Here is a 113532-nt window from a genome sequence, read left to right on the forward strand (position 1 = left end):
GGAATCGCCGGCGCGTCGGTGCCGCACGCGATCCGCACTCCGGCGGCAATCGCCCTCGGCAGCATGGCTTTCGCCCGCGGGAACACCTCTTCGGCTTTCTTGCGCAGCTCCGGTGCGATCCGGTCGACCGCCATCGCCTCGGTCAGATACGTGGTGGAGACCAGGAAGGTGCCGTGGTCGACCATCATCTGGATGGTCTCGTCGCTGGCCAGGAATCCGTGTTCGATGCAATCGATGCCGGCCCGGATGCACGCCTGGATCGCGCTGTCGCCGACGGCGTGCGCCGCCACCCGCACGCCGGCCCGGTGGGCTTCGTCGGCGATCGCGGCGAACTCGGCGTCGGAGTACTGCTGGGCTCCCGGGGCCGTGCTGTGGGACATGACCCCGCCGGAGGCCGACACCTTGATCAGCTTCGCCCCGTGGCGAATCTGGTAACGGACACAAGCGATCACGTCCGGGACACCGTTGGCGATGCCCTCGGCCACCGACAGCGGCATGATGCCGGGCGCGAGCCGCTGGAAAACCGTCGGATCCAGGTGTCCGCCGTAAGGGGTGACGGCGTGGCCGGCGGGATAGATGCGGGGGCCGGCGTGCCAGCCCTGGTCGATGGCGCGCTGCAGCGCAACGTCGAGCAGGTAGCCGCCGGTCTTCACCATCAGCCCCAGGTTGCGCACGGTGGTGAAACCCGCCTCCAGGGTGGTGCGCGCATTGACCGCACCACGCAAAGTGCGATAGGCCGGATCGTCCTGGACACCGTGCATCGGCGACGGCAAGCCCTCCGGCCCACCGGGGCCGCCGATCAGCAGGTTGAGTTCCATATCCATCAGGCCCGGCAGCAGCGTCACGTCGCCCAGGTCGATGACCGTCGCCCAATCCGGCACGCCGCCTTCGGGATTGATGGCGGCGATGCGCTCACCCTCTACCACCACGACGGCGGGTGAGCGAACCTGGCCGTCGATCACGTCACCCCACCGCGCCGCCCGCAGGACGGTGGTCATGGTACGGGCTCGGACACGCAATCCAGGGTGGACGCACCGGAGTCGGGCACCCGCGGTTGCTTCCAGCACTCCACCGGAAACGACACCATGATCATCGAATACAGCAGATGCATGAGATTCAGCACATCATCGGGCAAGTCGTCGAGGGAGAACTTGTCGCAGTACGCGAGGGCCTCTTCCGCGCGGGGCGTGATCGCGTCGTAAAAGGCCTTCATCTCCGTCATCGTGCTCGCCAGCCTCTTGGCGTAGCGCTCCGGTTCGGAAGGCAGACACCAGTCCGTGAATTGCTCCAGGTCGGCGAATTCGGTTGGCAGCATGGGAGACATCGCGGTCACACCCCCGCCGTAGCGGTGCGGCGATACCGATCGATCCACGCCGCGGTTTCCTTGTGCAAGTGCCGGAGCAGGATCTCCTGGTCGTTGAGCAGGAACCGATCGATGACCCGCGACTCGATCATGCTCTGAGTCGCCTCGAGCGTGTTCGCGTCCTGCAGGCCGTATTCCTTGAACGAAACGGCCGCGAGTTCCTGGGCGACGCGTTCGCGCGGAGTGCGCGGCTGCGCGAAATACAACGTCCCCTCGAAGAGGTGGGAGTTGTAGGAGGTTGGCCAGTAGTGGTACGTCAGATACCAACCCTGTCCCCAGAACAGGATCACGAAGTTGGGGAAGAGCTGGAAGGAGTCCAGCCCCCACGGATCGCATTTCGCCGGGTTGAGCCCGGCGGGCATCTTCCCGAGATCCGGCTTGTCCCATGGACCGAACAGGCCGCTCTGGCAGATGTCCTCGATCGGCTTGCGCATCTCCGCCGCCATCTCCCACGCCCGCACTCCCGACGTGCTGACCAGCCGATGCGGGCCTTCCAATCGGTAATGCGGGGCCTCAAAACCGGCCTCGGCGGCCGCTTTTGAGTAGGCGGTTGGCGACTGGTTCGCGTGTAGCACGGGGGCGTGATAGAACTCCTGGAACGCGTCCATGTAGAGCTTCCAGTTCGCCTTGACCTCCGAGCGGTAGTGCCAGCGCGAGGTCATCCGGTCGAACGGATACCCCTCCAGCGCGGTGACCATCGGCCCGAGGAACTCCCGCAGCGACTGTTCGGGATGCTTGGCGAAGTTGACGAAGATGAAGCCTTCCCAGACCTCGCAATGCACCGGCACCAACCCGTAGCGGCTCTTGTCGAGGTCGAAGAACTCCTCCTCCTGCTGCACGAACGTCAGGTTGCCGTCCAGGTCGTACCGCCAGGCGTGGTATTTGCAGGTGAATTGGCGGCACACACCGCTGGTCTCCTCGAGCGGCATGTCATTCCACACCAACTTGTTCCCGCGGTGCCGACACACGTTGTGATACGCCTTGATCTCCCCGGATCTGGTGCGCACCAGGATGATCGAGGTGTTGACGGCCTTGAGCTCCTTGGTAAAGTAGCTGCCAGTACGCGAAAGACGTTCAACGCGACCAACATTGAGCCAGGCGCGCTTGAAGATGGCCTCTCGTTCCAACTCGTGGATTTCCGGGCTGATGGAATCCTCATACGAGACCGGTCCGGTTCCCAGCTCGGGATAATGCTGCGTCCAGCTGCCCTCCGGCGGCTTGGGGAATCGAGCCATGAACGCTCCTATCCGATCCGATGTCACACGGGCCGCCCGACGGCCGGTTCACTCCGAATGGCCGCGCGGCCACCGGTTTCAGTGATTCCGCAGGACCCCGTCGGGGCCGACGGTATATGCTCCACGACATAATCGCAAGTAGTTGATATTGCCGATGGGAGTCTTTCGATGGAGCAAGACCATGGGTTGCGGATCGCTCCGGGCCGCTCGGTGCTGTCGCACGGTGGGGTATTCGAGGTCATATCCCCACACACCGAGGAATCCATCGCCGAGGTGGCCGCTGCCGAACCCGCGGACGTCGAGGCGGCGGTCAAGGCCGCACGCGCGGCGATCGACTCGGGAGCCTGGAGCCGCACCACCCCCGCCGAGCGGATCGCCGCGATCCGGGGACTCGCCGACGCCTACGACCAGCGGCGCGCGGAGATGGCCGGCATCATCACGGCCGAGATCGGCGCTCCCATCACCTTCGCCCAGCGCGCCCAAGTCGGCCTGCCCGCGATGATGATGCGCGCATTCTGCGACCTGGCCGAGCGCCACACCTGGAAGGAGTCGCGCCGCGGCTTCTTCGGTGCCGACGTGCAGGTGCACAAGGAACCCGTTGGCGTCGTCGCCGCGATCGTGCCGTGGAACATGCCCCAATTCCTCATCACCACCAAACTGGTGCCCGCGCTGCTCGCCGGGTGCGCGGTCCTGCTGAAGCCCGCGCCCGAATCACCCTTGGACGCATTGCTTTTGGCGCAGATTCTCGATGAAATCGACCTGCCGCCCGGCGTGGTCAGTTTCCTGCCCGGCGACAGCGCCGTCGGCGAACTCCTGGTGTCGCACCCCGGGGTGGACAAAGTGTCGTTCACCGGATCGACGGCCGCGGGGCGGGCCGTGGCGGCCGCGTGCGCGGCGAACCTCACGAAGGTCAGTCTGGAACTCGGCGGCAAATCGGCCGCCATCGTCCTCGATGACGCCGCACCCGAGACGGTCGCCACCGGAGTGCGGTCGGCCAGCCTGTCGAACAGCGGGCAAATCTGCAACGCCTTGACCCGCCTGCTGGTCCCCCAGCACCGACACGACGAGTATGTCGACGCACTCGCAGCGGAGATGACCAGTCTGCGGGTGGGTGATCCCAGCGACCCGGGCACCCAGCTGGGCCCGCTGGTGTCCCGCCGCCAACAGAATCGCGTCCGCAATTACATCCAGATCGGCCAGGACGAAGGCGCGCAGCTCGTCACCGGCGGGGCTCACATGCCAGACGGCCTCGACCGCGGCTGGTACGTCGCGCCGACCCTCTTCGCTTCCGCCGATAACGGCATGCGCATCGCCCGCGAAGAGATCTTCGGCCCCGTGCTCACCGTCATCCCCTATCGCGACGAGGACGACGCGGTCGCAATCGCCAACGACTCCGACTACGGCCTGGCCGGATCGGTATGGAGCGCTGACACCGAGCGGGCTCTGTCGATCGCCGCCCGGGTGCGCAGCGGCACCCTCGGGATCAACCAGGGCTACACCATGGACCCGTTCGCTCCGTTCGGCGGTGTCAAGGGCAGCGGCTACGGTCGGGAACTGGGACCCGAGGGAATCGAAAGCTACCTGGAACCCAAGTCCATCGCGATTTCGACGTAATCCTCAGTCACACGCCGGGTTTCGGATCGCCCATCGGCACGGCGCAAAGGTCATTGCGGCGCCCGGGCCGATCGTCAACCCGCCGACGGCGCCGAGGCCTGCTCCATTGCACGAACGCGCTTGAGCATTCCTTTTGCGGCTCGCATCGACAACGCGGGCGAGAGCCGCTCGAGGTACCAAAACGCCTTCCACCACGCGGGCACCACGATGATCGCGTCTCCACGCAACACGGCGCGAAGCGCTCGCTCGGCAAACTTTTCAGGCGCCAGCGGGTGCAGCCGCTCCCACATATCGAGGATTTCCTCGTTGCTGATGCCCGCCATATCAGTCCGTCCGTACTTGCCGCCGGTAAGTATCGGGGTCCGGATCACGCCGGGGCAGAGCACCGAGACCTGCACCCCGTGGCGCTCGGCCTCTAGCCGCAACGATTTCGACAACGCGACGACGGCGTGTTTGGTGGCGGTGTAGCTTGCCTGGCCCGCGGTCGTCATGAGACCGGCCATGGAGGCCGTGTTCACGATATGACCGGAGTGCTGCCGGATCATGATCGGATACACCGCTTGGATACCGTGCACGACACCGCGCAGGTTCACGTCGAAGACGTCGTTCCAGTCGTCGAGCGTGTACTTGTCGACCTCACCGGCGACTCCGATGCCGGCATTGTTGAACAAGTAGTCGATCCGCCCGGATTGCTGCAGCGCCTCGGCCGCGGCGCGCTCAAACGATGGGTAGTCGCGCACATCGAGCTCGATCGCGTGCGCTTTACCACCGCCGCTGTTGAGGCGTTGTGCGAACTCCCGCGCAGGGCCGATCTGCCGATCGGCGATCCAGACCTCGGCGCCCCCGTCGACCAGCGCGGTGGTCAACGCCGCGCCGATGCCGGACGCGCCGCCGGTGACGAATGCAACCTTCCCGGACACGCTCGCTGTCATTCCAGCAGCCTAATCCCTGAATCGCGGCTGGTAGAGCGGATCGTGACAGCAGGCCGCCGATACGACGCGCGCCTGCCCGGAACCACGAACGGGACGGAAACCACGGTTTCTCGGATACACCGGGTGCCCACGGTAACCTCATTCTCATGGCGCGCACCGCGCCAAGGAAGGGGACGAATCGCTCATGACCGACCTTGGCGACGACGTCGAAGTGACCCGCGGCGACCGCTTCATCAAGACGGCCGTCGAGATATTGGGCGAGACGGGACGCACCGACTTCACCGTGCAGGAGGTCGTCGCCCGCTCCAAAACGTCGCTGCGCGCCTTTTACCAGCATTTCAGCAGCAAAGACGAGCTGTTGCTCGCGCTGTTCGACCGGACCATCGCCCAGTCGGTTCAGACGTGGCGCGCCGAGACCGACGGGCTGGACAGCACCGCGGCGCTGAAGCTGGTGATCGATCGCATCAGCCAGCAACCGGAATCGACCACCCAAGACAGCCTCAATCGCGCGTTGACCCTCTATAACCAACATCTGGCCGAGACCCGTCCACGCGACTACGCCCGAGTGCTCTCACCCATGCATCGACTCATTCGCGACATCGTGGGCCAGGGCATCACCGAGGGCGTCTTCAACCCGGGAGTGGACGTCGGGGCGGCGGCCGCCATCGTCATGCAGACGGTGATGGGGGCACAGCGATTGCATTGGCTGGGAACGGAATTGAACGGAGCTCCGGTCGACGTCGGTCAACTGTATGACTTCTGCAGTCGCGCTCTGGGTATCCGGGACGGCGACGAAGATTCGAGCACGCCGTCGCTGAGCGAACTGTTCGCGCAGATCGGCATGCGTCCGGGAACCCGCGATGGCGAATTCGCGATGACGATGCCGGTCAGCCCGGCCGTGGTCAACACTTCCGGCGCACTGCAGGGCGGCCTGGTCGCGACACTCGTCGACGTGGCGGGCGGACAATTCGGGCTGGACTACCTGCAGCCGGACACCACGATGACGACGGCGGACCTCTTCATTCGTTACCTGCGCCCGATCCGGCAGGGCTCCGCCTTCGCCGTGCCCCGGATGCTGCGGTCCGGGCGACGGGCGATGGTGATGCAGGTGGACATCTACGGCGAGGCCGACGATGAGCTCGCCGCGACCGCGACGGTGAATTTCGCCATCATTAACGGGGCGACGCCGAAGCTTCCCAACTGGCCGGACGCTTAGCCGCCGACGACGAACGTCACGCCAGCGCGGCGACCGAGCCGACTGGTGGCGCTACACGCGACGGGGCCAAAGTGGTAACGTCATTACCACCTACAGAGAACCCGAGTACTTCCGCAAGGAGATCGCCATGCCGTCTCGCGAACTTTCCTTCCCCGTGTTCGACGCGGACAACCACATGTACGAGCCGCAAGAGGCGCTGACCAAGTACCTCCCCGAGAAGCGCAAGAACGTCATCGACTACGTGCAGGTGCGCGGTCGCACCAAGATCGTGGTGCGCGGCCACATCAGCGAGTACATCCCGAACCCGACCTTCGAGAAGGTCGCCAAGCCGGGCGCCCAGGAGGACTACTTCCGCAACGGCGCGCAGGGCAAGAGCTACCGGGAGATCCTGGGCGAACCGATGAAGGCCATCCCCGCCTTCCGCGAACCGGGCGCGCGGCTGGAGGTCATGGACGAGCTGGGCATCGACTACGCCCTGATGTTCCCGACCCTGGCCAGCCTGGTCGAGGAGCGCATGAAGGACGACCCGGAGATGACCCACGACGTCATCCACGCGCTCAACGAATGGATGTACGAGCAGTGGTCGTTCAACTACAAGGACCGCATCTTCGCCACCCCGGTGATCACCCTGCCCATCGTCGAGCGCGCGCTAGAAGAACTCGAATGGGTATTGGAGCGCGGCGCCCGCACCGTGCTGGTCCGCCCGGCGCCCGTGCCCGGCTACAAGGGCAGCCGGTCGTTCGGGCTCGAGGAGTTCGACCCGTTCTGGCAGGCCTGCATCAAAGCCGAGCTTCCGGTCTCGATGCACGCTTCCGACAGCGGCTATTCGGAATTCGCGAACGTGTGGGAGCCGGGCGACGAGTTCCTGCCGTTCAAGCCGACCGCGTTCCGGAGCTTCGCGATGGGCCACCGGCCGATCCTGGACGCGATGGGTGCGCTGGTCTGCCACGGCGCGCTGTCTCGCAACCCCGAGCTGCGGATCTTGTCGATCGAAAACGGCGCCGACTGGGTGCCGGACCTGTTCAAGGGCCTCAAGGGCGTCTACAAGAAGATGCCGCAGTCCTTCAGCGAGGATCCCATCGAGGCGTTCAAGCGCTGCGTCTACATCACCCCGTTCTGGGAGGACCGGTTCACCGAGATCGTCAAGATGGTGGGTACCGACCGAGTGCTGTTCGGCTCGGACTGGCCGCATCCCGAAGGCCTGAAGGACCCCATCTCCTTCGTCGACGAGCTCACCGACTTCGACGAGGCGGACATCGCAAAGATCATGGGCGGCAACCTGATGAAGCTGATGAAGGTGTCGGCGCCGGCGAAGAAACCCGTCTCGGCCTGAGGTGTTCGGCGCACACCCTGCAGCGCCAAATTCTTCCTCCCAGCGGGCCGAGCGCGATGGCGCCGATGAAACTGGGTACCCGCCCTTGCGGGATCAGAGGGACGGGAGGACAGATGAGCGTGGCATCGGAAGGCCGGGCACCGGTCAGCATCGACGCCGACGTCGAGTTTCTCGCCGAGGAAATTGCGGCCCTCCAGGCTTTGGGTCGAAAGGATTCGGTCGACGACGGCGAACTTTACGACTTCAGCGTCCGTTGGGGCGCGGCACTGGCGGGGCGGCTACCCCGCCTGGTGCACTACAGCTCGCTCGGTCTGCTCGATGACACGGACGAGCGCCGGTTCCGGTCGCTATGTGAGGATCTCCGCGGGGTTTCCGGTATCGCCGAAAAGTTCGGGCTGCCGCGCCCGGCGCTGCCCGGCGATCAGATCGCGCCGGCAAAGGGACGCCGCCGCCTCAGGACGCGGTCGCGTTCTCCGAAGCCGAGGTTCCCAGGCTGAGAAAGTCCCTCTCCGGCAACACGATTCCGGTGCGCGGCTTCGGACAATCCGGATTGCGGCACGTCAGCGCCACCATGTAGGCGTCGTCGTCCTCGTTGAGGAACAGAAATCCCAGATATAAGGCGTGCCCGACCTCGAACTCGGTTCCGCCGCACGCCTCGCAGTGACCGCCCTTGGCGGAAATATTTCCCATAACACGATGCTGCGCAGCGGAATTCAGGGCGACGAGTTCCGGCCGCACCATCGGATCGCCATCGGTCATGTCAAATCTCCACGTCTTTGTCGTAGTGGACATGGTCCTCACGCCAGCCACCCAGACCTTTACCGATGCCGGAATAATCGTTGATGAACTCAATCCCGTTGATCCACTTGACCATCTTGAATCCGACCTGCGTCTCCACCCGCAATCGCAGCGGTGCGCCATGTTTGATGGGCAACGGCCGCCCGTTCATCTCATACGCCAGCAGCGTCTGCGGTTTGTAAGCGAGTTCGAGGTCCATCACCTCGTAGAACTGGCCCCCCGGTCTCTCTGCCGCGGGTTCGTCACGCCCAGTCTCCTGCATGCTGAGGAAGCAGATGTATTTGGCTTGCGGCAACGGCCGCACCACATCCGCCAGCTGGGTCAGCAGAATTCCGCTCCACTCGCCGATACTGGTCCAGCCTTGCACGCAGTTGTGCATCGTCCGCTGCGTCTGCCGCTCGCCCAGCGCCCGCAACGCGGCCAAGTCCAACGTCACTGGATTTTCGACGAGCCCACCGACCGGTAGCCGCCAGTCGACGAAGTTGTGGACCGCCATCACTTTGTATTCCGCACTGGCGGGTGGCTTTCCGTTCACCCGGTGATCTTTGGTCAACTTGCGGACCGGATAGTCCTGCCGGGAGTTCAGCGGACGCAGCAAGAGCAGCCGGGCACCGGTAACCACGGCGCCGAGTATGCGGTGCACCTGCACGGGATGGCGGAGGCTCCATTTGGTGGCGGCGACGTGGACGGCGACGATCGCTCCGATGATCATCAGCGACCACGCCGTCGCCCAATTGATGTTGCGCACGGAGCCGAAGATCATCGACGCCGTCAGTTGGCCCCAGCCCCAGAAGAAGATCATCGACAGGTGGATCAGGATGAAGACGACAAAGGCCACCAACCCCAGGAAATGCAGGCTTCGAGCCCACTGCCGGCCGCCCCACATCCGCACATACCAGGGAAAGCGCGCCTCGATCGCCGGCGACTGCGCGGCCCCAGTCAGGATCTGGAATGGCGCGAGGATGAACACGACCCCCGCATAGGTCAGCTTCTGAATGGCGTCCAACGGCTCGCCGGGGAGCAGCGGCGGCAGGTTGAACGACATGTACGTGACGATGTCATTGGCCGCCTCGGGAAAAATCGACCACGAATAAGGCCAGTATCGATGCCATTGGCCAGTCGCGAATAGCAGGACGTAGTAGGAGAACCCGAGCAGAATCCAGCAGATCACCGTGAAGAAGTGCCAATGCCGACCCATACCCAATTTCTTGTGACCGGGCAGCGCAACGAGCGAGCTGTAGGACTCTTCTTCGTCGAGGGTGTCGTATAACCGGTTGCGCGGCATGACCTTGCGGGTGAAGCGCGCCCATTCGCTGCCAGGTTTGCTGTCGTCGTGCCAATACAACTTCGGGTGGGTGCCGAGGATCTCGATGCCGCTGCGGATGATCAGGGTGACGAACAGGACGTTGAGCCAATGGTCCACTCGCAGCCACGCCGGGTAGTCGAGTGTCGTCATGCCTGGGCTCCAGTCAGTCGTACCACTGCTGCCGTTGCGGGTAGGCCACGTTGACGCCGGACAGCACCGTCGTGTGCACCGCGATGAACGCGGCGGCGAACACCAAAGCGAATGTGCCCGGCGCCAGATCCCATCGGCCGGTCAGCGACTCCAGCCCCGGCAGGCTGACCCAGCGGCTGACCAGGTAGACCGCCAGGAAAGCCAGGCAGACCAAGCTGCCGAGGTACCACCCCGCCTGTGGCACACGCGGTTTGAAGGCGAACATCATCGCGGCCGCGGCCGTCAGGCAACAGACTGCCAGCAAAGCCGAGTAGACGGCGAAGGACCAGGGAACGCCCGGTTCCCTGATCCAAACGTAGGCATGCACCGCCACCAGGCCCACCAACAGCGAGCCGCCCAACGCGGTCACCGTTCGCGGCAGGTTGAAGGCAACCCAGCCGTTCAGGGTGAGCACCGGTGAGGTCACGATGCTTCGCCAAATCGAGATCGACCGCCGCGGGACGACATTGACCATGCGAGCGTGGTACCCACGCTGATTAATTACAAACCGTCCTGGTTAAATTGCCGAGCTCGAGCCGGCCCGCGCCACGCTGGGAAACTGTTGCATCGAGCATGCGACTGCCATTGATACTCTTACTGTCTGTGCCTGGCGAGTGCTCAGCGCTTTGTGACCAGCTTGCGGGACTCAGCCCGAGAAGGGGTCCGTAGGAGGAACGGTCAATGGCGGCCGAAAGAAACTGGGACAAGACCGTGGGCGCGGCCGACGACGTCCGCCGCATTTTCGAGAATGTCCCCGCGCTTTTGGTTGGCCTCGAAGGGCCCGACCACCGATTCGTCGCGGTCAACGCCGCTTACCGAGCGCTCAGTCCGCCGATCGACAGCATCGGGCTCCTGGTGCGGGAGGTCTACCCCGAGCTGGAGAGCCAGCAGATCTTGCAAATGTTCGACCGGGTCTACGAGACGGGCGAACCGCAATCGGGAAGCGAGTGGCGGGTACAAGCCGACTTCGAGGGCTCGGGGACGGCACAAGAGCACTTCTTCGACTTCATCGTCACGGCGCGGCGCGGCGACGACGGCTCGATCGAGGGGGTACAGCTCGCCTTCGTCGACGTGACCGACCGGGTGCGGGCGCGGCTGGCCGCCGAGTCGCGCATGCAGGAGTTGTCCGAGCGGTACCGCAACGTGCGCGACTCGGCCACCGTCATGCAGCAGGCACTGTTGGCGCCGTCGGTACCCGTCGTTCCGGGCGCCGACGTGGCCGCCGAATACCTCGTCGCCGCGGAGGACACGGCCGCCGGTGGCGACTGGTTCGACGCGATCCCCCTTGGGGATCGGCTGGTGCTCATCGTCGGCGACGTCGTCGGCCATGGCGTCGAGGCGGCCGCGGTGATGTCGCAATTGCGCACGGCGCTGCGGATGCAGATTGTGGCGGGATACCCGCTCGCCGAGGCGCTGGCGGCGGTCGACCGCTTCCACGAACATGTGCCCGGCTCGAGGTCGGCCACCGTGTGCGTGGGGTCGCTCGACTTCGGCACAGGTGAATTCCAGTACTGCACGGCCGGGCACCCGCCGCCGCTGCTCGTCGGTTCGGACAGCGATTCGCGTTACCTTGAGCCGTCCGGCGCCGGTCCGCTGGGCAGCGGCACCGGTTTCCCGGTGCGCACCGAATTCCTGGGCGTGGGCGACGCGGTCATGCTCTACACCGACGGTCTTATCGAACGTCCCGGCCGGCCGCTGGTGGCCAGCACCGCCGAATTCGCCGACTTGGCAGCCAACATCGCCGGTGGCCAGGGCGGGTTCGTGATCGAGTCCTCGGGGCGGCCCATCGACCGCATCTGTTCGGAGACGCTGGAACTGCTGCTGCGGTCAACCGGCTACAGCGACGACATCACACTGCTTGCGGCGCAACGGCGTACACCGCCACCACCGCTCCAGATGACGCTGGATGCAACGATTCATGCCGCACGCGCGATTCGCTCCCGCCTGCGTCAGTGGCTCTCCGAGGTCGGCGCCGCCCCCGATGACATTTCCGACATCGTGCACGCGATCTCGGAGTTCGTCGAGAATGCGGTCGAACACGGTTACGCCACAGAGGTTCCCGACGGGGTCGTCGTGGAGGCGTCGCTGGCCGGAGACGGCAACCTGTACGCGTCGGTCATCGACCATGGGCAGTGGAAGGATCATCGCGAAGGCGAGCAGGGTCGCGGCCGCGGCCTTGCCATGGCCGAAGCCCTGGTATCCAGTGCCCAAGTCACTCACGGGCCCGGCGGAACCACCGCCAGCTTGACGCACCGCCTGTCGCGGCCCGCCAATTTCGTCACGGACACACTCGTCAGCCGGGCCGATCGGCAGCAGCGGTCGACGAACTCCGAATTCGTCTCCGTGGTCACCGAACCGGGCCGCATCGTCGTCAGCGGCGACGTCGACTCCACCACCGCCTCCACACTGGATCGCCAGATCGCGGTCGAAAGCCGTTCCGGCGTAGCGCCGTTGACCATCGATCTCAGCGCCGTTACCCAGCTCGGGTCGGCCGGCGTCAGCGCGCTGGCGGCCGCGCGCGACCGCGCACAACGACAGGGCAGTGAGTATGTGCTGGTGGCCCCGCCGGGGAGCCCGGCGCACCATGTCTTGTCGCTGGTACAACTCCCAGTGGCCGGCGGGCTCGCCGAGAATCTCGTCGCCGAGGGCTAGGGCCGGTCGGATCGCCGGCCGTGCCGCACCTGTTTGAACGGCACGCCCCGGTCGGCTGCGTATTCCCGCGGAAAGCCAAGCACCCGCTCGCCGATGACGTTGCGCGCCATCTCCGTGGTGCCGCCGCCCATCGCGACGGTCTGGCGGGCCAGGTAGCGCAGACCGGTTTCCAGGCCGTCGCCGGGTTCTCCGACCACGGCGGCACTTCCCGCGATCGCCATGGCGGTGTCGACATCCACGAACACGGTCTCGGCGTGGAACAGCCTGATGAGTGTGCCGGCGGCCGGCGGCAGTGTGCCATCTCGGACGCTGCGGTAGACGTGACCGATCAGCTGCTCGGCCACCGCACGTTGTACGAGTGCGCGCCCGGCCATCTGCTGCACGCGTTCGTTCCCGGCCTGACCCGTCTTCTCGATGAGGGCCACGTAGTCAACGGGATTCGCGTTGCCGCCCTCGCTGCCGCTGCCACTGGCGAATTCGGAGCCCTGTCCCACCGCCCGGCGCTCGTGGTACAGCTGCCGCGACGCCACCGCCCAGCCGTTATTGACCTCCCCAACGACGGCGTCGTCGCCGACGTCCACCCCGTCGAGGAACTCCTCGCAGAACTCGGTGGAACCGCTCAGCATGGTGATGCGCCGCAACGTAATTCCCGGATGAGCGATGGGCACCAGGAACATCGTCAAGCCCTCGTGCTTGGGCACATCCCAGTTGGTGCGGGCCAGACACAGTCCGTAGTCAGCGGCGAACGCGCTTGTGCTCCACGTCTTGGCGCCGTTGAGTACCCAGCGGTCGCCCTGGCGCTCGGCCCGGGTCAGGACGCCGGCCAGGTCGGATCCGCCGCTCGGCTCGGACAGCAGCTGCACCAGTACCTCGTCGCCGCGCAGCGCCGCCGCGATGTGTTGCTTCTTCTGATCCTCACTGCCGGTGTCGAGCAGCGTGGCGCAGCAGATGGTGAACGTGGGGGTGTTGAGGATCAGCGGCATCTCATAGTCGATGGTCTCCGCGTCGAATGCCTTCTGATACTCGTAGTCCAGGCCGAGGCCACCGTACTCGCGCGGGAAACAGATCCCGGCGAATCCGCCTTCGTACAGCCGCTTTTGCAGTTCTCTTGCCCGCAGCCAGGATCGTTCGTCGTCGCGCGGGGCGGGCGGTGGGCACTCGGGATCGATGCGGGGCATGTTGCCCGCCAGCCATTCCCTGGCCCGGGCCGCGAACTCGGTAACGGATTCGGTCGGCGTCATTTGTTGGAACGACCCGCCTTCTCGTGTTCATACACGCGCAGGTTGTGTTCCTCCGGTGTTCCGAACATGGAGCGGTACAACGTGATTCGGCGCAGGTAGAGGTGCAGGTCGTGTTCCCAGGTGACGCCGATGCCCCCGTGCATCTGCACGCAGGCCTGGACGATCTGGCCGGCCATCTCGCCCACGTAGGACTTGGCGATGCTGGCCGACAGGCCCGCCCCGGGTGAGTTGGCGGCGACGTCGGCGACCGCCGCGGCCGTGGTGGCTCGGCAGGCTTCCAGCCACAGCTTCATGTCGGCGAACTTGTGCTTGAGGGCCTGGTAGGACGCCAGCGGGCGCCCGAAGGTGTGCCGGTCCAACGCCCACTGGACGGTCAGGTCGAACACCGTCTGCAGGACGCCGACCACCTCGGCGCACTGCAGGGTCTGTGCGATTTGGCTCTGCCGGTCGATCAGCGTGGCCGTCTCGGCGGCGGTGCCGACCGCCGCCGATCGATCCACCATCACACCGTCGAAATGCGCCCGGGAATATTGCTTGACCAGGTCGACCGACTGCTGGGGCTCGATCGTGACGCCGGGCGCGTCCGTGGGTACTAAAAACTGCCGGAGCTCCTCACCGCTGCGCGCCGCCACCAGCAGCACCGCGCTCTGCGCGCCGGCCTCGACCCGGTCCTTGGTGCCGTCGATGCGATAGCCCGAATCGGTCGGGGTGGCCGTCACCGACGGATTCAGCGGCGCCCACCCCTGGCCCGGCTCCGAAACCGCCCACGATGCCACGGTTTCACCGGACATCAGCGCCTCGATGACGGCCGTGTGCGGTTGCCAGTCCGCACACTCGACGAGCGCGGCCAGTACGACGCTGACCGGATACAGCGGCCCGGGCGCCACGGTCTTGCCGAGCTGTTCGGCGACCATGGCCAGATCCGCCAAACCGCTGTCCGAGACGCTGCCGCCGCCCAACTCCTCCGGTACCAAGAGGCCCGTCCAGCCGAGCTCCGCGGCGCGCCGCCACCATGCCGGATCAAACGACACCCCGGCGGCGTGCAACTCCCGCACGCGCCGCAGCGGCGCTTCCTTTTCCAGAAAAGCCTGGGTGGTCGAGGTGAACAGCGTCTTTTCGGGAGAGTCGAGTGTGGTCATGCTGCCTCTCGTCGAGAGTTCTCCGGCGTTTTCGATGGTAGCAACGAGCACTACGGTAAGAGATACCGGAGTTCCATCGATAGCGCTGCTCAGCGTTACATGGCGAACACACGGCGCAGCGAACGCGCGTGCAGCGCCCGGTTCTCCTGAGAAACCACCCAATCGGGAACCAATGAGTCGAACCCGTTGAATGCAGCTGCGATGACGTGCAATTCGGTGTGCACGTAGGCGTGCAACAGCCTGTTCGCGTAGTCGATGGCTTCGTCTCGGCACGGATCGATCTCAGCGCAGCTGATGAACGTCGGCGGCAGGCCCTCGAGGTTCGCGCGGTGCGCGGGGACGTGCTGGCCGTTGGCGCTCGCGTGACCGAGGTAATGACCCCACGCCCGGCTCACGGCCGGCCCATTGAGGCCCGGCGTGCGCTGGAACTCGCGCCGGGATTGGGTGGCGTCGGAATCGAGCATCGGCTGGTGCAGGATCTGCACCAGAATCTGTGGGCCTTCGTCATCGAACATGCGCTGACTCAGGCCCGCGACCAGCGCCGCGCCCGCGTCGCGGCCCATCACGGCGATGCGGTTGACGTCCACCTTCAGCTCGGCGCAATTGCGGATGGCGTAGTAGAGGCCGGCCTCGACATCGTCCAACGCAGCCGGGCACGGGTGTTCCGGCGCGAGCCGGTAGTCCACCGATACCACCAGGCATCCGCCTTCTTTGGCCAGCTCTACGCACGGTGCATGATCGGTGTCCAGGTTGCCGGTCACGAATCCCCCGCCGTGGGCGTATAGGACAAGGGGTGCACCTGACCCGGCTCGATCGAGGTCGGGGCCCCGGTAGAAGCGAAGCTTCAGCTCATGGCCGCCCGGCCCGGCGATGGTGCGCGTTTCGACGGCCACATCGGCGGTGCCGACCGCGGCGGCGCGCTCGGCTGCGAGCCGGTCGGCGTGCTCCCGTTCGGCGGGCAGTGTCTCGGCGCGGAATTCGACGACGCCCAATGCGGTGGCGGCCTCCCGGAGCACGGGGTCGATCCGGTTAAGGCCCTGTGGCCGCGTCAGATTCGTTTGTGTCATACCTTCTCGTCTTCCGGGCTCGTCATGCGGGCTCGTCCGGTCCCGGCGCGGGACCGTGCCGGAAACCTTCTTCAAGGTAGACCTGCGATTCCGTGTGGTGAAAGACGAGGTACGTATCGCTTCAGCTCGGGCGGAATTCACCGTTCCCCGGGAAGCGCCTTAACCGTCGCCGGCAGCCCGTAGAGAGCGGTTGCGTTGCCGCGCATGATCCGCTCGCGCTGGTCGGCCGGGAATCGGTTGATCGCATAGGTTGGCGAGTCGTAGCTCCAGTGCGGGTAGTCCGTCGAGAACATCAGGTTGTCGCCCAGGTCCATCATCTCGAGGTACTCGCGGAACTGCACGGTGTCGGCATCTTCCAGCGGCTGGGTGGTGAACCGAACATGTTCGCGCACATACTCCGACGGACGGCGCCGCACGTGCGGCAGGTCGCCGCGGCGGGCTTCCCAGATGCGGTCCATCCGCGACATCACCGGCATCGCCCACGTGAAGCCACCTTCGACGAACACCACCCGCAGATCGGGGTGGCGGTCGAAAGCGCCGTCGAAGACCAGGCTCATCAGGTGCGAGACATATAGCAGTGGCCAGGACGCGAAGAAGTCGTGCCAGTGCGCGGGGTTGCCGACGGGATAAAGCGGGATCAGCTCGAACGGTGTCTGCCCCATCAGGTGCGTGGCGACCGGGAAACCGTTGCGCGCCGCGGCTGCATAGAGCGGGTCGAAATGTGGGTTGCCGAAGGGGATCCCACGAGTCTGCGGTGTCATCAGCACCTGGGCCATGTATGGGTGTCCCGCCCACCGTTCGACCTCGCGCGCCGCCTGCTCGGGCGTCTGCGCGCTGACGCTGATCGATCCGCGCCAGCGGCCGTGCTCGTTGTTCGTGTCGAGCCAGACGTCGGCAAGCCAGTCGTTGTAGGCGGACTTCAGAACGTGTTCGGCCTGTGGCAGCTGGGCGTCACACATCGGTTCCAGCGTCGCGATGCTGACGCCGGCGTCGAGCAGCAACTGCTTGGCGGCGAATTCCGGGTCGCTGCCCGCGAACCCGCCACCTGGCGGGGCGGCATCCATGCGCAGCGACATGGTCTTGTACGAATCCGGTGTGTCGTAGAAATGCGGCACCGGGGTGACGGCGTTTCCGGTCGGCCATATCTTGTCCACCCATTCGGGCGGCGCGTACGACTTCAGCACGTCGGTCGAGACGGGCAAGGGGTGCACGTCGGTGTCGACGATGCTCACCGCAATTTCGTCGTCATGACCGGTCGGCGAATCGACCCGTTCGATCGTGGTCATCGGACACGCTCCTTCAGCCCGTACAGCTCGCTGGCGTTTCGCCACAGCACCTTGTCGCGTTGGGCGGGATCGAGGCCCTCGGCAACGGTCTGCGGCGGAGTAGTGGACCAATGGGGATACGCCGACCCGTACATCAGCAGGTCGGACTTGCCGCTGAACTCCATCCAGCGCTGCGCGTCGCCGGCGTCGGTCGGTCCGTCGAACGCCGACGAGCAGAACCTGACGTGGCCAGGCAGGTATTCGCTCGGATAGCGGTCGACCCACGGCGTCTGGTCGCGCATCGACACCCAGAAGGTGTCCAGCCGCCAGATCAACGGGGTGAGGATGTCGTAGCCGCCGTCGGCGAAGACGAATTTGAGGCCAGGGTGCCTGCCGAACATGCCCTCGACGATGAGGGTGGCCAGATGCACGAAGAAGTTCAGCGGCATGAAAGCCGCATATCCCGGATAGGTATGGGCGTGCCCGGCGAAAGTGGGCGGATAGTCGACGCCGTTGCCGCCGTTGATGTGTACCGCCACTGGCAACCCGTGGGCGGCGGCGGCCTCCCAAATCGGCTCGAACATCGGTTTGCCGTAGGGCTCGCGTGACTGCATCGGGACACCGACCTGGACCAGCTTCGGGTGATCGCCCAGGCGCTCGATCTCCGCCACGGCCCCCTTGGGGTCTTCCGGATTGACACGGATGGTGCCCCGGAATCGATCGGTCTTGTCGGGCTCGATCCAGCGGTCGAGCAGCCAGTCGTTGACCGCCGCGCAGATTCTGCTGTTGAGCAGGTAGTCGGCGATGTTGCCGCGGGTCAGCGGGTTGAGGATGGCGTACTCGACGCCCTGCGCGAACAGGTCGCGACTGACCGTCTCCGGGTCCGACCCCGGGTAGTGCTCCCCGTAGAGGTCCTGCCGGTAGTCGCCGCCGGGTGCGGAGTACCACTGCTGTTCGACGTCGGGGATCGACCGCAGCTGGTGGGCGGCGGGCAGGTAGCGCCGGATCTCCGCGTTGGAGCGGAAGTGCGGCTGCACATTGGCATCTATGACCGGGCTGATCATGCGGTCAGGTACACCTCCCCGTCGGTGACATCGACCTGGTAGGTGCGGATACGCCGCGTCGGGTCGGCGAGATTTTGACCGGTGGTGATGTCGAATTCCCAGTTGTGCCAAGGGCACCGGACGATTTGGCCGTCGCGGACCCGTCGCAGGCCGCCGGGTTCGTCGGGGGCGAACTCGTTGGTCCCGCCGAGAAGACCCAGGCACAGCGGGGCGCCTTCGTGCGAGCAATAGTTCACGATCGCGTAGAACTGGCCGCACACGTTGTACACGCCGACGCCGAACTTCCCGACGTCGACCAGCTTCATCCCGCCGGGCGGCAGATCGTCCAGCGAGCACACGAATCGCCGCTCGGCCACTTACATCACCGCCTCCGACGCCACGCAGCATCAATACTGTGCCCATTACGGTAACCACGACAAGCCGTTGGGCTTAGTTGCTATCTATACTATGATAGCGATAATCCCGCGTACCAATCCGCTTACCGGCTGCCCAGGAGGAGCGCTGCATGACGCTCAGCACCGACCCCGCCAACCAGCCCGTCACACTCGACCTCACCGGCGAAACGAGTCCCTACCCGTTCTTCGAATACATGAGGCGCACGGACCCGGTTTGGCACGGCGCGCTGACGGACCACTCACAGATGCCAGAAGAGCTGCGGCCGAACGACGAGTGGGTGCTGTTCGGTTACGACCCCGTGTTCCAGGCGTTCCGCGACGACCGCATCTTCAGCTCCCACAAGTACGACGAGACCATCGGTTTGGTGATGGGCCACACCATTCTGGCGATGGGCGGCAAGGAACACCACGATCATCGCAACCTAGTGGCCAAGGCCTTCCGCGCCACCGCCCTGGAACGATGGGAGCCGTCGGTCATCGGACCGGTGTGCGATCAACTGGTCGACGAAATCAAAAACGACGGCCACGCGGACCTGGTCAAGGCGGTGACGTTCGAATTCCCCACCCGGATCATCTCCACGCTGCTCGGTCTGCCCCCTGAGGACCTCGACTTCTTCCGGCGGTTGTCCCTGGACCTCATCTCCATCCCGACCGACATCATGGCGGGGCTCAACGCGGCCGCGGAGCTGCACGGCTACTTCCTCGAACAGGTCGAACAGCGGCGGCGCAACCACACCGACGACATCATCGGCGACCTGGTGGCCGCCGAGATCGACGGCGAGAAGCTCACCGACGAGGCGATCATCGCGTTCCTGCGCCTGCTGCTGCCCGCCGGCCTGGAAACCACCTACCGGTCGTCGGGCAACCTGCTCTACCTGCTGCTGACCCACCCCGAGCAGCTCGAGCTCGTCTACCGGGACCGGTCGCTGATACCGATGGCGATCGAAGAGGGCCTGCGCTTCGAAACCCCACTGACCATGGTCATGCGGACCACCACCCAAGAGGTCGAAATCGGCGGCAAGACAATCCCGTCCGACGCGCAGATCGACATGTGCATGGGCTCGGCCAACCGCGACGAGACCCGCTGGACCGACCCCAACACCTTCGACATCCGCCGGCCGCGCCAAGCGCACATCGCGTTCGCCGGCGGCATCCACATGTGCCTCGGCATGCATCTGGCCCGGCTCGAGACCCGGCTGATGCTGAACAGCCTCTTCGACCGCGTCAAAAATCTGGCCTTCGTGGCCGATGACGGAACCGGCCAGGAGTCGAAGATCGTCGGGCTTACGTTCCGCTCCCCCAACAAGCTTCCGGTCACGTTCGCCCCGGCCACATGAAAAGCCGTGCGGCCCTCCTGCACGACGTCGGCGGACCCTGGTCCGTCGAGGAATTCGAACTCGATCCGCCCCGCGCCGGCGAAGTCCTGGTCGAGATGGCGGCGGCCGGCCTATGTCACTCCGACGACCACATCCTCAAAGGTGACATGTCGGCGCCCAACGAGGTGATGCGATCCCTCGGCCTGCCGACGATGTTCCCGACGATCGGAGGTCACGAGGGATCCGGCATCGTGCGCCAAGTCGGCGATGGCGTAACGGATTTCGCCCCCGGGGATCACGTCGTGATGTCGTTTGTCGCGGTGTGTGGACAGTGCCGCTGGTGCGCGACGGGTATGGAATACATCTGTGACGTCGGCGCTTTCACCCTCACCCCGGGCATGCCCACCGACGGCACGTTTCGCCATCACACCGCCGACGGCCGGCCGCTGGGCCATCTGGCCAAGGTCGGAGCGTTCGCCGAACACACTGTGGTGTCGACGAATTCACTGGTGAAGATCGACCCGAACCTGCCGCTGGCGCCGACCGCGCTGCTGTCGTGTGCGATTCCGACCGGTTACGGTTCGGCCGCCAATCGCGCCGGAGTGCGCGGCGGTGACACTGTCGTCGTCATCGGCGCGGGCGGAATCGGCACGGGTGCGATCCAGGGCGCACGGATCAGCGGCGCCGCGCAGATCATCGCCGTGGACCCCGTGGACTTCAAGCAGAAATCGGCGCTGCAGTTCGGCGCGACCCACAGTGCTGGAACGATCGCCGAGGCGCAGGAGATGGTGCGGGACTTGACATACGGCGTCATGGCCGACGCCGTGGTGGTCTCCCCTTCGTTGATCACCGCCGGTGACGTCCGCGATGCGCTGCAGCTGACCCGCAAGGGCGGGACGTGTGTGCTCACCGGCATGACATCACAGCTCACCCGGTCGGTGAAGATCGACCTGCAGGACTTCATCCTGATGAACAAGACGCTGGCGGGGACCATCTTCGGCTCGTGCAACCCGAGAGCGGACATCGCCCGGCTGGCAAGGCTCTATCAAACCGGGCAGCTCCAGCTTGATGAGATGATCACCCGCCGCTATCGCCTCGATGAGATCAACGACGCCTACGACGACCTCCGCAACGGCAAAATCATCCGGGGCATCATCGATTTCGGGCTCAGCTGAGGCCTTTCCGGCCCATCACCCGTTGCAGTTGACCGTAGGCGTCGATCGGGCTGTGCAGCGCAAGGCCGCCGTCCGCGTGGACGACTTGGCCCGTCACCCAGGGCAACTCGAGGACACCCATGATCGCGCCGGCCACCTCGACGGCGTCCCCCAGACCGCCCAGCGGCGTCCGTTCGGACAGGGCTTCCACCCAGCCCGGCAGCTGTTCGGGTTTCGTCAGCATCGGCGTGCGCGTGACGCCCGGCCCGACCGCGTTCACCCGGATGCCGTGCACGCCCCACTCCGAGGCGGCGACCTTCACCAACATGTCCACTCCCGCCTTGGACACGCAGTAGGCACCCATGTCCCGATCGGCGACGGTGCCGCTGATGCTGGAAACCGCAACGATCGAGCCGCCGACCCCGGCGTCGACCAGTGCCCGCGCCCCGGCGCGAATCGTCAGCCAGGTGCCCGTGAGGTTGACCCCCAACACCCGGTTCCATTCCGCGGGTGACTGCTCGAGCAACAGGCCCGACGCGCCGACTCCGGCGCAGGTGACGATTCGCGCGGGGGCGCCGTGGTCGCGCACGGTTTGCTCCATGGCGGCCGACACCGCGTCGGGATCGCTGACGTCGCAGGTGATGTCGCCACCGACCAGATCCCACACCACTACGTCATGGCCCGCATCGCGCAGCCGTCCGGCAACTTCACGCCCGATTCCGGATCCGCCGCCGGTGACCAGCGCCGTCATTGCGCCGGTCCGATCAGCTCGACCAGTACGCCATCGGGTGCGGTGATGACGGCCATCGGCACCGTCTTTCCGCCCAGAGCCGGCATGGTGATTCGATGAACACCGTCGGCGAATCCCAATTCGGCGAGCCTGGCGAGCGTTTCGTCGACGTCGCGCTGTAGGGAGAGCAGAAAGAAGCCGTGCCGCGGACGTTGGGGCGGCACAACCGCCTCGTCGGCGCCGTCGAAGACGACCAGTTCGACGATGCCGGCATCGGGTGCCTGGGGATCGCCCAGGAATATCGACTGCAACCGGTCGGTCTTGGCGCCGAACAGTTCTGGCCAATTCCCGGTGAACGTGTGGTCGAACAGTTCGGAGAGGCCGAGGCCGTCACGCCAGAACTGCTTCGAGCGCTCTACGTCGGCGGTACAGATCGCGGCATGGTGAACACCCAACATCGGCTTCCTCTCGATTGCAGAGCTTGTCCACCATCATGCAACGTCGATTGTCGACGCGGAACGTTTGGCTACATCTTGATCGCGGGGATCAACCTGCTGAGATTCCAGACCCGGTCTCTTCGCGCGCACAGGCAGGAGATCGCCAGTGCGACAGCCGTTATCCCCACCAAGACGATGATCGCCTGCCACAGTCGGGCGTCGATGCCGCCGAGTATGAGCTGCCGGAGTCCGTTGACGCCATAGGTCATCGGGTCGAAGCGGTGCAAGATCTGGAAAGGCCGTGACGTGGTTTCCACGGGATACATGCCGCCCGCGCTGACGAGCTGCAACATGAGCAGGGCCATGATCAGCACCCGGCCCACCGCCGGACCGACAAGCGCGTTGATCGCCTGCGTCGCGGCCACGAATGCGCCGGAAATCAGCATCATGAACCCGAGCATCGCCGCCGGGTGCACGGCGTGCACACCGAGGGCGAACCTGACCACGCAGTAAAGGATGATGGCTTGGAATACCGCGATCGCGGCCGCAGGCAGGTAGCTGGCCAGCACCACGCGGATCGCGAGTACCTCCGCGGCGATCGCGCGACTCTGCAAGGGGCGCAGCACCATCCACAGCACCAATGCGCCGAAGAACAAGGCGAGCGTGAGGAAGAACGGAGCCATGCCGGTGCCGAAGTTGGGCGCGGCGTTCTCATGTGAAGCCTCGAGTTTTACCGGACCACCGATGGTGTCGGCGACCGCATCCTTTTGCTGGGTTGTCCAGTTGGGCACCTGCTTGGCCCCGTCGGCGAGTTTGGTCGCCAGCTCGGCCGATCCCGTCTTGAGTTGTCGTGCGCCGTCGTCGAGTTTAGCTACGCCGCCGGCCAATTCGGCGTTGCCGGTGGCAACCTGCTGGGCTCCGTCGCGCAGCTGGGTGAGCTTGTTCGTCAGGTCCTGCCCCTTGCTGCCGACCTGGTCGAGCGCCGAACCGAGCGGACTGCCCGGGTTACGCAATCCCGATGTCAAGGCGATCGCCGCGTTCTGCGCATCGGCGAGCTGTTGACGGATCTGGGGGGTGAACTGGTGGCCCCGCAGCTGATCTTGGATGCCGCGCAGGTTGTTTGCCAGCGGATCCTGTCGTGCGGAGAGCTGATCGATCACCGATGAGAGCGAGTTTGCGGCAGCATCCTGCGCCGTGGCGATGGCACCGATCTGGTCGTTGGCCTGCTGAAGCGCGGTTGCGCCCTGTTGCAGTTGCTGCGTGCTGCCGCCGATTTGCGATACCGCCCTGGTCACCGCGAGCAGCGGGTCGGTAGCCTGGTTGATTCCGTCTGAGAGTTGCTTTGCTCCGGCGGCAAGCGTTGCCGAGCCGGACCGGGCGGTGTCCAAACCGGCCACCAGCTGACCGACGCCGTCATCGAGTTGAGCGGCCCCGTCGGCGGCCTGCTTGATACCCGATCCCGACGAAACCACCACCGACAGCACCTGATTGACGGCTTGTCCCGAGATCCGGCTGGACACGGCGTTGAGTACCTGCCCGATGGCGGTGCGACCGATGCTCGTCGAGATGTAGTTGTTGGCGTCGTTGTAGACGGCGATCAGGTTGGCCTTCTTGGGCTGCCCGGTCACCGGTGATGCGATCGCCGCGCTGAAGTCCGGCGGCAACTCGACCATGAAGTAGTACTTGCCGTGGTCGACTCCGTTGCGTGCCTCCGCCAAGTCCACGACGTGCCAGTCCAAACCGCCGTCCGCGGTCAGGCTCTTGGCGATCTCCGCGCCGGCGTTGAATTGCTGCCCGGACACGACGGCGCCGCGGTCGGAGTTGACCAGCGCCACCGGCATCTTGTTGGTGTGGCCGAAGGGATCCCAGAACGCCCACAGGTACAGCGCCCCATACACCAGGGGCAGCAGCATCAGCACGATGATGGCCACGCGCGTCAATCGGCTGCGGCCGAAACGTTTGATCTCTGAGCCGAAGGCGAGTCCAGCCAGCATCTTCAGTCCTCTCCGGTCAGGATGCGGTGATCGTGTAGTTCGTGGTCGGGTGCATCCGTGCCGAGCGGGTTGGTCACCCCGACGACTACGGTGCGCTGCTTCGCGATCACGCCGAGCCTGTCGGCCGCGACCGCTCGCCGGGAATTGTCACGAACCTGCTCGAGGTCGCCGACCACCAGGATCGGACGATGCGACAGCAACGCCAGCGTGATTCGCATCAAAAACAGTTCCAGGTCTGATAATTCAACGATGTAGGTGTCGTGGGACGGTGGGGGTATTTCGCCGAATACCTCGGTCAGCTCGGCCGGACCCGATTGCAGCGGCACCGTCGAATACCAGGGTGCCAACCACCGGCGTTGCTCGGCGAGCACGGTCCCCACTGTCACCGATTCCTCCAGCTCGTCAATGTCTTCGAAGGCCGCGATCGAGCAGTGCCGACGGATCGTGCGCGTGGTTGTTTCGCCGAGGACGGTCAGCGTGCCGCGGCTCGGCTTGAAACGTCCCGCGAGCGTCAGCAGCAGCGTGGTCTGGCCAGGTCCGCCGGGCATCTGAATCGCGTGAAAACCCGGTGCGAGCGCGAGATCGATATCCGAGAAGAGGGGGCCGTGCTCGCCGTCGACGCCTAAGCCGCGGGCGGTGATCACCGGCGCCGCAGGGGCCGGCACGTCATTTGTATCCATGGTGGGCCTCTCCCTGATCGGCGGAAACCAGGACCGATTCCAGCGCCACGGTGATCAGCTGCGCGAGCAGGTCGGGGTTCATGGCCCCAGGACGCAGGATCTCTTCCATCGCGATGCCGAGGTTGATCGTGACGACGAGCTGGGCGACGTCGGCCAGCTCCCGATCCGACGCCTCGGAGGGGGTCGATCTGACGATGTGCAGCGCTTGGTCGGCGGCGGCGGCCCGGCGGCGTTCGATGAGGCGCTCGCGCAGTTGGGGGTCACGCTGGGCGCGCAGCCAATATTCGACGAACAACACGTAATAGTCGGAATGGTCGCGAACTGTGTCAAGCACCGACCTGCTCAATTCGCGTGCGGCTGCACCGGTGTCGCCGCCGCTGCTGTCCAGCGCTGTCGCAATCTGCTCGCCACGAAGCTCGAACTGGCGGTCGAGGAGAGCCAGGAACAGTTCGTCCTTGGATTCAAAATTCGAATAGACCGCGCCCTTGGTGAAACCCGCGGCCTGCCCGATCGCGTCGATGGTGGCACCGGCGAACCCTTCGGCGGCGAATACCTTCGACGCCGCGTCCAGGATCCGGTCGCGAACCTCGTCGCGAGTGGGGCGGGTTCGGCGCGGCTTGACGGGCGACATGACCAGCAGCATACTCTTCAGTATCGATTGGATACCAGCCGGTATCGAAGCAAGGCGCGGGGCGAGCCGGCTCCGGCTTCGTCGGCCGACGTCGTCACGCTGGCGTGACGCTCGGCGGTCAGTGGCCGCGGCTAGGTGACCTTGGCCAAGGTGCGATCCCACAGCTCGCGCGCGAGCACCGGATCGTCGGCCGCGCGGTTGGCCCTCGCGACTTTGCCCTTCGAGTAGTACTCGCCGGATGCCCAGTCGAGGCCGGGGGTGCTGGAGGCCAACCACACCAGCTGGTCGGCACCCTGGTCCGGGGTTTTGATGAGGCGGCTGACCGGGGTGCGCTGCATGGTCGTCAGGAAACGTGAACCCGACGAGTGACCGATGTTGGTGTTGACGAAGCCCGGATGCACCACGGCGGCCGAAAGCCCGTCGGCGTGGTAGCGCCGATGTAATTCCCTGGTGAACACGATGTTTGCCAGTTTCGCCAGCGCGTAGGCGGTGCTCGGGGTGCGCCGGGCGGTCGTTTCGAAATCGCCGAGGGTGACGCGGCGGAGCAGCCGCTGCGACGAGCTCGACGTGTTGACGATGATGGCGTGCGACGCGACGAGCACGTCGAGCAACATGGTGGTGAGCAGAAAGGGCGCCAGGTAGTTGACCTGAAGAGTGATCTCGTGGCCGTCTGCGGTGTTGCGCAACTTGCTGAACACGCCACCGGCGTTGTTGCCCAGTACGTCGATGCGCGGGTATTCCGAGCGGATCTTGTCCGCCAGGGCCCGCACTTGGCACAGGTCCGCGAAGTCGGCCGCGAAATATGCGGCGTCCAGCTCAGCCGCAATGGCGGCAATCTTGCTTTGGGTCCGTCCGACCAGGACGACGTTCGCGCCGCTGCGGTGTAGCCGGCGGGCCGCGGCGGCGCCGATTCCGTCACTGGCGCCCGTGATGACAATCGTCCTACGCGTCATTGCCTAGCCTCCACGGGCAGTCTAACCAGGGCGGGAGGGCCTTCCGGGTCACGCCAACGTGTAGCGCACCGGCAAGTGTTTGAGGCCGCCGACGAAGGTGGTGGCCACAAGTTCCGGGTCACCGGTCAGTTCAATGGATTTGAGCCTGGGCAGCAGCTCGGTGAAGAAGCTGTTGACCTCCATGCGAGCCAGCGCCGCGCCCATGCAGAAGTGCACCCCGTAGCCGAAGGCGAGGTGCTTGTTGGGGTCGCGCCCGACGTCGAAGCGGAATGGGTCGACGAAGACGTCCTCGTCGCGGTTGGCCGAGACGTAGGACAGCAGCACCGAATCCCCCGCCGCGATGGGCACTCCACGCACGGTGGTGTCCTCGGTGGCGGTGCGCATGAATTCCTTGACCGGGGTGACCCAGCGGATCATCTCCTCGGTGGCCAGTGGCATCAGATCGAGGTTGTCGCGCAGGCGCTCGAGCTGGTCGGGATTTTCGATGAGCGCGTGCACGCCACCCGAAATGGTCGCACTGGTGGTGTCGTGACCGGCGGTGGCGACGATGAGGTAATACGACACGGTGTCGATGTCCGACAGCGGCTCGCCGTCGACGCGGGCGTTGGCGATGGCGGACGCCAGATCCTCGGTGGGGTGCTCGCGGCGGGACTCGGTCACCCCGTTGAAGTACTGGAACATGTCGAACAAGGCGGGCAGCTGATCCTCGTTGGTGGTGCCCCGCTTGAATTCGGAATCGTCGCTGCCGAACAATTCCTGTGTCAACTTGAGCATCCGCGGGAAGTCTGCCTCCGGCAGACCCAGCAGCGACATGATCACGTAGAGCGGGTAATTGACCGCCACCTCCTGGGCGAAGTCGCACTCCGGGCTGGCGGCCATCATCTTGTCGACATAGATCCTGGCGAGTTCGTCGACGCGAACCTTCAACGCCCGCATCGCCTTCGGGCGAAACCAGTCGGAGCCGATCGCGCGTACCACCCGATGCTGCGGATCGTCCAGGTGGATCAACGTGCGCACGCCCGCCGCGGCTTGCATCTCGTCGCCCTCTGCAGTCGTCAAGACGGGGCGTGGCCAGTTGGTGAACAGCATGTTTTCGCGTTCGATGTCCATGATGTCGGCGTGCTTGGTGATCGCCCAGAACGGCCGGTAGTCCGGCACGTCGACCCACGACACCGGCGCGCTGGCACGCAGGTGGGTCAGCGCCGCATGCAATCGCCGCTCATCGGTGTAGGCCAAAGGATCCGCCAGCAGCTTGGCGGACTCGTCTACCGTGGTCGTGCTCACTCGCGAAACTCCTTCAGTGCGGCCGTAATACAGGACTGGGAGGCGTTTAGGAAGATGGGCAGAACCCGGTCGACCGCGCCGTGGCAGCGGTCCCTGAGGGCGACGGCGATGGTGTCCACCGGGCCGACGACCGCGAAGGCCGCGAGCGCCTCGTCGTCGATGAGCGAACCCATGGCGTCCCACTCGCCCGCGAGCGACAGACGGTGCAGTTCGGTCTGCAGGTCCCCCCAGCCGTGCAGTTCCAAAACCTTGCGGTAGGCGGGCGTCGATCCGTAAAAGGCGATCTGCTTGCGCACGGCGGCGATGGCGGCAGCCAATTCATCCTCGTTCTCGCCGGTTGCGATCATCACCTCGCCGGACACCTCAAAGTCGCTGCGGGACCGTCCGACTCGCTGCATGCCGCGCAGTAGCGCCGGCAGTGTGACCTCGTCGAGGTAGCGTTTGGACACCATCGGGTGTCCGAGATGGCCGTCGGCCACCTCGCCGCACATCTCGGTCATCGCTTCGCCCACCGCCGCGATGAAGACTTTGGGCGCGGAATAGGGCTGCGGCTCGGGGGTGAACATCGGGGTCATGATCTTGTGCGTGTAGAAATCTCCCTCGAAGCGCAGCTTGCCGCCATCTCTCCATACCGACCAGATGGCATGCAGAGCGGAGACGAACTCGCTCATCCGCCGCGCGGGATGGCTCCACGGCATGCTGAACCGCTTCTCGATATGTGGCTGGATCTGGGTGCCAAGGCCGAGGATGAACCGGCCCTTGGAGTACGCCTGCAGGTCCCAACCGATGTTGGCGACGATCATCGGATTGCGGGCGAAGGCCACCGCGATGTTGGTGCCGAGTTCGAGCCGCGACGTGTGCTCGGCGGCCAGCAGCAGGGGCAGGAATGGGTCATGGCTGGTCTCCGCCGTCCAGCCCCCGTCATACCCGTCCCGTTCCAGGGCGACCGCCGCCTCGGTCACCCGTGCGAGTTGATTGGGGATGCCCCCGTCGACCTTGAGGCGGGCGGCGTCGGCCATGCGGGTAACTTTACAGTAAGCAATCCAGTATGTGACCCTGCAGATTCGCTCGCCAGACGAAACTTCCATGAGGTAGGACATAGGCATGCCGAAAGCCCAGGACTGGGGAGAAACGCTCGACGATCTCGGGCGGCGCCGTCAGCGCGCGTGGGGTATGGGTGGCCCCGAACGCCTCGACAAGCACCGCGGCAAGGGCAAGCTCGACGCCCGCGCGCGCATCGAGCGCCTCCTCGACCCGGGGACCTTCCGCGAAATCGGCACACTGGTCGGCGGCGACATCGCGGCCGACGGTCTGGTCGTCGGCTCCGGATCGATCAATGGTTCGCCGGTGATGTTGGGCTCGGAGGACTTCACCACCATGGCCGGCAGCATCGGGCCCGGCGGCAACTCCAAGCGCTACCGCATCGCCGAACTCGCGCTGCGCGACAAGGTTCCCCTGGTGATGCTCCTCGAAGGCGCCGGCTTTCGCCCTGGCGGCGGACATTACGGCCGCGCCCCGACCGACCTGCTCGCGCAGGCGCAATGCTCGGGCCGGGTACCGACGGTTGCCGCCGTGCTCGGCCCGTCGGCCGGACATGGTGCCCTCGTCGCCCCCGTCTGCGACTTCCGCATCATGAGCGCCCACGGCGCCATCTTCACCGCCGGACCGCCGGTCGTCAAAGAGTCCACCGGAGAGGAGATCTCGAAGGAGAACCTCGGCGGACCCGGCACCGCCTTGCCGAGCGGGGTGATCCACAACGTCGCCGAAGACGACGAAGCCGTGATCGCCGATATCCGGCGGTACCTGTCGTATTTCCCGCCGAGCGCGTGGTCGTACCCGGCGCAGCTGCCGCCGGACGGGGACAGCGAGCCACGTGCGACGCCCGAACTGCTCGACATCGTCTCCCGCGACAACCGCCGCATCTACGACATGCGCGCCGTGCTGGACGTGGTCTTCGACCGGCCCGACTGGTTCGAAGTCCAGCCGCAGTACGGCAAGGCGATCATCTGCGCGTTGGCCCATCTCGGTGGCCACCCGGTCGCGGTCGTCGCGAATCAGCCGAACGTGCTCGCGGGCTCCATCGACGCCGACGCGGCGGACAAGGCGGCACATTTCATCATGGTGGCCGACTCTTTCCACCTGCCCATCGTGTTCCTTGCTGATAACCCCGGCATGCTGCCCGGTAGTCGGTCCGAGCGCAGCGGCGTGCTGCGCGCCGGTGCGCGGATGTTCGCCGCGCAGACGGCGGCAACCACGGTCAAGTTGCACGTCACATTGCGCAAGGCATACGGATTTGGCTCGATGGTCATGTCGCTCTTGGGTTTCGATCACCAGAGCGCGACCTTCGCCTACCCGGGCGCCACCATGGGCGCCATGAGCGCGGCGGCGCTGGGCCGGGCGACGCATGCCGGTGAGGACATCACCGCGAAGCTGCGCGACGCCGAGTTGCAGGCGTCCTATCGCTCGGCCGAGCATCTGGGATTCGATGAACTCATCGATCCCCGCGAAACCCGTGATGCCTTACTCAGTTCACTGCTTCGTGGACTGTCCAGCCGGCAGGCCGCCGCCGAACCGGTGAGCCGGACCGTCATCATGCCGTAACGGGCTAAGCGCTCCCCCGATAGGCCGCGATCACGGGTTCGAGTTCGTCCGGTGTCGCGCCGTGCATGATCACGGCGTCGGCCCCGTAGCCGAATTCCTTGCGGACGCGATCCGCACATTGCCGGGCAGACCCGGTGGCCGACGGCTCCAGCCACTCGTCGGGGATCAACGTCGCGATGTGCTCGATCTGCTCGGCCGTGGCCTTGTGGTCGATCCCGCCGGCGATCGACGTCACCACCGGGTCGTCCCGGAAGCGTTGCAGCACAGCCGGATCCCAATTGTTCGTCCGCACCATCAGGTCGCCGTAGCCCTGCAGATAGGTGGCCAGGCGCGCGACCGTCTTCTTCAGCCGCAGCTCCTCGGGAAGGTGGTCACCGACGGTCGCAAAGCACGACCACACCCGTACGCTGTCCGGGTCGCGGCCGGCCTTTTCGGCCGCGGCCTTCACCGTCTTGGCGCAGCGCTGCAGCGTCTCCGGGGTGAAATAAGTGTGCAGGATGACGTCATCGAACACGCGCCCACCAAGTTCGAGCGTCTTCGGCCCGAAAGCCACCAGCGCCAACCGGATGTCCTCGTTGAAGTCGGGGTCGAGGAACAGGATCGGGTATTTGCCCATCGGCCCGTCGTGGTTGAAGATCAGCTCGCCGCGCCACAGGCGCCGCATGACCTGGGCCCAGTCTTCCATCTGCGCGGTCGTGACCGCCGGTATGCCGAACGCCCCGTAGATCGCCGCGATGCCCCGGCCGATCCCCAGCGTGAAGCGCCCGCCGGAGAGCCGGTGCATGGTGGTGGCCCACGACCCGGTGATCAGCGGATGTCGGGTGTTGTGATTGGTTGCGGCGGTGGCGATCTGCATCCGAGTCGTCACGGCGCACGCGGCCCCCGTCAGCGACGACGCCTCCTTGACGTTCCAGCGCTCGGAGATGAAAGCGGTGCCGAGACCCAGCTCCTCGCCGCGGCGGGCCTCATCGACCAGCGTTGCCGGGCCTTCCCCGCCGGCGCCCGCCAGCAGGTAGTAACCCAATTCATCAAGCGTGCGATCGCTCAACTCCAAACTCCTTGCTGATAGCCGCAATTCCAGACTTCGGTGATCTTCCCGTCGACGACGCGGAACACCTCGATGCTGGCGACGTTGCTTTCGGCGCCGTCCTTGGTGGTCATCGACGAGTCGTAAACGATCGCGACGTGCTCGCCGTCGTCTCCGGCGGCGACGACGTTCAGATCGAACCTCAACTTGTCGAACATCGCCCAGACGTCTTTGACCCGGCTGACCGCCTGGTCGCGGGTCAGGGTATGCGCCTCGCCCACCCCGTGCCGAATCACGTTGTCTGCGAACAACTCCTCGGCCAGCTTCAGGTTGTGTTCGTTCCAGACGACGAGGTTGTAGAGCTCGACGACTTCGCGGGCGGTGCGCGGGGCCGCCATCAGCCGGCGACTTCGCTCAGGAATCGATCGGTCACCCGCTGCACGCGCCGGGAGAAAAGGTGCCCGACGTGGCTGCCGTCGTACCAGTACAGTTGGCCGCCCCAGCGCTCCTGCAACTCGACCGCGGGATCGCGCATTGCCATCCGGTCGTGCCAGGCGCCGACGATGAGCCGGCGATGCGGCGGCGGCGCCGGGTCGACCCGCAGCGGATCGATCACCGAGGTCAGCTTCGCCACCTCCGGGGACGCCAGCAGGTCGCGGAAGCCGTCGCGGGACGACCCCCAGCGCCCCAAGTGCCGGGCGATCATCGCGTTGAGTCCCAGGATCGGCGTGTACAGCGCGACCGCATCGACCTGCCTCTCCAGGTGGGAGACCAGCGCGGCGACCGGGGTCCCCATTGAAATCCCGGCTATCACAACGGCACTGGCCTGCGGCTGCACCCAGCGCACCACCGCGCGAATCTCGGACACCGAACGCATCATGCCGGCGACGTTGCCCAATGGGTCCATGTCGGGGTAGGCGGGCCACTCTCGGCGTCGGCAGCCGTGACCGGGCTGCACCGGCAGTGCGACGTTGAACCCGAGTTGGTGGTGTATTCGGCCGATGCGACTCAGCAGCAGGTCTTCGATGCCCCCCTGACCGGCGCCGTGCACCCAGATCAGCCACGGCCGGGGGCCATCGCGGTGCCGGCACAGGTGCACCACCGCTCGCGCCGGCCCGCCCAGCCCCTCGGCCGCAAGGGTTTCCGGCAAAGCCGGGTCATGTTCGAACGCCATCCGTTCATACGAAAGGTTGCCGATGCGCCGCCGCCGCACCGAGGTTGCCCGCAACGGCCTCGGCTCGGCGTGCGCACGATCGATGCCCAGGACGGATAATTCTTCGGCAGCGGCGGTGCAGCCGTCGAGCGACCGCATGCCCGTGGGAGTCCCGCCCAGCAACGAAAACCCGCTTAGGACAAGTTCGTCCAGCATCACCTCGCCGAACTGGCGGAGCCCGCGTGGTGACGCTGGAGCCCAGCGAGTCGATTGGTTCAGGCCGGTCACCGTACGGGGCACCAACATGCCAAGTTCACGGGTCACGTCCCTGGCGAGACCCAGGCCTTGCGTTACCTTCGACATTTCAATCACCTACGTCAGTTTGAAACCTGTGTATCCGCCGGCCGCGATTTCGTCGCAGCGGCGCCGGTATCGGGGATTCCGCCGGTGTAGCCTATGTACATCCGTTTCTTCCCCGGCACGTTTCCGCCGTTGTACCCCGAATTACACGATGGATGGACCAGTACCGTCGGCGCAACGAGCGAAGTGGCGTAGTCGATCCACTCCTGCTGCGCGGTGGCCAACGCCTCGATGGAGCGGATTCCGCGGGCCCGCAGGTCTACGATGCAATCACCGATCCACTCCACATGCTGTTCTAGCGCGGCGACGAAGTTCGTGGCGGCGCTGGGACTGCCCGGGCCCTGGATGGTGAACAGCTTCGGGAAGCCTCCGTCATTTCGCTCCTTGCCGTGCACAGGCTCGAACTGCTGAAATCTATACTGTAACGGACTTAGTATCAGGCAATCGGAGGCTTCGGCGTGAAAGTGCCATTCACCTGGAAGGTCACCGGGTGGTTCATGGTCGGGTGGTCGCCCGAATTCCCGGTTGGCGAGGTGCGGCCGCTGCACTACTTCGGCGAGGATCTGCTCGCCTACCGCGACGAGTCCGGCGAGCTACACGTCCTGGAAGCGCACTGCAAACACCTCGGCGCGCACATCGGCCACGGCGGAAAGGTGCTCGGCGACTGCGTCGAATGCCCCTTCCATGGCTGGCGTTGGGGCCCGGACGGCACCAACCGGTACATCCCCTATCAACCCGACCGGCCCAACCGCGCGCTCCGTCTGCGGGTGTTCCCGGTGCGCGAGCAGTACGACTGCGTGTTCATCTGGCACCATCCGGAAGGCAAGGAGCCGCAGTGGGACATGCCGGACATCTTCCGGAAATTTCCGCAATTCGAAACCGACCCGGCGGCGTATTACCGCGCGTACCCGGAGTTCTCTCGGCGCGCCGAACGCGAGCCGGTGCATCCGCAGATCGTCGCGGAGAATGCCCCCGACAGCGCACATTTCGAATACGTACACCACGCCACGGTGACGCCGCGGGTGCTGGACTGGAAGATCGTCGACCACGAGTGGCAGTTCGTCGCGGGGTGGCCAGACGCGCGCAGCGACAATCCCGACGATCTCGCGTTGCGGTTCCACAGCCACCTGTTCGGCCTGGGCGGAGCGATCAGCGTCTTCGAGGGAGCACAGAACCATCGGCTGATCTTCACCTGCACGCCGGTCGACGACGAGTGTTCGGACCTCTTCTACTCGATCTGGTGGCCACGGGTCCCCGGCGACACATCCGACGTACCGCAGGGCAAGCTGCGCGATGTGATCGAACAGCAATTCCTGTCCACCGTCTTCGACGATCTGCAAATCTGGCGCTACCAGAAGTACGTGGAAAATCCGGCGCTTTCCAAGGTCGACGCGAAAGGGTATATGGCACTACGGAAATGGGCGAAGCAGTTCTATGACGTCCCGGCCGAAGTGTCCGCATCGGCATGACAGCGAAACTTGCCGAACTCGCGGCGCCCGAGCACACCGCGATCGTCACGCAGGAATGCCAGGGCGCCGTCATCGGCCCCAACGCCGGACTGGCGATGCTGGCCGAGGAAGCACGACGGGTTGCCCTGCCTAATATCGTGCGACTGTTGCCGGCGGGCCGGGCGGCCGGGGCACGCGTCGTGCACTGCTTGGTGCAGCGGCGGCCCGACGGGCTCGGCTCCAACCACAACGCCAAGATCTTCGCCATGGGGCACGGTCAGGTCGACATCACCCCGGGCACCTCCGGCGCGGCCCTGCTCCCCGAATTGGGCCCGGAGCCGGACGATCTGGTGCTGAGCCGCTGGCACGGCGTCGGGCCGATGGGCGGCACGGACCTGGACGCGATACTGCGCAACCTGGGGGTCTCCACCATCGTTGTCGTCGGGGTGTCGCTGAACATCGCTATCCCCAACGTCGTCATGGACGCCGTCAACGCCGCCTACCGCGTCATCGTCCCCCGCGACGCGGTCGCCGGCATACCCACCGAATATGGAGTGGCCATCATCGCCAACACTCTGTCCCTGCTTGCGACCATTACCACCACCGAAGAGCTGCTCGACGTGTGGACGCAGCGATGACCGACACCACACCCGGGGTTCGCGGCGGATTCCCCGACGTCACACCCGTCGAGGACGCCCCCGAAGAACTGGGTCCCTTCGTCGCTGCGCTGCGCCGCCTGCAGGACCTGACCGTGTCCACCAAGCCGGACCCCGCGCTTTGGGCAGCCGCGACCGTGCACCTGGAGAACGCTTGCGCTCTACTGGACGGCCACCAGGTTCCGGAGACCGAGTCGGTAGCCGGCCGAGTGCTGAGCCTGCCCGGGTTGGCCCATCCCTTGATGCCGCCGTGGATGGTGACCGAATTTGGCCCCGACGGTGTGAGCATGGCTGGTCATTTCACCACCTCACACATAGGCGGGAACCGGGCCGTGCACGGCGGAATGATCCCGCTCTTTTACGACTGGCTGCTCGGCATGGTCGTGTCCACCGCGGACATCCGGCCCACCCGCACGGCCTATCTGCACGTCGACTACCGCAACATCACCCCGATCGACGAGCCGCTGACCGCCCGCGGTCGCATCACCGATATCGACGGCAGGAAGATATTCATCGCGGCTACGATGACGGCCGCTGATGGCACGCTGCTCACCGAAGCCAACGGCCTGATGGTCCGACTGCTCCCCCACCAGCCTTGAGAGGCCTAATGTCTGATCCAGCAACACAATTCACGGTCCCCGCCGTCGCGACGGCCGTCGCGGCCGCGATTCCCGACCGGGAGCTGCTAATACAGGGCGGACGGCGGTACAGCTACGCACAAGTGCTCGAACGGTCACACCGCCTCGCCGCGTACCTGCGCTCACGCGGGCTGGGGTGCCACACCGAACGCTCCGCGCTCCCCGGCCATGAGGCCGGCCAGGACCTGCTCGGCATCTACGCCTACAACGGCAACGAATTCGTCGAGGCGTTGCTGGGAGCGTTTCAGGCCCGAGTCGCCCCGTTCAACGTCAACTTCCGCTACGTAAAGAGCGAGCTGCAGTATCTCTTGGCGGATTCCGGGGCGACCGCGCTGATCTACCACGCCGCGTTCGCGCCGCGGGTGGCCGAGATCTTGCCGGACCTGCCCCAACTGCGGGTACTGATCCAGATCGCCGATGACTCCGGCAACGAATTGATCTACGGCGCGGTCGATTACGAGAGAATCATCGCGTCTTCCACACCGGAGCCACCACCGGTTCAGCCTTCGCCCGACGACCTGTACGTCCTGTACACGGGCGGCACGACGGGGATGCCGAAAGGTGTGCTGTGGCGCCAGCACGACATCTTCATGACGTCCTTCGGCGGGCGCAACCTGATGACCGGTGAGCCGTTCGGATCCGTCGACGAGATCACGGCGGGGGTCGCCGCGGGTCCCGGCACCAAGCTGATGATCCTGCCGCCGCTGATGCACGGCGCGGCTCAGTGGAGCGTGATGACGGCGATCACGACCGGACAATCCGTCGTCTTCCCGTCGGTCGTTGACCGTCTGGACGCCGAAGAGGTCGTCCGCACCATCGAGCGCGAGCGGGTGACCGTGGTGACGGTGGTCGGTGATGCGATGGCCCGCCCGCTGGTCGCCGCCATCGAGAAAGGGATCGCGGACGTGTCGTCGTTGGCCGTGGTCGCCAACGGGGGCGCGTTGCTCACCCCGTTCGTCAAGCAGCGGTTGATCGAAGTCCTGCCGAACGCCGTCGTCGTCGACGGTGTCGGATCCTCGGAAACCGGCGCGCAGATGCACCACATGTCGATGTCGGGAGCGGTGTCGACCGGCACCTTCAACGCGGGACCGGACACGTTCGTGGCGGCCGAAGACCTGGCCTCGATCCTGGAACCGGGTCACGACGGAATGGGCTGGCTCGCGCAGCGCGGGTACGTTCCCCTCGGCTACAAGGGCGATGCGGCCAAGACCGCCAAGACATTTCCCGTCATCGACGGGGTCCGGTATGCGATCCCCGGCGACCGGGCCCGCCACCGCGCCGATGGCACCGTCGAACTGCTGGGCCGCGATTCCGTGACGATCAACTCGGGCGGCGAAAAGATCTTCGTCGAGGAGGTCGAGACCGCCATCGCGTCGCACCCCGCGGTGGCCGACGTGGTGGTCGCCGGACGTCCCAGTGAGCGGTGGGGCCAGGAGGTGGTGGCCGTCGTCGCACTGGCCGAAGGTGCCCGCGCCGACGCCGAGGAGTTGGTCGCCCACGCCGGGCAATCGCTGGCCCGCTACAAACTTCCCAAGGCGATCGTGTTCCGCGCGGCAATCGAGCGCAGCCCGTCGGGCAAGGCCGACTACCGGTGGGCGCGCGAGCAGGCTGTTAACGGCTGATCGGCGGGCTGCCCATATTGTCTACTGTAAGAATTACAGTACGATCTTACGCAAGGGCATGCCGTTCACGCAGAAGATGCTGGAGAGCCAAGGTGACGACCAACGTTCACGCCGCCGATTCCGACGGCCGGGCCGTCAGCCTGCGTGACCCCTACCCGTTCTTCGCGCGAAAGCGCCGCGAAGCCGGGGTGTTCCGCGGGACGGTCATGGACTACTCCAAGACGCCGGAGTCGCTCATGCCCAAGCGCGAGTACTCCGCGGTGTCCTTCGATGCGGTGAACACGGTGTTCCGGGACGGTCGAGTGTTCAGCTCCGCACCATACGACAAGACAATCGGCCTCTTCATGGGGCCGACCATCCTGGCGATGGAGGGAAAGAAGCATCGCGATCATCGCAACCTGGTGTCCGCTGCATTCAAGTCCAAGGCGCTGGCCCGCTGGGAGAACACCATTGTGCGGCCGATCTGCAACGCGCTGATCGACGAATTCATCGCCAGCGGTGAAGCAGACCTGGTCCGGAACTTCACCTTCGAATTTCCCACCCGCGTCATCGCCCAGCTGCTGGGGCTGCCGGCCGACGACTTGCCGATGTTCCGCAAGCGCGCCGTGCAATTGATCAGCTACCACGTCGACTACGAGGGTGCGTTCGAGGCGTCGGCGGCGCTCAAGGATTACTTCGTTGAGCAGATCGAACAGCGCAAATCCCAGCCCACCGAGGACATCATCGGTGATCTGGTCACCGCGGAGATCGACGGCGAAAAGCTAAGCGACGAAGCCATTTACTCCTTCCTCCGGCTGCTGCTGCCGGCCGGCTTGGAAACCACGTACCGGTCGTCGGGCAACCTGCTGTACCTGCTGCTCACCCATCCGGACCAGTTCGCCGCGGTGCAGGCCGATCGCGAACTCTTGCCGCAGGCGATCGAGGAAGGGCTGCGCTTCGAGACGCCGCTCACCACCGTGCAGCGATTCACCACCGAGGACACCGAGCTGGATGGTGTCGAGATTCCGGCACGTGCGGTGGTGGGCGTGTGCATCGGGTCCGCGAACCGCGACGAACGGCGCTGGGATCGGTCGGAAGAGTTCGACATGTTTCGCAAGCACCAACCGCACATCTCGTTCGCCGCCGGTGAGCACACGTGTCTGGGGCTGCACTTGGCGCGGCTGGAAACCCGCGTCGCCGTCGAATGCCTGCTGGACCGGGTAACCGACGTCAGGCTGCTCACCGACGACGACCCACACATTCACGGCCAACCCTTCCGTTCCCCGACGGCGCTTCCCGTGACGTTCAAGGCAAAGTAGGGTCCGGAAATGGTAAAAGTCATGTCGGGCTTCCGGGTCCTGGAACTTGCGCAATTCACCTTCGTCCCGGCGGCGGGCGCCATCCTGGCCGACTGGGGTGCGGACGTCATCAAGGTCGAACACCCGCTGCGCGGCGACACCCAACGCGGCTTCATCAACATGGGTGGCATCCAACTCGATCCGGAGCGGCACCCTCTGATGGAGCATCCCAACCGGGGCAAGCGCAGCGTCGGGATCGACGTATCCACGCCGGGCGGTCAGGAAGTGATCTACGAACTGGCCAAGACCTCCGACGTGTTCCTCACCAACTACATGCCCGCTCAGCGGCAGAAGCACAAGTTCGACGTGGAACACATTCGCGCGGTGAATCCGAACATCGTCTACGCGCGCGGTTCGGCGTACGGCGACAAGGGTGCCGAGCGTGACGTGGGTGGCTATGACGGGACGGCGTTCTGGACGCGCAGCGGCATCGGGTACGCACTGACGCCCGAGGAGCTGGGTGGCGCACTGGGGCAAGGCATTCCCGCGTTCGGCGATTCCATCGGCGGCATGTTCATCGCCGGCGGCATCTCGGCGGCGCTGCTGCATCGCGAGCGCACCGGCGAAGCCCTCGAACTCGACGTGTCGTTGCTGAGCACGGCCTGGTGGGCGGCGGGAGCGAGCGTGACTCAGGGCATGGAGACCGGACAGGTCATGCGCAGTCCGATGCCGGGCTCGGCGACCGCGATGTCGGTCAATCCTTTTATGGGCAACTACGAAACCTCCGACGGCGGCACCATCAACCTCTGCATCATCAGCCCGACAGGCCTGATCCGCGACACTTTCGAGCATCTCGGCATACCAGAGGCGGCCGACGATCCCCGCTTCTCCGAAGTGCTCCCGCTGATCCAGAATGCCAACGCGGCCGCCGAACTGATCGCAAAGGCCTTCGCCGGCAAGCCCTTCGACTACTGGCGGCAGCACCTGAAGACAATGAAGGGTCAGTGGGCGCCGTTCCAGAGCCTGCTCGACCTGGTGGACGACGAGCAGGCCCTTGCCAACGACATGGTCAGCGAGGTCGAACTCGCCAGCGGCGGTAGGCCTTTCCGCGTCGTGCGCGGCCCCGTGCAGTTCAACCACGAGCCGCTGGTCACCACGCGGGCGCCCCAGGCCTCCGAGCACACCGAGATCGTGCTGATGGAACTGGGCATGGACTGGGACCGTATCGAGGAGCTGAAGGACTCGGGGGCCATTGCGTGAACCGCGCCCCCGCACAGTGATCGGTACGGCCTCATGGCCGAACGTGCGTCTGCGGCGACGGCACTGATGACCCGCTAGAACGATTGCACCTTCTGTTCGCTGACGCGCATGCCATGTCCGGTGTGGTCATTGGTAAAGGTGATGGCGTCGGCGGTCGCGGCGATGGTCCAGCCCTGGGTCCAATACGTTCGCGGACTGAGCGCGATCTTGCCCTCGAGGGCGCCCAGGTCTGCGTCGACGAACTGAAGTTCGCCGTCGGCCGTGACACTGACCGTGTGAAAAGGTCTGCCATCGCTGCGAGGAGGCCAACTGTGCGAAGAAGTTTCGCAGGCGACCAGGGCGACGCTCACCGAACAACCAATAGCCTGCGATGCGGTGGTCACGCGCGCATACCCCTGCGCGTTGGGCGCCAGCGGCGAGGGCGGTGTGGGTGGCGTCGAGGTGGCGATCAGGTGATACGCGGGCCCCGCCGTGACCGCCGTTGGTATCAAGGCGGCCGCCACCGCGGCACACGCGGCAGCAGCTATAAGACCGAGCGCCTTGAACGTATCTATCCGTGTCATGCCGCACCTTTTATCTTCGCGTTCAAGGCATTTGGTAGGCGCACCTGCCGGGCTTGTGCTCGGTGAGCGGGGCGGGTTGGCCATCGACCCGAATCGCACAGTCATGGGTACCGTTGTGGTCGGTGTAGTTCAAAGCCAGAAGTTTGCTTCCGGTCACCTCCACCGTCTGCGACCACGGCGTCGAAACCCACTTGGTTGTGCTGGGCGGATACACCGGCGTACCTGGGTCGGGGATGACCGAGAAAACGTCACCGCCGCCCAAGACCTGATAGGTAATGGTGTGTTTGCCCGGCCCGGGTGCGTTGTTCTGTGGCTGCAGCCCGCCGGTGGCACCGACGCCCGCGTTGGCGTTCTCCTGCCACGTTTCTTGCCGCCGCTGCGGGGAGACGCACACTGCGTCGCCGTCGTATCCTTCGCGCCATACCAATCCCGAAACGCACGTCTTAGGCCCGTAGGCGCCACCGCCCGCATAGCCGTCGCCTCGGGCGGCGGCGGCATTCTCGTTCTGAACCTCTTGGGCGATGCCCGGGGGCACACAAACGTGGTCGCCGGGCCGCGTCAGCCGCGGAACCTGGCCGGCGATGTCGCCGGGAATGCATCCGCCGTTAGCCGAGGCGGTCGGTGACGCGACGACAGCTCCGGCGACGGTGAGGGCGGCCGCACAAATCGGCAACATGGGTGATAGCCACGTGCCGCGAATGAGCTTGGCCACGGGCGTGGGCTGCGATGCGAAGTGATTGGACATGCGAAGGCCTCCTATCGACGGTCCGGGCTGCTTCCGACGCTATGGCGGGCAGGGCCGCAGAGAAATACGGTGTTTCCCTACAAAAATGATTTGGCAGCCGGTTTGGCGCGACATTCCGCCTCAGAGCTCACAGGCCGCCGGTGACGTCTTGTTCGACGTGGCCGAACTCGTCGTCTTGGCCATTGAACGTGCCGTGGCATGACACCACCAAGTGATACTTGACGCCCAGCGGTGGCGCCAGGAAGTCAAGCCTGGTGGCATCATTCGGGTTGACGTTGAAGTCACGGTGTACCGCCGGCATCAAGAGCCCATTCCTCGGCGCGGCGTCATACGTGCACTTGCCAGGCAATGTCGAGGTGTTTTTGACGTCACCGCCACTGAAGTCGGTGATTGCTCGACATTGACCGCGATCGCGTTCTTCGGCGGCTTCGGCGCAGGAGGCGACGGATTGGGCGTCTTGGAGCAATCCGAGCCGGCAGGCACCTGGTAGTTGCCGGTACAACGTATCGGAAGGTTGTTCGGACTCGCTGCTGCCTGACAAGTTTGCCCAGCCGGAACGGTCGGAGTTTCCCAACCCGCCGGACACTGGACGGCCGCCGGTGGTGCTGGGGGGGGGCGGCCGCCGGCTTACCCAGCACGATGGCGACGGCATCGTTATCGCCAGTGCGGAAGAAACCCACGCCGAAGTCTTTGTTGCTGCAGTCGTTGATGGCAGGGTGGCATCGCCAACGGCGATGCGGGTAGCCCCTCCGCGTTGTTCGCGCTCCCGAAGGGAAAGGCCTTCGTGACGGTGAAGGTGCCCTTGTACTGTCCGGCCGGGGGCACCCCCGGCAGGTTGTTGCCGATGGCATGCTGCGCCTCCCCCTCCAGGGGGAGGCTGTAATTCAAAGGGGGACAAGTCGATCCTCCTCGCGCGTTGTTAACCGCCTGGCGGATGGCAGCGAGTGGATCGGCGGACGCGATCGGCGCCATCGTTAACGCGAGCGCCCCGAACCCGTCAGCGCCGCGAACACAACCGCAACTGATGCTCGGGTTCTGGCCATGGTGATCTCCTGTTCGTCGCCAGCCGCACGCCGCATGCGGCAGGCCGGCGTGTCGGTGTCCGCCCGACTTGCAAGACGCTAAGTGGAATGCTCCGATGCGGAAATAAGGAGGATCCCTACTCTTGTGCGTTCATTGACCTGCCAGGGCTATTTGGGTACCTGTGGGGCAATTTCGTGAGCAAGTTTCACGGCGGCGGCGTTGGCCTGCTCCGCGGAGAGCCGCAACACGGCCACCTGCACGGTGTTGACGCGATTACCGGCGGCGAACTCGACCCCGCCACCACCCATGTACCGCATGCCGTCCGGCCCCGGCGTGCTGGGGTCGGGGAAGCCCGCCGCCGGCGGAGGGAGCTTGTCGTTCAGGGCGGTGCCCGGATTGCTGATGGTCAATGAGACCGATTCGTCGGTCGCCTTGTTCGTCCACATGCAGTCTCCCTGATCGGGATCCTTCCCTGTCGACACCCCTGTCGCCGGAGTGCCCAGCAACGACGTAATCTCCTGTGGCGCAATCATGGAGCACGCGTCGATGCGCGTTCCTGCGTGCGGCGCGGCGTTGGCCGCCGACTGCGACGGCCCTGGTCGGCCCGCCCCGTTCCCCGGCCCGCTCGACCCGCATCCGGCGATCACACAGGACAGCGCGGCGATGGCGGCCAGTGCTTTCGTTCGGTGGATCTCACCACCGGTCGTCCGGAGCCAATACCGTGTTCTGTCGATGGCCGTACCCGCATGTTGTCGCACAGGCGTCTCTTTTCTACTCGAATCTGGTTCGCTGCAGCGATTTTCGTTCGGCCGCGCCTATTGCTTGGCCAGCACGACGGTGACGACGTCGACGCTGCGGTCATCGTGCCGGATGAAGCCCACACCGAAGGTCGTGTTACTGCAGTCGGCGATGGCGGGATTCGCTTTTGACGTGGCGCTTTGGATGGCCTTGATCATCGGGTCACCGGAACCCAGGAAGCCCACTTCGCCCGCCCTCAGTGCGGCGTTCTCCGTTCGCGCGTATTGCTGGGCATCGTTTTCAAGGCTGGTCCGATATGTCAATGCCGGACAATGTGTTTGGCTGCGTGCCTGGATGACCGAATCGGCCGCTGCACCAAGTCCGGGACCAGGCTGCTGGTTTTGCGGCGGGGTGACTGACGGTTTGGTCGGCTGACCCAGCACGATCGTGACGACGTCGACACTGCGGTCATCGTGCCGGATGAAGCCGACTCCGAAGTCGGTGTAGTTGCAGTTCGCGAGTGCACTTTTCGCCTTGGACATCACGCTGTCGTCAGCCTTGGCGAAAGGATCACCCGAACCGAGAAAGCCGACCACCGTCCCGGGATACCCGCCGGCCTGCGGCGGCTTTTCGGTGGTCGCGTACTGCTGGGCGACGCTGTCGAGGTCGCCACGTGCCGTCAGTCCGGGGCACGCTGTGGTGCCGCGAACATTGTTGACGTAGTCGCGCGTTTGCTGTTGATCGGCGTGGGCGATGCCGCTCGGTGTCGCGCCTACGAGCACGACAAGGCCGGTGATGGTGGTCGCGACGGCAAGCGGTGCTGATTGTTCTGTTCTCGTCATGACGGTTTCCTTCAGAAGTATTGGACGCGCCGCTGCGCGCGCGCCCGGGCCATCCCTGCGACGGTTTCGTTGTGTGCCCGCGTTACTAGGACTGTGGTCCCCGAGCGGGTTCGGGAGAAATAGGGGATTTCCCTATCGCTGCGATGCGGTCGGGTCGAATGGCACGCACGCGGGTCGCGGGGAGCGTATCGCCGGGCCGGTCAGCAGTCCCGTGATCGCATCCAGCCGACAGCCGAGCTGATCCGTTGCGCTGGATCGCCGGCATCCTGGCAAACCTGGGCAACGAGCGCGGCCGACTCGGCAGCAAAGACACCGAACGCGTAATCGTCCGCTGGCACGCCCATCGCCGTCAGCAGCCGGACCTGCTTGCCATCAGTCGACGCGGATGCCGCACTGTTGTTGAGACGATCAACGACGTCGCCGATCGAGTTAGTGGGCGCCTGTGGGCCGTACCACTCGACGAGGAACCCCTGTGTGTGCTCCTCGACATTCGCCATCGGCACCACGCTACCGATGCCGGCGATCGTCGCATCAGGGTTTTCCCTAGCACGTATCGGATTCCAATTTCGAGGCTGCGAGTGCTCGGTGTAGCTGCGTTCGGGAGCGGATGTTGAGTTTGCGGTAGATGTGGCTCAGGTTGACCTCGACAGTTTTGGGGCTGATGAACAGCGCGGCAGCGATCTTGCGGTTGGTCAAGCCCGAAACGGCCAGTTCCGCGACGCGTTCCTCGGTCGGGGTCAGCGTGTCGGAGCGGCGTTTGCCCAATCCGCCACGTGCCAGTTCGGATTTCGCGCGCTCAACCCATAACGCGGTGCCGAGTTGTTCAAAGGTCCGCAGTGCTCCTTGAAGGGTCGCCGCGGCGGCGTCGCGACGGCGTTGTCGACGCTGCAGCTGACCGAGCAGCAGTTGGCTGCGTGCATGTTCGAACGGCATGGGGAGGCGTTGGTGCTGGGTCAGAGCCACCTCGGCGGATGCCAGGGCGGCGGTGACGTCGCCGCGTCCGGCCTGGAGCATCGCGCGGCAACGTGCCCCCACCGCCAACATCCAGGGCCGGTCCAACCGGAATCCGTTGCCTTCCAAGACCTCGATCAATCCCTGGGCTTCATCGAGCCTGCCCAGCTGAATCAGGGCTTCAGCGGCATCGGATACAAACGGTGCCACGAAGATCTCGGTAGCCCGCGGCGCCTGCTGGACAGCGCTCAACAACGGCTCCAAAATGTCCAGTGCCGCTTCATAATTGCCCAGCGACACCTCGAGGAATCCCAGCGTCGTCACAGGCCACACCGCGACCAGGGCCGGCGAGTCACACCGCTCCGCCGCAGCGAGCGCCGCCGCGGCGTCGCGGCGCGCGGCGTGCTCATCGCCGGCATAGGCTGCCACCGCCGCCTGAATCATCAGCGCCACCGACATCGGTAGGTCGCCGTCGAGCTGACGCGCACGCTCCATCGCGTCCTTGGCGATCAGCGACGCCGCGGTGAAGTCGCCCCGCCACATCTCGGTGAGCGCGCCGTGAAAAGCGCCGATCATCCATTCGCTTTCCGCTCCCCGCTCGATGTAGCGCTGCCTGATCTCCTGCAACGCGCAACGCCCTTCGTCGAGTCGGCCGGTCCCGGCCAGCAACACCGCACGATGTGCGGTTGGCCACAGCATGGCCGAGGGCAGCTCGCCGCCTTCGTCTAACTGCAACGCCTTCTGCAGGGTCATTCCTTCGAAACCGTCGCCCACCAGAAAGCCCACCAGCACCCGCATGCCTAATGCCTGGCTGAGAAGGCGCGGTTCGCCCAGCCGAGTCGCCGTGGTTACCGCCTCATGAACCGCGCGGGCGGCGCCGTCAAACTCGCGGATATTAAGGCGGGCGAAGGACAACGGCACGAGGATTTGCACGAGCAACTCGTCGTCCTCGGCGGCCCCGGCCACCGCCCGTTGCAGCAGCGCCGCGGCGTCACGGGAGCTCCCATCGAGCAGACTCCACAGTCCCAGCAGGCTCAGCGCTTCGGCGTGCACATGTGCCGGCGCCGGTGAGCCGATGGTGTGCTCGAGGATGTCGCGGGCGCGTGCGGCGTCACCGGCGTTGAAGTGAAACGCCGCGCAACGGATCTGGCGCTCGGAACTGTCGGCGCCCAACTCACGTGCCAATTCCATGAACTCCGCCGCCGCGGCTGGCGCGCCGCGTCTGCTGGCCAGCTGTGCGGCAGCATCAAGTGCGTCCACTGTCGCTGCATCGGCGTGTGTGGCGGCCAGCGCCAAGTGCCGTGCGCGCAGTTCCGCGTGATCGACCAGGGAGGCCAGACGCCGATGCATTGCGCGTCGTTGCGCTGGCGTGGCCTCTGTGTAGACGCCAGCTGTGAGCAGGGGGTGGGTGAACCTGAGCCGGTTACGCTCGATCGTGACGATTCCCCGTGCCTCCGCGACCATCAGCCCGCGAACGCACTCCTCGACGACTTGGTCGGTCGCTCGCGATACCAGGTCGACCGTCGGCGCGGCTAGACAAGCTGCCGCAATCAGCGCTTCACGAACATGAGGATCAAGGTCACCGATTCTGGACGAGACCAATCCGGCCAAAGTGGTCGGCAGCGTCATCTCGGCGTTGGATTCGCCGCCCGTCATCGCGCGGGCCAATTCGATGGCGTAGAACGGGTTGCCGCCGGACGCTTCGTGAATGCGCAGCATGGCTTGCCGGGAGATCGAGCGTCCGAAACGTGCCGAAATGATCTTATGCAGGGCACCAATGGTCAATGGTCTCAAATGAATTCGCGTGATGGCATCGGGCTGCTCCAACTGGAGCCACCGCACGTCGTCGTCACCGTCGCCTGTGCGCACGGTCGCCAGAAGTCCAACGGGACCCGAAAACCGCCGCGCCGCGAAAGCGACAACGCGGGCGGTGGACGGATCCAGCCACTGAAGATCGTCGATCGCCAACAACACCGGTGCGCTGCCTGACAGGATGTCGATCACCGAGAGGAACGCCGCGGCGACCGCGCGCGGATCTGTTGCCACTCCGCCGTCGCTGACCTGCAAGAGGATTCGGTCGACCGCCAGCCGCTGGGGCTCAGGCAGGGCGTGCAGGACTTCGGCCTTGACCGCCGAGAACAGGTCGGCTAACGAGATGTAGGCCGTCACTGATTCGGTGGCCGCCGCGCGCGCGGCGAGCACATGCATCCCCCGCGCGCGGGCCTGCTGCACCGCGGAAAGCCACAAGGTCGTCTTGCCAATACCCGCTTCGCCCTCCAGCAGAAGGCTTGCCGGATTCACACTGCAACCGTCCAGGAAGTCGGCGACAGCCTCCGCCTCCGTCGCGCGACTGACCGGATGCCGATCCACGATCGTTGAACCTCAGCCCGGGTCGCCGGCCGATAACGGGTCGATTCCAGACACGAGGCGGGCTGGACCGATCTCGCCCGGCACGCGGCGCGAGTGCGACCGAAAGCGCCCCCCGGCGCGGCTCATGATTCGCCATCAATTCGCATAGGGCAAAATCTATAGGTAATGGGAGGAACCTGCAGGTTGGTTGAGAGATGTTATCGCCTGGTCGACGAACTTTCGCGGGTGAAGAGTGGTTGTTCATCGTCCCGCGAAGGCCCATTACAGCGGGTCGTGTAATCCGGGCGACGCCGCGCCGACACTGCGCATCGCTACACCGGCACACCAATCTTCTTGCGGGCGGCGGTCGAGGTGCGCGCCCGCCGCCGCGGCGCCTACGAGGTCAACACGACCTTCGCCCCGGTCGATGAGGACGTCTCCCCGACCGTTTACGCTTCCCGCGCGCCGTTCGAGGAAGGCTGGGGTGGCGCCGCAGGACGTCGACGTCATTCAGCCGCAGGACACCGACGGCGGACTCATCGCGAACAGCGAGCCAATCGGGCCGTTGCGGGCGCGCGCTATCTGGTTGCGCTACGGCCGCAGGTACATCGCTGATCGGTGGGCACCCGTTTCATCACGCTCTCGGCGTGCGCACCACACCCCGCCCAAGTGATCTTTCCGCAGTGGCGGCAGCGTACGGAGTAGCACATGGTTGCTCCCTACTATTCAGGGCGAAGCGACTGGACCACTATGCCTTCACGGCAGCTTTGCGCTCAGCGATCTGGACGCGGACCCGCTCCATGTCGAGACCCTTGATCTTGTCGATCAGGTTGTCCAGCACCGCCGGTGACATCGCCCCCGGCTGGCTGTAAACGAGGATGCCCTCCCGGAACGCCATGATGGTCGGAACGGAGCGGATGCCCACGGTCGCTGCCAATTCGCGCTCGGTATCGGTGTCCACCTTGGCGTACACGATGTCCGGGTGGTTTTGAGCGGACCGCTCGAAGACCGGGGCGAACGCCCGGCATGGTCCACACCAAGGCGCCCAGAAGTCGACTAAGACAATCGGACTCGCAAGTATCGTCGATTCGAAATCGGCGAGGGTCAGCGTTTTGACGGTCATGGTTGCTCCTTTCGGGAGTTCAGGGTGAGGATGGGCTCTACGCGGTAGTGCCCGTTCATTGCGGCGGTCCAGCGGCGTCCGCGGCCCTGTCAGCGAATTCGCAAAAAGCGCTGTAGGCGCGTGCACCGTAGATTGTTGCCGGGCCACCGTGCATGAGAATGCTGACGCCGATCGCCTCGGCGGCCTCTTCCTTGGATGCGCCGGCACGAGCCGCCCCCTGGGCGTGGGAAGCGATGCAGCCGTCACATCCGGCTACGACGCCGATCGCCATCGCGATCAGCTCCTTGAACTTTTTGTCCAAGGCGCCCGAGGTCAGTGCGCCATTGCTCATCTCGGCAAAACCCCGGTACACATCCGGGATCATCTTGCGCAGGGCGCGGTGCTGTGGGTTGAGGTCGTCCAGCACCTGCTGGTAGTGGTTGTGTTCCGTCATGACTGTTACAATACCCATACGGGTAGGGGTATTCCTCGTTAGACAAGAATTTGTCCTGCGGTGCACATATACCCGTGCCAATAGAGTCGATCGGCCCTAGGAATCGCGTCGTCGTGGGGCGCAATCTGACCTCGGAGTGCCAGGTGTTCCCTTGCGGAGCAGCTATCCCGCAGGGGTAATGCCGGTATGTGGAATGGAGGACTATCAATGGCACGAGTCGTGATCCTTGGCGCTGGTATTGCGGGGCATACCGCCGCGCTGCACCTGCGCCGATGGCTAGGTCGCAGTCACGAAGTCGTCGTGATTTCTCCCAACGCCGACTGGAACTGGATCCCGTCGAACATCTGGGTCGGCGTGGGCCGGATGGATCCAGCCAAGGTACTCATTCCGCTCAGGCCGATCTACCGGCGCAAGGGCATTGCGTTTCATCAAGCGCTCGCCACGGCAATCCATCCGGAGGGCACCGAAGATGAGTCGGCACCATCGGTGGACTTCACCTACACCGATGAGGAGCACGACGGCCAGACCGGCACCATTACGTACGACTACCTCATCAATGCAACCGGACCGCGACTGAACTTCGGGGCCACTCCGGGGCTCGGGCCCGCCGGCCACTCGTACTCGGTGTGCACCGCGGCCCACGCAGTAGAAGCAGCGCAAGCGCTCGACCGGGTCATCGCCAGAATGAAGGCCGGCGAGAGGCAGCGCATCGTCATCGGCGTCGGACACGGCACCTGCACCTGCGAGGGTGCGGCGTTCGAGTACGCCTTCAACGTTGAGCACACGCTGCGAGCCGCCGGCGTGCGAGACCTCGCCGAAATCGTCTACCTCACCAACGAGTACGAACTGGGCGACTTCGGCGTCGGTGGCATGAGTTTCGTCGAGAAGGGCTTCCTGCAGTCCAGCCGGATGTGGACCGAGTCGCTGTTCCGCGAGCGCGGCGTCAGGGCCATCACGCAAGCGGCCGTCCATGAGGTGATGGACGGCAAGCTGCGCTACGAGCAACTCGACGGCAAAGAGCACGAATTGGACTTCGACTTCGCCATGCTGCTACCCCCGTTCAGGGGAGCCGACCTCGCGGCATACGACAAGCGCGGCAACGACATCAGCTCCGTTCTGTTCGCGCCGTCAGGTTTCCTGAAGGTCGACGCAGACTACTCGGGCAAGCCCTATGACGAGTGGTCTGCCGAGGATTGGCCGCACACCTATGAGTCCCCTGCCTACCCGAACATCTTCGCGCCGGGCATCGCGTTCGCGCCCCCGCATCCCATCTCTCGGCCGCGCACGAGTCCAAACGGGACGGTCATCACGCCCAGTCCGCCGCGCACCGGCATGCCGTCGGGCATCATGGCAAAGACGGTCGCCGAGACCATCCGCGATCGAATCACCAAGGGAGCGAACAGTGTTGCGCACCGCGCCTCGATGTCGAGCATGGGCGCCGCGTGCGTCGCGTCGGCGGGCACCGGATTGCGTGAGGGCTCGGCGGCCGCGATGACGATGTTCCCAGTTGTCCCCGACCCGGTGAAGTATCCCCAAACGGGTCGTGACATCGCCGGCACCTCCGGAGAGCTCGGCTTGGCCGGCCACTGGATCAAGTTGCTGTTGCATTACCTCTTCATCTATAAGGCGAAAGCCCGCCCATTCTGGTGGTTGATCCCTGAGTGAAAGGCACTCCGATGGACGACGAAACGAACTATTCGGACGTGAATGCGCTGACAGCCGAGCGCATTGCCGACGCGCCGCTGCCCACCCCCGCGACGCTGCGGATGCGTCAGAACGTCTTCGTCCAGTTGGGGCGTTTCATCCGTATCAACCTCAAGATGCTGCGGATCATCTACGGGCACGGCTGACGGGCCGCTCAGGTTTCGCTCGCAGTAGTCGGTCGCGACGGCAGGCTCAGGACACCTTCTTGACCGGCGCCGCGTAAGCCGGCTTGCCGAGACCGAGCATGTACTGGGCGATCATGTTGCGGAACACCTCCAGCGTGCCGCCATAGATTCCCACCAACGGGGCGAATCGGTAGGCGTATTCGGCGCTGCCGTCGTCGGCGGCCGCTTCGGTTCCGTACGGCAGCGTGGAGGCGGTCCCGAGGATGTCCATCAGTTCCGGAGAGATGTCACGCATTGTTTGCGCGATGGCGACCCGGCCGAAGATGCTCGGGGTGGCCAGCGCCGTCTCCACTCGGGCGACGCAGCGGCCCAGCCGGTATGCGACCGATTTGTCGTCGATGAGCCGGCGCCCGTCGCCATCGGGCCGCGTCACGCTCGCCGCGGCCTTGTCCACCGCCTGCGATAGAAAACCAGCCTGATGCATCATGATTGAGGTGTCCTGCAGTCCGTCGGGGGCGGCGGCGACGGCGCCGTGCTCGACGTTGAGCGGCTCGCGCAGCACGGTCCAGCCACCGTTCACCTCGCCCAGCCGATACTTGTCGTCTACCCGGACGTCGCTGTAGTAGACGATGTTGGTCCGATCGCCATCCACCGTGCGGATTCCCTGGATTTCGATGCCCGGTGAATCCAGTGGCACCAGGAACATGGTCAGGCTCTTGTGCTTTGGCGAGTCCGGGGCGGTGTTGGTGATCAGGAAGACGTACTGACAGTTGTGGGCACCGGTCGTGAACATCTTGGAGCCGTTGATGACCCAGCTCGATCCATCCGACTCGCGCACGGCGCGGGTCTTACAGGTGGCGATATCGGAGCCGCCCTCGGGCTCGGTGTAGCCGAGGCACAACCGGACCTCGCCGCTGAAGACTTTCGGTAACACCTCGTCGCGCAGTTGTGGCGACCCGAATTTGTTCACCGAACGGGCCACCATGGCGGTCGTCCCCCAGGTGACCCAGGGCACGTGTGCACGCCGCTTCTCCAGCTCCCAGATGCGCCGCCGCACCCGGGTGAAACCTCCTTCGGATTCCGGTTTCCACTCGGCTTCCAGATAGCCTGCCGCGCCGAACTTCAGGTGCAGACCTTCGTCGAAATTGTCGCCCGTTTCGCGGTCCCGGCGCCTGATCTCCTCGGTCATATACGTATCCAGGAAATTGCGCGCTTCGTCGCGGAATGCCTTGTCCTCGTCCGACAGCTCGACGCGGGAGAAATCCATGATGTCGCCCCTTCCTAGGCCGGCTGCGCCGCGCCCTCGCGGGCGGTCACGATCTCGGCGACCCGTTGCGCCGTGACGCCCGGATCACCACCGGCCAGTGGCCATCCCCGGGCGCGCACCAGATACGCCGTCGCGGCGGCTTCGGACGAAACCCCGAGTCCGCCCTGGATGTGAACCGCCATGGTCGCCGCCTTGGCGGCCTCCTCGGCCATGAAAACGAAAGCGGAGGGCGCCAATTCGGGCCGCTCGTCGGGTTCGTTGTCCAAGAACCAGGCGGCGCGTCGAGCCAGGTTCCGTCCACCCTGGACGGTGATAGCCGTGTTCGCGAGGGGGTGCGAGATCGCTTGCAGCGTGGAGATGGGCACGCCCAGCGTGTAGCGGGTCTTGGCGAACTCGGCCGCGATCGTCATGGTCTCCTCCACAAGCCCGACGAGCGCCGCCGCGGTGAGCAGCCGCCATTCGTCCAGCGCCAGCCGATACGTCGCCAGCGCATCGGGTCCTTCGGCGACGACCGTACGGGTGTCGGCCGCGGCCGGGTCCACCCATGCCATCGGCAGCCGGCCGATGTTGTCGACCTTCGCGGGGCGGGTGGCGAAGGTCAGCCGCACGACTTCGTCGCCGTCGCGGACGATGATGTGGTCGGCGATCGAGCCAGAGGGAATCAAGCGCGGACCGCGTCCGGCGTCGAGGCGCGGGTCGAGCGCGGCCAGCTGTTCGCCATCGGCCACGCCGGCGGCGCCGGCACCTAGCGCGCCGAGCCGCCCCAGCAGGCGAGCGGTGCACACGTGGTCGATCCACGGAACGGGTGCCAGGGACCGGCCGAGCTCTTCGGCCACCAAGGTGAGATCGACCAAGGTGGCGCCGTCGCCGCCGCACGACTCCGGCAGTGCCATCGTGGTCGCACCCATCCCGCACAACCTCTCCCAGAGGTTCTTGTCGAAGCCGGACGGCTCTGCGGCCCGGACGGTTTCGATCGAGCAGTGGGTCTTAAAGAACTGCTTGTAGGCTTCCCGCAGGGCCACATGATCGTCGGACAGGCTGTAGTCCAGCCGGCGGAGTTCGAAGCGGTCCATCGTTACTCGTCCTTCCCGAAGAAGAAGTCTCGCGCGTTGTTGTAAAGGTAGTTGTCCAGCACCTCGGCGGGCAGGTCAAGGGCACGGGCCTCGGGTATGACCCGGCGCATGGGCAACACCGGCCAGTCCGATGCGTAGATCACCTTGTTGGGCCCGCGCGTGCGCATGTAGTGCAGCAGGCTCTCGGGCAGCCGCTTGGGGGACCACGCCGAGGTCATGAGACGCAGGTTGGCGTACTTCAACAGCAACCGAATCGCGACGTCCCACCACGGGTCGGCGCCGTGAATCATGCACAGCCGCAGCTCGGGAAATCGCACGCACACCCGGTCCAGGTGCATCGGGTGCTGAACCTCCCCGGGGATCGGTGGTCCCGGGATACCGGTGTTGATGCAGAGCGGAAGGTCCAGTTCCGCGCACTTGGCGTAGAGCGGGTAGTACACGGCGTCGCTGGGCGGATACTGACCGTCGCCCCAAAAGCTCGGCCCGACTACGGCATACGCGACAGGCAACTCGCCTGAGATGGCGGTCAGTTCGCGCAGCGACCGCACCGGCCGCAGCAAGTTGACCCCGCCCATCGCCAGCGCGAACCGGTCCGGCCTGGCTTCGACGAATTTACGCGCGGTCGTGGACGGGTTGGCAAGCGAGTCCATCAGGATCGCCTTCTGCACGTCCTGTTCGTCCATCTCGGCGAGCAATTCGGAGAGGTCGACCGGGGCGAACATCGACTTGGGACCCTTGAAGTAATCGTCCCTGACCTTGAGCATCCACGTCGGCTGAGATTCGGCTTCCCCGAAGTGGACGTTCACCAGGCAGTCAATCGCTTTGGTGTTCATGACTTCCTTCGGGGTCGGACGGGACCAGCGCGATCACCGGAACGTGTTGAGTGGCTTGCTCTCTGGCCCAGCGGTAATTGGGCTTGCCGTTCCCGAGGCGTTCGATCTGCTCAACGAAGATGAAGGCCTTGGGCGCCTTGAAATGCGCCAGCTGCGCGGTGCACGCGCCGTAGAGCGCGTCCTGGGTGAGGTGGGCATCGGCGTGCATCGCGACGAGCGCGACGACCTCTTGTCCCCACCGCTCGCTCGGGCGCCCTACGACAAGGGCATCGACGACGCCCGGCTGAGCTCGCAGCACCTCCTCGACTTCTTCGACGAATACCTTTTCGCCACCGGTGTTCACGACCAGCGAATCGCGGCCCAGCAGGCGAATGGTGCCGTCGGGTTCGAGGGATGCCCGGTCGCCGGGGATCACCACCCGCTGTCCCGCGATCTCCGGAAAGGTTCGTTGGGTGGCCTCGGCGTCGCCGAAGTAGCCGAGCGGAATCCGGCCCGTCCGGGCGGCCCACCCGACCTCCTGCTCACCGGGCCGCAGGAATCGGCTCCGGTCGGCCGACACCACGGTCGCCCCCTCCCTGGGCTGGAAGGTTTCGCTGGCGTTCCCTTCGCGGCTGTGCCCGAACGCCATGTTGCCGCTCTCGGACGATCCGTAGCCCTCGATGATGGTGATGTGCGGCAGGCATTCCATCAGTGCGCGTTTGTGTTTCGCGTTCGTCGCGGCGCCTCCAGTACCGATCGCGTTCAGCGAAGACAGGTCGTAGGAGCGCGCGCGCAGCTCGGCGATCAGCGGCCCGGCGTAGGCGTCGCCCACCATGGTCATCATGCCCACCTTCTCGCGCTCGGCGGTTTCCCACACCGACCGTACGTCCAGCTTGCTGCGGTCGTCGTAGAGGACCACGGGCAGGCCGGCGCAGAGCGCGGCGAAGGCGGTCCACATGCCGGCGGCGTGCATGAGCGGAGAAACGGCGAACCACGGCTGCCCTCCCCCGGCGACCTTCTCGTGGATCTCGGTGACGCTGGCGTGGTCGGCGCCCACCATTGACGACACGTACATGTCGCTCTGCCGCCACAGCACACCCTTCGGTCGTCCCGTCGTCCCGCCGGTGCACATCATGATGAGGTCATCCGGCGACCCCGCGTCTTCGCGCTCGGCGCCCGCGACGGCCAGGGCATCGTCGAGCGAGATGGCTTTCGGTAGTTGGGGAACCGTGCTGCCGTCGTCGATGGAGATCAGCAATTCGGTGCCGGTCGGGGGCAGCACGTCGGCGAACCGGGCGCCGAGTGAGCGATGGTAGATGATGGCCCGCGGGCGGATGTAGTCGAGCAGGTCGCGGATTTCCCGGGGCGAGTAGTGGTGGTTCACGTTGACCGGGACGGTGCGCGCCTTGAGGCATCCGATCACCATGTCGGGGTACAGGTCGTTGTACATGATCAGTGCGATGCGGTCCTGGCCGCACTCCCAGCGCTGCAGTTCGTCACGCGCCGCGTAGACGCCGAAACCCTTGCCCTCGAGGTAGTTTGCCAATCGGTTGGTGCGGCGCGCGGATTCGGCGAACGTGCTCTTGCGGTCCCCGCACACCGTCATCAGGCGGTCGGGCACCACGTCGGCGATGGCGTCGAGAACCGCGCCTACAGTCCATTCAGTCATTGTGCGAGCGGCTAGACGGCCGAGGCGACCGGAACGCCGAGCAGATCGAGGGCGTTGTCGCGCATCACTTTTCGTATGTCGGATTCGCTGAAGCCGTTAAGCTCCTCGGCGAACGACAACGGCGATTCGAGGCCTTCGCCGTGCGGCCAGTCGGAACCGAACAGGATCTTGTCGATGCCGATGACGTCGGCCAGCTCGGGCAGATCGTCCTCGTAGTACGGAGCGATCCACACGTTGTTGCGCAATTGCTCCACCGGATCCTCGGGGAAGTCGCGGGGCTGGGTGTTGGCCGCCTTCTTCAACCGCTTGATCAGCCGATGGACGAAGTACGAGCCGTTCTCGATGCTGACCGCCTTGAGCTTCGGATGACGGGTGAACACGCCGTGCACGATCATCGAGGCCATCGTGTCGTGGATGGCGCGGTCGTCGAGGAGCACATTGTCCAGCGGGTCCTTCGCGCCGAACCCCTCGAACGTCGCCTTGCCGCCCCACGCCGCCGCGATGTGGAGATAACCGCTATCGCTGAGGTGGAATCCGACCGGAACTCCCGCCTCGGCCAGCCGGGCCCACACCGGGTCATGGCTGGGATCACCCAACGAGCGCGGCTTGACCAGGCCGGGCACCGGCGCCGGGCGCACCAGCACCAGCTTGGCGCCGCGTCCCAACACGAACTCCACCTCGTCGAGCGCCTTGGCCGGATCAGCCAGCGAGATGATCGGCGCGGCTATGATCCGGCGATCGGGCCGGTCGAAGCCCCAGTCCTCGTCGAGCCACAGGTTGAATGCGTGCAGCGACGCCATGGTCGCTTCGATGTCGTGCTTGAGCGCCTCCTCGACCCCGCATGCGAAAGTCGGCAGCATGAAGGCCGTTTCGATTTTCTGGGTGTCCATCACCGCGACACGGGCTTCGCGGTTCTGGTACTCCTGGTGCTCGGCGAGCCGCTCGACCTTCATCAGCGACGCCGGATCGACGCCTTCGGGAATCTCACCGCGAAACAACAGATCCAGGCAGCCCGGCACGATGATCGGGTCGAAGGTGGGGTTGGGAACGAAATGGTTGACCCGGCCCCCGATCACGGCCAAAGTGCGCTTACCCTGAGTGACCATCTGGACGCCGCGGCTCTTGAACGCCTTGTCGAGGTGGCGGGTGAAGGCGTCCAGCGGCTCGTAGTAGTGGTTATCGACGTCAATCGCCTTGTAATCCAAGTTGGCCATGATCTTCCTTTCGGCATTACCGGCGAGCGCTAAGCGTCGGTCGAGTTGAGCGAGGGGAACTGCGGCGGCCGCTTCTCGAGGAAGCTGGTGATGCCTTCGACGACGTCCGGTCGCGGCATCGCCTCGTGCAGCAACACCTCGGCGCGCGACGTGGCGTCGACGACGTCGCGAGTGGCGTCGCCGTACACCTGCCGTTTGATCACTTCCATGGAAGCCGGCGAGCAGTTGCGGGCGATGTCCTCCGCGTAGTCCAGCGCACGCTTCATCAAATTTTCGGGCGGGACCACTTCCTTGACCAGGCCGAGTTCGGCCGCCTCTTCGGCGAGGAAGGTGCGGCCACTCAGCAGCAGATCCAATGCGACGCCCCACGTGGTGAGGCGCGGGAGTATCCAGGAGATGCCGAACTCGGCGATCAGTCCGCGCCGCGCGAAGACCGCGGCGAACTTGGCACCGGCGGCCGCGAACCGGACGTCGCACATCAGCGCCTGGGTCAGGCCGATGCCGACGCAGGCACCGTTGATCGCCGCGATGACGGGCTTGCGCAGCGTGGTCACGAAATGCGGTGGCCGTTCGCCAACCAAGTCGGCGAGGTTGGTCTGGCTCGCCTTCTCCATCGTGTCGCCGTAGGTGGGCGCGGAACTCGGCGCGCCCAGATACGCGCCGGCGCAGAAACCCTTGCCCCGCCCCGTCACCACAATCACCCGGATGGCCGGGTCCTGTTCGGCGCGGTCGATCGCGGAGTAGAACCCGGCGGCGATGTCCGGTCCCCATGCGTTGAGACGGTCAGGACGGTTGAAGGTCAGAATGGCGACGCCGCTGTCGGTGGCCTCGTAGAGCACTGCGTCCTCGGAAGCGCCGTCGCTGCGGGACATCTACCCCCATACCTCCTCACGATCGGCTACGAATTCCGCAACATTTGTACGCATACTGTATACCTATCGGTACCGTTTTCCACAACAGCCGCCACACCCCCGGGAACCCCGGCCGAACAGCGTGTTTCTGCTTACTGGACCGAGCCGTCGACCGCGGGATACGGATCCGCGGATCGCGGCCGTATCCGGCAGTGTGGCGAGCACCACGTCCCCATCACGTTTTCTTCGACCGCCAATTCGGGAAAGCGAACAAAGATACCCACTAACAGGGAGGGGAAACGCCATGGTGGACATCAAGAGCGGCCCGATCGAGGCGGTCCAGGGCATCGTCGAGGCGATCTTCGGCAAGGCCAAGGAGATCATCGGAACGATCATCGGCCGCAACGATCTGGTCAACGAGGGCCAGGCCCAGCAGGACAAGGCCGACGCTCAGCGCAGCGCGGCGAAGAAGGAAGCCGCGGCCGAGAAGGCCCGGGGCAAGGCCAAGACCGCAGAGGCGCGGCAGAAGGCCGAACAGTAATCGGGTGATAGACGGCCCGGTCACCTTCGCGGTGGCCGGGCCGTCGCCTACGAGTTATCTTGCGGTGCAGGCATTTCGTGGAGGCTACGTTCCGATCAGCCCGAGCCGGCGGTAAGCCTCTTCGATCTGCGCCTTGGCCTCGGGAGGCAGCTCCGCTTGCGGTGGCCGCGAATGCGGATACTCGCCTATCGGCAAGCCCAGTAGCGAGGCGGCGTACTTGAACGCGCCACTCCAATGAGTGAAGTAATCCGGCCGCCCCGGATAACAGGTCCACCAGGATCCGACGTCGAGGTCGAACTGGTCCAGTCCCGACTCACGACCGAAATCCATCGCTTCGATCAGCTTGTCGCTTTGCACCAAATCCCAGTAATGGGAGAACAATCGCCGCTGCGGTGTCTCGAACAGGTAGCCCGCGGTGCCCAGTTGCGCCGGACAGACGATCCCGTCGCGCAGCCATCCCGCGCGATAGACCGTTTTGTCGCATTCCCACAGGACCAGGCCGGGCGCCATTTGGTGCAGCATCCGGCTGTTCGCCGGCCGGAAGGCGCCCTCCTTCGTGGCGCACACCGCGGGCACCTCGTCGTAGATCCGTGCGCTCTCGGCTGCGGTCAGCACGTAACCGGACGACGGTGAGTTGAACATGCCCAGAGCGATGTCGGTGCGGGCAGCCACGTATTTGAAGAATCGCAGCACACCCTCGCCCCCGTGCGCCTCCATCATCGGCGTTTGGATGTAGGCGATGTCGGCGCCGGCCTCTTGGGCGTGCAGCGTCAAGTCCAGACAGTCCTTCGCCGCCATGGCCGCCGTGCAAGCTTGCACTACGACATCGGGGTTGACGGCGCGGGCTTCTTCGATCGCCACCTCCAGCAAGCGTTTTCGCTCGTCGAGAGTCAGGGACCAGAATTCGGCGAGGCCACTGGTGCACCACAACATCGGGTGTCCGAGATCGCCGACGCAATACCGCACCAGCGTCCGGTATGCCTCCCAGTCGATGTCGTCACCGTCCGGGCCGCAGAACGGGGTATACAGAGAGTCGCCGATTCCCCGCAACGCCCCGCGCGCCCAGGCGCGCGCCTCACTTGCCGTCGCCACAATCGACTCCTTCTCGTCGGCCGAACTTTTCCCTCCGGGCGGTTAGGTGAAGTCCGAACCACCGTCGACGTTGATGTTCGCCCCGGTCATGTACGAGTTGCGCCGCGACGCAAGGAAGGCGACCACCGGCCCGATCTCCTCCGGCAGTCCCGCCCGGGGCATGTGCGCCGGATGGCCAAAGTGCTTGGCAATGGCGTCCATTAGCGCGTAGGGGTCCTCGCCGTCGACGCCCACTGACTGCGCCCAACCAACCAGCGACTCGGACGCGATGGTGCCGGGCGACACCACGTTGACCAAGATTTCGTCCTTGGCCAACAGCAACGACAAATTCTTGGAGACACTTGTCAGCATCGACTTGGCCGCCGTGTAGGCGGGCAGCATGATGCTCTGCCGCTGGGTTGAGTGCGCCGAGAAGTTGACTATCCGCGCCCATTGCGCCTTGCGTAGCAGCGGAAGTGCCGCGCGGACGCAGCGCACCATTCCCATCACGCCGTCTTCGACGGCTTGGCGCCACTGCTCGTCGGTCAAATCGTCGAAAGTGCCCGCCGCGCCCGGCCCGACCGTGTTGACAAGCACATTGAGCTCGCCGTCCCATCGCCGCGCGAGGTCGGCGAATGCTTCGTCGACCTGCCCCCCGTCGCCGATGTCCGCGACGAGCCCAAGGGCATCCGCGCTTCCACGTGCGGTCAGATCTGCGACCGCGGAGTCGAGTGCGTCACGGCTGCGGCCGACCACTGCCACCCGGGCGCCCTCGTCAGCGAGGCATCGGGCCGCCGCCAAACCCATCCCGCGGCTACCGCCGACCACCACCGTTGCGGCATGCGCCAGACCTAAATCCATGGCAATTCCCGTGGCTCAGCGGGGGACTCGATCAATGGCCTGTGCCCGGTCATCTTCGCCCGTCCAGCCTTCGTTACCAAAAAGCCTACGATAGGTATTACAGTAGCAGATGGAAAAGCGCAGAAAAGCCGGGTCGACGGTCATCGTCGAGCGGCGAAACGCCAGCGTATGCGCAGGTGAGCTCGCACAGCTCTCCGACCGTATGCACAGGATACATCGTGATGGAGGTGCCCGTAGTGGCAAAGCAGGCTACCGCCGATAAGCGTCAACGACGCGAACGCGGATCCATCAATCCCGATGACATCATCAGTGGCGCATTCGAACTCGCCGAGCAAGTATCGATCGACAACTTGAGCATGCCGCTGCTCGGCAAACATCTCGGCGTCGGGGTGACCAGCATCTACTGGTACTTCCGCAAGAAGGACGACTTGCTCAACGCGATGACAGATCGCGCGTTGAGCAAGTATGTGTTCGCCACCCCCTACGTCGAGGCCAGCGACTGGCGCGAGACGCTGCGCAACCACGCCCGCCTGATGCGTAAGACGTTCATGGGCAACCCAATTCTGTGCGACCTGATTCTGATTCGGGCCGCGCTCAGCCCGAAGGCGGCGCGGTTGGGCGCGGAGGAGATGGAGAAGGCGATCGCCAATCTGGTTGAGGCCGGCCTGACGCCGGAGGATGCCTTCGATACGTACTCGGCGGTTTCGGTGCACGTCCGCGGATCGGTGGTGCTGCAGCGGTTGTACGAAAAGAACCAATCCTCCGACGAGGGTGCGCGCGCCATCGAGGACGCCGTCGCCATCGATCCCGAGAAAACCCCCCTCCTCGCGCAAGTAAGCCGGATCGGTCACCGCATCGGCGCACCCGACGAAACCAATTTCGAATATGGCCTCGGTTGCATCCTCGATCACGCCAGCCGGTTGATCGAGGAGGGCAAGGGATCGAAAGCCGGCAAGCCGGCGCCGTCACGGCAACGCAAGGCGGCCAAGTCGCCTGGGTCGCGGGCACGTACCAAAGCCCCGGCAGCGCGCTAGCCAACCACGAATCGGGTTATTACACTTCGGGTTTCGGCACCTCAAAGTATTCATCGCGGAGCCGGAACGCTTCCTTTGTTCCGTACTGTGCGCGGGTCTTGACGAAGTTGAACTCGTCCGGCCCGAATTGCAGGTTGGTGCCGAAGGCGTGGAAGAGGTAGCTGGCGACTTCCTCACCCTGGTACGCCTGGCTCTGTTCGACGAGACGGAACGCTTCCTTGGCGATCACCACTCCGTCGGCGGGCATCTTCGCCGCCTTCTCGGCCCAGTACCGCGCACGCGCCGGGGCGGCGGCTGAATCGCATGTGTCGGTGAAAATTCCGAGATGCTCGAGCTCGCCGGCCTCGATGACGTCGCCGGTGAGCAGTAGGCGCCGGGCCAGCACCGGCCCCAGCCGGTGGAAGAACATGTGCAAGCTGCCGAGCGCCGGGCCGAGGAAGCGGGTCGCCGGCATGCCGATCTTGGTGTCACGCGCTATCACGGAGATGTCGGTCATCAGTGCCATCTCGAACCCGCCGCCGAGCGCATACCCGGCGATCTCACCCACCGTGACCTTGGGAAAGCCCATGAAGTTGTGGTAGAAGCCAAAAGACTTGCGGTCCACGGCGAGTCGCCGGCGCTGGCTGGGTCGGCGCTTGCCCGACGCGTCGTCGCCCGCCTGGCTCTGCTTGCCGTACCAGCCGTACGCGTTGTTCATGTCGGCCCCGGTGGAGAAGACGCCACCGGCTCCACGCAACAGCACCACCGTGAGGTCGTCGTCCCCGGCCACCCGATCCAAACAGCGGGCGACGGCCTCGCGCATGGCGGCGTCGTAGGAGTTGTGTTGCGCGGGATTGTTCAGCGTGATCGTCGCGATGCGGCGGTCGCGGTCGACCTCGAACAGCACACGATCGTCCTGGGCGCCCGGGGCAGTCATGTGTCGGACTCCTTTCGCCGCCTGCCGAATTGAAACCCGGCCAGCTTTTCCGGTCGTGACGCCAACGTGCTCACCTCGCCGGTGCACAGCACTTCGCCGCCGAGCAGCAGCCGCGCTGTCGATGCGACACCGCGCTCGTTCTGCGAGCGAGCGATGTCGAACCGCAGCTCGGTCAACGCGGGCGTCGGACGGCGGAACGTCACCACCAATGAACGCGTCTTGCCCGAAAGGCCTGCGACGCAATTGTGGTGTTGGATGACGCAGTCGAAGAAGACGCCCAGAAAGCCGCCGTGCACCAATCCCGGCGGGCCCTCGTAGACCAGCGGGAAGTTGACCCGCCCGGTCGCCTGCTCGGAATCGAGGTGATCGAACAGATACTCCGGAAAGCACGGGTTGTAGGCGCCAATGTCTGTCGCGTGGTTGAGATAGACGCGCCGGGGGTCGTCGGGGAGGTCGCCGATCCGGGGTGCGTTGTCCACCGGAGCTGCGGCCGCGAGCTCGCGCTCCCACTGCGCGAACTTCTCCACCATGGTTTCGACCGTCGGATGCGGATGTTCGAGTGACAGTAGCAGCGAACTCAGGCGCCGCATGGCACCGGCGGCGGCCACGGTCTGGGCGAGGGGCCGCTCGCCGAATTTGGCGTCGCCGGTTCCCGGCGACTCTGGTGCGGCCCGCCCCTCCGCTCGCCCCTCCTGCACGGCCATGCTTGTCTCTTTTCGCTCGGGTTCCGGCCCGGCTGTTTCCGGCGGCAGCGTACCCTGCTAACTTATACAGCGTATCAATCGTATTGCCTACTGTATGGGTAACCGTATCGCCAGAAAGGCCGGATTCGACGGTGAGTCAGGAGGCCGACAGGGCCGGTGCCGACGGTGCGGTGACAGTGCGCCGGGACGGCGCCGCGTTGCGGCTGACGCTGGATCGCCCATCCCGGCGTAACTCGTTGAGCAGGGCAATGATTGGGTCAATGGTCGAGGCATTGACCGATGCCGCCGCCGACGATTCGTTGCGCGCGGTTCACATCCGGGGCGGCGATGACTTCTGCGCCGGGGTGGACTGGGTCGCGGCCAACGACCGGGAGCGCCCCCGCGCCGGCGATCTCGTGCGGCGGATCCCCCATGCCGCTCATCGCGTGATCGAGCTGGTGGCGAGCATCCAGCTGCCGGTGCTCTGTAGCGTGCGAGGATGGGCCGCGGGGTTCGGCTGCAATCTCGCGCTGGCAGCCGACTTCACCGTCGCCGCCACCGATGCGGTGTTCTGGGAGCCCTTCGTGGACCGGGGCTTCAGCCCCGACTCGGGCGCCACTTGGCTGCTGCCCCGCCTGGTCGGCCTGGCGCGGGCCAGGCGAATGCTGCTGCTCGGCGAGAAGGTCACCGCGAAAGATGCGGCCGACTGGGGATTGATCCACCAAGCGGTAGACCCCGCCGAGCTCGATGGTGCCGCCGAGGAATTGCTCGAGCGGCTGGTTTGCGGTCCGACCGCGGCGATTGGGCTGACCAAGCAGGCCCTGAGCTTCGGCCAGCAGGCCACGCTGAGCCAAGCCATGACCCAGGAGCTGTTCAATCTCGAACTATCCTGCCGGACAGCGGATTTCAAGGAAGGCCTGGAAGCCTTCCGGCAGCGACGGGCGCCGAAATTTCAGGGCCGATGAGGGAGCAGGATGCCTACTGACTCGTTCGACACCATCAACTACGACGTCGACGGGCATACCGCCACCATCACGCTGAACCGTCCGGACGCCCTCAACGCCCTCAGCCCGCACATGATCACCGAGCTGCGGGCCGCCTACGACGAGGCCGAGAACGACGACAAGGTCTGGTTGACCATCGTGACCGGCACCGGCCGCGCGTTCTGCACGGGTGCCGACGTCAAGGCCATTCCCGAAGACGGCAAGGTGATCTACGAGCGCCCGTACCTGTCGAGCTACGACCAATGGGAGGCACCGCAGGAGGGCACTCCCCCATTCCGCACGGCCGCCAAGCCGGTGCTCGCCGCGGTCAACGGGTTGTGCTGCGGCGCCGGCATGGACTGGGTCACCACATCGGACATCGTGATCGCCTCGGAGCAAGCAACTTTCTTCGATCCGCACGTGAGCATCGGGTTGGTGGCCGGACGCGAGATGGTGCGGGTATCGCGCGTGCTGCCCCGCTCCATTGCCTTGCGAATGGCGTTGATGGGCAAGCACGAGCGGATGAGCGCACAACGCGCCTACGAACTCGGTCTGATCAGCGAAATCGTCGAGCACGACCGGCTTCTGGAGCGGGCGCATGAGATCGCCGGCATCGTCAACTCCAATGCGCCGCTGGCGGTTCGGGGAACCCGCCTGGCCATCCTCAAGGGTCTCAATGTGCCGCTGCACGAAGCCGAGATCATGGCCGAAACGTTCCGAGAGCGCGTGTTGCGCACCGAGGACGCGGCCGAAGGGCCCAAGGCCTTCGTCGAGAAACGCAAGCCCGATTGGCAGTGTCGATGACGTTCGAGACCATCCTGCTCGAGGTCGACGAGACCGACCGCGTCGCGACCATCACGCTGAACCGGCCCGCGCAGCTGAACGCGTTCAACCGCACCATGTGTGAGGAGATGGCCCGCGCCTGGCAACTGGTCAAACTCGACGACTCGGTCAACGCGGTGGTGCTGCGGGCCGCCGGTGATCGGGCGTTCAGCGCAGGGCTGGACATCAAGACCCCCTACGGACAGCCCGAAAACATCTGGAACCACGAGGATCCCGGCGAGGCCCTCAGCCCCAAGTGGCAGAAGATGTGGAAGCCGGTCGTGTGCGCAGTTCAGGGCATGTGCACCGCGGGCGCGTTCTACTTTATCAACGAATCCGACGTGGTCATCTGCTCGCAGGACGCCACGTTTTTCGACTCGCACGTTTCCGCCGGCCTGGTCTGCGCGCTGGAGCCGATCGGCCTGATGAGGCGCATCGGCCTCGGCGAGACGCTACGCATCGCGCTGATGGGCAACGACGAGCGGATCAGCGCCGGCACCGCGCTACGGATCGGACTTGTGTCGGAAGTCGCCCCCGCCGAGCAGCTCTGGGGCCGCGCGCACGAGATTGCCGCGACGATCGCCGCGAAGCCGCCGACCGCGACTCAGGGCACGGTGAAGGCGATTTGGGAGTCGCTCGACAAGCCGTATCGCGCGGCCATGGAGCAGGGGCTGATCTATACCCGATTGGGCAACCCGCTCGGGGCGGCGGAACTTGCCGCCCAGCGGAATTCCGGCGACGAAGGCGCCGTCCGCACCCCGAAAATCCGCTGATGCCTTCGCACCCGCTCAGTCAGCGCATCGCCGACGTCCTCGACCTGGAGCCGGATGCGCACGCGATCGAGTTTGACGGCCAATGGATTTCGTGGGCCGAGGTTCGCACCATGGCACAGCGCATCGCCGCCCTCACCGTCGGTGGCGAAGTCGGGATGCTGCTGCGCAACCGCCCGGGTCAGGTGGCGGCCTTTCTCGGGGTGCTGCTCGGCGGCGGCACCGTCGTCGTCATCAACCCGTCCCGCGGGGACGCGCGCACACGGGCCGACATCGCCGGGCTGCGGCTGCCGCTGATCATCGGGGAACAAGACGACCTGACGACACTGGTGCCCCCGACGACCGACGCGAGCACCGTGGCGATCTCGGGCCGATTAGACGATCCCCAGGCCGCCCGCGTGACGGTTCCGCCGGCGAACGAGAGCGACCCGCGCCCCGGCGTCGCGGTGCGCATGTTGACCAGCGGCACGACGGGTCCGCCCAAACGAATCGACCTCGGCTACGACACGCTGGCCCGCAGCGTGATGGGCGCTCAGGCCGGCCACGCCCCGGCGCCCACCGAGCTGCGGCGCAGCGTCGCGATCGTCAACTCGCCGCTGGTGCACATCGGCGGTGTTTTCCGCGTGCTGCAATGCATCGCCGAGGGGAGACCATTCGCGCTGCTCGAGCGATTCGAGCTGACTGCGTGGGCAGAGGCCGTGCGCAGGCACCGGCCGCGCACCGTATCGCTGGTACCCGCGGCCCTGCGGACGGTGTTGCACTCCGACGTGCCGAGGGCCGACCTGGAGAGCATCCGCGCCGTCACCTGCGGCACGGCCCCGCTGACGGCCGACGACGCCGATGCCTTCACCGACAAGTACGGCATCCCGGTGTTGACCTCTTACGCCGCAACCGAGTTCGGCGGCGGCGTGGCCGGCTGGACGCTGCCCGATTACCAGCGATATTGGCCCACCAAACGGGGTAGCGTCGGCCGCGCCAACCCCGGCGCGCAGCTCCGGGTGGTCGCCGACGACGGCACGCCGCTCGACTCTGACCAGGTCGGCCTGCTCGAAGTCAAGCCGGGACAACTGGGGCCGTCCGCTCAGTGGATGCGGACCACGGACATGGCGCGCATCGACGCGGACGGCTTCGTCTGGATCGTCGGCCGGGCCGACCAGGCAATCATCCGCGGCGGGTTCAAGGTGATGCCCGACGACGTGCGCACCGCCCTGGAGAGCCATCCCGCGGTGGCCGCAGCGGCGGTCGTCGGGCGGCCCGACCAGCGCCTCGGCGCTACGCCGGCCGCGATGGTGGAACTGCGCGAGCCCGCCTGCGTCGAATGCGACGCACTGGTGGACTATCTGCGAACGCGGCTGGCGCGCTACGAGATTCCCACCGACATCGCGATCGTCGACGCCATTCCGCGGACAACGTCGGGCAAAGCCGATCTGGGTGCGGTCCAGCGATTTTTCAGCGCACCCGCCCACAGCGACCATGCGCGGTGACACCACGACGGTCGCCGAGGTCCTGACCCACCAGGCCCGCTCGCGTGGTGACCATCCGCTACTCGTCTGCGACGGTGACCGCATCAGTTACCGGGAAGCCGAGGTTCGCTCGGCAAAGCTCGCCCGCGGGCTGCTCGCCATCGGGGCCGGCAAGGGCTCGCATGTGGGCCTGCTCTACCCCAACGGGCCCGAGTTCGTCGTCGCAATGCTGGCGGCGGCGCGGATCGGTGCCGTGGTGGTGCCCTTCTCCACGTTCGTCACCGTTCGCGAGATGCGCGAGCAGCTCCTCGACAGTGATGTCGAAATCCTCCTGATTGCAGCGGCTTTCCGTACCCACGACTATGTCCAACGGCTCGAACAGGTGCTGTCGGACCCTGAGTTCGAATCCGACCGTCGCTTGTTCTCCCCCGCCGCGCCCCAACTGCGGCAGGTCGGCATCGGCTACCGCCCGGGCGCGCCGCGCCGCGTCCGCGACATCGAACGGTTCTACCGGCTGGCCGGCACCGTGGCCCCCGAGCTGCTCGCGGCGACACAAGACGATGTCCACGGTTGCGATCCCCTTGCCATCGTCTACACGTCGGGCTCCACCAGTGCCCCCAAGGGGGTCGTGCACACGCACGCGGCGCTGCTCGGACACCAGCGGAATCTCAACAGGATCCGCGGTTTGACGTCCGAGGACAAGCTGTTCTGCAATTCGCCCTTCTTCTGGATCGGCGGTTTCGCGTTCGGGTTACTCGCCGCTCTGGTCGCCGGGTCGACGCTGGTGTGCTCCAATGCCACCGATCCCGCTGAGACGCTCGACTTGCTCGAAGCCGAAAGACCCAGCATGACCAATGGTTTCAGCGCCGGCATCGCACACCTGGCCGATCATCCGAGCTTCCCGCGACGGGATTTGTCATCGCTGCGGCGAGGCAACCTGTACCCCATCATGGCGCCCGACGTCCGACCGGCCGACCCGGAACTACGGCACAACATGCTGGGCATGACCGAAGCCGGCAGCGTCGTGCTGATCAGCGACGACGAAACCGATCAACCCGAGAACCGGCGCGGATCGTTCGGCAAGCCGGCACCCGGCTTCGACACCAGAATCATCGACACCGAAACCGGCCTTCAGGTCGGCGTCGGCGAGGCCGGTGAACTGTGCATCCGCGGACCGTACGTGATGCAGGGCTACTACCGACGCAGTCGCGAGGAGTGCTTCGACGCCGACGGCTGGTTCCATACCGGCGATTTGGTGCGCGCCGACGCCGACGGATTCTTCTACTACCTCGGCCGGCTCAGCACGATGATTAAAACGGCGGGCGCCAACGTCTCCGCGGACGAGGTGGAGCGGGCCATCGGCAGGGTCACCGGCGGGTTGACGGCCCACGTCGTGGGTGTCCCCGATGCCCGACGCGGACAGCTGGTCGCGGCGGCCGTGGTGGTCCCGGACGGCGCCGCACTGAACGAGGCGGCGCTGCGCGATGGCCTGAAGGCGGAATTGTCGGCGTACAAGATCCCGCGGCGGCTTCTCGCCGTGTCGCGCTCCCAACTGCCGTTGCTCTCCAGCGGCAAGGTCGACACACGGGGACTGAGAGAGCTCTTCGATGCCTGACACCATCGACGGACTGGTACGGTTCCGCTCCCACCACGACGGCGACACACCGATGGTCATCGACCCTACGTCGCGGATCAGTTATCGCGAACTCGACCTCACCACAGGCGAATTGGCCGCGGTGTTCGTCGAAGCCGGTGTGGGCAAAGGCACTCGGGTGGGCCTGATCATGCCCAATAGCACCCGCTGGGTGCGGGTCGCTGTCGCGCTGACCCGCATCGGTGCCGTGCTGGTACCGCTGAGCACGCTGCTGCAGGCAGTAGAGCTCGCCGCGCAGTTGCGTGTCGCGGCCGTGCAGTTCCTGGTCAGCGTCGGCGAATTTCGCGGTCATCGCTATCTCGATGAGCTTCAGGACCTGCAGCCCGAACTTCCTGCCTTGCGTCAGGTCTGGACGACCGACCGGCTCGCCGACGCCACCGCCGGCGAGCCGGTCCGCCGAATCGTCGATGCCATGGCTGAGACGGTCACGGCCGCCGACCCGTTGGTCATCATGTTCACCTCCGGCAGCAGTGGGGCCCCCAAGGGGGTCCTGCATTCTCACGGCAGTGCGCTGGGGGCCGTACGGTCGGGCCTGGCCGCGCGCTGCATCACCGCCGACACCCGGCTGTATCTACCCATGCCGTTCTTCTGGGTGGGCGGCTTCGGCAGCGGAATCCTGTCGACGCTGTTGGTCGGCGCGACCCTGGTGACGGAGGAGATCCCGCGGCCGGAGACCACGCTGCGCCTGCTGGAAGCCGAGCGGGTGACGCTGTTTCGCGGCTGGCCGGACCAAGCGGAGACGTTGGCCAGGCACGCCGCCACGGTCGGCGCCGATCTGGCACCCCTGCGGCCGGGAAGCCTGCAGGCCCTCCTCCCGCCCGAGCAGCGGGCCCAACCCGGCGCTCGGGCCACGTTGTTCGGCATGACCGAGGCGTTCGGTCCGTACTGCGGCTATTCCGCCGACACCGACATGCCCAAGACGGCGTGGGGCAGTTGCGGAAAGCCGTTCCCGGGCATGGAGGTTCGCGTCGTGGATCCCGACAGCGGCGAGCCCGTGCCGACCGGCGGCGTGGGCATGATCCAGATTCGGGGACCGCACACGCTGCGCGGCATCTGCGGTCGCAGCCGAGAAGAACTGTTCACCGCCGACGGCTTCTACCCCACCGGCGACCTGGGCCACCTCGATGAAGAGGGATTCCTGTTCTACCGCGGACGTTCCGACGATATGTTCAAGGTCAGCGGCGCCACCGTCTACCCCAGCGAGGTCGAACGCGCGCTGCGCACCATCGACGGGGTCCATGGGGCCTTTGTTACCAGCGTGCCCGGAACGGTGGGCGACCGGGTGGGCGCGGTCGTGGTCTGCGGCGGCGGGGCATCCGCCGATCGACTTGCCCGGGCCGCGCGAAAGCTGCTGAGCGCCTTTAAGGTACCGACGGTCTGGCTACTCTTGGAATCCGAGGACGACGTCCCGCGCGGCGGCACCGGCAAAGTCGATACCGGCCGGCTGCGTGAGATGTTGATCGACGCGAATCCGCCTTAGGAAACCCGTGTCCAGGGTTGGCAATTCTGCGACTCGAAGGCCTTGACCGACGTGTTGATATTCGCGTACATCGGACCGATCGAGGTATTCGTCTGGAGTACGTGGTCCTTGTTCGCGTCGGGTGTGCTGTAGGTGAACCATGAGCACATGGAGTCCTGGGTCGGCACGTTGTTTATCCACACTCCGAAGGCGGACCCCGAGCCGCCCGTGTGGTAAAGGCCGGGTGCGATGTCAGGCCCTACGACGAAAACGCCGTTGCCGGGGATCGGATCGAGCGGGTCGGCGTTCGCCGGCGCCGCCAGGGCGATAACCGTCACCGTTGCAACGAAGACGGCGGATGCGCGAAGCGTTTGGGACATGTTTCCTCGCTTTGCCTAATCGCCCCCGCAAACGCAGCGTAGGCCGGGGCCTATCCGCGCGACAAGAGCCAGGCGAGTTCAGTGAGACGCGGGACGATCAGCGTCCATGACCACCCCGCGGGCGGTGAGGTGATCGATCAGCGGAACCGCGCCGGCGGCGAGATGTTGCGACATCGCCGCGCGGGCGAGCTGGTCGTCACGTTTTTTCAAGGCGGACAGAATGCGCCGATGGTCCCGCATTGACTGCTCGGGCCAACCTTGGATGGCGGGGAACACCGATTCCGGTGCGTAGCGGGTGATCTGCGACATCAGCTGGGCGAGCTTCGGCGAGTCCGCGGCAACGTTGATGGCGCGGTGGAATTGGTGGTTGAGACCCACCGTCCGCTCGTCATCATCGCCGGCGTACGCGTCTTCGAGTTCCGCCTGGATCTGTTTGAGTTCGCGCAGTTGGTCATCGGTGATGTTGATCGCGGCCCGCGCCGCGAGTTCGCCACCGACGTGAGCTTGCAGGTTCGCGACGTCGGTGACGTCTCGGCCCGTCACCGGCAGCACCATGAAGCCCCGTCGGGGCTGTTGCGCGATCAGGCCTTCCGCGCGCAGGGCGAAGAGCGCCTCCCGCACCGGTGTGACGCTGATTCCCAATTCGGCGGCCAATTGGTCCAGGCGGACGTAGGACCCCGCAACGTAGGTGCCATCGAAGATTCTCCGACGGATGAAGCGCGCGACATCGTCCGAAAGTTGCGGTCGCGCGGCGAAATCCGGGATCGTCATCGCTACACCTGATATTCGGCGAGTAGTCGCTTGCTGATGATGTTCTTCTGGATTTCGCTGGTTCCCTCGCCGATCAGCAGGAACGGAGCGTCACGCATCAGCCGCTCGATCTCGTATTCCTTGGAATAGCCGTAACCGCCGTGGATCCGGAAACTCTGCTGGGTGACCTCGGTGCAATACTCGCTGCACAGATATTTGGCCATCCCGGCGGCGACGTCGTTGCGCTCACCCGAGTCTTTCAGCCGGGCCGCGTTGACCATCATCAGGTGTGCCGCTTCGATCTTGGTGGCCATCTCGGCGAGCTGGAATGCGATGGCCTGGTGCTCGGCGATGGGCTTGCCGAAGGTGTGGCGCTGCTGGGCGTATCGGACCGCGAGCTCGAAGGCTCGGATGCCGACACCGCACGCCCGGGCCGACACGTTGACCCTGCCGACTTCGATGCCGTCCATCATCTGGAAGAAGCCCTGGCCGGGGCTACCGCCGAGAATGTCGTCGGCGCTTGCCTGGTAGCCGTCGAAGATGAGTTCGGTGGTGTCGATCCCCTTGTAGCCCAGCTTGTCGATCTTGCCGGGTATGACCAGGCCGGGCACGACTTCGCCGAAACCCGTTGGCTTCTCGACCAAGAAGGTGGTCAGGTTCCGGTGCGGCTTGTCGGCCCCTTCGTCGGTGCGAACGAGCACCGCGATCAGCGTCGAGCTCCCGCCGTTGGTCAGCCACATCTTTTGGCCGTTGATGGTGTAGTCGCCGTCCGGATTGCGCACCGCCCGAGTCCGGATGGCGGCGACGTCGGAGCCCAGTTCCGGCTCCGACATCGAGAAGGACCCCCGCGTCTCGCCGGTCGCCATGCGCGGCAGGAACCGTTGCTTCTGCGCATCAGTGCTGTGCTGGCGCAGCATGTAGGCCACGATGAAGTGCGTGTTGAGTACTCCGGACACGCTCATCCAACCGCGCGCCAGCTCTTCGACGCACAGCGCGTACGTCAGCAGCGACTCCCCCAAACCCCCGTACTCCTCCGGAATCATCAGCCCGAATAGGCCCATGTCGCGCATCCGGTCGACGATGTCCTGTGGGTAGGTGTCCCCGCGGTCGAGTTCCGCGGCGTGGGGGATGACTTCCTTGTCGACGAATTGCCTTACGGTGGCGATGATTTCGTTCTGGAATTCGGTCAACCCGAGGGTCTGGGCGAGTTTGGTCATGCGTTGTCTTTCCGTATTGGCTTGCTCAGCAAGCGATTGTCTTGGCGTCTGTCAGGCGTTCGATGTCGGCCCTCGTCAATCCCAAGCGCCGCTCGAGGACGTCGGCGGTGTCTTGTCCCAAGGCCGGGGCGCACGTGCCGGTGGGGTGGGCGCCGTCGAACGCGACCGGCAGGCCGGGGGCGAAGTAGTCGCCCAGGCCCTCCTGCTGCAAGAGGGAAAACAGTGGGTTGGCAGTCACTTTCGGGCCGGCCGCGACCTCCGCGAAGGTGCGGTACCGCTCGTAGAGCACCGTGGTGCCCGACAGTGCGTCGGTGATCTCCTCGGCGGTGTGGTCGGCGAACCAGATGCCGAAGAGGCCGGACAGCACGTCGCGGTATCGGTAACGGTCACCCTCGGAGCCGAAGTCGACACCCAGCGCCTGCGCGAGCGCCGCTACCGCGGTACCTGTGCCCGTCACGTCGACCAGGTCGCGAAAGTGCCGGCGGGTCAGGGTGACAATCATGAACCGGGCGCCGTCGCGGCTGGTGAAGTCCTGTCCGTACTGTCCGTAGATGGCGTTGCCCAGGCGCTGCCGTTGCGTGCCGGTGACTTGCGGCTCGGTCAGCAGTCCCAGGTTTCCGGCGGTGGCCAGCGCGACGTCCTCGAGCGCCACGCTGATCCGCGCGCCCGCACCGGTTTCGTCCCGGCGGCGGACGGCGGTGACGACGGCCAGCGCAGCGTACAGGCCGCAGCACACGTCCCACGCCGGCAGCACGTGGTTGATCGGGCCGGCGTGATCGGCGGGGCCGGTGACGAGCGGGAATCCGATGCCGGCGTTGACCGTGTAATCCACTCCGGTCGAACCATCGCCGCGTCCGAGCAGCTGCACGTGGATGACGTCGGGCCGCTTGTTCGTCAATACGTCGTGGCTGAGCCAGGACAGGCCGGCGGCGTTGGTCACCACCAGGCCGTCCCCCTCGACGATGAGCCGCTGGACCAGCTCTTGCCCGTCGGGGGACCGCAAGTCGATGGTGGCCGAGCGCTTTCCCTTGTTCAGCCCGGTCCAGTAGATCGATGTGCCGTCCGCCGCCAGCGGCCACCGGTGGACGTCGGACGCGCCACCGATCGGATCGATGCGGATCACCTCAGCGCCAAGCTGATTGAGCGTCATGCCGCACAGTGGGGCGGCGACGAAGCTGGACACCTCCACGACGGTGAGGCCGCTCAGGGGCCCGGTCACGTCGGGGCGACCCGCTCGAACACGGCGGCGAGTCCCTGGCCGCCGCCGATGCACATGGTCTCCAGCCCGTAGCGCGCCTCGCGGCGGTTGAGCTCGCGCGCCAGGCTGGCCAGCATCCGCCCACCCGTCGCACCGACCGGGTGGCCCAGGGAGATGCCCGAGCCGTGCACATTGGTGCGCTCGTGGTCGGCGGCCCCGAAATCCCATTCCCGCATGACTGCGAGCGCTTGCGCGGCAAAGGCTTCGTTGAGTTCGATGAGGTCGATGTCGGACAGCCGCAGGCCGGCCTTTTCCAGCGCCACCTCCGTCGCCGGTACCGGCCCGATCCCCATGATGTTGGGCGCGACCCCCGCCACCGCCCACGACACCAGGCGCACCAACGGCTTCAGACCGTGCTCGGCGGCCTTCTCGGGCGTGGTCACCACACACATCGACGCCGCGTCGTTCTGCCCGCTGGCGTTGCCGGCGGTGACGGTGGCCTCCGAATCCTCGTTCAGCAGGACGGGTTTCAGCTTGCTCAACGACTCGACCGATGTGTCGGCACGCGGATGTTCGTCGATGTCGATCAGTTCCTCACCGTGGCGGCCAGGCACCGCAACAGGAATGATCTCCTCGGACAGGATGCCGTCCTTCTGCGCTTCCACCGCGCGCTGGTGCGACCGCACCGCCAGCTCGTCCTGCTCCTGGCGTGAGATGTCGTACTGGCGGCGCAGATTCTCGGCGGTTTCCAGCATGCCGCCCGGCACCGGGTAGTGCCGGCCACCGGCGGTGGTGCGCCCACGGGCCAGGCCGTCATGCACCCGAACGCCGCTACGGGCGCCGCCCCAGCGCATGTCGGTGGAGTAGAAGGCGACGTTGCTCATGCTTTCGCAGCCGCCGGCGATGACGAGATCGTTATTGCCGCTACCCACTTGCAGACACGCCTGAATGACCGCCTGCAGGCCCGAGCCGCAACGGCGGTCGACCTGCATGCCGGGAACCGTCACCGGCAAGCCCGAATCCAGCGCCACGACACGCCCGATCGCCGGCGCCTCACTACTGGGATAACAGTGGCCCAGGACGACGTCTTGCACCGCCTCGGGCCCCAGCCCGGTCCGCTCCAATAACCCCTTCAGCGCGGCGACGCCGAGGTCGACCGCGGTCAGCGCCTTGAACATTCCGCCGTAGCGCCCGATCGGCGTCCTGACGGGTTCACAGACAACGACTTCACGGACCGCACTCATAGGTGTCGGCCGCCGGTGATTTCCATGACGGTGCCAGTCATGTACGACGACAGGTCGGACGCCAAAAACAGCGCCACGCTGGCGACTTCGCTGGGCTCACCGGCCCGGCCCATCGGCACCTCGGCAACCTTTGAATCCCAAATGCGCTGCGGCATAGCCTCCGTCATGGCGGAGCGGATCAAACCGGGGGCGATCGCGTTCACCCGGACCCCCAGGTAGGCCAGCTCTTTGGCCGCGGCTTTGGTCATGCCGACGATGCCCGCCTTGGCCGCCGAGTAGTTGGTCTGCCCGACCATGCCGACCTTGCCCGACACCGAGGACATGTTGATGATCGCGCCACGCTTGTTTTCGCGCATGACCGCCGCCGCGAGCCGAGTACCGTTCCAGGTCCCCTTCAAATGCACGGCGATGACCTGATCGAACTGCTCCTCGGTCATCTTGCGCATGGTCGCATCGCGCGTGATGCCGGCGTTGTTGACCATGATGTCCAGGGTGCCGAAGCGCTCAACCGCAGTTTGGATCAGGGTTTCAACGTCGGACGCCTGCGTGACATCGCAGCGGACCGCGACCGCTACGTCGTCACCGCCCAATTCCTTGGCCACGACCTGGGTTTCCTCGAGATTGACGTCGCCGAGCACAACCCGGGCGCCCTCGGCGACAAAGCGCTCCGCGATGGCAAGCCCCAGTCCTTGCGCTCCGCCCGTGATTACCGCGGCCTGACCTGCCAACAACGACACCTGGTCACATCCTTCACTGTCGTCTCCACCATCGGACACCCTCAAGGCAAATATCATATTTGATATAGGATCCTGCTCTGAACCGGGGTGACCCGGGCCAGGAGAGGAGCGTGGAGCCGATGGCCACCGCCGAAGTCGCCGAAGTCTCGGACGATGATTTCCGAGAGATCCTCGCTCAGACAAGGCAATTCGTTCGTAGCGCCGTCGTACCCCGCGAGCAGGAGATCCTCGAGCAGGACCGCGTTCCGGACGACCTCCGCGACGAGGCCAAGAAGATGGGCCTGTTCGGCTACGCGATTCCGCAGGAGTGGGGCGGCCTGGGCCTCAACCTCGTGCAAGACGTCGAGCTTGCGATGGAGTTGGGCTACACGTCCCTGGCACTGCGTTCGATGTTCGGCACCAACAACGGCATCGCCGGGCAAGTCCTGGTGGGCTTCGGTACCGATGAGCAGAAATCCCGCTGGCTGGAATCGATTGCGACCGGCGACGTCGTCGCCTCCTTCGCGCTGACCGAACCGGGCGCCGGATCCAACCCGGCCGGTCTGCGCACCAAAGCCGTTCGCGACGAAGGCGATTGGGTGATCTCCGGGCAGAAGCGTTTCATCACGAACGCGCCCGTCGCCAATCTGTTCGTCGTGTTCGCACGCACCCGGCCGGCCGACGACCAGGGCCCGGGAATCGCCGTCTTCCTGGTGCCCGCGGACGCCGCGGGCGTCGAGGTGGGGGCCAAGGACGCCAAGATGGGGCAGGAAGGTGCCTGGACGGCCGACGTCAGCTTCGACGACGTCCGCGTCGGATCCGACGCGCTGATCGGCGGCAGCGAAGACATCGGATATCGAGCGGCGATGACCTCGCTGGCCCGGGGACGGGTACACATCGCCGCCCTCGCGGTGGGCGCCGCTCAACGCGCGCTCGACGAATCGGTCTCCTACGCCGCCACCGCAACCCAGGGCGGAACGCCGATCGGAAACTTCCAGTTGGTGCAAGCGATGCTCGCCGATCAGCAGACCGCGGTGATGGCCGGCCGGGCGCTGGTGCGCGATGCCGCCCGGCAGTGGGTCGCAGGCGAGGATCGCAGAATCGCCCCGTCGGCGGCCAAAGTCTTCTGCACCGAAATGGCCGGCAATGTCGCGGATCTCGCGGTTCAAATCCACGGCGGCAGCGGTTATATGCGTGGCGTCGCCGTCGAGCGCATCTACCGCGACGTACGCCTGCTGCGACTGTACGAGGGCACCAGCGAGATTCAGCGTTTGATCATCGGATCGAACCTTGTCAAGGCGGCTCAGCGATAAGAGCGACCGTACCAGTAGGGGAGCAAACTATGAGCGGGAAGCTTGCAGGCAGAGTGGCATTCATCACCGGAGCCGCGCGCGGGCAGGGCCGTGCGCACGCCGTTCGTCTGGCGCGGGAGGGCGCCGACATCATCGCCGTCGACATCGCCGGCAAGCTGCCGTCCTGCGTCCCCTACGACCCGGCGACTCCCGACGATCTGAGCGAGACCGTTCGCCTGGTTGAGGAAACGAACCGCCGGATCATCGCCTCGGTGGTGGACACCCGCGACTTCGAGGGGCTGCGCAAGGCGGTCGACGACGGTGTCGCTGCCCTCGGGCGGCTCGACATCATCGTCGCCAACGCCGGGGTCGCGGCCCCGCAGGCCTGGAACGACATCACGCCGGAGAACTTCCGCGACGTCATGGACATCAACGTGACCGGTACCTGGAACACCGTGATGGCCGGCGCGGACAAGATCATCGACGGTGGTCGCGGCGGCTCCATCATTCTGATCAGTTCCGCGGCCGGCATGAAGATGCAGCCGTTCATGATTCACTACACGGCAAGCAAGCACGCAGTCACCGGAATGGCGCGGGCTTTCGCCGCCGAGCTGGGCAAGCATTCGATCCGCGTGAACAGCGTTCATCCCGGGCCGGTGAACACTCCGATGGGAACGGGCGACATGGTCGCGGCGGTGGGCAAGGCCATGGAGACCAACCCCCAGCTGTCCAATGTCCTCACCCCGTTCCTGCCCGACTGGGTTGCCGAGCCGGAGGAGATCGCCGATACGGTGTGCTGGCTGGCCAGCGACGAGTCCCGCAAGGTCACCGCCGCCCGCATCCCGGTCGATCAGGGCTCGACGCAGTACTGACCGGTCGCCCGATCCGGGGAATATATTCGCCGGGGTCGGCGCTTGCAGGGCACATGAAAGCCTTCACCGAGAGCGAACGTCAGGAGTTTTTGGCCGCCAAGCACGTGGCCGTGCTGTCCGTCGACGCCGCCGACGGCCGCCCGCCCGCCAGCGTCCCGATCTGGTACGACTACACCCCAGGCGGCGACATCCGGATCATGACCGGGGCGTCCAGCCGCAAGGCGCGGCTCATCGAGCGGGCCGGCAAGGTGACGCTGGTGGTCCAGCGCGAAGAGCCCCCCTACCAATACGTGGTGGTCGAGGGCACGATCGTCGAGACCACCAACCCCGCCCCGGCCGACGTGCAGGAGGCCGTCGCCATCCGCTACCTCGGCGAGGAAGGCGGCCGCGCGTTCATCCGCAGCATGGAGGGGGTGGAAGAGGTGTTGTTCACCATCCGCCCCGACCGCTGGCTCAGCGCGGATTTCACCGGCGACCTCTGAGGCATCAGCCGATTAGTTCCAGCGTCCCGAGCTCACGGATCGCCTGGCAGCCGCGGGCGAGCATGGCCAACACCATGTCGTCGCCACGTTCGGTGGCGGCCGCGAACGCGAATCCGAGCGCCGAGATCAGCGGCGCCTGCAGCACACCGAGCCGGTAATCGCGCCAGCAGGTTTCGCGGTCATAGCCGGTGACCCCGCGCTCCAACAAGGCGCGGTGATAGTCGGCGACGAGCCGTTCTTCGATGCTCGCGCGCAGGTGCGAATTGAGGCTCGTCGCGGTGAAGTAGGCGAGATCCCTGGCCGGCAAACCGACGCCGAGCGTCTGCCAGTCGACCACGCTGACCCGGGTCCGGTCCGGATCGAAGAGCAGGTTATCCAGGCGATAGTCGCCGTGCAGCAGCGCGAACCGGTCATACTCGGAGAGCAGCCACGGCGTAACCAAACCCATTGCCGCACTGAAGGTCTCGCGGTCCGCGGCGCTCATCCGGTCGCCAAGCTTGTCCAGCGTGATATCGGCGCTCATCTTCGCCACTTCGCCCATGCCGCCGGCGCCGGCCTCGTCCGGCCTGGCGAACGCGATGCCCGGGAAGTCGAGCCAGACGGGATCACACCAGCTGGGCGCGTGCAGCCCGGCCAGAGCGGTAACCGCGAGGCGCGCTTCGGTCTCCCCGCACCCGGCCAGCTGATCGCCCTGCACCGCCGGCGCCTGGTCGGCGAGGAGCAACGCAAAATCCATTGCATCCTCGGTGATCTCGGAGTAGAAACACTGCGGCGTCGGCACCTGCACCCGGTCCGCCACCGATGAGTAGAACGCGCATTCGCTGCGATATCCGATGACGACCCGGTCGCGCACGCTGTCGTCCAGGGCCGGCAGTTTGATGACGAAGGTCTGCGGCAGGTCACCGGGGTCCGTCGCGTACCGGGCGCACACCCGGTAGGTGGCACCGGTCTGCCCGGTGCCGATCGCGACCACGTCGACGTCGGCGACCTCGACAGGGGCGCCACGCCCGCTGAGCGCGGCCGACAGCCATTGCGGGGTCACGTCGCCGGGATACCGCGGAATCGACACCACAGCACTCATGAACAGCACGCCTCCTGTACCCGGACAGCCCCGTCCGACTGACAAACTGTAAGGCATACCGCAAGTGCTGCGGTCAACTACGGTGACCTAGTCGGCGAGAATCCGCCAGTCGGCGGCCGCATGCTGCTGGCGCCAGAACTCGTCGAAACGCCCACCCGCCGCGACCAATTCGTCGACCGTTCCATCCTCGACCACTCGGCCGTCGTCCAGGAACAGCACGCGGTCGGCGTGGCTGATGCTGGCCAACCGGTGCGCGACGATCACCTGGGTGCGTGAGCGCGGGTCGAGGGTGAGCGCGCCGACCACCGCGGCCTCGTTCTCGGTGTCCAGGGCGCTGGTCGCCTCGTCGACCAGCAGGATCGGCGCCGGCTTGAGCAGTGCCCGCGCGATGCTGACCCGTTGGCGTTCACCACCGGACAGCGCGGAACCGGCCTCGCCGACGACCGTGTCGGCGCCATCGGGCAGCCGACCGATGAGTTCGTCTACGCACGCGAGGGCGACGGCCCGTTTGAACTGGTCATCGCCGGCGCCGGGATCCCCGGCGAACACGTTGTCGCGGATCGACCCGTGGAACAGGTAGGGATGTTGGAAAACCACGCTGCTCGCCGCCCGGCGGGCTTCGGCGTCCAGCGTCGCCGCGTCGACCCCGTTGATCAGGACCCGGCCGCGGGTGGGTTCGTGCAGCCCCGCGATCAGCGCCAGGATGGTGCTCTTGCCCGATCCGGACGGTCCGACGATCGCAGTGGTGCTCCCCGGCGCCAATGAGAAGCTCACCCCGTCGAGCACCGGCACCGTCGCCCCGTCATACCGGAAAGTGACGTCGTCGAACTCGATGCGCGGCGCCGCGGCGGCATCGGGCAACGTGGCCGCCCCGGCGTTCATCAGCGGCGCGGTGAGGACCGAGCGAATGCGATCGAGCGTGGCGCGGGTGCTTTCCAACGCCGGTGCCAGCTCGCTGATCGTGGTGAACGGCTCCAGATAGCGGACGATCACGACGATCAGGGCGATGGCTTCCGGGATCGTGACCGTTTTGTTTACCGTCAGCGCGGCTGTCGCCCCCGCCAGCAGGATCAGGGAAAGCTGGCTGGCAAGGCTGAACAGCAGCTGGCCCGGGATCTGCATGGACAGCAACCGCATGGTCGCGCCGTGCTGCGCGGCCAGCGCATCCCCGACCAGGCTGCGCGCGGGCTCGACCCGCCGCGCGGCCCGCAATGCCTGCTGGGTGCGGGCGAATTCGATGATCCGTTCGGTGAGGGCGCCATTGGCTTCGTCGGCCGCGGCGTCGGCTCGCCGCGTCAACCGCGCCGACGCCCACAGCGCCCCCAGCAGCAGGGGCACGCCGCCCAGCGCGGCCGCGCCGAGCTGCCATGAGATCGGGAGTAACGCCAGCCCGATGGCCGCGGGCAGCAGGACGGCGGAAATCAGCGGGGTCAGCAGGTTGACGACGAGGCCGACCAGTTCGGGTCCGGTGGCGGCAATCGCCTGCCGTGCGGTCGCGGTGTGCTCGGCGGTGAACCAGTCCAGCCGGACGCCGGGCAATCGGTCCGCTACGTCGTGCTGGCTGTGGTCGAGCACCGCAAAGCCGAGGCCGAAGCCGATGCGCGCGGTCGCGGTGTCGATCGACCATCCGATGACGGTGGCGGCGGAGAGCCAGCCCAGCCACGCCAGCGCGCGGTGCGGATCGTCGCTCAACAGGGCGCCCACCAGGGGCACCAGCAGGACGGTGGCCACCGCCCGCACCACCACGGAGAGCACCGCGAGCGCGGCGTAGGCGATCACCTTGGCGCGGCGATCCCCGGGCACCAGGCCCAACCACGTGCGGATCATCGCGCCCCCTGCTGAACCGTGTTGGCCGCGACCGGGTCTCGACGGCCACGCTCCCACAGCCGTCGATACCGACCGTCGGCGGCAAAAAGCTCCTCGTGGGTGCCGCGTTCGGCGATCCGGCCGTGGTCGAGCACGACGATCTGGTCGGCCCCGGTGATCGTGTGCAATCTATGGGCGATCACCAAAACGGTGCGATCCTGGGTCAACCGGTTAAGCGCCTGCTGCACAAGGTATTCCGATTCCGGATCGGCGAACGCGGTGGCCTCGTCCAGGATCAGCACCGGGGTATCCGCCAGGATCGCCCGGGCGATGGTCAGCCGCTGCCGTTCGCCGCCCGAAAGGCCGCCTCCCGCGCCCAGCACGGTGTCGTAGCCGTCGGGCAATCGCATGATCCGGTCGTGGATCTGGGCCTGACGCGCCGCCTCCTGGATCTGCGCCGCGGTGGCATCGGGGACGGCCAGCGCGACGTTCTCCGCGACGGTGCCGTGCACCAGCTGGGTCTCCTGCAGGACGAACCCGACCTTTGCGTAGAGTTCGTCGGCGGTCATCGCCCGGATGTCCTGTCCCCCAACACCTATCACGCCCTGGTCGACATCGTGAAAGCGGGCCAGCAAGGCGGCCAACGTCGACTTGCCAGACCCGGACGGGCCCACGAGGGCGGTGACCGTGCCGGGTCGCAGCGTCAGCGAGACGCCCTGGATCACCGGAACACCCGGGCGGTAGCCGAAACTGACGTCGTCGAAAACCACCGTCGCCGACGAATCTCCGGACCGGTCCTGCTCTCGCACGTCGAGCTCGGGCTCGTCAAGGGCGCTCTGCAGACGCCGGGCGGCAAGCATGCCGGCGCTGATACCGCCTACCCCGTAGGCGATCCCGAGCAGTCGCGCGCCGAAGGTGGTGCCCAGCAGCAGGAACGGCAAGAGGTTCACCGGATCCATCCGCCCGGTGACGGTGAGCAGGGTGCCCGTGAGCGCGATCAGCCACAGGAACGTCGATGGCCGGGTAACCAGGTCCATGAGCGTCTTCTTGCCGGCCAGCGGGCGCTGCCAGGAGACCAGGAAATCGACGTACTCGTCGAGGCGGCGGCGGAAGCTCGATGCGGCCGCGCCGCCGAAGACGCGGATCACCGGCTGGCCTTCCAGGTAGGCGCCGGCCTCGCCGCTCATCTTCTCGGCCCAACGCTGTGATTGCGGGATGCGCGGGCCCGACTGAATGGTGAGCGACGACGTCAACACCAGGTACACCAGGACGGGCACGAATAGCACGAGCGCTACGCGCCAGTCGACGACGAATAGGTAGACCAGCACCGCCACCGGCGCGACGATCGCCGCGACCGCATCGGGGATGGCGTGCGTGACCAGATAGTGCAGCGACAGCGTGTCGTCCTGCAGCAGCTGCTTGATCGAGCCCGATCCGCGCGCCGTAAACCAGCCCAGCGGTAACCGAGATAGCTTGCGCAACAACCGCGAACGCAGGTCGGCGGCGAACCGCGCGTCGACGACGTGCAGCCACAGCGTGAGGGCCGCACCCAGCACGGTTCCCGTTCCGAGCAGCGCGACGGCGGCGATCCCGACGTCCCAGAGTCGCGATGCGGGCGCCCCGGCTACCAGCAGCCGGGCCAGCTCGACCAACAGCACGAACGGCGCCAGCTGCACCACCGTGATGACGGCCTGCAACACGCCGGAGAGGATCAGCGCCGAGCGCAGCGGCGCGAGCAATCGGCCGGCGCCCTGGGCGCGCCAACTTCCGCGGGCCGCCGGGGCAGGTGTGTTGTCGGCCAGCGCCGTAATCTGTTCGGGCGCACCGTTGTTCACGAACTCCGGCTCGTCGCCGCGGCGGGTGCCCATCGCGCGTCCGGCACTCCAGTACGCCTGGGCATGTATTACGGACTTGGGAAAACCGAACTCGTCGCGCAGCCGAGTCCGCACATGTTTGAGCACCGTCGCCTCGGGCGTGGCCCAGGCGTACCAGTTGGACCAGTCGCGGTTATCAATCGCCGCGGCAAGGGATTTCTCGTCGCGCCGCGCGACCCAGTGCACATGCAGGCGAGGGTGCTGGGCGAGCGGGATCAGGACGTCGTTGTCGTCGTGCTGCTCGAGATACATCTCGATCGGGATGTCGTCGGGGATGACCCCGATGATCCCGTTCATCCCCGGGATCGATGCCGAGTCGCCGATCAGCAGATAGCCGGCCGGCTGTTCGTCGGGCACGTCGAATCGCGACGAGCCCATCAGCGCCATGACGGCGATCGTCGCGCCGGGCCGCACGGTGCGCGCCCACTTCGACGCCGGGCCGGCGGGCTCGTGCAGCACGATGTCGACGGCGAAGCGACCGCTGGGGACGTCGGCCTCGGAGATTGTGTAGGCGCGCTGGAACTCGGTGTTGGATCCGTCCGGGTCCGGAAACCAGAACCGTAGCCACGCGGCGGGCTCAGCGTCCACGTCTTCGAACAACGTCGGCGACGTCATGCGCACTCGCACGAAATGCGGCGCAATCTGGACGGTTTCGATCACCGTTGCGGCGTGGTCACGTGCGCCGAAGCTTCGCAACATCACACCGGAGAACCCGCGCGCCATCAGCGGTCCCTTCCTGCGGCGCTCAACTCCGCGACGACTTCACCGAACGGCCCGGCGGACCCTCTACTCGATAAGTTACCGCACAAACTAAGGGTTGCCTTACCAAAGGTCAATTCGCGGTCCGTGGGGCTGTTGGCCGGTAGCCTGGAGGCGTGCGCAGCGAAACGGTGCCGCCCGTATTGCTCTACGACGGAGTCTGCGGCGTCTGCAACGCGGCGGTGCGCACGATACTTCGGTTCGATCACCACGGCACCCTGCGCTTTGCGGCCCTGGACAGCGACTTCGCCCAAGCGGTCTTTGCCCGGCATCCATCCATCAAAGACGTGGACTCCGTGGTGTTCGTCGACGAGCCCGACCAGCCGGGAGAGCGCGTCGCCGTGCGATCCGCAGCCGCGTTGCGGGTGGTGGATTACCTTGGCGGGCCGTGGAAGCTGCTCGAGGTTGCCCGCATCATCCCCACTCCCCTGCGCGACTGGCTCTACGACAGGGTCGCCGACGTCCGCTACCGCATCTTCGGCAAGTACGACACGTGTCCGCTGCCGCCGCCGGAGGTTCGCGCGCGCTTCCTGGACGCCTAGTCGATAGCTAGGTCGGCCTCGGACTCCTTGCGCTTCAGCTCGGCGAGCTTGCGGTCTTCTGCGGCGAACTGGCGATGGTGAGCGGCGGAGTCGCGGTGTTCACGCACATGGGATACGCCTTGTTCGACCGCCCGGTCTTGCACCCGCGCAACTTGTTCGTGTTTGCGGGCCGATTCTTCGAAGCTGCGCGCGGCCGAGAGCCCGGCGTGCGCGGCTCGTTCGCGAGCCTCGGCGGCTCCCCGTTCGGCGAGTTCCGCATCTTTCGCGCTCAGAGCTTCCTCGCGTGGCTGATTTCCGGTGGCCATGGCGTCTCCTCATCCCCCGTGGAGTCACGTACCCAGCACAGAGGGTTTGACGCTCCGCGATCGCGAAATAACGGTGCGGGCGGAGGGACTCGAACCCTCACGCTCTTTCGAGCACCGGCACCTAAAGCCGGCGCGTATGCCATTTCGCCACGCCCGCAGCGTGCCGATCGTACCGCTCAGGTCGCGGACGTACCCGTCGGCGGCGCCTCGACGAATTCGTCGGACCCAAATCGTGAGCGGTACCTTCAAGGGGTGTCCACTACTCACCGTCGCAGGCCCGCGCTGATCGCCTTGGTGATCGTTGCGGCCTGCGGTTGCCTGGCGCTGGGCTGGTGGCAGTGGACCAGGTTCCAGTCGGTCTCGGGCACGTTCCAGAACCTTGGCTATGCGCTGCAGTGGCCGCTGTTCGCCTGGTTCTGTGTGTACGCGTACCGCAAATACGTGCGCTATGAAGAGATGCCGCCGGAGCCTCGGCAGGACGCCGCCCTCACCGAGATACCCGTCGGCTTGCTGCCCGAGCGCCCCAAGCCGACGCAACAGCCGTCCGATGACCCCGCGCTGGCGGAGTACAACGCCTACCTTGCCGAGCTTGCCAAACAAGACACCGAAAAACAGAACAGGACCACCGCATGACCACACCGGAGAGATCAGCGTCGGCATTCCCCGTCGAGAAGATCCGCACCGCGTTGCTCGGCTACCGGATCATGGCGTGGACGACGGGTCTCTGGCTGATCGCGCTGTGCTACGAGATCGTCTCGCATCTCGCGCTCCACCACGAGATCCGCTGGATCGAGGTGGTCCACGGCTGGGTTTACTTCATTTATGTCCTGACCGCGTTCAATCTGGCGGTCAAGGTGCGGTGGCCGATTCCCAAGACGATCGGTGTGCTCCTTGCCGGGACCATCCCGCTGGTCGGCATCATCGTCGAGCAGGTTCAGACCAGGGACGTGAAGGCCCGCTTCGGCCTGTAGGGCTCAAGTGCGCGGCTAGGCCAGCTTTCGAAGCGCCGGAACTAGCAACGCGAGAGCCCGCCCGCGATGGGAGACCGCGTCCTTCTCCTCGGGACTCAGCTCGGCCGCGGTGCGGTCGGACCCCTCTGGAATGAAGACCGGGTCATACCCGAAGCCGCCGTCTCCCCGCGGTTGCCGGGCGATGCAGCCGGGCCACTCGCCGCGGACGACGGCCTCGCCGGACGGCCCGGCCAGGGCGCAGGCCGACACGAACGCCGCGCCGCGCCGTTCGTCGGGCAGGTCACGCAATTGCGCCAACAGCAACGCGGTGTTGGCGGCGTCGTCGCCGTGATCGCCCGACCAGCGCGCCGACAGCACCCCGGGCATGCCGTTCAAAGCGACCACCGCCAGGCCCGAGTCATCGGCCACCGAAGCCAGGCCCGTTGCGGCGAACGCATCCCGCGCCTTGGCCAACGCATTGTCCTCAAACGTCGCGCCCGTCTCGGGCGCTTCGTCGAAGGGCGGCACGTCACGTAAAGAAACCAGCGTCAGCCGCGTCAAGCCAGCGGCGTCGAGCACCCGGCGCAATTCGGCGAGCTTCTTGGGGTTGCGGCTGGCGACCAGCAGGCGGGTCATCATCTATTCCTAAACACGCGTCTGGGCCGTTGCCGATACACCCCGGCCACCTTACGGACTGCGAGATATGGGTCGGCGACGCGAATCGCATCGCAGTGCCGGCACGGCATACAACGCAACAGGCTCCGCATGGAATACACAGGGCGACGAATTAGCTTCGTCCAGAGTGAGTCAGAAACCCGATAACGAGACGCTCAAGGCGCTCAATAACAACATCACCGACGAGTTTCGCGCCAACGCAGGCGAGGTCGGCGGACGATTCGAGGGCAACGAGCTGTTGCTACTCACTACGAAGGGCGCGAAGTCCGGCGAGCCGCGCGTCGCGCCGCTGGTGGTCTTCCGTATCGACGGCAAGCTGCTGATCGTCGCGGGTTACGGTGGCGCCGACGTCAACCCGGGGTGGGTGCACAACCTGCGGGCCAACCCGCGGGCGCGCGTTGAAGTCGCCACCGACTCGTTCGACGTCGTCGCGCACGAGCTGGACTCGTCCGAACGTCAGGCGATCATCCCCAAGATCAACGCGACCGTACCCGCGTTCGCGTTCGCGAACTACCAGTCAAAAACAACGCGCACCATCCCAATATTCGAGCTGCAGAAGGACGAATCATGACCGACCGGAAGTTGTCTCGTCTTGGCCGCGGCGTCGGCGGTGGTAAACCGCGGGACAGTTAGGCCAAGGTCAGGCTGGCGACCAGCAGCCGGATCATCAATTACTCCAAAACATCTCGTGGCGGCAAGGTGGGCTCAGCATGGGCTCGGGACGGTGGCGAACATGGCTAAGTACATCGCTATGCGATGCGTGGGTGGGCGTCGGGTCTCCGTCGTCCGGCCGTATCCGTGCTAGTGGGGTAGCCAGCACCGGAAAACCCCTGTACATGCCGGATGGAACGGCGGAAAATGTGAGGTCTATGAAGCGACTGACCGCGGGGTGCGCGGCGACGATGTTAGTGTTCGGCGCCTTCGGGCTGGCTGGTCTGGGACCGGCCGCCGGCACCGCTCAGGCCAACCCCCCGGGCTGCAGTCAGTATTCGGCATGTTGGTGCCCAGGGCAACGCCTGCCGGCCGGCGGCAATGTAGTAGGCGCTTGGGACATGAACGCCTGCCACGACTATCACTTTTCCGATGAGAATTACCCACCCGGGCCGCACATGCAGGCAGAAACGGGCCCGGCGCCACGTGACCCCAGTTGCCCTCCCTGGGCCACGATCTTCAGCGGCCCGGCGCAGTGCGGGGGCCTCTGAGTAGGCCTTGACGGGTTCGCCCCAAGGGGCTGGCGACCAGCAGGCGGGTCAGCTGCCGAATGCCTTCGGCCCCGGGCCCCCCTCGGGCAGCTCACCCGGATACGGCAGGGCTAGCGCCTCGCGCTGGGCGGCGAACAACTTGTCGCAGGCGGCCAGCGCCACGTCGAGTAATTTGTCCAGCGTCGAACGCGGGAACGTCGCGCCCTCGCCGGTGCCCTGCACCTCCACGAGTGTCCCGGTGTCGGTGGCGACGACGTTCATGTCAACCTCTGCCCGCGCGTCTTCCTCGTAGGGCAGGTCCACCCGGATCCTGCCGTCGACCACCCCGACGCTGATCGCCGCGATGGCACACGACAACGGTCGCGGATCGGACAGCTTGCCCGCCGCCGCCAGGTAGGTCACGGCGTCGGCAAGGGCCACGAAGGCGCCCGTGATGGCGGCGGTGCGGGTGCCCCCGTCGGCCTGCAGCACGTCGCAGTCGACGGCAATGGTGTTCTCCCCCAACGCCGCCAGGTCGATGCAGGCCCGCAGCGACCGGCCGATCAGTCGGCTGATCTCCTGGGTGCGCCCGGAGGGCCGTCCCTTCACGGATTCGCGATCGGAGCGCGTATGGGTTGCCGACGGCAACATCGCGTACTCGGCGGTCAGCCATCCCAGCCCCGACCCCTTGCGCCAGCGCGGCACCCCATCGGTGACGCTGGCGGTGCACATCACCTTGGTGTGGCCGAATTCGATGAGTACCGACCCCGCCGGGTGGTCGGTGAATCCGCGGGTGATGACTACGGGGCGAAGCTCGTCGTCAAGGCGGCCGTCTTCTCGTCTGGTCACGACGCCAACCCTAACGCGGGCTTGCTCAGACCCTTTCAGAGCGGCGGATATCGAAAGATTCGCCACACACCACCGCATGCACGGGGCCGTCGAACTCCGCCTTGGCCTCGCTGATCACGTCCTCGCGCGAGGTCCACGGCGGGATGTGGGTCAACAACAGCTCGCGGACGCCGGCCTGCGCCGCGGTCCGGCCGGCCTCGGTGCCCGACAAATGCAGGGCGGGCGGCCGGTCCGGCGAGTGCGTCCAGGAGGCTTCGCAGAGGAAGACGTCGGCGTCGCGCGCCAGCTCGACGAGCTGGTCACAGACGCCGGTGTCACCGCTGTAGACGAACGAGGCGCCGCTCGAATCGGTGATCCGCAGGCCGTACGACTCGGTCGGGTGAGCGACCACCCGCGGCGTCACCGTGAGCGAGCCGAGCGTGATCGGTTCGCCGTCGACCCAGTGCCGAACATCGAAAATGTCTGAGCAGTCGTCGATTTCACCGCCGTACGGTGACGACGCCGCCCCCAGCCGGGACCAGGTGTCGCCGGGGCCGTACAACAACGCCTTGCCGTCGGGCCGCGACGGGTGGTAGCGCCGCCACACGAACAGGCCGGGCAAATCGAGGCAGTGGTCGGCGTGCAGATGGGATAGGAGCACGTGCACGGAGGCGGGATCGGCAAAGCGCTGGAGCGCACCCAGCACGCCGCCGCCGAAGTCGATGACCAACGGCGGTGTGTCCGGTGCCCGGAGCAGATATCCCGACGCGGGCGAATCCGGCCCTACCACGCTGCCCGAGCAGCCGAGCACGGTTATTCGCACGGACACTACTGTGCCATGCCCGATAGGACCGTGACGAAAACATCGCCGCATTGGTGTGATGAGAATCTCGTCGGCACGCTAGTCGATCCGCACGTGGTGAACGGGCTGCACGCCGGTGACCGCGGGACCCAGGAATCGCGCGGCCAACGTGGTGAATGCCTCGGGGTCGCCGGTGGCTTCGAACACCCGGGTCGCGGGAGGCGAGTCATGCGGACGCAGCAGGTCGCGTTCGGTGAGCACGCGGAGTAGCTCCTTGCCCGTTTCCTCGGCGCTCGACACCAGCGTCACCTGCTCGCCCATCGCCAGCTGGATCAGCCCGGACAACAGTGGGTAATGCGTGCACCCGAGAACCAGGGTGTCGACCTGGGCGCGTTGCAGCGGCTCGAGGTAGCCCTCGGCCAGCCCGAGCACCTGACGGCCACTGGTCACGCCGCGCTCCACGAAGTCGACGAAGCGCGGGCAGGCCACGGCGGTGATCTCGGTGTCGCGCGCGGCGGCGAACGCGTCCTGGTAGGCGTGCGAGTTGATGGTCGCCTGGGTGCCGATGACACCGATGCGCCCATTGCGCGTCGTGGCGACGGCACGACGCACCGCCGGCAGGATCACCTCGACGACCGGTACGTCATACCGCTCGCGGGCGTCCCGCAGGCAAGCCGCGGACGCGGTGTTGCACGCGATCACCAACGCCTTCACCCCGCGCCCGACAAGGTCGTCCCCAATGGCCAATGCGTGCGCGCGGACCTCGGGAATGGTCAGCGGACCGTATGGCCCGTGGCCCGTGTCGCCCACATAGACGATGTCCTCGTCGGGCAATTGGTCGATGATGGCCCGCGCGACGGTCAGTCCCCCGACGCCGGAGTCGAAGATCCCGACGGGCGCCAACGGCGAGGTCATGTCTTGGGGCGCGGCGTGGCGGCGCCGGCTTTTCTCTTCGCGCGGACTTTGCGTTCCGGCGCGGACAACCAATACGCGGCGACGACGCCGGCGATCGCACCGCACAGGTGACCCTGCCACGACACGCCACCGCATCTGCCGAGCACCGGCATGGCACCCAGCAGCACTCCGCCGTAGGCGAGCAACACCACCAGCCCGATCGCGATGTCCGCGAACCTGCGCACGAAGATCCCGAACACGAGCAGGAAGGCCAGCCAGCCGAAGATCAGGCCTGAGGCCCCGATGTGATCGGTCGGCCCGCAGGAGCTGCCCACGTCCCCGATGAGCCAAGTGCCGAAGCCGCCAAGGATCCACACGATCGCGGTGGCCCAGACGAACCGGCTCAGGCCGGCGAGCGTCATGAGGAATCCCAGCACCAACAGCGGGACCGTGTTGGCCATCAGATGCTGCCAACTGGCGTGCAATACCGGGGAAAAGACGATCCCCCACAACCCGTCGGCCTCGAGCGGTCTGATGCCGTTCTCGTCCAGGGAGTGCCGGGTCAGCTGGTCGATGAGCTCAATCAGGTAGAGCAGCGCGACGAAGGTGAGGATCGTGGCCGCGCCGACCACCCACGCGGGACGCTTTGCAGACGTCGCCGGTGTGCCGGAGCGCCCCGTGGTCTTACCCATAGCTGCAGGTTACCGGCGCGGACGGCGGGGAAGTTCTCATCGGGCAAACGCCCCGGGCAACACGTCGCGGTAGGCCGGTATGCCGGCCACCGAATCCGCGGCGAACACGCCCACCAGCACCGCGCGCGCCAGGCAGTCGGCCGCGGCGGCACCGACCTCCGCGGCCAGCCGCATCTCCGGCGAAAACGAGGCGGGCGCGTCGGGCGGGGGCGGCACCTCTACCGCCCCGGTGGCCAGGGCGAACACGGTGTCGCCGTCGTACGGGGTGTGCGCCGGCCGGACGGTACGGGCCAGGCCGTCCTGCGCGGCCACGGCGACGCGCCGGCACGCGGCCGGGCTCAGCGCCGCGTCGGTCGCCACCACCCCGATGACGGTGTTGAGCGGGTTGTCCAGCGCGCTCGACGCGGTCGGCAACTGCGCGAACGCGTCGATCTCCTCCGTTGGCGGTGGCCGCAGCGCGAACTCCTGAATGAGGTCCGCCATCCACGGCAGGCCGGTGGCCCGGTCGGCGACGTCGCCGGCCGAGTTCACCACGACCACCGCGCCAACGGTCACCCCGCACGGCAGCGTCGTGGAAGCCGTCCCGACACCGCCCTTGAACACCCCGGCACGCGCCCCGACGCCGGCACCGACGTTGCCGACGGCCGGCGCACCCTCGCCACTCGCGGCGGCTTCACAGGCCAGGTAGCCGAACTCCGCCGTCGGGCGGCGATCCCAGCCGCCGACCGGCAGATCGAAGATCACGGCGCCGGGCACGATGGGCACCACGCCGCCATCCATCGCCACCCCGCGTTCGCGTTCTTCCAGCCAGCCCATCACGCCGTCGGCGGCGGCCAGACCGTAGGCGCTGCCGCCGGCGAGCAACACGGCGTCGACGTAACGCACGGTGTTGGCCGGGTCCAGCAGGTCGGTCTCCCAGGTACCGGGCGCGCCGCCACGGCAGTCGACGGCCCCGACGGTCCCCGGCGGGGTTAGCACGACGGTGACGCCGCGGGCCCATCCGGCGCCCATGGAGGCGTCGGGGTCGAGGCGATGATGGTGACCGACGCGGATACCCCCGACGTCGGTGATGGCGTCCATCCGGCCGCCATCGGGGCTCATCGGGACCCCATGAGCACCAGGACGAGGTATTCCTGCAAGACGGTCAACCACTGGTACACGTCGAAATGCACCGCCAGCGGGTGGTCGGCGGGCAGCCGCTCCGGCCCCTCCGGCCCGACCTCGAGCATCACTCCCAGCGTCAACCGGATGTCGTTGACCGCCGCCACCCAGGCGTTCGCGTCCTCCTCGGTCAGGTCGAACCGGCCGCCTTCTGCGGGAACGGTGTCCAGCATCCGCTGCGCCGCAAGGCGTTTGGCGTCGATGATCTCGGGCTCATGCAGGCTGCGCAGCGCGGCGTTGAGGCTCTCGGCGGCGTCGGAAGCCGATGGGTCATCGTCGTCGGGATGGAAGAAGTCAGGCAGCAGCCGGCGCAGGGTCGGGTCCTTCGGCGGATCGCTGTTTCCGGTTTTTATGCCGGTGATCTGCTCGAGTTCGTCTGCGGGCGAGGACGATTCACGCTCATCGAGCAACCCGACCATGGCGGTTGCCAGGTTCTTCAGCAGGGCGGCCTCGTGCGACGCCAGGGCGGACCGAAAACGGGGACCGTCCGCGGTCTCGACGCGCTTCCACTTGCGCACTGGTAATCGCCGCAGCCTCGAGTATCAGCGGTCCTGCTGCAGCGTGGCCCACAACCCGGCCGCATGCAGCTTGGACACGTCGACTTCCATGGATTCCCGGCTGCCGGCCGACACCACCGCCCTGCCTTCGTTGTGCACCTGCAGCATCAGCTTGGTGGCGTGCGGCTCGCTGTAGCCGAACAACTTCTGGAACACATACGTCACGTAGGTCATCAGGTTGACCGGGTCATCCCACACGATCGTGACCCACGGACTCGCCGTGACGTCTGCCGGAGCGGACTCGCGTTGTCCTGTAGTGCCCGGCTTAGTGGGCGCTGACATAACAACCATGACCTCCACGATACCGAGCGACCGGCGAGGTTTCCGAGCCCCCGACCGCAGCCGATACCGTTATGGAATGAACGACCCGGTCGTAACTGGGCTGCTTACCGACAAGTACGAGTTGACGATGCTGGCGGCGGCGCTGCGAGACGGTACCGCCGGTCGGCCGACGACCTTCGAATTGTTCGCGCGCCGACTCCCCGAGGGGCGCCGCTACGGCGTGGTCTGTGGGACCGGCCGCCTGCTCGAAGCGTTGCCGCAGTTCGGCTTCGACGACGAGGCGTGTCAGCTGCTGGCGCAATTCCTCGATCCAGATGCGTTGCGCTACTTGCGCGATTTCCGGTTCCGCGGCGATATCGACGGCTACGCCGAAGGCGAGCTGTACTTCCCCGGCTCGCCCGTCTTGTCGGTGACCGGCACGTTCGCCGAATGTGTCGTGCTCGAGACGCTGGCGTTGTCGATCTTCAACCACGACACGGCGGTCGCGTCCGCAGCGGCGCGAATGGTGAGCGCGGCCAGGGACCGTCCGCTGATCGAGATGGGGTCACGACGCACCCACGAGCACGCCGCGGTCGCCGCGGCGCGTGCGGCCTATATCGCCGGCTTCGCCGCGTCCTCCAACCTCGAGGCCCAGCGCCGATACGGAATCCCCGCGCAGGGCACGTCGGCGCACGCGTTCACCATGCTGCACGCGAGCGGAGAGCCCGCCGAAGTGACGGAACTGGCCGCTTTCCGCGCGCAGGTCGACGCGCTGGGCGTCGACACCACGCTGCTGGTGGACACCTACGACGTGACGACCGGCGTGGCCAACGCCGTGGCCGCCGCCGGGGAGTCGCTCGGCGCGGTCCGCATCGACTCCGGGGAGTTGGGCGTGCTGGCCCGCCAGGTCCGCGAGCAGCTCGACGGTCTGGGAGCCACCGGAACCCGCATCGTGGTCTCCGGCGACCTCGACGAGTTCTCGATTGCCGCCCTGGGTGCCGAACCGGTGGACAGTTACGGCGTCGGCACGTCGCTCGTGACGGGTTCGGGCGCGCCGACGGCGAACATGGTCTACAAACTGGTCGAGGTCGACGGAATGCCGGTGCAAAAGCGCAGCAGCCACAAGGAATCCCGGGGCGGCCGCAAAGAGGCGCTGCGCCTGACGCGCACGTCCGGCACCGTCACCGAGGAGCTGGTGTACCCGGCGGGCCGGCGGCCCCCGGTCACCGAGCCGTCCCGGGTGTTGACCGTCCCACTGGTCCGCGGTGGCGACGTGGTGTCCAAACCGAATGTGGCCGCGGCGCGCGAGCTGGTAGCTTCCGGGCTGCGCAGTCTGCCGTGGGAAGGGCTGAACCTCTCCCACGGCGAACCCGCGATCCCGACGACGCTGATCCCCGCCGGCCGCCGGTAGCACCGCAGAGCAAAAGAGGCTGACCACGTCCGAAGTGTCCGTGCCCGAGTTGCTGGCCATCGCCGTGGCCGCGCTCGGCGGCAGTGAGCGCAGCGGCCAGCTCGAGATGGCCGGCGCCGTCGCGCGGGCGTTTTCCACCGGCGAGCATCTCGTCGTGCAGGCCGGTACCGGCACCGGAAAGTCGCTGGCATACCTGGTGCCCGCGATCGTCCGCGCCATCGATGACGACTCGCCAGTCGTCGTGTCCACGGCCACCATCGCGCTGCAGCGGCAGCTCGTCGATCGGGATCTGCCCAGGCTGATCGATTCGATCGCCGACGCCCTTCCCCGCCGCCCGCAGTTCGCGCTGCTCAAGGGCCGCCGAAACTATCTGTGCCTGAACAAGATTCACAACGGCGGCGCCGATGCCGAGGAAGACGCCGGTGACCGGCCGCAGGAGGAGCTCTTCGATCCCATGGCGGCCACCGCCCTTGGGCGTGACGTCCAACGGCTCACCACGTGGGCGACGACGACCGAGTCCGGTGACCGCGACGACCTGAAACCCGGTGTGCCGGATCGATCCTGGTCCCAGGTCAGCGTTTCGGCACGGGAATGCGTGGGCGTGGCGCGCTGCCCGTTCGGCTCCGAATGCTTCTCCGAACGGGCGCGCGGCCGGGCCGGCGGCGCCGACATCGTGGTCACCAACCATGCGCTGCTCGCCATCGACGCCGTCGCCGAGTCTGCGGTGCTGCCCGAACACGCGCTGCTGGTCGTCGACGAGGCCCACGAGTTGGTCGACCGGGTGACGTCGGTGGCCACCGCGGAGCTGACGCCGGCCGCCCTGGGCGTCGCGGCGCGACGGATCGCCCGGTTGGTGAACCCCGAACTGACCCAGCGATTGGAGGCGGCGACGGCCAACTTCGCCGCGGCGATCCATGACGGCACGCCGGGCCGCATCGACCGCCTCGACGAGGAGCTGGCGACGTACGTGACCGCCCTGCGCGACGCGGCGGGCGCGGCACGCTCGGCGATCGACACCACGAGCGACGCGAAAGCGGCCGCCGCACGCGCCGAAGCAATAGCGGCGCTGAGCGAGATTTCCGATACCGCCTCGCGGGTCCTGTCGTCGTTCACCCCTGCCATTCCGGATCGCACCGAGGTGGTGTGGCTGGATCACGAGGACAACAGGGGCGCGCTGCGCCCGGTGTTGCGGGTGGCGCCGCTGTCAGTCGCGGGCCTGCTGCGCGACCGGGTGTTCTCTCGTTCCACCACCGTGTTGACGTCGGCGACCCTGACCATAGGCGGGTCTTTCGACGCGATGGCCGCGGGGTGGGGTCTGACCGCCGCAAATACCGAAATGCCCTGGCGCGGTGTCGACGTCGGCTCGCCGTTCGAGCACGCCAAGGCCGGAATCCTCTATGTCGCCGCGCACCTACCGCCCCCTGGCCGGGACGGCACCGGGTCGGCCGAGCAGCTGACCGAGATCGCCGAGCTCATCACCGCGGCGGGCGGGCGGACGCTGGGATTGTTCTCATCGATGCGCGCCGCGCGGGCCGCCGCGGAAGCCATGCGCCAACGGCTCTCGACGCCGGTGCTGTGTCAGGGCGACGACAGCACCTCCGCGCTGGTGGAGCAGTTCAGCGCCGACGAGCAGACCTCGTTGTTCGGCACGCTGTCGCTCTGGCAGGGCGTCGACGTCCCGGGGCCGTCCCTGTCCCTGGTGCTCATCGATCGCATCCCGTTTCCGCGGCCGGACGATCCGCTGCTGGGCGCCCGCCAGCGAGCGGTGGCCGCGCGCGGCGGCAATGGCTTCATGGCGGTCGCCGCCAGCCACGCCGCGTTGCTGTTGGCGCAGGGTTCGGGTCGGCTGTTGCGCCGCATCACCGACCGCGGAGTGGTCGCGTTGCTGGACTCGCGGATGGTCACCGCCGGCTACGGCGGCTACCTGCGTGCCTCGCTGCCGCCGTTCTGGCAGACCACGAATCCGGCGCAGGTCCGCGCCGCGCTGGAGCGGCTGCGCACCGCGTCGGAGGGCCTTCCGGCGTGACGTCAGCGGGCCAGCGTGACCAGACCCAGCTCGGTGCCGGCGGCAAGCATCGGGTGGTGGGGCAGCACCCGAACGGTGTACCCGACCGCCCCGGCCAGCGGTAACAACAGCGTCGTCGAGAACACCTGGTTGCCGCCCTCGGCGGTCCCGGTATACGACATCTCGACGGTGACCGGATCCAGCAGCGCGTCGCTGGCGTCGACCCTGCCCACCACCCCTTGGACCGTGACCTCGTCGGGCGCCAGCCCGGCCAGCGCCACGGTGGCGGTCAGGGTGAGCTTGGAGCCGAGCACCGGCGTGTCGGGCAGCCCGGTGCTGTCCACATCGGTGATGGTGATCTTCGGCCAGGCCTCCTCGGCGCGCCGACGGTAGGCGGCCACCTCGCGGGCCGCCCCGAACTCGGCGCCGTCCGCACCGTCCTCGGCGGGCCCGACGGTCCTGCGCAGCGACTGCGCCGCGTGCGTGTAGTACTGCTCCACGTAGTCGCGCACCATGCGCGACGCCAGTACCTTCGGGCCGAGCGTCTGCAGCGTGTGTCGCACCATCTCGATCCACCGTGGCGGCACCCCGTGTTCGTCACGTTCGTAGAACTTGGGCGACACGGCCTGCTCCAGCAGGTCGTAGAGCGCGCTGGCCTCCAGGTCGTCGCGGCGAGCCTCGTCGGCCACGCCGTCGGCAGACGGTATCTCCCAACCGTTTTCGCCGTCGTACCACTCGTCCCACCAACCATCGCGGATAGACAGGTTCAGCCCACCGTTGAGCGCGCTCTTCATCCCGGAGGTGCCGCAGGCCTCCAGCGGCCGCAGGGGGTTGTTCAGCCAGACGTCGCAACCCCAGTACAAGTGCCGTGCCATGGACATGTCGTAGTCGGGCAAAAACGCGATGCGGTGGCGCACCTCCGGCCGGTCGGCGAAGCGCACCACCTGCTGAATCAACGCCTTCCCCCCGTCGTCGGCCGGGTGCGACTTCCCGGCGACGATCAGCTGAATCGGCCTGTCCTCATCGAGCAGCAGGCGTTCGAGCCGCTCCGGGTCGCGCAGCATCAGCGTCAGCCGCTTGTACGTGGGCACCCGCCGGGCGAAGCCGATGGTGAGCACATTCGGATCGAATGCCGTTGCTATCCAGCCCAATTCAGCGTCCGATGCGCCGCGTTCCAGCCAGGATTTGCGTAGCCGCCGCCGGACGTCCTCGACCAGCAGCGACCGCAATTGCGAGCGGATCCACCAGAGATGGCCCGCGTCAACCTGGTTCAGTCGAAGCCAGACGCCCGGATCGCCGAACGAATCCGAGCCGGCCAGCTCACGCCCCAACTGCAACCATTGCGGCGCCGCCCAGGTGCGCGCGTGAACTCCGTTGGTGATCGACCCGATCGGCACCTCGTCCGCGTCGAACCCGGACCACAGCTCGCTGAACATGGCCCGACTCACCTCACCGTGCAGCAACGAGACTCCGTTGGCCCGCTGTGCCAGCCGCAGACCCATGTGCGCCATGTTGAATTTCGTCGGATCGTCCTCGGCGCCAAGCGCGAGAATCCGGGCCGTCGGTACGCCCGGCAACAACGCGGGCGCACTCTTGGAACCGGCTTTCTTCTTACCGGGATCGTCCTCGACGTGGCCGTCGAAGTAGAGCCGCACCATGTCGATCGGGAACCGGTCGATACCGGCGGGGACCGGAGTGTGAGTGGTGAACACGGTGCTGGATCGCACGACGGCCAGCGCGGTGTCGAAGTCCAACCCCGCATCGGTCATCAACTCGCGGATGCGTTCCGCTCCGAGGAACCCCGCGTGTCCCTCGTTCATGTGGAACACCTCGGGCGCGGGCAGGCCCTCTATGGCAGTGAACGCGCGGATCGCCCGCACCCCCCCGATGCCGGCCAGCAGCTCCTGCCTCATCCGGTGTTCCTGGTCACCGCCGTACAGCCGGTCGGTGATGCCGCGCAGCTCATGCTCGTTCTCGGGGACATCGGAATCGAGCAGGAGCAGCGGTACCCGGCCCACCTGAGCAACCCAGATCCGCGCGTGCAGCTGGGCGGAGTCGGGAAGCGTCAGCTCGACCAGGACTGGATCGCCAGCGGCATCGGTGAGTAGCCGCAGCGGCAGCCCCTGCGGGTCCAGCGACGGGTAGGTCTCGTTCTGCCAGCCGTCCGCGGTCAGCGACTGGCGGAAATAGCCGGACCGGTAGTAGAGGCCCACCGCCACCAGGGGCACCCCCAGATCGGAGGCCGACTTCAGGTGGTCGCCGGCGAGGATTCCCAAGCCACCCGAGTAGTTGGGCAGCACCTCGGCGACTCCGAACTCCATCGAGAAGTAGGCGATGGCCGTCGGCGTCGCCACGCCTTCGGCTTGCTGCTGCTGGTACCACAGCGGACGGCTCAGGTATTCGTTCAGGTCGGCGGCCAACTGGTCGAGTCGGCCGAGGAACGTTTCGTCGAGCGCCAGCTCATCGAGTCGTGCCGGATTCACCGCGCCCAGCAACGCCACCGGATCAGAGCCGCACCGCTCCCACAGGCCGGCGTCGATGGTCGCGAACAAGTCCTGGGTCGGCTTGTCCCATGACCATCGCAAGTTGGTCGACAGCTGATCCAGCGCGGCCAGCCGTTCGGGAAGGTGAGCGCGGACGGTAAAGCGGCGGAGGGCTTTCACGCGTCCTTACCTTACTGAGGATTTCGCCCCACGCACGGCGGCGGTAGGGACGGCTTTTCCCGCCGAGGGTGTGACCGGACACTAGGCTGGGTATCGGTTAGTTATTGGGGCCGCAACGGTGCTTCCCCACAGAGGAAGTTTCCCCACGACAGGAAGTTTCGCCAGACGAGAGGCATTCCGCGACGGAGCACACCGCGGTTTGGCCGCACACAATCGGAACCAGTCGACGACGATGCACTGCCGGCCACGATGCGGTCCGCGAAGCGGGCCGAAGAGGAGCTGGCAAATCGGAACGGAGTGTTGTGCCTGGTCGTGTCGAGATCGATAACGTACAACCCGTCGTCTCCTGCGGCGCGTATCCCGCCAAGGCGGTGGTCGGTGAGACCATCCCGGTCAGCGCGGCGGTATGGCGGGAGGGCCACGAGGCTGTCGCGGCGACGCTAGTCGTGCGGTACCTCGGACCGCGTTATCCGCAGGTAAGCGAAACCCGCCGGATCAAAGCGGTCCAGGCCCCGGTGAAGGCCGCGGCGGAAGTCGACGGGGCGGTGGATCAGCAACGGATCAAGCCACTGCTGCTGCCGATGACGTTGGGCCTCGAGCCCTATGTCTTCCACGGGCAATTCACACCCGACCGGGTGGGCCTGTGGACCTTCAGGGTCGACGGCTGGGGCGACCCCATCCACTCCTGGAGGCATGGCCTGGTTGCCAAGCTCGAGGCCGGGCAGGGCGAGACGGAACTGTCCAACGACCTCTTGCTCGGGGCCGCGCTGTTCGAGCGCGCCGCCACGGGGGTGCCGCGCGCCCGGCGCGAACCACTGATGGCGGCCGCCACGGCGTTGCGAAGCCCGGGGGACCCGATCACCCGCACCTCGTTGGCCCTGGGGCCGGAAATCGACGAGATCCTGGCCGAGTATCCGTTGCGCGATCTGGTCACCCGCGGCGACCAGTACGGGGTCTGGGTGGACCGGCCGCTGGCCCGCTTCGGCTCCTGGTACGAGATGTTCCCCCGCTCGACCGGCGGGTGGGACGCCGAGGGCAAGCCCGTGCACGGCACGTTCGCCACGGCGGCCGCCGAGCTTCCGCGCATTGCGGCAATGGGATTCGACGTGGTGTACCTGCCGCCGATCCACCCGATCGGCAAGGTACACCGCAAGGGCCGCAACAACTCTCCGACCGCCGCTCCCGGAGATGTTGGTTCCCCGTGGGCAATCGGCAGCGACGAGGGCGGCCACGATGCCGTCCACCCGGACCTGGGCACCATCGAAGACTTCGACGCATTCGTCGCCGCGGCGCGCGAGCTGGGCATGGAGGTGTCGCTGGACCTGGCGTTGCAGTGCGCCCCGGACCATCCGTGGGCGCGCGATCACCGCGAGTGGTTCACCGAACTGCCCGACGGCACCATCGCCTACGCGGAGAACCCGCCCAAGAAATACCAAGACATCTATCCGCTCAACTTCGACAACGACCCGGCGGGCCTCTACGACGAGGTGCTGCGCATCGTCCGGCACTGGATGGACCACGGCGTCAAGTTCTTTCGGGTCGACAACCCGCACACCAAGCCGCCGAACTTCTGGGCATGGCTGATCGCCCAGGCGAAGAGCATCGACCCCGATGTGCTGTTCCTCTCGGAGGCCTTCACGCCCCCGGCCCGTCAGTACGGACTGGCCAAGCTCGGGTTCACGCAGTCCTACAGCTACTTCACCTGGCGCACGGCCAAGCAGGAACTCACCGAGTTCGGCGACGCCATCGCCGCCGCCGCGGACTTTCGGCGCCCGAACCTGTTCGTGAACACCCCCGACATCCTGCACGCCATCCTGCAGCACAACGGCCCTGGCATGTTCGCGATCCGGGCGGTTCTGGCGGCGACCATGGCCCCGGCCTGGGGCGTGTATTCGGGTTACGAGCTCTTCGAGCACCGCGCGGTGCGGGAAGGCAGCGAGGAGTACCTGAACTCCGAGAAGTACGAACTGCGGCCTCGTGATTTCGCGGGCGCCCTGGCCGAAGGGCGGTCGCTCGAACCGTTCATCACGCGGCTCAACTCCATACGCCGGCTACATCCAGCGCTGCAGCAGTTGCGTACCATCCATTTCCACTCCGTGGACAACGATGCGCTGCTTGCCTACAGCAAATTCGACCCGGCGACCGGAGACTGTGTGTTGGTGGTCGTGACGCTCAACGCGTACGGGGCCGAGGAAGCCACGCTGTTTTTGGATATGGCGGCTTTGGGTATGGAGCCCTATGAGCGTTTCTGGGTGCGCGACGAAATCACCGGCCAGGAATTCCAATGGGGGCAAGCAAACTATGTTCGCATCGACCCTGCGCGAGCGGTCGCGCATGTCATCAACATGCCACTCATCCCGCAGGAGTCCCGAATAACGCTGCTCCGCAGGCCACCAAAAGGACCGGAGGGATTGTGAGATGAGCCAAGCCGACCAACTCGCCAGGACGCACCTGGCGCCCGACCCCGCCGACCTGTCGCGCCTGCTGGCCGGCACGCATCACAACCCGCACAGCATCCTGGGCGCCCACGAGTACACCGACCACACCGTCATCCGGGCCTTCCGCCCGCACGCGGTTGAGGTCGTTGCGCTCGTCGGAGACGACCGTTTTCCGTTGGAGCACATCGAGTCCGGCCTGTTCGCCGTGGCGCTCCCCTTCGTCAACCTGATCGACTACCGGCTGCAGGTGAAGTACGAGGGTTCCGACCCGTACACCGTCGCCGACGCCTACCGCTTCCTACCCACTTTGGGCGAGATCGACCTCTTCTTGTTCGGGGAGGGCCGTCACGAGCGACTCTGGGAAGTCCTTGGCGCGCACCCCCGTTCGTTCACCACGGCCGACGGCATCGTCAACGGCGTGTCGTTCGCGGTGTGGGCGCCCAACGCCAAGGGCGTCAGCCTGATCGGCGAGTTCAACGGCTGGACGGGCAGCGATGCCCCGATGCGGTCGCTGGGCTCCTCGGGCGTGTGGGAGCTGTTCTGGCCCGACTTCCCCGCCAACGGCCTGTACAAGTTTCGCGTTCACGGCGCTGACGGCGTCGTGACCGACCGGGCCGACCCCATGGCGTTCGCCACCGAAGTGCCGCCGCACACCGCGTCCCGCGTGACGCGCAGCGAATACACGTGGCAGGACGCCGAATGGATGGAACGGCGCGCCCAGCGCAATCCGGTGTTCGAGCCGATGAGCACCTACGAAGTCCACCTCGGCTCGTGGCGCCCCGGACTCGGTTACCGGCAACTGGCCGAGGAGCTGACCAATTATGTGGTCGAGCACGGGTTCACCCACGTCGAGTTGCTTCCGGTCGCCGAGCACCCGTTCGCCGGGTCGTGGGGCTACCAGGTGACGTCGTACTACGCGCCGACATCGCGATTCGGCACGCCCGACGAATTCCGGGCGTTGGTCGATGCGCTGCACCACGCCGGCATCGGCGTCATCGTTGACTGGGTGCCGGCGCACTTCCCGAAGGATGCATGGGCGCTGGGACGGTTTGACGGCACCCCGCTCTACGAACACGCCGATCCCAAGCGCGGTGAGCAACTCGACTGGGGCACTTACGTTTTCGACTTCGGGCGCGCCGAGGTGCGTAACTTCCTGGTGGCCAACGCGCTGTATTGGCTCGAGGAGTACCACGTCGACGGACTACGGGTCGACGCCGTTGCTTCCATGCTGTATCTGGACTACTCGCGCCCCGAGGGCGGCTGGACGACGAACATCTACGGCGGCCGGGAAAACCTGGAGGCCGTGCAATTCCTGCAGGAGATGAACGCCACGGTGCACAAGTCGGCCCCGGGCATCGTCACCATCGCCGAGGAGTCAACGTCGTGGCCCGGCGTCACTCGCCCGACAAACCTTGGCGGCCTGGGCTTTTCGATGAAGTGGAACATGGGCTGGATGCACGACACGCTCGACTACATCAGCCGCGACCCGATCTACCGCAATTACCACCACCACGAGATGACGTTCTCGATGCTCTACGCATTCAGCGAGAACTACGTGCTGCCGATCAGCCACGACGAGGTGGTGCACGGTAAAGGCACGCTGTGGGGGCGCATGCCGGGCAACAACCACGTCAAGGCCGCCGGGCTGCGCAGCCTGCTCGCCTACCAGTGGGCACATCCCGGCAAGCAATTGCTGTTCATGGGACAGGAATTCGGCCAGCGCGCCGAGTGGTCCGAGGAGCGCGGCCTGGATTGGTGGCAGCTCGACGAGCAAGGCTTCTCGAACGGCGTCCTGCGTCTGGTGCGCGACATCAATGCCATCTACCGCAACCACCCCGCGCTGTGGAGCCAGGACACCGTCCCCGACGGTTACTCCTGGATCGACGCCAACGACTCCGCCAACAACGTGTTGAGCTTCCTGCGTTATGGCAGCGACGGCTCGGTCATGGCCTGCGTGTTCAACTTCGCCGGCAACGAGCACAGCGGATACCGGCTCGGCCTGCCGTCGGCCGGCCGCTGGCGCGAGGTGCTCAACACCGACGCCACCGACTACAACGGCACCGGCGCCGGCAACATGGGCGGTGTCGATGCCACCGAGGACCCGTGGCACGGGCGACCCGCATCGGCGGTGTTGGTGCTGCCGCCCAATTCGGCCTTATGGCTGGAGCCCGAGTAGGCCGTCAGTAGAGCGCGTTGGCGAGGTTGCGCCGTCCGGCGACGACCTCGGGGTCGGCAGGATCGAAAAGTTCGAAAAGCTCGATCAATCGGGTGCGTACCCGGGTGCGCTCGTCCCCGGACGTGCTGCGCACCAAGGCAATCAGGCGGTCAAAGGCCGCGCTCACATCCTGGTTGAGGATTTGCACGTCGGCGGCGGCGAAGGCCGCATCGATGTCGCTCGGTGCCGCGTCGGCAGCCGCGAGGGCATCCGGGGAGTGGGTGGTTGCGCGCTTGAGGAAGTCGATCTGCCGGATCGCGCCCTTGGCTTCGACGCTGCCCGGATTGGCGTCCAGGATCGCTTGATACGAGGCTCTGGCCGCCTCGAAATCACCCGTTTCGAGCTGTTCGCGGGCCGCCGCCAGCTCGGGGTCGACCTCGTCGGCGTCCGCGGAACCGCTTGGGCCCTTGAGCTTTCCGGCCGTCGCCGAGAGAAGCGAGTCCACCCAGCCCCGCAACTGGTCGGGCGGCTGCATCCCCTGGAAGCTGGACAGCGGCTGTCCGCCGGCCAGAGCCACGACGGTCGGCACCGCATCTACGCCGAATATCTGGGCCACCCTTGGCGCCACGTCGACGTTGACCGTCGCCAGGGACCACTTGCCGTTGTCCTCGGCGGCCAGGCCGGACATGATGTCGACGAGCTCGACACACGCATCGCTGCGCGGCGACCAGAGCAGCACCACGACCGGCACTTCCTCGGACCGGAGCAGGACTTCGGTTTCGAAGTTGGCCTCGGTGATCGAGGTAACTCCAGGACCGGCCTCAGCGGCCGGCGTTGCGCCGGCGCCCGTCGCGCCGGTCGGCGGTTGTTGCTGGGCCCGCTGCTTGAGGCCGGACAAGTCGACCGCACCAGCCATCGCCGGGCCTATCGAGGGTCGCGGACGCGTCACGTCGTCAAGTTTGTCATGCGCATTGGTGACCTATCCACCCGGTAGCGACCACGTCCCGGCGCCGCCCTGCAGGCCCGGAGCCGCGCCAAACGGCCCTCGACCGGGGCGTATGACGAAGATCACAAAAATTTCCGGACGTGTTGAGCCAGCAACGTCGGCGAGGGCGCCCGCGGGCCCGGTCGAGTTACTTCGCCCGCAGAATCAGCGCGTCGCCCTGGCCACCCGCGCCGCACAGTGCCGCGACGGCGTAGCCGGACCCGCGGCGGGCCAGTTCCAGGGCCGCATGCAGCGTGATCCGTGCGCCCGACATGCCGATGGGATGCCCGACGGCGATCGCACCGCCGTTGACGTTGACGATCTCGGGATCCAGGCCGAGTTCGCGGGTCGAGGCCAGCGCGACCGCCGAGAACGCCTCGTTGATTTCCACGACGTCGAGCTGGTCGACGGAGATGCCCTCGCGGCTGAGCGCTTTCTTGATCGCGTTGGCGGGCTGCGACTGCAGGGTGGAGTCCGGCCCGGCCACCACACCGTGAGCGCCGATTTCGACCAGCCAGGTCAACCCCAGCTCCTGCGCCTTGGCCTTGTTCATCACCACCACGGCCGCCGCCCCGTCGGAGATCTGAGACGCCGAACCGGCGGTGATGGTGCCATCGCGACGGAAGGCCGGTTTGAGGCCGGCCAGGGACTCGGCGGTGGTGTTGGCGCGAATCCCCTCGTCCTCGGTGAACTGCAGCGAATCACCCTTGCGCTGGGGGATGTTGACCGGCACGACTTCGTCGGCGAAGACGCCATCCTTCCATGCCGCGGCCGCCTTCTGATGCGACCGCGCAGCGAACTCGTCCTGCTCCTGGCGGGTGAATTTGTCCACGTCGTTGCGCTGCTCGGTGAGCGCGCCCATCGGCTGGTCGGTGAACACGTCGTACAGACCGTCGTAGGCCATGTGGTCGAGGACCGTGACATCGCCGTACTTGTAGCCCGCTCGGCTGTCCATCAGCAAATGAGGCGCCTTGGTCATGGACTCCTGCCCCCCGGCCACCACCACGTCGAACTCCCCGGCTCGAATGAGCTGGTCAGCGAGCGCGATGGCGTCGATGCCGGACAGGCACATCTTGTTGATGGTCAGCGCCGGAACGTCCCAGCCGATGCCGGCCGCAACGGCCGCCTGGCGCGCGGGCATCTGGCCGGCCCCGGCCGTCAGCACCTGCCCCATGATCACGTACTCGACCGCCGAAGCGGGTACGTTGGCCTTCTCCAGCGCGCCGGCGATCGCGATGCCACCCAGGTCGCTGGCCGAAAAATCCTTCAGCGAACCCATCAACTTGCCGATCGGCGTGCGCGCTCCAGCAACTATCACCGACGTCGTCATGAAAACCTCCTAGGGGTCCGTGGACGGCCGGTTCGGCCTCCCGGAGAAGCGCAATCTTTGCCGCCAGGTTACCTTTATGTGATGACGACCGATCAAGTTGACGCCCGTCAGATCCTGGCCACCGGCCTGGTGACGGCGATCGATCACGTCGGCATCGCAGTCGCCGACCTGGACGCGGCAATCGCCTGGTATCACGACCACCTCGGCATGAACCTGGTGCACGAGGAAGTCAACGAGGAGCAGGGAATCCGCGAGGCCATGCTGGCCGTGCGCGACGCCCCGGCTGGTACCGCGCAGATCCAGCTGATGGCCCCGTTCGACGACTCCTCGACCATCGCGAAGTTCCTCGACAAGCGCGGGCCCGGCATCCAGCAGATGGCGGTTCGCGTGAGCGACCTCGACGGCGTGATCGAGCATCTGCGCTCCCAGGGCATCCGACTCATCTACGACGCGCCGCGTCGCGGCACGGCAAACTCGCGGATCAACTTCATCCACCCCAAGGACGCCGGTGGCGTTCTCATCGAACTGGTCGAACCGGCCGCCTGAGTCCCTCCGATCAGGACCACTTCCGGGTCGGGCCCCGCGTGGCGCGGTGGCTCCAGCACGGGGAATGCCAATGCCGCCGATCTTCGACCAGTCCTGGGCCTCCCCCGAGCGTCGAGTCGGTCGGCCACACCACCAGATGTGCGGTGCCGGCGCGTATTTCGTAATCACAACCGGGACAGCGGTACGTCTTGACCGCACGGTCCGCCGCGACGGGACGGACTTCGTACTCGTGGCCGTCGGGCCCGATCTCCACCCGGCGCGGCGCCAGGGGCGGCAGTGACGGCCGCTGCCGACGTGGCGGTGTGCGGCGCCTAGCCATTCCACCAGCCTAGCGGGGTTCAGAACAGCCGGTACTCGTCGCTGTCCATCCCTCGCATCTTGTCGTAATCCAGTGTGATGCAACGGATCCCGCGGTCAATGGCCAGCGTGCGCGCTTGCGGCTTGATCTGCTGGGCGGCGAACACCCCCTTCACCGGCGCGAGCACGCTGTCGCGATTGAGCAACTCGAGGTAGCGGGTGAGCTGCTCGACGCCGTCGATCTCGCCGCGCCGTTTGATTTCCACCGCGACGGAACCGCCCTGCTCGTCACGACAGAGCAGGTCGACGGGCCCGATGGCGGTCATGTATTCGCGACGAACCAGCGTGTAGCCGTCGCCGAGCAGTTGCACGTGCTCGGCGAGCAACGCCTGCAAGTGGGCTTCGACGCCGTCCTTGACCAGCCCGGGGTCAACGCCCAGATCGTGGCTGGAGTCGTGCTCGACGTCCTCGACGGTGATGCGCAGCTGTTCGCCGGTCTTGTTCTGCACGACCCAGACGGGCGCCTGATCACCGGGCTCCTCGGTGAGCCAGCAAGGTGGACTCATCCAGTTCAGCGGCTTGTAGGCGCGGTCGTCGGCGTGCACGCTGACCGATCCGTCGGCCTTGAAGAGCAACAACCTGCGGGCCGACGGAAGATGCGCGGTGAGCCGGCCGACATAGTCCACAGTGCACTGGGCGATCACTAGACGCACCCGACTCACCTTAGAGCGTGGCCGACAAATTAGGCTGACGCCACCATGTCGGCCAACCAGAGCTTGGCAAAACGCATCGGCCGGGTGCTCGAGACGGTCACCCGGCAGAGCGGCCGGCTACCAGAGACCCCGGCGTACGGCTCGCTGCTGCTGGGACGGGTCTCCGAAAGCCAGCGACGTCGCCGCATTCGCATCCAGGTCATCCTGACGGTGCTGGTCTTGGGCGTCAACCTGATCGGCATCGCCGTCGCCCTGCTCCTGGTGACCGTCGCCATTCCGCAGCCGAGCGTGTTCGACGCGCCGTGGTGGATCACCTTCGCGGCATCACCGGCCTATATCGCGCTGGCGCTGGCGGTGGGCACCTATTGGATCACCCGCAGGACCGTCGTGTCGCTGCGCTGGGCGATCGAGGAGCGCACGCCGGACCGGGATGACGAACGAAACACCTTCCTGGCCCCATGGCGGATCGCCCGCTTCGATCTCATTCTGTGGGGTGTCGGGGCGACGGTGCTGACGACGCTCTACGGCCTGGTCAACACGCTGTTCATCCCGCGCTTCCTCATCGCGGTGGGCATCTGCGGCATCTTGGTGGCCACCGGCAGTTATCTGCTCGCCGAGTTCGCGCTGCGTCCGGCGGCGGCTCAGGCACTGGAAGCGGGGCCACCACCGCGGCGATTCGCCTCGGGGATCATGGGCCGGACGATGGTGGTCTGGTTCCTCGGCTCGGGCCTGCCCGTTCTCGGTATCGCCTTCCTGGCGGGCTTTCAGGCCGTGATGCGCAATCTGACCGAAACCCAGTTCGCCGTCGGCGTGCTGATCGTGTCGATCGCGACGCTCATCTTCGGTTGCCTCTTGATGTGGATCCTGGCCTGGCTCACCGCAACTCCGGTGCGCGTGGTCCGCGCGGCGCTGAGGCGTGTCGAGCGCGGTGATCTTCGGGGCGACCTCGTGGTTTTCGACGGGACCGAACTCGGTGAGCTACAACGCGGATTCAACGCGATGGTCGACGGGCTGCGCGAGCGCGAACGCGTTCGCGACCTGTTCGGTCGGCACGTCGGGCGCGAGGTCGCCCTGGCCGCCGAACGTGAGCGACCGAAGCTGGGTGGCGAAGAACGCCATGTGGCGGTCGTATTCATCGACATCGTCGGGTCGACCAAGCTGGTGACGAGCCGGCCTGCGGCGGAGATCGTCCAGTTGCTCAACCGGTTCTTCGGGATAATCGTCGAGGAAGTGGACCGACACTGCGGGCTGGTCAACAAGTTTGAGGGCGATGCGACGCTGGCCGTGTTCGGGGCGCCTAATCATCTGGACCGCCCCGAAGAGCAAGCGCTGGCCGCCGCGCGCACCATCGCCGAGCGGCTGAACAACGAAATCTCCGAGTGCCGGGCCGGTATCGGCGTGGCGGCGGGACAAGTTGTGGCCGGGAACGTCGGCGCCAGGGAACGCTTCGAATACACCGTGATCGGCGGTCCGGTCAACGAGGCGGCCCGCCTGTGCGAGCTCGCCAAGTCGTACCCGGGCCTACTGCTGGCGGCGGCCGACGCGCTGGAAGGCGTCAGCGAGAAGGAGCGCGCCCGTTGGTCTTTGGGCGAGACCGTGACCCTTCGGGGACACGAGCAACCCACCCGGCTTGCCACGCCCGCCGACCCGCCGGCCTGATGCGATTGATTTCGGACCCGAGTGGGTAAGGGGTGTAAGGACATCGCCCCTCAAGAGATTGGTGTTGACATGACCGGAAGTGGAACTGTCCGTCGTGTTTCCGTGGCCGCGGGCATCGCCGCGGCAATCGCCCTGAGTTCGTTGACCGCGGGCTGCAGCTCGAACAACAACAACAAGAACCCGACGACTTCGACCGTTACCACCACCGTCACGACGCCCGCGAGCGTCACCACGACGGCACCGGCGGCAACGACTCCTGCCGGACCGGGCGGCGGCGGCCCCGAGACCGGACCTGGTGGCGCCACGACCGCCGGACCGGGCGGTTCCGGCGCCGGGGCCGGGCCCGGCGGGGCGAGTGCGGGTGTGCCGGGCGCCGGGGCTTCCGCCGGACCCGGCGGCGCGGGCGCCTGCGCCGGCGGCGTTTGCGTCGGAACCCCTCCCAGCCCGTAACCCTCGAGCTACGCCACCGGCCGGGTCACCGGCCGGTGGCCGTGGCCGTGACGATGCGCCGTTTGATGCGGGGCCGCCGTCCGCCAGGGCTCCTGACCCGTCCGCACTACGATGTCGTTTTTCCGCCAGTTTTGTCGGCGGGCGGGTGTAAGTCTTGAAGCGTGCACGAAGACTTCGAACGCTGCTACCGCGCCGTCCAGTCCAAGGACGCCCGGTTCGACGGCTGGTTCGTCACGGCGGTGCTGACAACCGGCATCTATTGCCGGCCCAGCTGCCCGGTGCGGCCGCCTTTCGCTCGCAACGTCCGGTTCTACCCGACCGCCGCCGCTGCTCAGCGCGCAGGATTCCGGGCATGTAAGCGGTGCCGTCCCGACGCGTCTCCGGGATCGCCGGAATGGAATGTGCGCGGTGACGTCGTTGCACGGACGATGCGGCTCATCGCCGACGGCACGGTGGACCGTGAAGGTGTCGGCGGCCTAGCTACCCATCTCGGTTACACCACCCGCCAGCTGGAGCGGCTGTTGCAGGCCGAGGTCGGCGCGGGCCCGCTCGCGCTGGCCCGCGCTCAACGCGCGCAGACCGCCCGCTTGCTCGTCGAGACCACGAACCTGCCGTTCGGCGACATCGCGTTCGCTTCGGGGTTTTCCAGTATTCGCCAGTTCAACGACACGGTGCGCTCCGTCTTCGACAATGCGCCGACGGAGCTGCGCCGGCGGGCCGCGGATCCATCGGGGGCCGGAAAACCCGGAGCCGCTTCGGCGGGGACGGTCAGCCTGCGGTTACCGGTGCGCACGCCATTCGCCTACGAGGGCGTCTTCGGTCATCTCGCCGCCGGAACGGTGCCCGGCTGCGAGGAGATCCGCGACGGTGCATACCGACGCAGCATGCGCCTTCCGTTCGGCAGCGCCGTGGTCGCCCTGACGCCGGCGATCGACCACGTCCGCTGTGTGCTCACCCTCGACGACTTCCGTGATCTGACGACGGCGATCGCCCGCTGTCGGCGGCTGCTGGATCTCGACGCCGACCCCGAGGCGGTGGACGACGCGCTGGCCGGTGACCCGTACCTGGCCCCCGTGGTGGTCAAGGCGCCCGGCCAACGCGTTCCGCGCACCGTTGACGAGGCCGAGCTGGCCGTGCGCGCGGTCCTCGGTCAACAGGTGTCGACCAAGGCGGCCAGAACCCACGCCGGTCGCCTGGTCGCGGTATACGGTGAGCCGGTCGCGGACCCCGACGGCGGATTGACCCACACCTTCCCGTCAGCGGAGCAGCTCGCGGAGATCGACCCCGTCCACTTGGCGGTCCCCAGAGCCCGGCGCCGGACCCTGAACGCACTGGTCGCCGGCCTCGCCGACGGCAGTATCGTCCTGGACAGCGGGAGCGACTGGGAAGCCGCCCGCAGGCAATTGCTGGACGTGCCCGGAGTAGGCCCATGGACCGCTGAGGTGATTGCGATGCGCGGCCTCGGTGACCCGGACGCATTCCCCGCCACCGACCTTGGCCTTCGCCTGGCCGCCAAGCAGCTGGGCTTGCCGATTGGCGAACGTGCCCTGGTCGCCCATGGCATCCAGTGGCGCCCTTGGCGCTCCTACGCCACCCAATACCTTTGGACCACCCTCGAGCATCCGGTTAACCAATGGCCACCACAGGAGGTCGCATGATCGAGTACCGCACCATCGACAGCCCGATCGGGCCGCTGACCCTAGCCGGCCAGGACTCGGTTCTGACCATGCTTCGGATGGTCGACCAGACCTACGAGCCGAGCCGCACCGGCTGGGCCACGAATCCGGCCGCATTCAACGAGGCCACTGAGCAACTCAACGCTTATTTCGAGGGCGAACTCACGGAGTTCGATTTCGAATTCGAGCTGCGCGGCTCCGCATTTCAGCGGCGCGTGTGGGAGGCCCTTCGGACTATCCCTTACGGCGAAACCAGATCGTACGGACAAATCGCGGAACAGATCGGCGCTACCGGCTCCGCACGCGCCGTGGGATTGGCCAATGGCCACAACCCGATCGCGATTGTCATCCCCTGCCACCGCGTCATCGGCGCAAACGGCAGCCTCACCGGCTACGGCGGCGGCCTCGACCGAAAGCGAACGCTGCTCACATTGGAAAAGAAACGCGCGTCGGTGAATTCGGCTCTGACACTATTCGACTAGGAAAGCGCCGGCATCAGCGAATGCAAAAACACCCCCGTTGCCGGGGGTGTTTTTGTGTATGTTCGGCGGTGTCCTACTTTTCCACCCGGATGGGCAGTATCATCGGCGCTGACAGGCTTAGCTTCCGGGTTCGGAATGGGACCGGGCGTTTCCCTGTCGCTGTGGCCGCCGTAACTCTATTTAAATTTGGTTTCGGTGGGGGGTGTGGCGTCAGAGCGTCCCCGCGACTAATAGTCGCTGGAACTGAAAAGTGGTTGCGATTGCGTGTTGGTAAGTTTTCGGCCGGTTAGTGCCAGTTCCCTACACCCATTACTGGGCTTCCAGGTCTGGCCTATCGATCCCGTGGTCTGCGGGGGGCCTTATCCCTCTAAAAGGGTGAGAAACCTGATCTTGGAGAAGGTTTCCCGCTTAGATGCTTTCAGCGGTTATCCTGTCCGAACGTGGCTATCCAGCCGTGCCCCTGGTGGGACAACTGGTATACCAGAGGTTCGTCCGTCCCGGTCCTCTCGTACTAGGGACAGGTTTCCTCAAGTTTCTGACGCGCGCGGCGGATAGAGACCGAACTGTCTCACGACGTTCTAAACCCAGCTCGCGTGCCGCTTTAATGGGCGAACAGCCCAACCCTTGGGACCTGCTCCAGCCCCAGGATGCGACGAGCCGACATCGAGGTGCCAAACCATCCCGTCGATATGGACTCTTGGGGAAGATCAGCCTGTTATCCCCGGGGTACCTTTTATCCGTTGAGCGACACCCCTTCCACTCGGGGGTGCCGGATCACTAGTCCCGACTTTCGTCCCTGCTTGACTTGTAAGTCTCGCAGTCAAGCTCCCTTGTGCACTTACACTCAACACCTGATTGCCGTCCAGGTTGAGGGAACCTTTGGGCGCCTCCGTTACATTTTAGGAGGCAACCGCCCCAGTTAAACTACCCGCCAGGCACTGTCCGTGAACCCGATAAGGGTTCGACGTTAGGTGTCCAATACGATCAGAGTGGTATTTCAACAACGACTCCGCCCCAACTGGCGTTGAGGTTTCACAGTCTCCCACCTATCCTACACAAACCGTACCGAACACCAATACCAAGTTGTAGTGAAGGTCCCGGGGTCTTTTCGTCCTGCCGCGCGTAACGAGCATCTTTACTCGTAGTGCAATTTCGCCGAGTCTATGGTTGAGACAGTTGGGAAGTCGTTACGCCATTCGTGCAGGTCGGAACTTACCCGACAAGGAATTTCGCTACCTTAGGATGGTTATAGTTACCACCGCCGTTTACTGGGGCTTAAATTCTCCGCTTCACCTTACGGTTAACGGGTCCTCTTAACCTTCCAGCACCGGGCAGGCGTCAGTCCGTATACATCGTCTTGCGACTTCGCACGGACCTGTGTTTTTAGTAAACAGTCGCTACCCACTGGTTTCTGCGGCCGAATCCCGCTCCCACCGCAAGGGTGTTCACGGTATTCCGGCCCCCCTTCTCCCGAAGTTACGGGGGCATTTTGCCGAGTTCCTTAACCATAGTTATCTCGTACGCCTTGGTATTCTCTACCTGACCACCTGTGTCGGTTTGGGGTACGGGCCGTGTGTGTGCTCGCTAGAGGCTTTTCTTGGCAGCAGAGGATTACCGAATTCACCTCAATCGGCTATGCATCACCTCTCAGGATTAATGAGCGACGGATTTGCCTATCGCTCTCCCTACAGGCTTGCCCCAGTATTACCACTGACTGGTACGGCTACCTTCCTGCGTCACCCCATTGCTTGACTACTACCAGCGAAGGTCCCACGCAGCCGGCGATCCTCGCACCCCGAAGGGATTGATAGACCACCATTTGGGTGGTTAGTACCGCTGATTCGTCAGGGACGCCCACACACGGGTACGGGAATATCAACCCGTTGTCCATCGACTACGCCTGTCGGCCTCGCCTTAGGTCCCGACTCACCCTGGGCGGACTGGCCTGGCCCAGGAACCCTTGGTCTTACGGCGGGCAAGGTTCTCACTTGCCTTATCGCTACTCATGCCTGCATTCTCACTCCCCCAAACTCCACCACCGGTTACCCGGTAGCTTCGCTGCATGGGGGACGCTCCCCTACCCAACCTTGCGGTTGCCGCGGCTTCGGCGGTGTGCTTGAGCCCCGCTACATTATCGGCGCACAATCACTTGACCAGTGAGCTATTACGCACTCTTTCAAGGGTGGCTGCTTCTAAGCCAACCTCCTGGTTGTCTCTGCGACTGCACATCCTTTTCCACTTAGCACACGCTTAGGGGCCTTAGCCGGCGATCTGGGCTGTTTCCCTCTCGACGTACGGAGCTTATCCCCCGCCGTCTCACTGCCACGCTATACACCACGGCATTCGGAGTTTGGCTGACGTCAGTAACCTAGTAGGGCCCATCGGCCATCCAGTAGCTCTACCTCCGTGGTGAAACACGTAACGCTGCACCTAA

General features: G+C 66.1%; 106 protein-coding genes, 1 tRNA gene, 2 rRNA genes and 2 pseudogenes (2 of these 111 running past the window's edge). 41 read left to right on the forward strand and 70 right to left on the reverse strand.

Going from position 1 to position 113532, the window contains the following annotated elements; translation table 11 throughout:
- The 3 genes in view from A5758_RS08340 to A5758_RS08350 are tightly spaced (each overlapping or abutting the next) and all read right to left on the reverse strand, a layout consistent with a single transcriptional unit that may run on beyond the window.
- Nucleotides 1-998, reverse strand: the 5' portion of a protein-coding gene (locus A5758_RS08340; RefSeq protein WP_067738794.1) for an amidohydrolase family protein. It extends 265 nt beyond the left edge of the window; 998 of the gene's 1263 nt are visible here — the first part of the coding sequence; the start codon lies at nt 996-998; its stop codon lies off the left edge, out of view.
- Nucleotides 995-1333 (reverse strand): hypothetical protein, encoded by a 339-nt coding sequence (locus tag A5758_RS08345; RefSeq protein ID WP_197503834.1) that lies wholly within the window; start codon nt 1331-1333, stop codon nt 995-997. Before A5758_RS08345 ends, A5758_RS08340 begins: the two co-directional genes overlap by 4 nt.
- On the reverse strand, nt 1330-2598 hold the full coding sequence (locus tag A5758_RS08350) for an aromatic ring-hydroxylating dioxygenase subunit alpha (RefSeq protein ID WP_067738797.1): 1269 nt from the start codon (nt 2596-2598) through the stop codon (nt 1330-1332). The genes A5758_RS08345 and A5758_RS08350 overlap by 4 nt, the downstream gene beginning before the upstream one ends.
- A gap of 168 nt (nt 2599-2766) precedes the next feature.
- Between A5758_RS08350 and A5758_RS08355 the strand changes: the two genes are divergently transcribed.
- Complete coding sequence (locus A5758_RS08355) at nt 2767-4212, forward strand: aldehyde dehydrogenase (RefSeq protein WP_067738799.1); 1446 nt, start codon at nt 2767-2769, stop codon at nt 4210-4212.
- A gap of 74 nt (nt 4213-4286) precedes the next feature.
- On the opposite strand, the gene A5758_RS08360 is transcribed toward A5758_RS08355, so the two are convergent.
- Nucleotides 4287-5144, reverse strand: coding sequence for an SDR family oxidoreductase (locus A5758_RS08360; RefSeq protein WP_067738802.1), 858 nt, complete (start codon nt 5142-5144; stop codon nt 4287-4289).
- Between the two features lie 184 nt (nt 5145-5328).
- Here A5758_RS08360 and A5758_RS08365 point away from each other — a divergent pair, with 184 nt between their 5' ends.
- From A5758_RS08365 to A5758_RS08375, 3 genes are all read left to right on the forward strand, one after another.
- Nucleotides 5329-6360: a hotdog fold thioesterase gene (locus A5758_RS08365; protein ID WP_067738805.1), complete on the forward strand. Its 1032-nt coding sequence runs from the start codon at nt 5329-5331 to the stop codon at nt 6358-6360.
- A gap of 127 nt (nt 6361-6487) precedes the next feature.
- The gene (locus A5758_RS08370; protein ID WP_067738808.1) at nt 6488-7693 is read left to right on the forward strand and encodes an amidohydrolase family protein; all 1206 of its coding nucleotides are present in this window, start codon (nt 6488-6490) and stop codon (nt 7691-7693) included.
- 113 nt (nt 7694-7806) lie between these two features.
- Complete coding sequence (locus A5758_RS08375; RefSeq protein WP_082939621.1) at nt 7807-8190, forward strand: hypothetical protein; 384 nt, start codon at nt 7807-7809, stop codon at nt 8188-8190.
- On the opposite strand, the gene A5758_RS08380 is transcribed toward A5758_RS08375, so the two are convergent.
- From A5758_RS08380 to A5758_RS08390, 3 genes are read right to left on the reverse strand one after another with little or no spacing between them, the layout of a single operon-like run.
- Nucleotides 8147-8452 (reverse strand): hypothetical protein, encoded by a 306-nt coding sequence (locus tag A5758_RS08380; protein ID WP_067738811.1) that lies wholly within the window; start codon nt 8450-8452, stop codon nt 8147-8149. The genes A5758_RS08375 and A5758_RS08380 overlap by 44 nt on opposite strands.
- 1 nt (nt 8453) lies before the next feature.
- A complete protein-coding gene (locus tag A5758_RS08385) occupies nt 8454-9947 on the reverse strand; it encodes a molybdopterin-dependent oxidoreductase (RefSeq protein ID WP_067738814.1) in 1494 nt (497 codons plus the stop codon).
- Between the two features lie 13 nt (nt 9948-9960).
- Nucleotides 9961-10461, reverse strand: coding sequence for an oxidoreductase (locus A5758_RS08390; protein ID WP_067738818.1), 501 nt, complete (start codon nt 10459-10461; stop codon nt 9961-9963).
- Nucleotides 10462-10667: 206 nt separating this feature from the next.
- Between A5758_RS08390 and A5758_RS08395 the strand changes: the two genes are divergently transcribed.
- A complete protein-coding gene (locus tag A5758_RS08395; RefSeq protein WP_067738822.1) occupies nt 10668-12638 on the forward strand; it encodes a SpoIIE family protein phosphatase in 1971 nt (656 codons plus the stop codon).
- On the opposite strand, the gene A5758_RS08400 is transcribed toward A5758_RS08395, so the two are convergent.
- From A5758_RS08400 to A5758_RS08425, 6 genes are all read right to left on the reverse strand, one after another.
- Entirely contained in the window at nt 12635-13879 is a 1245-nt protein-coding gene (locus A5758_RS08400) for an acyl-CoA dehydrogenase family protein (protein ID WP_067211296.1), read from the reverse strand. The genes A5758_RS08395 and A5758_RS08400 overlap by 4 nt on opposite strands.
- Entirely contained in the window at nt 13876-15018 is a 1143-nt protein-coding gene (locus tag A5758_RS08405; RefSeq protein WP_067211293.1) for an acyl-CoA dehydrogenase family protein, read from the reverse strand. Before A5758_RS08405 ends, A5758_RS08400 begins: the two co-directional genes overlap by 4 nt.
- A 95-nt stretch (nt 15019-15113) precedes the next feature.
- The gene (locus A5758_RS08410; protein ID WP_067211290.1) at nt 15114-16085 is read right to left on the reverse strand and encodes an alpha/beta hydrolase; all 972 of its coding nucleotides are present in this window, start codon (nt 16083-16085) and stop codon (nt 15114-15116) included.
- A 137-nt stretch (nt 16086-16222) separates the two neighbouring features.
- The gene (locus A5758_RS08415) at nt 16223-17371 is read right to left on the reverse strand and encodes an amidohydrolase family protein (RefSeq protein ID WP_067211286.1); all 1149 of its coding nucleotides are present in this window, start codon (nt 17369-17371) and stop codon (nt 16223-16225) included.
- Complete coding sequence (locus A5758_RS08420) at nt 17368-18414, reverse strand: amidohydrolase family protein (protein WP_067738825.1); 1047 nt, start codon at nt 18412-18414, stop codon at nt 17368-17370. The genes A5758_RS08415 and A5758_RS08420 overlap by 4 nt, the downstream gene beginning before the upstream one ends.
- Nucleotides 18411-18770 carry a Rieske (2Fe-2S) protein gene (locus A5758_RS08425; RefSeq protein WP_067211278.1) on the reverse strand — a complete coding sequence of 120 codons (360 nt, stop codon included), beginning with the start codon at nt 18768-18770 and terminating at the stop codon, nt 18411-18413. Before A5758_RS08425 ends, A5758_RS08420 begins: the two co-directional genes overlap by 4 nt.
- Nucleotides 18771-18919: 149 nt before the next feature.
- Between A5758_RS08425 and A5758_RS08430 the strand changes: the two genes are divergently transcribed.
- On the forward strand, nt 18920-20146 hold the full coding sequence (locus tag A5758_RS08430) for a cytochrome P450 (RefSeq protein ID WP_067738830.1): 1227 nt from the start codon (nt 18920-18922) through the stop codon (nt 20144-20146).
- Entirely contained in the window at nt 20143-21300 is a 1158-nt protein-coding gene (locus tag A5758_RS08435; RefSeq protein ID WP_067211272.1) for a Zn-dependent alcohol dehydrogenase, read from the forward strand. The genes A5758_RS08430 and A5758_RS08435 overlap by 4 nt, the downstream gene beginning before the upstream one ends.
- Here A5758_RS08435 and A5758_RS08440 read toward each other — a convergent pair.
- From A5758_RS08440 to A5758_RS08475, 8 genes are all read right to left on the reverse strand, one after another.
- Entirely contained in the window at nt 21293-22030 is a 738-nt protein-coding gene (locus A5758_RS08440; protein ID WP_067738833.1) for an SDR family NAD(P)-dependent oxidoreductase, read from the reverse strand. The genes A5758_RS08435 and A5758_RS08440 overlap by 8 nt on opposite strands.
- Nucleotides 22027-22467, reverse strand: coding sequence for a VOC family protein (locus A5758_RS08445; protein ID WP_067738836.1), 441 nt, complete (start codon nt 22465-22467; stop codon nt 22027-22029). Before A5758_RS08445 ends, A5758_RS08440 begins: the two co-directional genes overlap by 4 nt.
- Before the next feature lie 68 nt (nt 22468-22535).
- On the reverse strand, nt 22536-24440 hold the full coding sequence (locus A5758_RS08450; protein ID WP_067738840.1) for a YhgE/Pip domain-containing protein: 1905 nt from the start codon (nt 24438-24440) through the stop codon (nt 22536-22538).
- Nucleotides 24441-24442: 2 nt separating this feature from the next.
- Nucleotides 24443-25120 carry a hypothetical protein gene (locus A5758_RS08455; RefSeq protein WP_067738843.1) on the reverse strand — a complete coding sequence of 226 codons (678 nt, stop codon included), beginning with the start codon at nt 25118-25120 and terminating at the stop codon, nt 24443-24445.
- On the reverse strand, nt 25107-25763 hold the full coding sequence (locus A5758_RS08460; protein WP_067211256.1) for a TetR/AcrR family transcriptional regulator: 657 nt from the start codon (nt 25761-25763) through the stop codon (nt 25107-25109). The genes A5758_RS08455 and A5758_RS08460 overlap by 14 nt, the downstream gene beginning before the upstream one ends.
- 119 nt (nt 25764-25882) lie before the next feature.
- The gene (locus A5758_RS08465; protein ID WP_067211251.1) at nt 25883-26704 is read right to left on the reverse strand and encodes an SDR family NAD(P)-dependent oxidoreductase; all 822 of its coding nucleotides are present in this window, start codon (nt 26702-26704) and stop codon (nt 25883-25885) included.
- A 48-nt stretch (nt 26705-26752) separates the two neighbouring features.
- On the reverse strand, nt 26753-27988 hold the full coding sequence (locus tag A5758_RS08470) for a cytochrome P450 (RefSeq protein WP_067738846.1): 1236 nt from the start codon (nt 27986-27988) through the stop codon (nt 26753-26755).
- Entirely contained in the window at nt 27985-29007 is a 1023-nt protein-coding gene (locus A5758_RS08475; protein WP_067738850.1) for an LLM class F420-dependent oxidoreductase, read from the reverse strand. The genes A5758_RS08470 and A5758_RS08475 overlap by 4 nt, the downstream gene beginning before the upstream one ends.
- An 85-nt stretch (nt 29008-29092) precedes the next feature.
- Here A5758_RS08475 and A5758_RS08480 point away from each other — a divergent pair, with 85 nt between their 5' ends.
- Nucleotides 29093-30589, forward strand: a complete 1497-nt coding sequence (locus A5758_RS08480; protein WP_067738853.1) for an acyl-CoA carboxylase subunit beta — start codon at nt 29093-29095, stop codon at nt 30587-30589.
- 4 nt (nt 30590-30593) lie between these two features.
- Here the strand turns inward: A5758_RS08480 and A5758_RS08485 are convergent, their stop codons facing one another.
- The 4 genes and pseudogenes from A5758_RS08485 to A5758_RS08500 form a co-directional block, all read right to left on the reverse strand.
- Nucleotides 30594-31637, reverse strand: coding sequence for a TIGR03857 family LLM class F420-dependent oxidoreductase (locus A5758_RS08485; RefSeq protein WP_067738858.1), 1044 nt, complete (start codon nt 31635-31637; stop codon nt 30594-30596).
- A complete protein-coding gene (locus A5758_RS08490) occupies nt 31634-32014 on the reverse strand; it encodes a nuclear transport factor 2 family protein (protein WP_067738863.1) in 381 nt (126 codons plus the stop codon). Before A5758_RS08490 ends, A5758_RS08485 begins: the two co-directional genes overlap by 4 nt.
- A complete protein-coding gene (locus A5758_RS08495) occupies nt 32014-33132 on the reverse strand; it encodes an alpha/beta hydrolase (RefSeq protein ID WP_067738867.1) in 1119 nt (372 codons plus the stop codon). Before A5758_RS08495 ends, A5758_RS08490 begins: the two co-directional genes overlap by 1 nt.
- A 9-nt stretch (nt 33133-33141) precedes the next feature.
- Nucleotides 33142-33497 (reverse strand): annotated as a pseudogene (locus tag A5758_RS08500) (cyclohexanone monooxygenase); the annotation flags it as partial.
- Between the two features lie 90 nt (nt 33498-33587).
- Here A5758_RS08500 and A5758_RS08505 point away from each other — a divergent pair.
- The 6 genes from A5758_RS08505 to A5758_RS08530 all read left to right on the forward strand — a co-directional run bounded on the left by A5758_RS08505 (nt 33588) and on the right by A5758_RS08530 (nt 40030).
- Nucleotides 33588-34598 carry a Rieske 2Fe-2S domain-containing protein gene (locus A5758_RS08505; protein WP_067738881.1) on the forward strand — a complete coding sequence of 337 codons (1011 nt, stop codon included), beginning with the start codon at nt 33588-33590 and terminating at the stop codon, nt 34596-34598.
- Complete coding sequence (locus tag A5758_RS08510; protein ID WP_067738884.1) at nt 34595-35215, forward strand: cysteine hydrolase; 621 nt, start codon at nt 34595-34597, stop codon at nt 35213-35215. The genes A5758_RS08505 and A5758_RS08510 overlap by 4 nt, the downstream gene beginning before the upstream one ends.
- Nucleotides 35212-35832: a PaaI family thioesterase gene (locus tag A5758_RS08515; protein WP_067738887.1), complete on the forward strand. Its 621-nt coding sequence runs from the start codon at nt 35212-35214 to the stop codon at nt 35830-35832. Before A5758_RS08510 ends, A5758_RS08515 begins: the two co-directional genes overlap by 4 nt.
- Nucleotides 35833-35840: 8 nt before the next feature.
- Complete coding sequence (locus A5758_RS08520; protein ID WP_067738892.1) at nt 35841-37493, forward strand: acyl-CoA synthetase; 1653 nt, start codon at nt 35841-35843, stop codon at nt 37491-37493.
- A 92-nt stretch (nt 37494-37585) separates the two neighbouring features.
- A complete protein-coding gene (locus A5758_RS08525) occupies nt 37586-38791 on the forward strand; it encodes a cytochrome P450 (RefSeq protein ID WP_067738895.1) in 1206 nt (401 codons plus the stop codon).
- A 21-nt stretch (nt 38792-38812) separates the two neighbouring features.
- On the forward strand, nt 38813-40030 hold the full coding sequence (locus A5758_RS08530; protein WP_067738898.1) for a CaiB/BaiF CoA-transferase family protein: 1218 nt from the start codon (nt 38813-38815) through the stop codon (nt 40028-40030).
- 74 nt (nt 40031-40104) lie between these two features.
- Here the strand turns inward: A5758_RS08530 and A5758_RS08535 are convergent, their stop codons facing one another.
- The 7 genes from A5758_RS08535 to A5758_RS08560 form a co-directional block, all read right to left on the reverse strand.
- Complete coding sequence (locus A5758_RS08535) at nt 40105-40593, reverse strand: hypothetical protein (RefSeq protein ID WP_156622549.1); 489 nt, start codon at nt 40591-40593, stop codon at nt 40105-40107.
- 22 nt (nt 40594-40615) lie between these two features.
- Nucleotides 40616-41338 (reverse strand): hypothetical protein, encoded by a 723-nt coding sequence (locus A5758_RS08540; RefSeq protein WP_067738906.1) that lies wholly within the window; start codon nt 41336-41338, stop codon nt 40616-40618.
- Nucleotides 41339-41465: 127 nt separating this feature from the next.
- Nucleotides 41466-41639, reverse strand: a complete 174-nt coding sequence (locus tag A5758_RS25675; RefSeq protein ID WP_156622550.1) for a hypothetical protein — start codon at nt 41637-41639, stop codon at nt 41466-41468.
- 889 nt (nt 41640-42528) lie between these two features.
- Nucleotides 42529-42807 (reverse strand): hypothetical protein, encoded by a 279-nt coding sequence (locus tag A5758_RS08545; protein ID WP_067738910.1) that lies wholly within the window; start codon nt 42805-42807, stop codon nt 42529-42531.
- 369 nt (nt 42808-43176) lie between these two features.
- Nucleotides 43177-43941, reverse strand: coding sequence for a hypothetical protein (locus tag A5758_RS08550; RefSeq protein ID WP_067738913.1), 765 nt, complete (start codon nt 43939-43941; stop codon nt 43177-43179).
- Nucleotides 43942-44141: 200 nt separating this feature from the next.
- Nucleotides 44142-44438: a hypothetical protein gene (locus A5758_RS08555; protein WP_067738916.1), complete on the reverse strand. Its 297-nt coding sequence runs from the start codon at nt 44436-44438 to the stop codon at nt 44142-44144.
- Between the two features lie 46 nt (nt 44439-44484).
- Complete coding sequence (locus A5758_RS08560) at nt 44485-47262, reverse strand: LuxR family transcriptional regulator (RefSeq protein ID WP_067738919.1); 2778 nt, start codon at nt 47260-47262, stop codon at nt 44485-44487.
- A gap of 291 nt (nt 47263-47553) precedes the next feature.
- Here A5758_RS08560 and A5758_RS26510 point away from each other — a divergent pair.
- A pseudogene (locus A5758_RS26510) lies at nt 47554-47914 on the forward strand (thiolase family protein); the annotation flags it as partial.
- 75 nt (nt 47915-47989) lie between these two features.
- Here A5758_RS26510 and trxA read toward each other — a convergent pair.
- Together trxA and A5758_RS08575 are read right to left on the reverse strand one after the other, a co-directional pair.
- The gene (trxA, locus tag A5758_RS08570) at nt 47990-48364 is read right to left on the reverse strand and encodes a thioredoxin (RefSeq protein WP_067738925.1); all 375 of its coding nucleotides are present in this window, start codon (nt 48362-48364) and stop codon (nt 47990-47992) included.
- A 55-nt stretch (nt 48365-48419) separates the two neighbouring features.
- Nucleotides 48420-48797: a carboxymuconolactone decarboxylase family protein gene (locus tag A5758_RS08575; RefSeq protein ID WP_067738928.1), complete on the reverse strand. Its 378-nt coding sequence runs from the start codon at nt 48795-48797 to the stop codon at nt 48420-48422.
- Between the two features lie 207 nt (nt 48798-49004).
- On the opposite strand from A5758_RS08575, the gene A5758_RS08580 reads away from it, so the two are divergent.
- Entirely contained in the window at nt 49005-50462 is a 1458-nt protein-coding gene (locus A5758_RS08580; protein ID WP_067738931.1) for an NAD(P)/FAD-dependent oxidoreductase, read from the forward strand.
- Nucleotides 50463-50473: 11 nt separating this feature from the next.
- Nucleotides 50474-50647, forward strand: coding sequence for a hypothetical protein (locus tag A5758_RS25680; protein ID WP_156622551.1), 174 nt, complete (start codon nt 50474-50476; stop codon nt 50645-50647).
- A 46-nt stretch (nt 50648-50693) separates the two neighbouring features.
- Here A5758_RS25680 and A5758_RS08585 read toward each other — a convergent pair whose 3' ends face one another.
- From A5758_RS08585 to A5758_RS08610, 6 genes are read right to left on the reverse strand one after another with little or no spacing between them, the layout of a single operon-like run.
- Nucleotides 50694-51893: an acyl-CoA dehydrogenase family protein gene (locus A5758_RS08585; protein ID WP_067738934.1), complete on the reverse strand. Its 1200-nt coding sequence runs from the start codon at nt 51891-51893 to the stop codon at nt 50694-50696.
- Nucleotides 51894-51907: 14 nt separating this feature from the next.
- Nucleotides 51908-52966 (reverse strand): acyl-CoA dehydrogenase family protein, encoded by a 1059-nt coding sequence (locus A5758_RS08590; RefSeq protein WP_067738937.1) that lies wholly within the window; start codon nt 52964-52966, stop codon nt 51908-51910.
- A gap of 2 nt (nt 52967-52968) precedes the next feature.
- Nucleotides 52969-53799: an amidohydrolase family protein gene (locus A5758_RS08595; protein ID WP_067738940.1), complete on the reverse strand. Its 831-nt coding sequence runs from the start codon at nt 53797-53799 to the stop codon at nt 52969-52971.
- Nucleotides 53780-55447, reverse strand: a complete 1668-nt coding sequence (locus A5758_RS08600; protein WP_067738944.1) for an acyl-CoA synthetase — start codon at nt 55445-55447, stop codon at nt 53780-53782. The genes A5758_RS08595 and A5758_RS08600 overlap by 20 nt, the downstream gene beginning before the upstream one ends.
- An 11-nt stretch (nt 55448-55458) precedes the next feature.
- Entirely contained in the window at nt 55459-56661 is a 1203-nt protein-coding gene (locus tag A5758_RS08605; RefSeq protein WP_067738948.1) for an amidohydrolase family protein, read from the reverse strand.
- Between the two features lie 29 nt (nt 56662-56690).
- Complete coding sequence (locus A5758_RS08610) at nt 56691-57533, reverse strand: enoyl-CoA hydratase (RefSeq protein ID WP_067738951.1); 843 nt, start codon at nt 57531-57533, stop codon at nt 56691-56693.
- A gap of 283 nt (nt 57534-57816) precedes the next feature.
- Between A5758_RS08610 and A5758_RS08615 the strand changes: the two genes are divergently transcribed.
- Complete coding sequence (locus A5758_RS08615; RefSeq protein ID WP_067203966.1) at nt 57817-58053, forward strand: general stress protein CsbD; 237 nt, start codon at nt 57817-57819, stop codon at nt 58051-58053.
- 84 nt (nt 58054-58137) lie between these two features.
- Here A5758_RS08615 and A5758_RS08620 read toward each other — a convergent pair whose 3' ends face one another.
- Complete coding sequence (locus tag A5758_RS08620; protein ID WP_067203959.1) at nt 58138-59145, reverse strand: dihydrodipicolinate synthase family protein; 1008 nt, start codon at nt 59143-59145, stop codon at nt 58138-58140.
- A gap of 42 nt (nt 59146-59187) precedes the next feature.
- Nucleotides 59188-59985, reverse strand: coding sequence for an SDR family NAD(P)-dependent oxidoreductase (locus A5758_RS08625; RefSeq protein WP_067738954.1), 798 nt, complete (start codon nt 59983-59985; stop codon nt 59188-59190).
- 221 nt (nt 59986-60206) lie between these two features.
- Here A5758_RS08625 and A5758_RS08630 point away from each other — a divergent pair, with 221 nt between their 5' ends.
- Complete coding sequence (locus A5758_RS08630) at nt 60207-61019, forward strand: TetR/AcrR family transcriptional regulator (protein WP_067738957.1); 813 nt, start codon at nt 60207-60209, stop codon at nt 61017-61019.
- 19 nt (nt 61020-61038) lie between these two features.
- Here A5758_RS08630 and A5758_RS08635 read toward each other — a convergent pair whose 3' ends face one another.
- Nucleotides 61039-61935 (reverse strand): enoyl-CoA hydratase/isomerase family protein, encoded by an 897-nt coding sequence (locus A5758_RS08635; RefSeq protein WP_067738960.1) that lies wholly within the window; start codon nt 61933-61935, stop codon nt 61039-61041.
- Nucleotides 61932-62639, reverse strand: coding sequence for a hypothetical protein (locus tag A5758_RS08640; protein WP_067738964.1), 708 nt, complete (start codon nt 62637-62639; stop codon nt 61932-61934). Before A5758_RS08640 ends, A5758_RS08635 begins: the two co-directional genes overlap by 4 nt.
- Nucleotides 62640-62770: 131 nt before the next feature.
- Here A5758_RS08640 and A5758_RS08645 point away from each other — a divergent pair, with 131 nt between their 5' ends.
- From A5758_RS08645 to A5758_RS08670, 6 genes are read left to right on the forward strand one after another with little or no spacing between them, the layout of a single operon-like run.
- Nucleotides 62771-63583, forward strand: coding sequence for an enoyl-CoA hydratase/isomerase family protein (locus A5758_RS08645; RefSeq protein ID WP_067738967.1), 813 nt, complete (start codon nt 62771-62773; stop codon nt 63581-63583).
- A gap of 9 nt (nt 63584-63592) precedes the next feature.
- Nucleotides 63593-64405: an enoyl-CoA hydratase/isomerase family protein gene (locus A5758_RS08650; protein ID WP_067738970.1), complete on the forward strand. Its 813-nt coding sequence runs from the start codon at nt 63593-63595 to the stop codon at nt 64403-64405.
- Nucleotides 64402-65196 (forward strand): enoyl-CoA hydratase/isomerase family protein, encoded by a 795-nt coding sequence (locus A5758_RS08655; RefSeq protein WP_067738973.1) that lies wholly within the window; start codon nt 64402-64404, stop codon nt 65194-65196. Before A5758_RS08650 ends, A5758_RS08655 begins: the two co-directional genes overlap by 4 nt.
- The gene (locus A5758_RS08660) at nt 65196-66677 is read left to right on the forward strand and encodes a class I adenylate-forming enzyme family protein (protein WP_067738977.1); all 1482 of its coding nucleotides are present in this window, start codon (nt 65196-65198) and stop codon (nt 66675-66677) included. Before A5758_RS08655 ends, A5758_RS08660 begins: the two co-directional genes overlap by 1 nt.
- The gene (locus A5758_RS08665) at nt 66667-68271 is read left to right on the forward strand and encodes a class I adenylate-forming enzyme family protein (RefSeq protein WP_067738980.1); all 1605 of its coding nucleotides are present in this window, start codon (nt 66667-66669) and stop codon (nt 68269-68271) included. Before A5758_RS08660 ends, A5758_RS08665 begins: the two co-directional genes overlap by 11 nt.
- Nucleotides 68264-69790 carry a class I adenylate-forming enzyme family protein gene (locus A5758_RS08670; RefSeq protein WP_067738983.1) on the forward strand — a complete coding sequence of 509 codons (1527 nt, stop codon included), beginning with the start codon at nt 68264-68266 and terminating at the stop codon, nt 69788-69790. The genes A5758_RS08665 and A5758_RS08670 overlap by 8 nt, the downstream gene beginning before the upstream one ends.
- Here the strand turns inward: A5758_RS08670 and A5758_RS08675 are convergent.
- From A5758_RS08675 to fabG, 6 genes are all read right to left on the reverse strand, one after another.
- On the reverse strand, nt 69787-70149 hold the full coding sequence (locus tag A5758_RS08675) for a hypothetical protein (RefSeq protein WP_067203939.1): 363 nt from the start codon (nt 70147-70149) through the stop codon (nt 69787-69789). The two genes, A5758_RS08670 and A5758_RS08675, sit on opposite strands and share 4 nt — an antisense overlap.
- Nucleotides 70150-70227: 78 nt before the next feature.
- Complete coding sequence (locus A5758_RS08680) at nt 70228-70920, reverse strand: GntR family transcriptional regulator (protein WP_067203936.1); 693 nt, start codon at nt 70918-70920, stop codon at nt 70228-70230.
- Between the two features lie 2 nt (nt 70921-70922).
- A complete protein-coding gene (locus A5758_RS08685; protein WP_067738986.1) occupies nt 70923-72116 on the reverse strand; it encodes an acyl-CoA dehydrogenase family protein in 1194 nt (397 codons plus the stop codon).
- A gap of 25 nt (nt 72117-72141) precedes the next feature.
- Nucleotides 72142-73266, reverse strand: coding sequence for a CoA transferase (locus A5758_RS08690; RefSeq protein WP_231987264.1), 1125 nt, complete (start codon nt 73264-73266; stop codon nt 72142-72144).
- A gap of 65 nt (nt 73267-73331) precedes the next feature.
- A complete protein-coding gene (locus tag A5758_RS08695) occupies nt 73332-74558 on the reverse strand; it encodes an acetyl-CoA C-acetyltransferase (protein ID WP_067738991.1) in 1227 nt (408 codons plus the stop codon).
- Nucleotides 74555-75352: a 3-oxoacyl-ACP reductase FabG gene (fabG, locus tag A5758_RS08700; RefSeq protein ID WP_067203931.1), complete on the reverse strand. Its 798-nt coding sequence runs from the start codon at nt 75350-75352 to the stop codon at nt 74555-74557. Before fabG ends, A5758_RS08695 begins: the two co-directional genes overlap by 4 nt.
- A 62-nt stretch (nt 75353-75414) precedes the next feature.
- On the opposite strand from fabG, the gene A5758_RS08705 reads away from it, so the two are divergent.
- Genes A5758_RS08705 through A5758_RS08715 form a run of 3 tightly spaced genes read left to right on the forward strand, consistent with a single transcriptional unit; the run spans nt 75415 to nt 77920 of the window.
- On the forward strand, nt 75415-76587 hold the full coding sequence (locus tag A5758_RS08705) for an acyl-CoA dehydrogenase family protein (RefSeq protein WP_067204019.1): 1173 nt from the start codon (nt 75415-75417) through the stop codon (nt 76585-76587).
- 29 nt (nt 76588-76616) lie between these two features.
- The gene (locus A5758_RS08710; RefSeq protein WP_067738994.1) at nt 76617-77438 is read left to right on the forward strand and encodes a mycofactocin-coupled SDR family oxidoreductase; all 822 of its coding nucleotides are present in this window, start codon (nt 76617-76619) and stop codon (nt 77436-77438) included.
- Nucleotides 77439-77491: 53 nt separating this feature from the next.
- A complete protein-coding gene (locus A5758_RS08715; RefSeq protein ID WP_067203929.1) occupies nt 77492-77920 on the forward strand; it encodes a pyridoxamine 5'-phosphate oxidase family protein in 429 nt (142 codons plus the stop codon).
- A gap of 4 nt (nt 77921-77924) precedes the next feature.
- Here A5758_RS08715 and A5758_RS08720 read toward each other — a convergent pair whose 3' ends face one another.
- The 3 genes from A5758_RS08720 to A5758_RS08730 form a co-directional block, all read right to left on the reverse strand.
- Nucleotides 77925-79001, reverse strand: coding sequence for a phosphotransferase family protein (locus A5758_RS08720; protein WP_067739422.1), 1077 nt, complete (start codon nt 78999-79001; stop codon nt 77925-77927).
- Nucleotides 79002-79088: 87 nt separating this feature from the next.
- Nucleotides 79089-80828, reverse strand: a complete 1740-nt coding sequence (locus tag A5758_RS08725; RefSeq protein WP_067738997.1) for an ABC transporter ATP-binding protein — start codon at nt 80826-80828, stop codon at nt 79089-79091.
- Nucleotides 80825-83404, reverse strand: coding sequence for an ABC transporter ATP-binding protein/permease (locus tag A5758_RS08730; RefSeq protein WP_067739001.1), 2580 nt, complete (start codon nt 83402-83404; stop codon nt 80825-80827). Before A5758_RS08730 ends, A5758_RS08725 begins: the two co-directional genes overlap by 4 nt.
- A gap of 152 nt (nt 83405-83556) precedes the next feature.
- Between A5758_RS08730 and A5758_RS08735 the strand changes: the two genes are divergently transcribed.
- On the forward strand, nt 83557-83982 hold the full coding sequence (locus A5758_RS08735; RefSeq protein ID WP_067739004.1) for a thiol-disulfide oxidoreductase DCC family protein: 426 nt from the start codon (nt 83557-83559) through the stop codon (nt 83980-83982).
- Here the strand turns inward: A5758_RS08735 and A5758_RS08740 are convergent.
- Nucleotides 83979-84287, reverse strand: a complete 309-nt coding sequence (locus tag A5758_RS08740) for a hypothetical protein (RefSeq protein ID WP_067203925.1) — start codon at nt 84285-84287, stop codon at nt 83979-83981. The two genes, A5758_RS08735 and A5758_RS08740, sit on opposite strands and share 4 nt — an antisense overlap.
- 74 nt (nt 84288-84361) lie before the next feature.
- Nucleotides 84362-84444, reverse strand: a tRNA-Leu gene (locus tag A5758_RS08745).
- A 95-nt stretch (nt 84445-84539) separates the two neighbouring features.
- On the opposite strand from A5758_RS08745, the gene A5758_RS08750 reads away from it, so the two are divergent.
- A complete protein-coding gene (locus A5758_RS08750) occupies nt 84540-84920 on the forward strand; it encodes a hypothetical protein (protein ID WP_067203924.1) in 381 nt (126 codons plus the stop codon).
- Complete coding sequence (locus A5758_RS08755) at nt 84917-85258, forward strand: DUF3817 domain-containing protein (RefSeq protein ID WP_067203923.1); 342 nt, start codon at nt 84917-84919, stop codon at nt 85256-85258. The genes A5758_RS08750 and A5758_RS08755 overlap by 4 nt, the downstream gene beginning before the upstream one ends.
- A 15-nt stretch (nt 85259-85273) precedes the next feature.
- Here the strand turns inward: A5758_RS08755 and rdgB are convergent, their stop codons facing one another.
- Nucleotides 85274-85876 (reverse strand): RdgB/HAM1 family non-canonical purine NTP pyrophosphatase, encoded by a 603-nt coding sequence (rdgB, locus tag A5758_RS08760; RefSeq protein WP_231987253.1) that lies wholly within the window; start codon nt 85874-85876, stop codon nt 85274-85276.
- Between the two features lie 163 nt (nt 85877-86039).
- On the opposite strand from rdgB, the gene A5758_RS08765 reads away from it, so the two are divergent.
- On the forward strand, nt 86040-86483 hold the full coding sequence (locus A5758_RS08765; protein WP_067203922.1) for a nitroreductase family deazaflavin-dependent oxidoreductase: 444 nt from the start codon (nt 86040-86042) through the stop codon (nt 86481-86483).
- A gap of 679 nt (nt 86484-87162) precedes the next feature.
- Here A5758_RS08765 and rph read toward each other — a convergent pair.
- The 7 genes from rph to clpS form a co-directional block, all read right to left on the reverse strand.
- Nucleotides 87163-87942 (reverse strand): ribonuclease PH, encoded by a 780-nt coding sequence (rph, locus tag A5758_RS08770; protein ID WP_067203921.1) that lies wholly within the window; start codon nt 87940-87942, stop codon nt 87163-87165.
- Between the two features lie 25 nt (nt 87943-87967).
- The gene (locus A5758_RS08775) at nt 87968-88750 is read right to left on the reverse strand and encodes a cyclic nucleotide-degrading phosphodiesterase (RefSeq protein ID WP_067203920.1); all 783 of its coding nucleotides are present in this window, start codon (nt 88748-88750) and stop codon (nt 87968-87970) included.
- A 72-nt stretch (nt 88751-88822) separates the two neighbouring features.
- A complete protein-coding gene (gene murI, locus A5758_RS08780; RefSeq protein WP_067203919.1) occupies nt 88823-89638 on the reverse strand; it encodes a glutamate racemase in 816 nt (271 codons plus the stop codon).
- Nucleotides 89635-90309, reverse strand: a complete 675-nt coding sequence (locus A5758_RS08785; RefSeq protein WP_067739006.1) for a rhomboid family intramembrane serine protease — start codon at nt 90307-90309, stop codon at nt 89635-89637. Before A5758_RS08785 ends, murI begins: the two co-directional genes overlap by 4 nt.
- A gap of 36 nt (nt 90310-90345) precedes the next feature.
- Complete coding sequence (locus tag A5758_RS08790) at nt 90346-91389, reverse strand: P1 family peptidase (RefSeq protein ID WP_067739424.1); 1044 nt, start codon at nt 91387-91389, stop codon at nt 90346-90348.
- A gap of 17 nt (nt 91390-91406) precedes the next feature.
- Nucleotides 91407-91988: a DUF2017 domain-containing protein gene (locus A5758_RS08795; protein WP_067739010.1), complete on the reverse strand. Its 582-nt coding sequence runs from the start codon at nt 91986-91988 to the stop codon at nt 91407-91409.
- Between the two features lie 24 nt (nt 91989-92012).
- Nucleotides 92013-92318, reverse strand: coding sequence for an ATP-dependent Clp protease adapter ClpS (gene clpS, locus A5758_RS08800; RefSeq protein WP_067204013.1), 306 nt, complete (start codon nt 92316-92318; stop codon nt 92013-92015).
- Between the two features lie 67 nt (nt 92319-92385).
- Here clpS and A5758_RS08805 point away from each other — a divergent pair, with 67 nt between their 5' ends.
- Nucleotides 92386-93699 (forward strand): nicotinate phosphoribosyltransferase, encoded by a 1314-nt coding sequence (locus tag A5758_RS08805; RefSeq protein ID WP_067739013.1) that lies wholly within the window; start codon nt 92386-92388, stop codon nt 93697-93699.
- A gap of 19 nt (nt 93700-93718) precedes the next feature.
- A complete protein-coding gene (locus A5758_RS08810) occupies nt 93719-95725 on the forward strand; it encodes an ATP-dependent DNA helicase (RefSeq protein WP_067739016.1) in 2007 nt (668 codons plus the stop codon).
- Nucleotides 95726-95727: 2 nt separating this feature from the next.
- Here A5758_RS08810 and glgP read toward each other — a convergent pair whose 3' ends face one another.
- Nucleotides 95728-98367, reverse strand: a complete 2640-nt coding sequence (glgP, locus tag A5758_RS08815) for an alpha-glucan family phosphorylase (protein ID WP_067739019.1) — start codon at nt 98365-98367, stop codon at nt 95728-95730.
- 302 nt (nt 98368-98669) lie between these two features.
- Between glgP and A5758_RS08820 the strand changes: the two genes are divergently transcribed.
- Nucleotides 98670-100784 carry an alpha-1,4-glucan--maltose-1-phosphate maltosyltransferase gene (locus A5758_RS08820; RefSeq protein WP_067739022.1) on the forward strand — a complete coding sequence of 705 codons (2115 nt, stop codon included), beginning with the start codon at nt 98670-98672 and terminating at the stop codon, nt 100782-100784.
- A gap of 1 nt (nt 100785) precedes the next feature.
- Nucleotides 100786-102981, forward strand: a complete 2196-nt coding sequence (glgB, locus tag A5758_RS08825) for a 1,4-alpha-glucan branching protein GlgB (protein ID WP_067739025.1) — start codon at nt 100786-100788, stop codon at nt 102979-102981.
- Between the two features lie 4 nt (nt 102982-102985).
- Here the strand turns inward: glgB and A5758_RS08830 are convergent, their stop codons facing one another.
- Nucleotides 102986-103909: a tetratricopeptide repeat protein gene (locus tag A5758_RS08830; protein WP_067739028.1), complete on the reverse strand. Its 924-nt coding sequence runs from the start codon at nt 103907-103909 to the stop codon at nt 102986-102988.
- Nucleotides 103910-104093: 184 nt separating this feature from the next.
- Nucleotides 104094-105275, reverse strand: coding sequence for an acetyl-CoA C-acetyltransferase (locus tag A5758_RS08835; RefSeq protein WP_067739031.1), 1182 nt, complete (start codon nt 105273-105275; stop codon nt 104094-104096).
- Between the two features lie 78 nt (nt 105276-105353).
- Here A5758_RS08835 and mce point away from each other — a divergent pair, with 78 nt between their 5' ends.
- Entirely contained in the window at nt 105354-105821 is a 468-nt protein-coding gene (gene mce, locus A5758_RS08840; RefSeq protein WP_082939289.1) for a methylmalonyl-CoA epimerase, read from the forward strand.
- Nucleotides 105822-105831: 10 nt separating this feature from the next.
- Here mce and A5758_RS25070 read toward each other — a convergent pair whose 3' ends face one another.
- Both A5758_RS25070 and nucS read right to left on the reverse strand, forming a co-directional pair.
- On the reverse strand, nt 105832-106140 hold the full coding sequence (locus tag A5758_RS25070; protein ID WP_082939623.1) for a hypothetical protein: 309 nt from the start codon (nt 106138-106140) through the stop codon (nt 105832-105834).
- Nucleotides 106141-106159: 19 nt separating this feature from the next.
- Entirely contained in the window at nt 106160-106831 is a 672-nt protein-coding gene (gene nucS / locus A5758_RS08845; RefSeq protein WP_067739034.1) for an endonuclease NucS, read from the reverse strand.
- Between the two features lie 45 nt (nt 106832-106876).
- Between nucS and A5758_RS08850 the strand changes: the two genes are divergently transcribed.
- The 4 genes from A5758_RS08850 (at nt 106877) to A5758_RS08865 (ending at nt 111098) form a co-directional block, all read left to right on the forward strand.
- Nucleotides 106877-108490 (forward strand): adenylate/guanylate cyclase domain-containing protein, encoded by a 1614-nt coding sequence (locus A5758_RS08850; protein ID WP_067739037.1) that lies wholly within the window; start codon nt 106877-106879, stop codon nt 108488-108490.
- A 69-nt stretch (nt 108491-108559) separates the two neighbouring features.
- Nucleotides 108560-108940 carry a hypothetical protein gene (locus A5758_RS25075; protein WP_067207242.1) on the forward strand — a complete coding sequence of 127 codons (381 nt, stop codon included), beginning with the start codon at nt 108560-108562 and terminating at the stop codon, nt 108938-108940.
- A 161-nt stretch (nt 108941-109101) separates the two neighbouring features.
- Complete coding sequence (locus A5758_RS08860) at nt 109102-110598, forward strand: DNA-3-methyladenine glycosylase 2 family protein (RefSeq protein ID WP_067739043.1); 1497 nt, start codon at nt 109102-109104, stop codon at nt 110596-110598.
- Nucleotides 110595-111098: a methylated-DNA--[protein]-cysteine S-methyltransferase gene (locus A5758_RS08865; protein WP_067739046.1), complete on the forward strand. Its 504-nt coding sequence runs from the start codon at nt 110595-110597 to the stop codon at nt 111096-111098. The genes A5758_RS08860 and A5758_RS08865 overlap by 4 nt, the downstream gene beginning before the upstream one ends.
- 60 nt (nt 111099-111158) lie before the next feature.
- Here A5758_RS08865 and rrf read toward each other — a convergent pair.
- Both rrf and A5758_RS08875 read right to left on the reverse strand, forming a co-directional pair.
- Nucleotides 111159-111271 (reverse strand): 5S ribosomal RNA (gene rrf / locus A5758_RS08870).
- A gap of 93 nt (nt 111272-111364) precedes the next feature.
- A 23S ribosomal RNA gene (locus A5758_RS08875) occupies nt 111365-113532 on the reverse strand (it continues 930 nt past the right edge of the window).

The organism is Mycobacterium sp. 852014-50255_SCH5639931 (genome assembly GCF_001665605.1).
Lineage (GTDB): Bacteria > Actinomycetota > Actinomycetes > Mycobacteriales > Mycobacteriaceae > Mycobacterium > Mycobacterium paraffinicum.

Bases quoted from the DNA above. Each gene is read 5' to 3' on its own strand.
- clpS (WP_067204013.1), bottom strand. From the start codon at position 92,318: ATGGTTGTTATGTCAGCGCCCACTAAGCCGGGCACTACAGGACAACGC.
- A5758_RS08670 (WP_067738983.1), top strand. From the start codon at position 68,264: ATGCCTGACACCATCGACGGACTGGTACGGTTCCGCTCCCACCACGAC.
- A5758_RS08535 (WP_156622549.1), bottom strand. From the start codon at position 40,593: ATGACACGGATAGATACGTTCAAGGCGCTCGGTCTTATAGCTGCTGCC.
- A5758_RS08635 (WP_067738960.1), bottom strand. From the start codon at position 61,935: ATGACTGCCCCGGGCGCCCAGGACGATCGTGTGCTGTTCGAGGTCGAC.
- A5758_RS08590 (WP_067738937.1), bottom strand. From the start codon at position 52,966: ATGGACCGCTTCGAACTCCGCCGGCTGGACTACAGCCTGTCCGACGAT.
- A5758_RS08710 (WP_067738994.1), top strand. From the start codon at position 76,617: ATGAGCGGGAAGCTTGCAGGCAGAGTGGCATTCATCACCGGAGCCGCG.
- A5758_RS08520 (WP_067738892.1), top strand. From the start codon at position 35,841: ATGTCTGATCCAGCAACACAATTCACGGTCCCCGCCGTCGCGACGGCC.
- A5758_RS08695 (WP_067738991.1), bottom strand. From the start codon at position 74,558: ATGAGTGCGGTCCGTGAAGTCGTTGTCTGTGAACCCGTCAGGACGCCG.
- A5758_RS08835 (WP_067739031.1), bottom strand. From the start codon at position 105,275: ATGACGACGTCGGTGATAGTTGCTGGAGCGCGCACGCCGATCGGCAAG.
- A5758_RS08440 (WP_067738833.1), bottom strand. From the start codon at position 22,030: ATGACGGCGCTGGTCACCGGCGGCGGATCCGGAATCGGGCGTGAAGTT.
- A5758_RS08510 (WP_067738884.1), top strand. From the start codon at position 34,595: ATGACAGCGAAACTTGCCGAACTCGCGGCGCCCGAGCACACCGCGATC.
- A5758_RS08595 (WP_067738940.1), bottom strand. From the start codon at position 53,799: ATGAACACCAAAGCGATTGACTGCCTGGTGAACGTCCACTTCGGGGAA.
- A5758_RS08495 (WP_067738867.1), bottom strand. From the start codon at position 33,132: ATGTCGAAGGTAACGCAAGGCCTGGGTCTCGCCAGGGACGTGACCCGT.
- A5758_RS08725 (WP_067738997.1), bottom strand. From the start codon at position 80,828: ATGATCCGCACGTGGTTGGGCCTGGTGCCCGGGGATCGCCGCGCCAAG.
- A5758_RS08445 (WP_067738836.1), bottom strand. From the start codon at position 22,467: ATGTTGGGTGTTCACCATGCCGCGATCTGTACCGCCGACGTAGAGCGC.
- A5758_RS08600 (WP_067738944.1), bottom strand. From the start codon at position 55,447: ATGACTGAATGGACTGTAGGCGCGGTTCTCGACGCCATCGCCGACGTG.
- A5758_RS08850 (WP_067739037.1), top strand. From the start codon at position 106,877: ATGTCGGCCAACCAGAGCTTGGCAAAACGCATCGGCCGGGTGCTCGAG.
- A5758_RS08575 (WP_067738928.1), bottom strand. From the start codon at position 48,797: ATGACGGAACACAACCACTACCAGCAGGTGCTGGACGACCTCAACCCA.
- A5758_RS08530 (WP_067738898.1), top strand. From the start codon at position 38,813: ATGTCGGGCTTCCGGGTCCTGGAACTTGCGCAATTCACCTTCGTCCCG.
- A5758_RS25075 (WP_067207242.1), top strand. From the start codon at position 108,560: ATGACCGGAAGTGGAACTGTCCGTCGTGTTTCCGTGGCCGCGGGCATC.
- A5758_RS08360 (WP_067738802.1), bottom strand. From the start codon at position 5,144: ATGACAGCGAGCGTGTCCGGGAAGGTTGCATTCGTCACCGGCGGCGCG.
- A5758_RS08630 (WP_067738957.1), top strand. From the start codon at position 60,207: ATGGAGGTGCCCGTAGTGGCAAAGCAGGCTACCGCCGATAAGCGTCAA.
- A5758_RS08430 (WP_067738830.1), top strand. From the start codon at position 18,920: ATGACGCTCAGCACCGACCCCGCCAACCAGCCCGTCACACTCGACCTC.
- A5758_RS08460 (WP_067211256.1), bottom strand. From the start codon at position 25,763: ATGCTGCTGGTCATGTCGCCCGTCAAGCCGCGCCGAACCCGCCCCACT.
- A5758_RS08640 (WP_067738964.1), bottom strand. From the start codon at position 62,639: ATGGCCGTGCAGGAGGGGCGAGCGGAGGGGCGGGCCGCACCAGAGTCG.
- A5758_RS08515 (WP_067738887.1), top strand. From the start codon at position 35,212: ATGACCGACACCACACCCGGGGTTCGCGGCGGATTCCCCGACGTCACA.
- A5758_RS25680 (WP_156622551.1), top strand. From the start codon at position 50,474: ATGGACGACGAAACGAACTATTCGGACGTGAATGCGCTGACAGCCGAG.
- A5758_RS08675 (WP_067203939.1), bottom strand. From the start codon at position 70,149: ATGTCCCAAACGCTTCGCGCATCCGCCGTCTTCGTTGCAACGGTGACG.
- A5758_RS08655 (WP_067738973.1), top strand. From the start codon at position 64,402: ATGACGTTCGAGACCATCCTGCTCGAGGTCGACGAGACCGACCGCGTC.
- A5758_RS08755 (WP_067203923.1), top strand. From the start codon at position 84,917: ATGACCACACCGGAGAGATCAGCGTCGGCATTCCCCGTCGAGAAGATC.
- A5758_RS08715 (WP_067203929.1), top strand. From the start codon at position 77,492: ATGAAAGCCTTCACCGAGAGCGAACGTCAGGAGTTTTTGGCCGCCAAG.
- A5758_RS08540 (WP_067738906.1), bottom strand. From the start codon at position 41,338: ATGTCCAATCACTTCGCATCGCAGCCCACGCCCGTGGCCAAGCTCATT.
- A5758_RS08475 (WP_067738850.1), bottom strand. From the start codon at position 29,007: ATGGCCGACGCCGCCCGCCTCAAGGTCGACGGGGGCATCCCCAATCAA.
- A5758_RS25675 (WP_156622550.1), bottom strand. From the start codon at position 41,639: ATGCCGGCGGTACACCGTGACTTCAACGTCAACCCGAATGATGCCACC.
- A5758_RS08405 (WP_067211293.1), bottom strand. From the start codon at position 15,018: ATGACCACACTCGACTCTCCCGAAAAGACGCTGTTCACCTCGACCACC.
- A5758_RS08625 (WP_067738954.1), bottom strand. From the start codon at position 59,985: ATGGATTTAGGTCTGGCGCATGCCGCAACGGTGGTGGTCGGCGGTAGC.
- A5758_RS08720 (WP_067739422.1), bottom strand. From the start codon at position 79,001: ATGAGTGCTGTGGTGTCGATTCCGCGGTATCCCGGCGACGTGACCCCG.
- A5758_RS08740 (WP_067203925.1), bottom strand. From the start codon at position 84,287: ATGGCCACCGGAAATCAGCCACGCGAGGAAGCTCTGAGCGCGAAAGAT.
- A5758_RS08390 (WP_067738818.1), bottom strand. From the start codon at position 10,461: ATGGTCAATGTCGTCCCGCGGCGGTCGATCTCGATTTGGCGAAGCATC.
- A5758_RS08450 (WP_067738840.1), bottom strand. From the start codon at position 24,440: ATGCTGGCTGGACTCGCCTTCGGCTCAGAGATCAAACGTTTCGGCCGC.
- A5758_RS08650 (WP_067738970.1), top strand. From the start codon at position 63,593: ATGCCTACTGACTCGTTCGACACCATCAACTACGACGTCGACGGGCAT.
- A5758_RS08790 (WP_067739424.1), bottom strand. From the start codon at position 91,389: ATGGACGCCATCACCGACGTCGGGGGTATCCGCGTCGGTCACCATCAT.
- A5758_RS08435 (WP_067211272.1), top strand. From the start codon at position 20,143: ATGAAAAGCCGTGCGGCCCTCCTGCACGACGTCGGCGGACCCTGGTCC.
- A5758_RS08690 (WP_231987264.1), bottom strand. From the start codon at position 73,266: ATGACGCTCAATCAGCTTGGCGCTGAGGTGATCCGCATCGATCCGATC.
- A5758_RS08400 (WP_067211296.1), bottom strand. From the start codon at position 13,879: ATGACGCCGACCGAATCCGTTACCGAGTTCGCGGCCCGGGCCAGGGAA.
- A5758_RS08555 (WP_067738916.1), bottom strand. From the start codon at position 44,438: ATGGCGAATGTCGAGGAGCACACACAGGGGTTCCTCGTCGAGTGGTAC.
- A5758_RS08705 (WP_067204019.1), top strand. From the start codon at position 75,415: ATGGCCACCGCCGAAGTCGCCGAAGTCTCGGACGATGATTTCCGAGAG.
- A5758_RS08615 (WP_067203966.1), top strand. From the start codon at position 57,817: ATGGTGGACATCAAGAGCGGCCCGATCGAGGCGGTCCAGGGCATCGTC.
- A5758_RS08580 (WP_067738931.1), top strand. From the start codon at position 49,005: ATGGCACGAGTCGTGATCCTTGGCGCTGGTATTGCGGGGCATACCGCC.
- A5758_RS08365 (WP_067738805.1), top strand. From the start codon at position 5,329: ATGACCGACCTTGGCGACGACGTCGAAGTGACCCGCGGCGACCGCTTC.
- murI (WP_067203919.1), bottom strand. From the start codon at position 89,638: ATGACCTCGCCGTTGGCGCCCGTCGGGATCTTCGACTCCGGCGTCGGG.
- trxA (WP_067738925.1), bottom strand. From the start codon at position 48,364: ATGACCGTCAAAACGCTGACCCTCGCCGATTTCGAATCGACGATACTT.
- A5758_RS08585 (WP_067738934.1), bottom strand. From the start codon at position 51,893: ATGGATTTCTCCCGCGTCGAGCTGTCGGACGAGGACAAGGCATTCCGC.
- fabG (WP_067203931.1), bottom strand. From the start codon at position 75,352: ATGATATTTGCCTTGAGGGTGTCCGATGGTGGAGACGACAGTGAAGGA.
- A5758_RS08865 (WP_067739046.1), top strand. From the start codon at position 110,595: ATGATCGAGTACCGCACCATCGACAGCCCGATCGGGCCGCTGACCCTA.
- A5758_RS08610 (WP_067738951.1), bottom strand. From the start codon at position 57,533: ATGTCCCGCAGCGACGGCGCTTCCGAGGACGCAGTGCTCTACGAGGCC.
- A5758_RS08545 (WP_067738910.1), bottom strand. From the start codon at position 42,807: ATGTGGACGAACAAGGCGACCGACGAATCGGTCTCATTGACCATCAGC.
- A5758_RS08410 (WP_067211290.1), bottom strand. From the start codon at position 16,085: ATGACACAAACGAATCTGACGCGGCCACAGGGCCTTAACCGGATCGAC.
- A5758_RS08730 (WP_067739001.1), bottom strand. From the start codon at position 83,404: ATGGCGCGCGGGTTCTCCGGTGTGATGTTGCGAAGCTTCGGCGCACGT.
- glgB (WP_067739025.1), top strand. From the start codon at position 100,786: ATGAGCCAAGCCGACCAACTCGCCAGGACGCACCTGGCGCCCGACCCC.
- A5758_RS08550 (WP_067738913.1), bottom strand. From the start codon at position 43,941: ATGACGAGAACAGAACAATCAGCACCGCTTGCCGTCGCGACCACCATC.
- A5758_RS08395 (WP_067738822.1), top strand. From the start codon at position 10,668: ATGGCGGCCGAAAGAAACTGGGACAAGACCGTGGGCGCGGCCGACGAC.
- A5758_RS08380 (WP_067738811.1), bottom strand. From the start codon at position 8,452: ATGACCGATGGCGATCCGATGGTGCGGCCGGAACTCGTCGCCCTGAAT.
- A5758_RS08370 (WP_067738808.1), top strand. From the start codon at position 6,488: ATGCCGTCTCGCGAACTTTCCTTCCCCGTGTTCGACGCGGACAACCAC.
- A5758_RS08490 (WP_067738863.1), bottom strand. From the start codon at position 32,014: ATGGCGGCCCCGCGCACCGCCCGCGAAGTCGTCGAGCTCTACAACCTC.
- A5758_RS08355 (WP_067738799.1), top strand. From the start codon at position 2,767: ATGGAGCAAGACCATGGGTTGCGGATCGCTCCGGGCCGCTCGGTGCTG.
- A5758_RS08455 (WP_067738843.1), bottom strand. From the start codon at position 25,120: ATGGATACAAATGACGTGCCGGCCCCTGCGGCGCCGGTGATCACCGCC.
- A5758_RS08805 (WP_067739013.1), top strand. From the start codon at position 92,386: ATGAACGACCCGGTCGTAACTGGGCTGCTTACCGACAAGTACGAGTTG.
- A5758_RS08605 (WP_067738948.1), bottom strand. From the start codon at position 56,661: ATGGCCAACTTGGATTACAAGGCGATTGACGTCGATAACCACTACTAC.
- A5758_RS08420 (WP_067738825.1), bottom strand. From the start codon at position 18,414: ATGATCAGCCCGGTCATAGATGCCAATGTGCAGCCGCACTTCCGCTCC.
- rdgB (WP_231987253.1), bottom strand. From the start codon at position 85,876: ATGATGACCCGCCTGCTGGTCGCCAGCCGCAACCCCAAGAAGCTCGCC.
- A5758_RS08680 (WP_067203936.1), bottom strand. From the start codon at position 70,920: ATGACGATCCCGGATTTCGCCGCGCGACCGCAACTTTCGGACGATGTC.
- A5758_RS08660 (WP_067738977.1), top strand. From the start codon at position 65,196: ATGCCTTCGCACCCGCTCAGTCAGCGCATCGCCGACGTCCTCGACCTG.
- A5758_RS08480 (WP_067738853.1), top strand. From the start codon at position 29,093: ATGCCGAAAGCCCAGGACTGGGGAGAAACGCTCGACGATCTCGGGCGG.
- A5758_RS25070 (WP_082939623.1), bottom strand. From the start codon at position 106,140: ATGGCTAGGCGCCGCACACCGCCACGTCGGCAGCGGCCGTCACTGCCG.
- A5758_RS08785 (WP_067739006.1), bottom strand. From the start codon at position 90,309: ATGGGTAAGACCACGGGGCGCTCCGGCACACCGGCGACGTCTGCAAAG.
- A5758_RS08465 (WP_067211251.1), bottom strand. From the start codon at position 26,704: ATGACGCGTAGGACGATTGTCATCACGGGCGCCAGTGACGGAATCGGC.
- A5758_RS08685 (WP_067738986.1), bottom strand. From the start codon at position 72,116: ATGACCAAACTCGCCCAGACCCTCGGGTTGACCGAATTCCAGAACGAA.
- A5758_RS08350 (WP_067738797.1), bottom strand. From the start codon at position 2,598: ATGGCTCGATTCCCCAAGCCGCCGGAGGGCAGCTGGACGCAGCATTAT.
- A5758_RS08385 (WP_067738814.1), bottom strand. From the start codon at position 9,947: ATGACGACACTCGACTACCCGGCGTGGCTGCGAGTGGACCATTGGCTC.
- A5758_RS08665 (WP_067738980.1), top strand. From the start codon at position 66,667: ATGCGCGGTGACACCACGACGGTCGCCGAGGTCCTGACCCACCAGGCC.
- A5758_RS08375 (WP_082939621.1), top strand. From the start codon at position 7,807: ATGAGCGTGGCATCGGAAGGCCGGGCACCGGTCAGCATCGACGCCGAC.
- A5758_RS08415 (WP_067211286.1), bottom strand. From the start codon at position 17,371: ATGACCACGATCGAACGGGTCGATTCGCCGACCGGTCATGACGACGAA.